At 69.9% G+C, this 103,159-nt stretch carries 95 protein-coding genes, 4 tRNA genes and 1 other RNA gene (1 of these 100 running past the window's edge); 43 read left to right on the top strand and 57 right to left on the bottom strand.

Annotated features, from left to right (window positions below; genetic code table 11):
* Positions 1 to 197 precede the first annotated feature (197 nt).
* The 4 genes from ACT3UL_RS09425 (at position 198) to ACT3UL_RS09410 (ending at position 6,329) form a co-directional block, all read left to right on the top strand.
* Positions 198 to 4,940: an ATP-dependent helicase gene (locus tag ACT3UL_RS09425; RefSeq protein WP_444577986.1), complete on the top strand. Its 4,743-nt coding sequence runs from the start codon at positions 198 to 200 to the stop codon at positions 4,938 to 4,940.
* Positions 4,940 to 5,893, top strand: coding sequence for a DNA-formamidopyrimidine glycosylase family protein (locus tag ACT3UL_RS09420; protein WP_444577985.1), 954 nt, complete (start codon positions 4,940 to 4,942; stop codon positions 5,891 to 5,893). The genes ACT3UL_RS09425 and ACT3UL_RS09420 overlap by 1 nt, the downstream gene beginning before the upstream one ends.
* A gap of 46 nt (positions 5,894 to 5,939) precedes the next feature.
* Positions 5,940 to 6,015, top strand: a tRNA-Arg gene (locus ACT3UL_RS09415).
* A 29-nt stretch (positions 6,016 to 6,044) separates the two neighbouring features.
* A complete protein-coding gene (locus ACT3UL_RS09410; protein WP_444577984.1) occupies positions 6,045 to 6,329 on the top strand; it encodes a hypothetical protein in 285 nt (94 codons plus the stop codon).
* Between the two features lie 39 nt (positions 6,330 to 6,368).
* Here the strand turns inward: ACT3UL_RS09410 and ACT3UL_RS09405 are convergent, their stop codons facing one another.
* Positions 6,369 to 6,896 (bottom strand): acyl-CoA thioesterase, encoded by a 528-nt coding sequence (locus ACT3UL_RS09405; protein WP_444577983.1) that lies wholly within the window; start codon positions 6,894 to 6,896, stop codon positions 6,369 to 6,371.
* Positions 6,897 to 7,083: 187 nt separating this feature from the next.
* Here ACT3UL_RS09405 and orn point away from each other — a divergent pair, with 187 nt between their 5' ends.
* The gene (gene orn, locus ACT3UL_RS09400) at positions 7,084 to 8,982 is read left to right on the top strand and encodes an oligoribonuclease (protein WP_444577992.1); all 1,899 of its coding nucleotides are present in this window, start codon (positions 7,084 to 7,086) and stop codon (positions 8,980 to 8,982) included.
* A gap of 108 nt (positions 8,983 to 9,090) precedes the next feature.
* Here the strand turns inward: orn and ACT3UL_RS09395 are convergent, their stop codons facing one another.
* Both ACT3UL_RS09395 and ACT3UL_RS09390 read right to left on the bottom strand, forming a co-directional pair.
* On the bottom strand, positions 9,091 to 9,582 hold the full coding sequence (locus ACT3UL_RS09395) for a DUF6630 family protein (RefSeq protein ID WP_444577982.1): 492 nt from the start codon (positions 9,580 to 9,582) through the stop codon (positions 9,091 to 9,093).
* Positions 9,583 to 9,585: 3 nt separating this feature from the next.
* The gene (locus tag ACT3UL_RS09390; RefSeq protein WP_444577981.1) at positions 9,586 to 9,939 is read right to left on the bottom strand and encodes a thiamine-binding protein; all 354 of its coding nucleotides are present in this window, start codon (positions 9,937 to 9,939) and stop codon (positions 9,586 to 9,588) included.
* A gap of 206 nt (positions 9,940 to 10,145) precedes the next feature.
* On the opposite strand from ACT3UL_RS09390, the gene ACT3UL_RS09385 reads away from it, so the two are divergent.
* Complete coding sequence (locus ACT3UL_RS09385) at positions 10,146 to 11,129, top strand: diaminopimelate dehydrogenase (RefSeq protein WP_444577980.1); 984 nt, start codon at positions 10,146 to 10,148, stop codon at positions 11,127 to 11,129.
* Between the two features lie 162 nt (positions 11,130 to 11,291).
* A tRNA-His gene (locus ACT3UL_RS09380) sits at positions 11,292 to 11,367 on the top strand.
* A 28-nt stretch (positions 11,368 to 11,395) separates the two neighbouring features.
* On the opposite strand, the gene ACT3UL_RS09375 is transcribed toward ACT3UL_RS09380, so the two are convergent.
* Positions 11,396 to 12,895: an MDR family MFS transporter gene (locus tag ACT3UL_RS09375; RefSeq protein ID WP_444577979.1), complete on the bottom strand. Its 1,500-nt coding sequence runs from the start codon at positions 12,893 to 12,895 to the stop codon at positions 11,396 to 11,398.
* Between the two features lie 102 nt (positions 12,896 to 12,997).
* Between ACT3UL_RS09375 and ACT3UL_RS09370 the strand changes: the two genes are divergently transcribed.
* Positions 12,998 to 13,693, top strand: coding sequence for a TetR/AcrR family transcriptional regulator (locus ACT3UL_RS09370; protein ID WP_444577978.1), 696 nt, complete (start codon positions 12,998 to 13,000; stop codon positions 13,691 to 13,693).
* An 80-nt stretch (positions 13,694 to 13,773) separates the two neighbouring features.
* Entirely contained in the window at positions 13,774 to 16,296 is a 2,523-nt protein-coding gene (locus ACT3UL_RS09365) for a GcvT family protein (protein ID WP_444577977.1), read from the top strand.
* A 67-nt stretch (positions 16,297 to 16,363) separates the two neighbouring features.
* Here ACT3UL_RS09365 and ACT3UL_RS09360 read toward each other — a convergent pair whose 3' ends face one another.
* Positions 16,364 to 17,137 carry an IclR family transcriptional regulator gene (locus ACT3UL_RS09360; RefSeq protein WP_444577976.1) on the bottom strand — a complete coding sequence of 258 codons (774 nt, stop codon included), beginning with the start codon at positions 17,135 to 17,137 and terminating at the stop codon, positions 16,364 to 16,366.
* 147 nt (positions 17,138 to 17,284) lie between these two features.
* On the opposite strand from ACT3UL_RS09360, the gene ACT3UL_RS09355 reads away from it, so the two are divergent.
* The 5 genes from ACT3UL_RS09355 (at position 17,285) to ACT3UL_RS09335 (ending at position 22,067) form a co-directional block, all read left to right on the top strand.
* Entirely contained in the window at positions 17,285 to 18,529 is a 1,245-nt protein-coding gene (locus tag ACT3UL_RS09355; protein ID WP_444577975.1) for a glycine cleavage T C-terminal barrel domain-containing protein, read from the top strand.
* Between the two features lies 1 nt (position 18,530).
* A complete protein-coding gene (locus ACT3UL_RS09350) occupies positions 18,531 to 19,451 on the top strand; it encodes a methylenetetrahydrofolate reductase (protein WP_444577974.1) in 921 nt (306 codons plus the stop codon).
* A 122-nt stretch (positions 19,452 to 19,573) separates the two neighbouring features.
* A complete protein-coding gene (locus ACT3UL_RS09345; RefSeq protein WP_444577973.1) occupies positions 19,574 to 20,413 on the top strand; it encodes a GTP pyrophosphokinase in 840 nt (279 codons plus the stop codon).
* 158 nt (positions 20,414 to 20,571) lie between these two features.
* Positions 20,572 to 21,357 (top strand): NAD-dependent epimerase/dehydratase family protein, encoded by a 786-nt coding sequence (locus ACT3UL_RS09340; RefSeq protein WP_444577972.1) that lies wholly within the window; start codon positions 20,572 to 20,574, stop codon positions 21,355 to 21,357.
* Positions 21,358 to 21,401: 44 nt separating this feature from the next.
* Positions 21,402 to 22,067 (top strand): Pr6Pr family membrane protein, encoded by a 666-nt coding sequence (locus ACT3UL_RS09335; protein WP_444577971.1) that lies wholly within the window; start codon positions 21,402 to 21,404, stop codon positions 22,065 to 22,067.
* 3 nt (positions 22,068 to 22,070) lie between these two features.
* Here ACT3UL_RS09335 and ACT3UL_RS09330 read toward each other — a convergent pair whose 3' ends face one another.
* Positions 22,071 to 22,973, bottom strand: coding sequence for a maleylpyruvate isomerase family mycothiol-dependent enzyme (locus tag ACT3UL_RS09330; protein WP_444577970.1), 903 nt, complete (start codon positions 22,971 to 22,973; stop codon positions 22,071 to 22,073).
* A 226-nt stretch (positions 22,974 to 23,199) separates the two neighbouring features.
* Between ACT3UL_RS09330 and ACT3UL_RS09325 the strand changes: the two genes are divergently transcribed.
* Both ACT3UL_RS09325 and ACT3UL_RS09320 read left to right on the top strand, forming a co-directional pair.
* A complete protein-coding gene (locus tag ACT3UL_RS09325) occupies positions 23,200 to 23,415 on the top strand; it encodes a heavy-metal-associated domain-containing protein (RefSeq protein WP_444577969.1) in 216 nt (71 codons plus the stop codon).
* A gap of 76 nt (positions 23,416 to 23,491) precedes the next feature.
* Entirely contained in the window at positions 23,492 to 24,265 is a 774-nt protein-coding gene (locus tag ACT3UL_RS09320; protein ID WP_444577968.1) for an ABC transporter ATP-binding protein, read from the top strand.
* 54 nt (positions 24,266 to 24,319) lie between these two features.
* On the opposite strand, the gene ACT3UL_RS09315 is transcribed toward ACT3UL_RS09320, so the two are convergent.
* Both ACT3UL_RS09315 and ACT3UL_RS09310 read right to left on the bottom strand, forming a co-directional pair.
* Positions 24,320 to 24,664, bottom strand: coding sequence for an EthD domain-containing protein (locus ACT3UL_RS09315; RefSeq protein ID WP_444577967.1), 345 nt, complete (start codon positions 24,662 to 24,664; stop codon positions 24,320 to 24,322).
* 177 nt (positions 24,665 to 24,841) lie between these two features.
* On the bottom strand, positions 24,842 to 25,315 hold the full coding sequence (locus ACT3UL_RS09310) for a MarR family winged helix-turn-helix transcriptional regulator (RefSeq protein ID WP_444577966.1): 474 nt from the start codon (positions 25,313 to 25,315) through the stop codon (positions 24,842 to 24,844).
* A gap of 198 nt (positions 25,316 to 25,513) precedes the next feature.
* On the opposite strand from ACT3UL_RS09310, the gene ACT3UL_RS09305 reads away from it, so the two are divergent.
* On the top strand, positions 25,514 to 25,987 hold the full coding sequence (locus ACT3UL_RS09305; protein ID WP_444577965.1) for a hypothetical protein: 474 nt from the start codon (positions 25,514 to 25,516) through the stop codon (positions 25,985 to 25,987).
* 227 nt (positions 25,988 to 26,214) lie between these two features.
* Here the strand turns inward: ACT3UL_RS09305 and ACT3UL_RS09300 are convergent.
* A tRNA-Lys gene (locus ACT3UL_RS09300) sits at positions 26,215 to 26,288 on the bottom strand.
* 187 nt (positions 26,289 to 26,475) lie between these two features.
* Here ACT3UL_RS09300 and ACT3UL_RS09295 point away from each other — a divergent pair.
* Both ACT3UL_RS09295 and ACT3UL_RS09290 read left to right on the top strand, forming a co-directional pair.
* Positions 26,476 to 27,372 carry an NAD-dependent epimerase/dehydratase family protein gene (locus tag ACT3UL_RS09295; protein ID WP_444577964.1) on the top strand — a complete coding sequence of 299 codons (897 nt, stop codon included), beginning with the start codon at positions 26,476 to 26,478 and terminating at the stop codon, positions 27,370 to 27,372.
* A gap of 25 nt (positions 27,373 to 27,397) precedes the next feature.
* Positions 27,398 to 27,814: a YchJ family protein gene (locus ACT3UL_RS09290; RefSeq protein WP_444577963.1), complete on the top strand. Its 417-nt coding sequence runs from the start codon at positions 27,398 to 27,400 to the stop codon at positions 27,812 to 27,814.
* A gap of 169 nt (positions 27,815 to 27,983) precedes the next feature.
* Here ACT3UL_RS09290 and ACT3UL_RS09285 read toward each other — a convergent pair whose 3' ends face one another.
* Together ACT3UL_RS09285 and ACT3UL_RS09280 are read right to left on the bottom strand one after the other, a co-directional pair.
* Positions 27,984 to 28,442 carry a hypothetical protein gene (locus ACT3UL_RS09285; protein ID WP_444577962.1) on the bottom strand — a complete coding sequence of 153 codons (459 nt, stop codon included), beginning with the start codon at positions 28,440 to 28,442 and terminating at the stop codon, positions 27,984 to 27,986.
* A 119-nt stretch (positions 28,443 to 28,561) separates the two neighbouring features.
* Positions 28,562 to 29,317, bottom strand: coding sequence for an SDR family oxidoreductase (locus ACT3UL_RS09280; protein ID WP_444577961.1), 756 nt, complete (start codon positions 29,315 to 29,317; stop codon positions 28,562 to 28,564).
* A 137-nt stretch (positions 29,318 to 29,454) separates the two neighbouring features.
* Here ACT3UL_RS09280 and ACT3UL_RS09275 point away from each other — a divergent pair.
* The 3 genes from ACT3UL_RS09275 (at position 29,455) to ACT3UL_RS09265 (ending at position 30,789) form a co-directional block, all read left to right on the top strand.
* Positions 29,455 to 29,536: transfer RNA gene (locus ACT3UL_RS09275), tRNA-Leu, on the top strand.
* 30 nt (positions 29,537 to 29,566) lie between these two features.
* Positions 29,567 to 30,250 carry a histidine phosphatase family protein gene (locus tag ACT3UL_RS09270; protein WP_444577960.1) on the top strand — a complete coding sequence of 228 codons (684 nt, stop codon included), beginning with the start codon at positions 29,567 to 29,569 and terminating at the stop codon, positions 30,248 to 30,250.
* Entirely contained in the window at positions 30,247 to 30,789 is a 543-nt protein-coding gene (locus tag ACT3UL_RS09265; protein WP_444577959.1) for a DUF4916 domain-containing protein, read from the top strand. Before ACT3UL_RS09270 ends, ACT3UL_RS09265 begins: the two co-directional genes overlap by 4 nt.
* 134 nt (positions 30,790 to 30,923) lie before the next feature.
* On the opposite strand, the gene rdgB is transcribed toward ACT3UL_RS09265, so the two are convergent.
* The 6 genes from rdgB to clpS all read right to left on the bottom strand — a co-directional run bounded on the left by rdgB (position 30,924) and on the right by clpS (position 35,074).
* Positions 30,924 to 31,562: an RdgB/HAM1 family non-canonical purine NTP pyrophosphatase gene (gene rdgB / locus ACT3UL_RS09260; RefSeq protein ID WP_444577958.1), complete on the bottom strand. Its 639-nt coding sequence runs from the start codon at positions 31,560 to 31,562 to the stop codon at positions 30,924 to 30,926.
* 26 nt (positions 31,563 to 31,588) lie between these two features.
* Positions 31,589 to 32,347, bottom strand: coding sequence for a ribonuclease PH (gene rph, locus ACT3UL_RS09255; RefSeq protein WP_343922303.1), 759 nt, complete (start codon positions 32,345 to 32,347; stop codon positions 31,589 to 31,591).
* A gap of 86 nt (positions 32,348 to 32,433) precedes the next feature.
* A complete protein-coding gene (locus ACT3UL_RS09250; protein ID WP_444577957.1) occupies positions 32,434 to 33,231 on the bottom strand; it encodes an MBL fold metallo-hydrolase in 798 nt (265 codons plus the stop codon).
* On the bottom strand, positions 33,228 to 34,040 hold the full coding sequence (murI, locus tag ACT3UL_RS09245) for a glutamate racemase (RefSeq protein ID WP_444577956.1): 813 nt from the start codon (positions 34,038 to 34,040) through the stop codon (positions 33,228 to 33,230). The genes ACT3UL_RS09250 and murI overlap by 4 nt, the downstream gene beginning before the upstream one ends.
* 78 nt (positions 34,041 to 34,118) lie before the next feature.
* On the bottom strand, positions 34,119 to 34,751 hold the full coding sequence (locus tag ACT3UL_RS09240) for a DUF2017 family protein (protein ID WP_444577955.1): 633 nt from the start codon (positions 34,749 to 34,751) through the stop codon (positions 34,119 to 34,121).
* Complete coding sequence (gene clpS, locus ACT3UL_RS09235; protein ID WP_444577954.1) at positions 34,751 to 35,074, bottom strand: ATP-dependent Clp protease adapter ClpS; 324 nt, start codon at positions 35,072 to 35,074, stop codon at positions 34,751 to 34,753. Before clpS ends, ACT3UL_RS09240 begins: the two co-directional genes overlap by 1 nt.
* A 129-nt stretch (positions 35,075 to 35,203) precedes the next feature.
* Here clpS and ACT3UL_RS09230 point away from each other — a divergent pair, with 129 nt between their 5' ends.
* On the top strand, positions 35,204 to 36,583 hold the full coding sequence (locus ACT3UL_RS09230; RefSeq protein WP_444577953.1) for a nicotinate phosphoribosyltransferase: 1,380 nt from the start codon (positions 35,204 to 35,206) through the stop codon (positions 36,581 to 36,583).
* A gap of 11 nt (positions 36,584 to 36,594) precedes the next feature.
* Here the strand turns inward: ACT3UL_RS09230 and ACT3UL_RS09225 are convergent, their stop codons facing one another.
* The 3 genes from ACT3UL_RS09225 to ACT3UL_RS09215 all read right to left on the bottom strand — a co-directional run bounded on the left by ACT3UL_RS09225 (position 36,595) and on the right by ACT3UL_RS09215 (position 39,489).
* Positions 36,595 to 36,966 carry a hypothetical protein gene (locus ACT3UL_RS09225; RefSeq protein WP_444577952.1) on the bottom strand — a complete coding sequence of 124 codons (372 nt, stop codon included), beginning with the start codon at positions 36,964 to 36,966 and terminating at the stop codon, positions 36,595 to 36,597.
* 203 nt (positions 36,967 to 37,169) lie between these two features.
* On the bottom strand, positions 37,170 to 38,960 hold the full coding sequence (locus ACT3UL_RS09220; RefSeq protein WP_444577991.1) for a DEAD/DEAH box helicase: 1,791 nt from the start codon (positions 38,958 to 38,960) through the stop codon (positions 37,170 to 37,172).
* A 154-nt stretch (positions 38,961 to 39,114) separates the two neighbouring features.
* Positions 39,115 to 39,489: a DUF3039 domain-containing protein gene (locus tag ACT3UL_RS09215; RefSeq protein ID WP_444577951.1), complete on the bottom strand. Its 375-nt coding sequence runs from the start codon at positions 39,487 to 39,489 to the stop codon at positions 39,115 to 39,117.
* Positions 39,490 to 39,579: 90 nt separating this feature from the next.
* Between ACT3UL_RS09215 and ACT3UL_RS09210 the strand changes: the two genes are divergently transcribed.
* Genes ACT3UL_RS09210 through ACT3UL_RS09200 form a run of 3 tightly spaced genes read left to right on the top strand, consistent with a single transcriptional unit; the run spans position 39,580 to position 42,169 of the window.
* Positions 39,580 to 40,146, top strand: coding sequence for a VanZ family protein (locus ACT3UL_RS09210; RefSeq protein ID WP_444577950.1), 567 nt, complete (start codon positions 39,580 to 39,582; stop codon positions 40,144 to 40,146).
* 20 nt (positions 40,147 to 40,166) lie between these two features.
* The gene (locus tag ACT3UL_RS09205) at positions 40,167 to 41,030 is read left to right on the top strand and encodes a MurR/RpiR family transcriptional regulator (RefSeq protein WP_444577949.1); all 864 of its coding nucleotides are present in this window, start codon (positions 40,167 to 40,169) and stop codon (positions 41,028 to 41,030) included.
* The gene (locus ACT3UL_RS09200) at positions 41,027 to 42,169 is read left to right on the top strand and encodes a serine hydrolase domain-containing protein (protein ID WP_444577948.1); all 1,143 of its coding nucleotides are present in this window, start codon (positions 41,027 to 41,029) and stop codon (positions 42,167 to 42,169) included. Before ACT3UL_RS09205 ends, ACT3UL_RS09200 begins: the two co-directional genes overlap by 4 nt.
* 12 nt (positions 42,170 to 42,181) lie before the next feature.
* Here ACT3UL_RS09200 and ACT3UL_RS09195 read toward each other — a convergent pair whose 3' ends face one another.
* The 10 genes from ACT3UL_RS09195 to ACT3UL_RS09150 form a co-directional block, all read right to left on the bottom strand.
* Positions 42,182 to 43,039, bottom strand: coding sequence for an ABC transporter ATP-binding protein (locus tag ACT3UL_RS09195; protein ID WP_443397691.1), 858 nt, complete (start codon positions 43,037 to 43,039; stop codon positions 42,182 to 42,184).
* Positions 43,036 to 44,913 carry a dipeptide/oligopeptide/nickel ABC transporter permease/ATP-binding protein gene (locus ACT3UL_RS09190; protein ID WP_444577947.1) on the bottom strand — a complete coding sequence of 626 codons (1,878 nt, stop codon included), beginning with the start codon at positions 44,911 to 44,913 and terminating at the stop codon, positions 43,036 to 43,038. The genes ACT3UL_RS09195 and ACT3UL_RS09190 overlap by 4 nt, the downstream gene beginning before the upstream one ends.
* Before the next feature lie 3 nt (positions 44,914 to 44,916).
* The gene (locus ACT3UL_RS09185; protein ID WP_444577946.1) at positions 44,917 to 45,894 is read right to left on the bottom strand and encodes an ABC transporter permease; all 978 of its coding nucleotides are present in this window, start codon (positions 45,892 to 45,894) and stop codon (positions 44,917 to 44,919) included.
* Positions 45,895 to 45,910: 16 nt separating this feature from the next.
* Positions 45,911 to 47,566: an ABC transporter substrate-binding protein gene (locus ACT3UL_RS09180; RefSeq protein WP_444577945.1), complete on the bottom strand. Its 1,656-nt coding sequence runs from the start codon at positions 47,564 to 47,566 to the stop codon at positions 45,911 to 45,913.
* Positions 47,563 to 48,543 carry a GNAT family N-acetyltransferase gene (locus ACT3UL_RS09175; RefSeq protein WP_444577944.1) on the bottom strand — a complete coding sequence of 327 codons (981 nt, stop codon included), beginning with the start codon at positions 48,541 to 48,543 and terminating at the stop codon, positions 47,563 to 47,565. Before ACT3UL_RS09175 ends, ACT3UL_RS09180 begins: the two co-directional genes overlap by 4 nt.
* On the bottom strand, positions 48,540 to 49,667 hold the full coding sequence (locus ACT3UL_RS09170; RefSeq protein ID WP_444577943.1) for an exo-beta-N-acetylmuramidase NamZ family protein: 1,128 nt from the start codon (positions 49,665 to 49,667) through the stop codon (positions 48,540 to 48,542). The genes ACT3UL_RS09175 and ACT3UL_RS09170 overlap by 4 nt, the downstream gene beginning before the upstream one ends.
* Positions 49,668 to 49,927: 260 nt before the next feature.
* Positions 49,928 to 51,385, bottom strand: a complete 1,458-nt coding sequence (locus ACT3UL_RS09165) for an NAD-dependent malic enzyme (RefSeq protein WP_444577942.1) — start codon at positions 51,383 to 51,385, stop codon at positions 49,928 to 49,930.
* A 173-nt stretch (positions 51,386 to 51,558) separates the two neighbouring features.
* Positions 51,559 to 52,161 carry a hypothetical protein gene (locus tag ACT3UL_RS09160; protein ID WP_444577941.1) on the bottom strand — a complete coding sequence of 201 codons (603 nt, stop codon included), beginning with the start codon at positions 52,159 to 52,161 and terminating at the stop codon, positions 51,559 to 51,561.
* A 382-nt stretch (positions 52,162 to 52,543) separates the two neighbouring features.
* Positions 52,544 to 56,431, bottom strand: coding sequence for an ATP-dependent RNA helicase HrpA (hrpA, locus tag ACT3UL_RS09155; protein ID WP_444577940.1), 3,888 nt, complete (start codon positions 56,429 to 56,431; stop codon positions 52,544 to 52,546).
* A 93-nt stretch (positions 56,432 to 56,524) separates the two neighbouring features.
* Entirely contained in the window at positions 56,525 to 57,139 is a 615-nt protein-coding gene (locus tag ACT3UL_RS09150; RefSeq protein WP_444577939.1) for a M23 family metallopeptidase, read from the bottom strand.
* 282 nt (positions 57,140 to 57,421) lie between these two features.
* Between ACT3UL_RS09150 and tdh the strand changes: the two genes are divergently transcribed.
* The 3 genes from tdh to ACT3UL_RS09135 all read left to right on the top strand — a co-directional run bounded on the left by tdh (position 57,422) and on the right by ACT3UL_RS09135 (position 60,537).
* Positions 57,422 to 58,486, top strand: coding sequence for an L-threonine 3-dehydrogenase (tdh, locus tag ACT3UL_RS09145; RefSeq protein ID WP_444577990.1), 1,065 nt, complete (start codon positions 57,422 to 57,424; stop codon positions 58,484 to 58,486).
* A gap of 89 nt (positions 58,487 to 58,575) precedes the next feature.
* Entirely contained in the window at positions 58,576 to 59,790 is a 1,215-nt protein-coding gene (locus tag ACT3UL_RS09140; RefSeq protein WP_444577938.1) for a glycine C-acetyltransferase, read from the top strand.
* A gap of 150 nt (positions 59,791 to 59,940) precedes the next feature.
* Positions 59,941 to 60,537 carry a hypothetical protein gene (locus ACT3UL_RS09135; RefSeq protein ID WP_444577937.1) on the top strand — a complete coding sequence of 199 codons (597 nt, stop codon included), beginning with the start codon at positions 59,941 to 59,943 and terminating at the stop codon, positions 60,535 to 60,537.
* Between the two features lie 160 nt (positions 60,538 to 60,697).
* Here the strand turns inward: ACT3UL_RS09135 and ACT3UL_RS09130 are convergent, their stop codons facing one another.
* The gene (locus ACT3UL_RS09130; RefSeq protein ID WP_444577936.1) at positions 60,698 to 61,720 is read right to left on the bottom strand and encodes a phosphotransferase; all 1,023 of its coding nucleotides are present in this window, start codon (positions 61,718 to 61,720) and stop codon (positions 60,698 to 60,700) included.
* 259 nt (positions 61,721 to 61,979) lie between these two features.
* Between ACT3UL_RS09130 and ACT3UL_RS09125 the strand changes: the two genes are divergently transcribed.
* Positions 61,980 to 62,849, top strand: a complete 870-nt coding sequence (locus ACT3UL_RS09125) for a sugar phosphate isomerase/epimerase family protein (protein ID WP_444577935.1) — start codon at positions 61,980 to 61,982, stop codon at positions 62,847 to 62,849.
* 101 nt (positions 62,850 to 62,950) lie between these two features.
* On the top strand, positions 62,951 to 64,978 hold the full coding sequence (locus ACT3UL_RS09120) for a glycoside hydrolase family 3 N-terminal domain-containing protein (RefSeq protein WP_444577934.1): 2,028 nt from the start codon (positions 62,951 to 62,953) through the stop codon (positions 64,976 to 64,978).
* A 119-nt stretch (positions 64,979 to 65,097) separates the two neighbouring features.
* Here ACT3UL_RS09120 and ssrA read toward each other — a convergent pair.
* Positions 65,098 to 65,468, bottom strand: a transfer-messenger RNA (tmRNA) gene (ssrA, locus tag ACT3UL_RS09115).
* Positions 65,469 to 65,720: 252 nt separating this feature from the next.
* Here ssrA and ACT3UL_RS09110 point away from each other — a divergent pair.
* On the top strand, positions 65,721 to 66,284 hold the full coding sequence (locus tag ACT3UL_RS09110; protein ID WP_444577933.1) for a hypothetical protein: 564 nt from the start codon (positions 65,721 to 65,723) through the stop codon (positions 66,282 to 66,284).
* A gap of 67 nt (positions 66,285 to 66,351) precedes the next feature.
* On the opposite strand, the gene smpB is transcribed toward ACT3UL_RS09110, so the two are convergent.
* The 13 genes from smpB to ACT3UL_RS09045 all read right to left on the bottom strand — a co-directional run bounded on the left by smpB (position 66,352) and on the right by ACT3UL_RS09045 (position 77,669).
* The gene (smpB, locus tag ACT3UL_RS09105; RefSeq protein ID WP_444577932.1) at positions 66,352 to 66,858 is read right to left on the bottom strand and encodes an SsrA-binding protein SmpB; all 507 of its coding nucleotides are present in this window, start codon (positions 66,856 to 66,858) and stop codon (positions 66,352 to 66,354) included.
* Positions 66,859 to 67,049: 191 nt separating this feature from the next.
* Complete coding sequence (locus ACT3UL_RS09100) at positions 67,050 to 68,384, bottom strand: peptidoglycan DD-metalloendopeptidase family protein (protein WP_444577931.1); 1,335 nt, start codon at positions 68,382 to 68,384, stop codon at positions 67,050 to 67,052.
* Positions 68,385 to 68,386: 2 nt separating this feature from the next.
* Positions 68,387 to 69,304: a permease-like cell division protein FtsX gene (gene ftsX / locus ACT3UL_RS09095; protein WP_444577930.1), complete on the bottom strand. Its 918-nt coding sequence runs from the start codon at positions 69,302 to 69,304 to the stop codon at positions 68,387 to 68,389.
* Positions 69,301 to 70,221, bottom strand: a complete 921-nt coding sequence (gene ftsE, locus ACT3UL_RS09090) for a cell division ATP-binding protein FtsE (protein WP_444577929.1) — start codon at positions 70,219 to 70,221, stop codon at positions 69,301 to 69,303. Before ftsE ends, ftsX begins: the two co-directional genes overlap by 4 nt.
* 186 nt (positions 70,222 to 70,407) lie before the next feature.
* Positions 70,408 to 71,523 carry a peptide chain release factor 2 gene (prfB, locus tag ACT3UL_RS09085; RefSeq protein WP_444577928.1) on the bottom strand — a complete coding sequence of 372 codons (1,116 nt, stop codon included), beginning with the start codon at positions 71,521 to 71,523 and terminating at the stop codon, positions 70,408 to 70,410.
* A gap of 11 nt (positions 71,524 to 71,534) precedes the next feature.
* Positions 71,535 to 72,746, bottom strand: a complete 1,212-nt coding sequence (locus ACT3UL_RS09080; RefSeq protein WP_444577927.1) for a glycerate kinase — start codon at positions 72,744 to 72,746, stop codon at positions 71,535 to 71,537.
* A complete protein-coding gene (locus ACT3UL_RS09075) occupies positions 72,743 to 73,150 on the bottom strand; it encodes a pilus assembly protein TadG-related protein (RefSeq protein WP_444577926.1) in 408 nt (135 codons plus the stop codon). Before ACT3UL_RS09075 ends, ACT3UL_RS09080 begins: the two co-directional genes overlap by 4 nt.
* Positions 73,151 to 73,188: 38 nt before the next feature.
* A complete protein-coding gene (locus ACT3UL_RS09070) occupies positions 73,189 to 73,752 on the bottom strand; it encodes a hypothetical protein (RefSeq protein ID WP_444577925.1) in 564 nt (187 codons plus the stop codon).
* Positions 73,749 to 74,093: a TadE family protein gene (locus ACT3UL_RS09065; RefSeq protein WP_444577924.1), complete on the bottom strand. Its 345-nt coding sequence runs from the start codon at positions 74,091 to 74,093 to the stop codon at positions 73,749 to 73,751. The genes ACT3UL_RS09070 and ACT3UL_RS09065 overlap by 4 nt, the downstream gene beginning before the upstream one ends.
* Before the next feature lie 142 nt (positions 74,094 to 74,235).
* Positions 74,236 to 74,502, bottom strand: a complete 267-nt coding sequence (locus ACT3UL_RS09060; RefSeq protein WP_444577923.1) for a hypothetical protein — start codon at positions 74,500 to 74,502, stop codon at positions 74,236 to 74,238.
* A gap of 130 nt (positions 74,503 to 74,632) precedes the next feature.
* On the bottom strand, positions 74,633 to 75,577 hold the full coding sequence (locus ACT3UL_RS09055; protein ID WP_444577922.1) for a type II secretion system F family protein: 945 nt from the start codon (positions 75,575 to 75,577) through the stop codon (positions 74,633 to 74,635).
* Entirely contained in the window at positions 75,574 to 76,446 is an 873-nt protein-coding gene (locus tag ACT3UL_RS09050; protein WP_444577921.1) for a type II secretion system F family protein, read from the bottom strand. The genes ACT3UL_RS09055 and ACT3UL_RS09050 overlap by 4 nt, the downstream gene beginning before the upstream one ends.
* The gene (locus tag ACT3UL_RS09045) at positions 76,443 to 77,669 is read right to left on the bottom strand and encodes a CpaF family protein (RefSeq protein ID WP_444577920.1); all 1,227 of its coding nucleotides are present in this window, start codon (positions 77,667 to 77,669) and stop codon (positions 76,443 to 76,445) included. The genes ACT3UL_RS09050 and ACT3UL_RS09045 overlap by 4 nt, the downstream gene beginning before the upstream one ends.
* A 197-nt stretch (positions 77,670 to 77,866) precedes the next feature.
* Between ACT3UL_RS09045 and ACT3UL_RS09040 the strand changes: the two genes are divergently transcribed.
* From ACT3UL_RS09040 to ACT3UL_RS09015, 6 genes are all read left to right on the top strand, one after another.
* Positions 77,867 to 79,063: a YihY/virulence factor BrkB family protein gene (locus tag ACT3UL_RS09040; protein WP_444577919.1), complete on the top strand. Its 1,197-nt coding sequence runs from the start codon at positions 77,867 to 77,869 to the stop codon at positions 79,061 to 79,063.
* A gap of 1 nt (position 79,064) precedes the next feature.
* Positions 79,065 to 79,811 carry an SOS response-associated peptidase gene (locus ACT3UL_RS09035; RefSeq protein WP_444577918.1) on the top strand — a complete coding sequence of 249 codons (747 nt, stop codon included), beginning with the start codon at positions 79,065 to 79,067 and terminating at the stop codon, positions 79,809 to 79,811.
* Positions 79,812 to 79,887: 76 nt separating this feature from the next.
* Positions 79,888 to 81,294 carry a histidine kinase gene (locus ACT3UL_RS09030; protein WP_444577917.1) on the top strand — a complete coding sequence of 469 codons (1,407 nt, stop codon included), beginning with the start codon at positions 79,888 to 79,890 and terminating at the stop codon, positions 81,292 to 81,294.
* A complete protein-coding gene (locus ACT3UL_RS09025; RefSeq protein ID WP_443426289.1) occupies positions 81,291 to 81,980 on the top strand; it encodes a response regulator in 690 nt (229 codons plus the stop codon). The genes ACT3UL_RS09030 and ACT3UL_RS09025 overlap by 4 nt, the downstream gene beginning before the upstream one ends.
* 285 nt (positions 81,981 to 82,265) lie before the next feature.
* Positions 82,266 to 83,018 carry an ABC transporter ATP-binding protein gene (locus ACT3UL_RS09020; protein ID WP_444577916.1) on the top strand — a complete coding sequence of 251 codons (753 nt, stop codon included), beginning with the start codon at positions 82,266 to 82,268 and terminating at the stop codon, positions 83,016 to 83,018.
* Positions 83,018 to 85,531 (top strand): ABC transporter permease, encoded by a 2,514-nt coding sequence (locus ACT3UL_RS09015; RefSeq protein WP_444577915.1) that lies wholly within the window; start codon positions 83,018 to 83,020, stop codon positions 85,529 to 85,531. Before ACT3UL_RS09020 ends, ACT3UL_RS09015 begins: the two co-directional genes overlap by 1 nt.
* A 175-nt stretch (positions 85,532 to 85,706) precedes the next feature.
* On the opposite strand, the gene ACT3UL_RS09010 is transcribed toward ACT3UL_RS09015, so the two are convergent.
* On the bottom strand, positions 85,707 to 86,162 hold the full coding sequence (locus ACT3UL_RS09010; RefSeq protein WP_444577914.1) for a hypothetical protein: 456 nt from the start codon (positions 86,160 to 86,162) through the stop codon (positions 85,707 to 85,709).
* A 349-nt stretch (positions 86,163 to 86,511) separates the two neighbouring features.
* Between ACT3UL_RS09010 and ACT3UL_RS09005 the strand changes: the two genes are divergently transcribed.
* The gene (locus ACT3UL_RS09005) at positions 86,512 to 86,760 is read left to right on the top strand and encodes a WhiB family transcriptional regulator (protein WP_193117473.1); all 249 of its coding nucleotides are present in this window, start codon (positions 86,512 to 86,514) and stop codon (positions 86,758 to 86,760) included.
* A 93-nt stretch (positions 86,761 to 86,853) separates the two neighbouring features.
* Here ACT3UL_RS09005 and ACT3UL_RS09000 read toward each other — a convergent pair whose 3' ends face one another.
* The gene (locus ACT3UL_RS09000; RefSeq protein WP_444577913.1) at positions 86,854 to 88,344 is read right to left on the bottom strand and encodes a sensor histidine kinase; all 1,491 of its coding nucleotides are present in this window, start codon (positions 88,342 to 88,344) and stop codon (positions 86,854 to 86,856) included.
* A 99-nt stretch (positions 88,345 to 88,443) separates the two neighbouring features.
* Between ACT3UL_RS09000 and ACT3UL_RS08995 the strand changes: the two genes are divergently transcribed.
* The gene (locus ACT3UL_RS08995) at positions 88,444 to 88,950 is read left to right on the top strand and encodes a DUF2505 domain-containing protein (RefSeq protein ID WP_444577912.1); all 507 of its coding nucleotides are present in this window, start codon (positions 88,444 to 88,446) and stop codon (positions 88,948 to 88,950) included.
* A gap of 109 nt (positions 88,951 to 89,059) precedes the next feature.
* On the opposite strand, the gene ACT3UL_RS08990 is transcribed toward ACT3UL_RS08995, so the two are convergent.
* The 3 genes from ACT3UL_RS08990 to ACT3UL_RS08980 are packed head-to-tail and all read right to left on the bottom strand — an operon-like array spanning position 89,060 to position 91,418.
* Positions 89,060 to 89,533 carry a DUF6912 family protein gene (locus ACT3UL_RS08990; protein WP_444577911.1) on the bottom strand — a complete coding sequence of 158 codons (474 nt, stop codon included), beginning with the start codon at positions 89,531 to 89,533 and terminating at the stop codon, positions 89,060 to 89,062.
* A gap of 44 nt (positions 89,534 to 89,577) precedes the next feature.
* A complete protein-coding gene (locus tag ACT3UL_RS08985) occupies positions 89,578 to 90,801 on the bottom strand; it encodes an AAA family ATPase (RefSeq protein ID WP_444577910.1) in 1,224 nt (407 codons plus the stop codon).
* Positions 90,798 to 91,418 (bottom strand): SAF domain-containing protein, encoded by a 621-nt coding sequence (locus ACT3UL_RS08980; protein WP_444577909.1) that lies wholly within the window; start codon positions 91,416 to 91,418, stop codon positions 90,798 to 90,800. Before ACT3UL_RS08980 ends, ACT3UL_RS08985 begins: the two co-directional genes overlap by 4 nt.
* A 236-nt stretch (positions 91,419 to 91,654) precedes the next feature.
* Between ACT3UL_RS08980 and ACT3UL_RS08975 the strand changes: the two genes are divergently transcribed.
* Positions 91,655 to 91,894 carry a helix-turn-helix transcriptional regulator gene (locus ACT3UL_RS08975; RefSeq protein ID WP_444577908.1) on the top strand — a complete coding sequence of 80 codons (240 nt, stop codon included), beginning with the start codon at positions 91,655 to 91,657 and terminating at the stop codon, positions 91,892 to 91,894.
* 125 nt (positions 91,895 to 92,019) lie between these two features.
* Here ACT3UL_RS08975 and ACT3UL_RS08970 read toward each other — a convergent pair whose 3' ends face one another.
* Entirely contained in the window at positions 92,020 to 92,565 is a 546-nt protein-coding gene (locus ACT3UL_RS08970) for a hypothetical protein (RefSeq protein WP_444577907.1), read from the bottom strand.
* 346 nt (positions 92,566 to 92,911) lie between these two features.
* Between ACT3UL_RS08970 and ACT3UL_RS08965 the strand changes: the two genes are divergently transcribed.
* Positions 92,912 to 94,087, top strand: coding sequence for a hypothetical protein (locus tag ACT3UL_RS08965; protein WP_444577906.1), 1,176 nt, complete (start codon positions 92,912 to 92,914; stop codon positions 94,085 to 94,087).
* A complete protein-coding gene (locus tag ACT3UL_RS08960; protein WP_444577905.1) occupies positions 94,087 to 94,488 on the top strand; it encodes an Rv3235 family protein in 402 nt (133 codons plus the stop codon). The genes ACT3UL_RS08965 and ACT3UL_RS08960 overlap by 1 nt, the downstream gene beginning before the upstream one ends.
* A gap of 205 nt (positions 94,489 to 94,693) precedes the next feature.
* Here the strand turns inward: ACT3UL_RS08960 and secA are convergent, their stop codons facing one another.
* The 6 genes from secA to mtrB all read right to left on the bottom strand — a co-directional run.
* Positions 94,694 to 97,768 carry a preprotein translocase subunit SecA gene (gene secA / locus ACT3UL_RS08955; protein WP_444577904.1) on the bottom strand — a complete coding sequence of 1,025 codons (3,075 nt, stop codon included), beginning with the start codon at positions 97,766 to 97,768 and terminating at the stop codon, positions 94,694 to 94,696.
* A gap of 99 nt (positions 97,769 to 97,867) precedes the next feature.
* On the bottom strand, positions 97,868 to 99,298 hold the full coding sequence (locus ACT3UL_RS08950) for a winged helix-turn-helix domain-containing protein (protein WP_444577903.1): 1,431 nt from the start codon (positions 99,296 to 99,298) through the stop codon (positions 97,868 to 97,870).
* 91 nt (positions 99,299 to 99,389) lie between these two features.
* The gene (hpf, locus tag ACT3UL_RS08945; RefSeq protein ID WP_444577902.1) at positions 99,390 to 100,082 is read right to left on the bottom strand and encodes a ribosome hibernation-promoting factor, HPF/YfiA family; all 693 of its coding nucleotides are present in this window, start codon (positions 100,080 to 100,082) and stop codon (positions 99,390 to 99,392) included.
* Positions 100,083 to 100,246: 164 nt separating this feature from the next.
* Positions 100,247 to 101,026 (bottom strand): ComF family protein, encoded by a 780-nt coding sequence (locus ACT3UL_RS08940; protein ID WP_444577901.1) that lies wholly within the window; start codon positions 101,024 to 101,026, stop codon positions 100,247 to 100,249.
* Positions 101,027 to 101,227: 201 nt separating this feature from the next.
* The gene (locus ACT3UL_RS08935; RefSeq protein ID WP_444577900.1) at positions 101,228 to 102,931 is read right to left on the bottom strand and encodes an LpqB family beta-propeller domain-containing protein; all 1,704 of its coding nucleotides are present in this window, start codon (positions 102,929 to 102,931) and stop codon (positions 101,228 to 101,230) included.
* Positions 102,928 to 103,159: the 3' portion of an MtrAB system histidine kinase MtrB gene (gene mtrB / locus ACT3UL_RS08930; RefSeq protein WP_444577899.1), read on the bottom strand. The gene runs 1,631 nt beyond the window's last position; only the last 232 of its 1,863 coding nucleotides appear in the window; the start codon falls outside the window, past its right edge; its stop codon occupies positions 102,928 to 102,930. The genes ACT3UL_RS08935 and mtrB overlap by 4 nt, the downstream gene beginning before the upstream one ends.

The raw sequence follows: 103,159 nt of genomic DNA, 5'->3' as shown, positions 1-103,159 counted from the left end.
GTGGTCATCCCTTCGTCGTGGGGTATGCGGGACCAGCCTGTGCAGGCCCCGCCGTGCCTCCCATCCTGCCACGATGCTCCCGGAGTTGGCAGGGTGCCTCCCGCTGAGGAAGCCCTCGTGCCCCGCCGCTGACACATTCCTGCCAGACATCCGTGCCGTCCCGGCCATCTGTCGGGGCCGCGGTCCACAATGGTGCGATGGCCGAGTCCCGCCAGCTGCTCCCATCCTCGTTCTCCCCTCCCACGGCCACCTGGTTCGCCGAGGCCTTCGAGGCACCCACCCCTGCCCAGTCAGCGGCCTGGGAAGCGATCGAGCGCGGGGACGACACGCTGGTCGTGGCGCCGACCGGTTCGGGCAAGACCCTGGCCGCCTTCCTCACGGCGATCGATCGCCTCGCCACGGCGGATCCGGCCCCCGCGGGCGCGGAACACGGCCGATCGGTCCCGAAGGGCGGCGGCCGCGCGCGAGCGGCGCGCGGGACCACCAGCGTCCTGTACATCTCGCCGCTCAAGGCCCTCGGGGTGGATGTCGAACGGAACCTGACGTCCCCGCTGGTGGGGACGGCGCGGATGGCGGAGCGCCTCGGTCTGCCCCGTTCACCGGTCAGCGTGGGCGTGCGCACCGGGGATACCCCGCCCGCCGAGAGGCGGCGACTCGTCGTGCATCCGCCGGACATCCTCATCACCACTCCCGAGTCACTGTTCCTCATGCTGAGCTCCCAGGCCAGGGAGCCGCTGCGGGGCGTGCGCACGGTGATCCTGGACGAGGTCCACGCGGTCGCCGGCACCAAGCGCGGCGTGCATCTGGCCCTGTCCCTCGCACGGCTCGACGCGATGCTCGAGGCACCGGCGCAGCGCATCGGGCTCTCCGCGACCGTCGAGCCCGTCGACGAGGTCGCCGCCTTCCTCACGGGCTCCGGGCGACCCCGCGAGGTGGCCGTCGTGCGCCCTGCCTCGACCAAGCGCTGGGACTTCTCGGTGACGATGCCGGTCTCTGATCTCCAGGCGATCGAGCCGCCGCTGGATGCGGTCGATGACGAGGACGTCTCCGGCACGATCTGGCCGCACGTCGAACGTGCCGTCCTCACCCAGATCCTCGCGCACCGCTCGACGATCGTCTTCACCAACTCCCGCAGCCAGGCCGAGCGCCTGACCGGGAAGCTCAACCGATTGCATGCACGCCGCGCGTCCCCGGAGCCCGGCCGCAGCGCAGAGCTCGAGAACGCCGCAGGCCCCGAGGGCGCCGAGGGCGCCGAGGAGATCGAGGACATCGCCCGCGCTCACCACGGATCGATGTCCAAGGAGATCCGCGCTCAGATCGAGGACCAGCTGAAGTCGGGGACGCTGCGCTGCGTCGTCGCCACCTCGTCCCTCGAGCTGGGGATCGACATGGGCGCCGTCGACCTCGTGCTGCAGGTCGCCGCGCCGATGTCCGTCTCGAGCCTGCTCCAGCGGGTGGGGCGTGCCGGGCACGACGTCGGCGCCGTCTCCGAGGGGTCGCTGCACCCGTTGCACGCCGCGGACGTGCTGCGCTCCGCGGTCGCCGTGCAGGAGGCCGTCGCCGGTCGTATCGAGCCGCTCTCGGTGCCCCGCAACGCGCTGGACGTGCTCGCCCAGCACACGGTCTCCGCCGCCGCGATGGACGACCTCCAGATCGACGACTGGTTCGACCTGGTGCGCAGCGCGCACCCCTACCGCGCTCTTCCCCGCTCCGCCTTCGACCAGACCATCGATCTGCTCGCCGGGCGCTACCCGTCGACCGCCTTCTCCGAGCTGCGACCGCGGCTGGTGCACGACCATGACACCGGTCTGCTCACGGGCCGGCCGGGAGCGCAGCGCCTCGCGGTGACCAGCGGCGGCACCATCCCCGACCGCGGTCTGTACCCGGTGCACCTGGTGGCCGGGGACGACGACTCCCAGCCGCGCCGGGTGGGCGAGCTCGACGAGGAGATGGTCTACGAGTCGCGCCGCGGGGATGTCATCACCCTGGGCACCAGCAGCTGGCGGATCGAGGAGATCACCGCCTCCCGGGTCACCGTCTCCCCCGCCTTCGGCCTCACCGGCCGCATCCCGTTCTGGCACGGCGGCGGCGACGGCCGCCCCGCGAGCCTGGGCCGCGCGATCGCCACCGCCCAGAGCGAGCTCGCCGACCTCGAGCGGCCGCAGGCCGACGAGCGCCTCGCCGCGCTGGGTCTCGACGTCAACGCTCGCACCGTGCTGCTGGACCATCTCGCCGAGCAGAAGCACGTGACCGGGGTCGTGCCCGGCCCGCAGCAGCTGGTCGTCGAACGCTTCCTCGACGAGCTCGGGGACTGGAGGGTCGTCCTGCATTGCTCCTACGGCCAGCGGATCACCGGCCCGTGGGCCCTCGCTGTCGGGGCCAGGGTCGAGGAGAGATACGGCCTGGACGGCCAGGTCATGGCCGCCGACGACGGCATCGTGCTACGGATACCCCATGGGGAGCAGCCGCCGGGTGCCGACCTGTTCGTCTTCACGCCCGAGGAGATCGACGAGGAAGTTCGGCGCCTCGTCGGCTCCTCCGCGCTGTTCGCCGCCCGCTTCCGCGAGTGCGCGGCGCGGGCGCTGCTGCTTCCCCGGCGGGATCCGAACCAGCGGGCTCCGCTGTGGCAGCAGCGTCAGCGGTCCTCCCATCTGCTGGAGGTCGCCCGCCCCTACCCGGACTTCCCGATCATGCTCGAGGCTGCCCGCGAGTGCCTGCAGGACGTCTACGACCTGCCCGCCCTCATCGATCTCATGACGCAGATCGGGCGGCGCCGCCTCGAGGTCCGGGAGATCGAGACCCCCACCCCGTCCCCTCTCGCGCGGTCGTTGCTGTTCGGCTACCTCGCCCAGTTCATCTACGACGCCGACGCCCCGCTCGCCGAGCGCCGCACCGCCGCCCTCGCGCTGGACCAGTCCCTGCTCGCCGAGCTGCTGGGATCGGTGAGTCTTCGCGAGCTGCTGGATGCCGAGGTCATCTCCGAGGTCGAGAGCCGTCTGCAGGGACTGAGCGAGGACCGTGCGCTGCGCGGGGCGGAGCAGATCGCGGACGCCCTGCGGCGACTCGGACCCCTGACCCGGGACGATCTCGCCGCCCGCGCGGCCGACGGGATCGACCTCGAGACCGAGCTCTCCCAGCTCCACGACACCCGGCGGATCCTCGCCGTGCGCATCGCCGGCCTCGAGCACCTCGCCGCGATCGAGGATGCCGGGCTGCTGCGCGACGCGCTCGGGGTCGCCCTCCCGCCCGGTGTCCCCGACGCCCACCTCGCGCCGGTGGATCGGGCCGTCGCCCAGCTGCTGTCGCGCTGGGCACGCGGTCGTGGTCCCTTCCTCGCGAACGGTCCGGTGGACGCCTTCGGCCTCGCCCCCGGCGTGGCTCGCGGCGCGCTCGAGCAGCTCACCGCCGAGCGGGTGCTGCAGCAGGGCGAGTTCAGTCCCGGCCGCGAGGGCGAGGAGTGGGTCGATGCCGACGTGCTGCGGCGGATCCGCCGAGCCAGCCTCGCCGCGTCCCGACGGGAGATCGCCCCGGTCCCCGGCCCGGTCTATGCCCGCTTCCTCGGGCAGTGGCAGCACCTGACGGGGCGACGGTCCGACGGCCGCCGGGACCGGGCCACGTGGCAGGGCCGCGACGGCCTGCTCTCCGTGATCGACCAGCTCGCCGGGGTGTCGCTGCCGCTGTCCGCCTGGGAGGAGCAGGTGCTGCCGGCGCGGATGCCCGATGCGAGCCCCGCCCTGCTGGACGCGGCCTTCGCCGCCGGTGACGTGGTGTGGACCGGGCACGGGCGGCTCGGCGCCGACGACGGCTGGATCCGGTTGCATCTTGCGGACGCCCTGCCGCTCGGGCTCGACGCCGAGGCGCTCGAGGAGGCCGCCTCGGCCCTGGCCGAGGGGTCCCTCACCGCCCGGGTCCTCGCCATGCTCCGCGGGACACCTGGCGCGCTTCGCCACGGCGAGATCCTCACCGCCCTCGCCGCAGACGGGGACGCCGCGCCACCACCGGACCTGCACGACGCTCTGTGGGACCTCGCGTTCCAGGGCTTGATCACCAACGACTCCTTCGAGGCGCTGCGCACCTACGGTCGCGGACCGGCACGGCCCTCCCGGCCGACGGGACGCTCGCGCCCCCTGACCCGGCGCGGCGCAGCGCGGCTGTCGGCCGCGATGATGCGGCAGGGGGCATCGTCCGTCTCCGAGCTCGTCACGGGGCCCACCGGAGCAGGACGGTGGTCCGCCGTGAGAGTCGAGGCGGTCGATCCCGCCGCCCGGGCAGCGGCGCTCGCGACCCTGCTCCTGGACCGGCACGGCGTGGTGACGCGGGGCGCGATGGACATCGAGGACATCCCCGGCAGCTTCGCCGCCGTGTACCGCGTGCTCGCCGTGCTCGAGGAGAACGGCAGCTGTCGCCGCGGCTACTTCGTCGACGGGCTCGGCGCCTCCCAGTTCGCCCCGGTCGAGGCGGTGGACCTGCTGCGCGATCGGGACCGGGAGGCCGAGGCGCAAGGCGACCCCGACGCCGGGACCGTCGGCCCTTCCCCCGAGGCATCGACCGTCGCGCTCGCCGCGACCGACCCGGCGAACCCCTACGGCGCAGCGCTCCCGTGGCCGTCCTTCACGATCGCCCCGCCCGAGGGCACGACCGTGCGGCCCGCGCGTCGCGCCGGAGCACTGGTGCTGCTGGCCGACGGGCATGTCGTCGCCGTCGTCGACAAAGGCGCCAAGCACCTCCTGTGGTGGGCAGACGAGACCGCGACGACGCTGGTCGCCGAGCAGCTGGTGCGGGCGATCGTCGAGGACTCCCGTCTGCCTCAGCTGCGGATCGAGCGGATCAACGGGAACCCGATCACCAGCGCTCCCGTCGCGGCGATCGGCGACGCCCTGGTCGCCGCCGGCTGCTACCGCTCGCCGAAGTCCATCCGCCTGCGCGCAGGAGGTCGCTGATGCCCGAGGGAGACACCGTCGCCCGGCAGTGCCGGGCGCTGCACGAGGCTCTCGCGGGGGCGACCCTCACCACGAGCGATCTGCGGGTGCCCCGCGCCGCCACGGCGGACCTCGTGGGCTGGAGCGTGCGGGAGGTGCGGCCGCGCGGCAAGCATCTGCTGATCCGCCTGGAGCCGCCCGCGGCAGGAGGCGTGCCGCTCACGCTCCACACCCACCTGATGATGGACGGGATCTGGCACGTGGACGGGAAGGCGCTGCGCTCGAGCGACACCAGCGCCGGACCGCGCCCGGCGGACACGATCCGCGTCGTCCTCGACGCACGGCACCCCGACGGGCGCGAGGCCCGCGCCGTCGCCTACGACGTGAAACAGGTTCGCCTGGTGCGCACCGCCGACGAGAACACCCTGGTGGCCCACCTGGGACCGGACCTGCTGGACCCGTCCTGGGAGGACGACCCGGCACTGCGCCAGCGGGCCGTCTCGAACCTCGCGGCCGAGCCGGAGCGCCCGATCGGCCTCGCCCTGCTCGATCAGCGCAACCTCGCCGGGATCGGCAACATCTACCGCAGCGAGCTGTGCTTCCTGCGCCGCGTGCACCCCGCTGCTCCGACGCACGCGGCCGGGGACCTGGGTGCTCTGGTCGACCTCGCCCACCGCCTGCTCACCCTGAACCTGGACCGCTCCGTGCGGGTGACGACCGGCGGGATGCTGGGGCGCGACGGCGACCTGTGGGTGTACGGGCGCGGTGGCCGGCAGTGCCGTCGCTGCCGCGCCCGCATCGAGCGCGGGGAGATCGGCGACCCCCGGCTCGAGGGCACGGAACCGCGCGTGCTGTGGTTCTGCCCCCGCTGCCAGGCCGAGCCGGGCGCCCCGGCAGGAGCGGGAGGCGGTGCGCCGCGGGGTGCACGACAGCGTGCGCATCCTGATGCACGACGTCCCGGGACGGGTCGGTAGACTTCTCGCGGTGCTTCCGGCCCGGCCACCCCGAGCCCGCACCGATGCCTCCATAGCTCAATGGATAGAGCAACGGCCTTCTAATCCGTAGGTTGCAGGTTCGAGTCCTGCTGGGGGCACCACCACCCGTCGTCGTGTCTGGAGCCGTCCCATGGTGCTGAAGGTCCTCACGATCGGCGTCATCGTGTTCCTGCTGGGACTGCGCCTGCTGCGCGGCCGATTCGGCACCCGCCTGCTCGGCGTCTCACGGACGGTCGTGAACGCCATCTACCTCGTGGCCCTCGTACTCACCGGGATCATCGCCGGCGCCTTCGAGCAGTGGGTGCTGCTGGGAGTGGTCGTCGTGCTGCTCGTGCTCAGCGGCATCGAGGAGATTCGCCGACGGTCCACGCCGAAGAACGCTCCCGCCGAGCGCGCGTCGGACCGACGGCGCTGACCCTGCCGTGCGTCTGGTGCGCTTGGTGCGTCGGCCGGCTCAGAGCTCGCGGCTGTGCTGCGAGGAGGCCTCGTTCCACTCGGTGACCCACGCAGGCACGTGCAGGTCCGGCGGGACCGGGCCGACGAGGTCGAGCACCTCGCGGACGCTCACGGATCCACCGGTCTTCTTCAGGAAGCGCGCGCGGATGATCGCGTCGGCGTAGACCGTCTCCCCCACCCGGAACACCTGCTCCATGTAGATCCAGCGGTCGTCGTGCCCGAGGACCCGGGAGTCGATGTCGAACTTCTGCCACAGCACCAGCGACTTGCGGTAGGTGATGGACTGCCCCGCGACCACGGGGTACCAGCCCCGTGCAGTGAGTCGCTTCCAGAACCCGGAGCGCAGCATGAGGTCCATCCGGCCCAGGTCCATGAGAGTGAGATAGCGGCCGTTGTTCATGTGCCGCTGCACGTCGAGGTCCGCCGGGTTCACGCGGAAGCTCGTGCGGGAGTTGTCCCACATGCTCAGGCGGCTGCGGAAGCGCACGCGGATCATGAACACCAGCAGGCGGAAGTACAGGTTCACGTCGGGCTCCTCCATGAGTCACTCAGCGGGCTCGGCATCGAACCCTGATGACTGCATGGTAACCATGCTCCCTCCGAGGCGCCGGGCCATTCCTCGCCGGTGCCCCGCACTCCCGCGATACTGTTACCCGGTGACTTCCAGCTCCTCCCGTGCCATCAACGACCGCATCATCTGGGTCGATTGCGAGATGACCGGCCTCGACAAGAAGCGCGATGCGCTCGTCGAGATCGCCGTGCTCGTGACCGACGCCGATCTGAACATCCTCGGTGACGGCGTCGACGTCGTCATCAAGCCGCCGGCCGAATCGCTCACCGGCATGGACCCCTTCGTGGTCAACATGCACACCGTCTCCGGCCTGCTCGACGAGCTCGACGGCGGCATGACGCTCGAGGAGGCGCAGGCCCAATGCCTCGCCTACGTGCAGCAGTACTGCCCCGAGCCGGGCAAGGCGCCGCTCGCCGGCAACAGCGTGGGCACCGACCGGGTGTTCCTGGATCGCGACGTGCCCGAGTTCGCCCAGTGGCTGTCGTACCGCACGATCGACGTCTCCAGCCTCAAGGAGCTCGCCAAACGCTGGTTCCCCCGCGTCTACTACAACATCCCCGCCAAGCACGGCGGCCACCGGGCGCTCGCGGACATCCGCGAGTCGATCCAGGAGCTCAAGTACTACCGCGAGGTGCTCCTCGTCGACGCTCCCGGTCCCACCACCGCGCAGGCGCAGGTGGCATCACGCACCTTCGAGCTGACGGAGGAGTCCGAGGAGACGGCCGCCGCAGCAGCCTCGTCGACGACCGCGGCCGCCACGGCCCCTGCCGCCACTTCGACCCCGACTCCCGTCACCCCGCACGTCCCGTGGCTCGAGCGCGCTTCCCATCGCTCGTGGCTGGGGAACGAGGGCGACGAGCTCCTCGTGTTCGGCTCGGAGTCCGTGCGCGAGGACGGCGGCTTCGCCTGGCTCGACGAGGAGGGCGACTCCGACCTGTCGCGCCCCTCGGAGCTCTGGATCACCTGCCGGATGACGCACAGCTTCGCCCTCGGGCACCTGCTGGGCCGCCCGGACTTCGGTCGCTTCGCCGACCACGGCATCGCCTCCCTGCGCGGGGTGTTCCACGATGCGGAGCACGGCGGCTGGTACGCGGCGGTCGCCGATGGGAAGCCGGTGGACGACTCCAAGCAGGCCTACGCGCACGCCTTCGTGGTGCTCGCGGCCTCCTCGGCCCTGGCCGCCGGCCGCCCCGGCGCGCAGGAACTGCTCGACGAGGCCCTCACCGTGCTCGATACGAAGTTCTTCGACGAGTCCGCGGGGATGAGCGTGGACACCTTCGATCGCACCTTCACGCAGTGCGAGGAGTACCGCGGGATCAACGCGAACATGCACACGGTCGAGGCCCTCCTCGCCGCGGCCGACGTCACCGGCCAGCGTCGCTGGCTCGATCGCGCTGTGGGCATCATGACGCGCGCGATCGATGAGTTCGCGCGCGGCAACGACTGGGCGCTGCCGGAGCACTTCGACACCGACTGGAACCCGCTGCTGGAGTACAACCGCGACGAGCCGAACCACCCGTTCCGCCCGTACGGCGCCACGGTCGGTCACTGGATCGAATGGTCCCGCCTGGTGCTGCACGGCCGTGCCGCACTGATCGCGGCCGACGGTTCGGCCCCGGACTGGATGCTCGAATCCGCGACGGCGCTCATGGAGAAGTCGGCGACGAGCTTCGGCGCCGACGGAGCCCCCGGGTTCGTCTACACCGTGGACTGGGACGGCTCCCCCGTCGCCTCCGAGCGCATGCACTGGGTCGCCGCGGAAGCGGTCGGAGCCGCCGCCGTGATGTACGAGGTGACCGGGGACCGGATCTGGGCGGATCGCTACGAGCAGTGGTGGGAGTACATCTCCACCTACCTGCTCGATCCCGAGAACGGCTCCTGGTTCCACGAGCTCGATGCGGACAACGAGCCCCAGGGCGTGACGTGGCCGGGCAAGCCGGACATCTACCACGCCTTCCAGGCGACGCTGATCCCGCGGCTTCCGGTCACGCCCACCCTGGCCGCCGCGCTGCGCGACGGCCTGCTCGACCAGGAGAGCTGAGCCGACGCCGACAGCTCGTCGCTCGGCACCCGCTGAGTCAGCGCCCGCTGTCTCAGCACGTGCTGACTCAGCGCCTGCTGATTCAGCTCCTGCTGACTCGGAACCGCGTCACTCGACGGGACGCACCTCGCGGCCGGCACCGGCCGCGAGGGCGACGATCTCCTCGACGTGGCCGATGTCCGCGACCACGAGAGGGCACGCGTCGGTGTCCTCCTCCAGCTGCAGCAGGCACAGGTCGAACGCGGCGAGGATCTCCTCGGCCCGTCGGATCGCCGGTTCCAGCCCTGCGGTGATGTCGGCGACCGGCTCGAGATCAGCCCCGGAGCGGCACACCCGAGCGACCTCGCCCAGGGCCATGGCCAGCTCCGCGCCGGTGTCCTCCGGGTCGAGGTAGGCCAGGGCGTCGGCCACGTCCAGCCCGTCGATCAGGGCGATCCACGGATCGACGGTCTCCGCAGCACCGGCTCCGGTCTCGAGGCCGAGGAGTGGATCCGCCTGTGTCGCCAGGTAGGCCTGTGGGTCGGTGGCCGCGAGGTGCACCGACCTCGGGAGCTCAGGGTCGTCCGCGAGGAGCATGCACAGCCGCGTCCAGTCCGGCACGGCTCATCCCTGGTCGTCGAGGTGGGAGACCGCGGTCTCGAGCCGGTCGATCTTCGCGTCGAGCTGCCCCTCGTGGCCGGGACGGATGTCGGCCTTGAGGACGAGCGAGACCCGCGAGCCGTACCGCCCCGCCGCGGCGGTCGCACGCCGCACGACGTCCATCACCTCGTCCCAGTCCCCTTCGATCTCGGTGAACATCGAGGAGGTGCGGTTCGGCAGTCCGGACTCCCGCACGACGCGCACCGCGGCGGCGACCGCGTCGTGCACGCCGGCGCTGTCCGTGCCCGCGACAAGCCCGCGCACGAGCGCTGGATCCGAGGGGTCACCGGTGGGCTGGACGGAGAAGGCGACGATCATGCGGCCAGTCTCCTCCTGCGCCAGGGGCCGTGCAACGTGTGGGCGGCACGGACGCCGTGCGAATCGACGGGACCCTCGACGAGCTCGGCCCCGGGGGTGATCGGTGAGTAGGATCGGCGACGGTGTCCCTGGTCGGGACCACACTATCCATCGAACTATGCATCGACCTATGCATCGAACTCATGCATCGACACGAGAAGAGGACCATGACTGCGCTCCGGATCGGCATCGTCGGCTACGGGAACCTGGGACGGGGCGTCGAGATCGCCGTCTCGTTGCAGGAGGACATGGAGCTGGTGGGCGTGTTCACGCGCCGTGCACCGGCCACGGTGAGCCCCGTGCACGAGGAGACCCCCGTGCGATCGATGGACGCGCTCGAGACGATGCAGGACGAGATCGACGTGCTCGTGCTCTGCGGCGGGTCGAAGACCGACCTCCCCGAGCAGACCCCGCAGCTCGCCGAGCGCTTCACCGTCGTGGACAGCTTCGACACACATGCCCGTATCCCCGAGCACTTCGCGCGGGTCGACGCCGTCGCCCGCGCAGCCGGCACCACGGCGCTCATCTCCACCGGCTGGGACCCGGGTCTGTTCTCCATCAACCGTGTGTATGGCGAGGCCATCCTCCCCCAGGGCTCCACCTACACCTTCTGGGGCCGCGGCCTGTCGCAGGGGCACTCCGACGCGCTGCGCCGCCTGGACGGGGTCGCCGCCGCTGTCCAGTACACGATCCCCTCCCAGGAGGCCATCGCCCGCGTGCGCGCCGGCGAGCAGCCCGAGCTGAGCACGCGGGAGAAGCACACCCGCGAGTGCTTCGTGGTGCTCGAGGACGGGGCCGACGCCGACTCCGTGCGCGAGGAGATCGTGACCATGCCGCACTACTTCGAGCCTTTCGAGACATCCGTGACCTTCCTCAGCTCCGAGGAACTCGCCCGCGATCACCAGGGCATGCCCCACGGCGGCTTCGTGATCCGCTCCGGCGAATCCACCCCCGGAACCGCCCAGACCATCGAGTACCGCCTGCAGGAGGAGTCGAACCCCGAGTTCACCGCGAGCGTGCTCGTCGCCTACGCCCGTGCGGCGGGGCGGCTGGCCGCGGCCGGTGAGCATGGGGCGAGGACCCCCTTCGACGTGGCCCCGGGCCTGCTCTCGCCGAAATCTCCCGAGCAGCTGCGCGCCGAGATGCTCTGAGGGGTGGCGCACCGGATCGATGCCGACACGGCACCCGATGACCGGGCGGCCGGTGCGCCGACCGATGCAATGTGTCTCACACTCGAAACAGTGCTTTCGGGGCGAGATCAGGCGGTGGAGACGGTATAGTTTTCTCTCGTTGCGGGATTCGTTCCGCACATGGTGGTCGTAGCTCAGTTGGTAGAGCTCCTGGTTGTGGTCCAGGCGGTCGCGGGTTCAAATCCCGTCGATCACCCCAAGAAACGCCCTGGCAACAGGGCGTTTTTTCATGCCCTCGCAGTGCTGCGGCGTTCGCTCGTTCCAGGAGCCGAAGGCTCCTCCTCCGGCGCCGTTCCGTCACACCCCTCCCCGTGCTCCGTCGGCGTCGGCGTCGACGTCGACGTCGACGGCAGCAGCAGGGAGGCGAGCAGCGCGAGCACCGTCAGCACGAGCGTGCACCAGAATGCCGCGACGTACCCGGCCTCCGGATCCGAACCGGTGGCGGCGGAGGTGAGGACCACCACGATCAGGGCGATGCCGAACGCTCCGCCGAGCTGCTGGACCAGGCGGGTGATGGCGGAGGCATGAGGCATCCGGTCCCTGTCGATATCGACATAGGCGACCGTCATGACAGGGATGAGGACGATCCCCAGGCCGAGGCCCCGGACGAACAGGACGAGGCCCATCGACCAGGGACCGATCTGAGACCCCATGAGCGCGAAGGGGGCTGTCGCCGCGGCGACCACCAGGAACCCGGTCACCGCCACCGCCCGGGCGCCGAATCGATCGACCAGCTGACCCGCGATGAAGCGTGCGACCAGTGACCCGACGCCTTGCGGGATCAGGAGCAGCGCAGCACCCAGGACGCCGTACCCGAGTGGCCCCTGCAGGAAGAGCGGCAGCAGGAAGGTGCTCGCGAAGAGCGCCGCCCCGAGGAAGACGAGCGTGATCGCGGAGGAACGCACGGAGCGCACCGCGAGCAGGCGGACATCGACCAGGGACCTCCCCTCCCGTCGCATGCCCCAGAGCACGAAGCCGACCAGCAGGATCGCGCCGACGATTCCTGGCAGCAGCACATCGGCCCGCCCGAGGCCACCGGCGGCATGGACGTTGGACAACCCGAAGAGCAGTCCCGCCAGGGCCGGGACGAGCAGGAGGGCACCGACGACGTCCAGCGCCGGCGAGGCAGCTCCCCGCTCAGGATGGTCCGGAGTGAGGAACAGGACGGCCAGGACCAGTCCGATGACCCCGAGAGGAACATTGATCAGGAAGAGCCACCGCCAGCTCGCCCAGTGCAGCACGAGCCCACCGAGCACGGGACCGAGGATCGGGCCGAGCGCTGCCGGCAGACTCACCATCGCCATCGTCCGCACCCGGTCCGCTGGGGCGATGTTCTGCATGGCCAGGGTCTGCATGAGCGGGAACATGATGCCGCCGCCCAGCCCCTGCAGGACACGGAAGAGGATCAGGGACCCTGCGCTCCAGGCGCCCGCGCTCAGGACGGAGGCGATCACGAACACCCCGAGGGCGAACAGCCACAGCCGCTTGCCGCCGAACCGTACCTGCGCCCAGCCCACGAACGGGATGGCGAGGGCCAGGGCGAGCATGTAGCCGGTGCTGACCCACTGGATCGTCGCGACCGAGGCGTCCAGTTCGATGGTGAGGGTGTGCAGCCCCATCGACACGATCGTCGTATCCAGGATGGCAGTGACCGCACCGACGACGAGCGCTGTGAGCATCAAGCCGGTCGATCGCGTCGCCGGCCGTGCTGTCGGGTGAGCAGTCATGCGACCTCCAATAGAGTACGTGTGCGTCTCTTAAAGGTAGATCGCTAGACTAGGGAACGCAAGCGTTCTTTACGAACTTTCTGAGAGCAGACGGGAGCAGACATGACCGCGAGCAGACGACGGGGTGCCGTGCTGGAATCCGCCATCCTCGAGGCGGGCTGGCAGGTGCTGCAGGAAGCCGGCTATCCAGGATTCACGTTCGAGGCCACCGCCGAACGGGCCGGCACCGGCAAGGCGGTCCTCTATCGGCGATGGCCGGACAAGAAGGCTCTCCTCCTGGCGGTCCTGTCCCACAGCTACCTCGGCTCACCGCGCGAACTCCCCGATGCCGGGTCGCTGCGCGAGGACGTCCTCGCGCAGCTCCGCTCGATGAACGAGCGGCTCGGCCCCAGCGCGGCGGCAGTGCTCAGCATGATCGTCGGCTCCCACTTCGAGGAGACCTCGATCGCCCCCGCGCAGCTGCGTGCCGATCTCCTCGGCGAACGAGCCCCTGCCATGCCGCGCATCCTCGAACGCGCCGTCACCCGTGGGGAACTGCGCGGCGAGCTGCCCGAGAGGATCGCGACGCTCCCTCTCGATCTCTTCCGCCACGAGATGGTCATGTCCCTCGGCAGCGTGGCCGATGAGACTCTCGTCGACATCGTCGACACCGTGTTCCTCCCGCTCGCCCTCGCGTCCCAGCAGGACGGACGCGTCGAGCCTCCGAACCCCCTCGAGACTCCGATCCTCACCGGCGCCGGCGCCCACGCCGACGCCGACGAGGACCAGACGCCCGCGCCGCCCCCAGCGCACCGATAGCCCTCCCCCGCACCACCCCTGGTCAAACGCTCCGCGCAGGGCTAGCGTGAGGATGCCCAGGGTGAGTTCGGGAGGACGCCATGGCACAGTTGCCGGATCGTGCAGACATCGTCGTCATCGGAGCCGGGGTGGTCGGCAATGCCGCCGTCAAGCACCTCGCGGAGCTCGGCTGGCGCACCATCGTGCAGATCGACAAGGGTCCTCTGCCGGATCCGGGCGGCTCGACGGGGCACGCCTCCAACTTCGTCTTCCCCGTGGACCACTCCCGCGAGATCACCGATCTGACGGTCGACTCGCTGCGCCAGTACGAGGCGCTCGGGGTGCTCTCCACCTGCGGAGGGATCGAGGTGGCGCGCAGCCCGCAGCGGATGCAGGAGCTGACGCGCCGGATGAGCTCGGCGCTCTCCTGGGGCGTCGAGGCCCATCTGCTGTCCCCGTCCGAGATCCAGGAGCTCGTCCCCTACTGCGACGCGGGTCTGCTGCTCGGCGGCTTCCACACACCGACCGGGGCGATCGTGGACCCGCTCGCGGCGGGGGCCCTCTTCCGGGAGCGCGCGGTGGAGCTGGGCGCGCTCACGCTCTGCCCGGAGACCGAGGTGATCGACCTCGAGGTCTCCGGCGGTCGCGTGACGCGGGTCGTCACCGATCACGGCGAGATCGACACCGAGATCGTGGTCATCGCGTGCGGGGTGTGGAGCCCGCGCGTCGCCGCCCTCGCCGGCGCCGCGATCCCCCTCACCCCGGCCGTGCACCAGATGCTCGACGTCGGCCCCATCGCCCAGCTCGACGCGACCGAGGAATGGATCAGCTTCCCGCTGCTGCGCGACATGGACCGTCTGATGTACGAGCGCCAGCGCGGCCCAGATCTGGAGATCGGTTCCTACGCCCACAGGCCGCTGCTGCACCGCCCCGAGGAGATTCCCGCCTACGGCGCGCCCGGTCAGGCGTCCCCGACGAGCTTCCCCTTCACGGAGGAGGATTTCACCGCGCAGCTCGAGCACGCGAAGGAGATGTTCCCGAGCCTCCTCACCGACCCCGAGCCGCCACGGAAGGCTGCGATCAACGGGCTCCTCTCCCTCACCCCGGACGGCGGTGCCCTCGTCGGCGAGACCCCTGAGGTGCGCGGGCTGTGGTCCGCCGCGGCGGTCTGGATCAAGGAGGCCGCGGGCGTGGGCCGCATGCTCGCCGAGCTGATCACGACCGGCGACAGCGAGATCGACCCGCACGCATCCGACATCGCCCGTTTCCACCCCGCCGCCCGCACCGACGCCCATGTGCGGGCCCGGGCTGCCGAGGGGTTCCCCAAGATCTACGGGATCAGCCATCCGCGGGAGCAGTGGCTGAGTGACCGTCCCCTCCGCACCAGCCCGTTCCATCCGCGCACCGAGGCCCTCGGCGCAGAGTACTTCGAGGCCGCCGGCTGGGAACGACCCCAGTGGTACGCCTCCAACGCTCCCCTGCTGGAGGAGTTCGCCGATCGGATCTCCCCACGGGAGCACGAATGGGATGCTCGCTGGTGGTCCCCGCTGATCGAGGCCGAGCACCTCGCGATGCGCGAACGGGTGGCGATGGTCGACCTCGGCGCCTTCGCGATCCTCGACGTCACCGGCCCGGGAGCCGTCGCCTACCTCGAGAGCCTCGCGGTGGCCCGGATCGACGTCCGCGTCGGCCGCGTCGTCTACACCCCGCTGCTCACCCCGGCCGGCGGGTTCCGCTCCGATCTCACCATCGTGCGCCGGGGTCCGGAGAGCTTCCGCGTGATCACGGGCGGCGCCGAGGGCGGCCGCGATCTGGTCTGGTTGCGCGACCACCTCCCGGCCGACGGATCCGTCCACCTGGCCGATGTCGGCTCCGCCGTGACCACCCTCGGACTCTGGGGCCCGCGCGCCCGGGACCTGCTCACGGAGGTGACCTCGGCCGATCTCTCCGACGAGGCGTTCGGCTTCGGCACTGCCCAGGACCTCGAGCTGGGCAGCATCCCTGCCTCCCTGCTGCGCATCTCGTACGTCGGGGAGCTGGGCTGGGAGATCCACGTCGCGACCGAGCACGGCCTGCCCCTGTGGGACCTGCTGTGGGAGGCAGGTCGAGGCCACGGTGTGCTCCCTGCCGGCATCGGCGTGTACGCGACCACCGGCCGGCTGGAAAAGGGCTACCGGCTGATGGGCGCGGAGCTCACCGCCGAGTACGACCCGGTCGAGGCCGACCTCGCGCTGCCGAAGGTGAAGACGGCGGACTTCCTGGGCAAGCAGGCGTACCTGGAGTCACGGACAAAGGGTCCGGCAGCCACTCTGTGCAGCCTCGTCGTCGATCCGGCCAGCGCTGCAGGCGATGGTCTCGCACGGTGCATGACCGGCGGGGAACCGATCCTCACGCCCGACGGCTCCACGATCGTCGACGCCCGCGGCAGGCGATCGTTCGTCACCTCGGCCGGGCCGGCCCCGTCGCTCGGCCGCTACCTGCTGATGGCGTACCTCCCACCCGAGCACGCGCAGGTCGGGACGCACCTGCTGGTGGACTACCTGGGCTCCCGTCACACAGTGAGCGTGCTGAGCGTGGGCCGCACGCCCCCGTTCGATCCCGGGGATACCCGCATGAAGGGCTGACGCCTCCCGACCGTCGTCCGAGCAGGAGCAGAGGCCGGCGCGAGAACCGGGGGAACCGGCCGACCGCTCACCCGGTGACGTCGGCCCGGTATCCGATCCGGCGCGAGATCTCGTCGGCGGCCCGCAGCAGGACTCGGGCGGTGGCCGGGAGCGACCCGGGCGCGAGGCGGTACGTCGGCCCGGCGACGGAGAGCGCGGCGACCACGTCACCCGCGGGGCCGCGGATCGGGGCGGCGACCGCGTTCAGGCCGTCCTCGTACTCCTCCACCACCTGGGCCCAGCCGTTCTCCCGCGCCTGCTGCAGCTGCTCCCGCAGCACGGTGGCCCCCGTGATCGTGTGCTCCGTGAAGCGTTCCAGGGGCGAGGCCAACAGATCCTCGATGGCGTCCTGCTCCAGATGGGCGAGCAGCATCTTGCCGCTGGAGGTCGCGTGCAGGACGGTCCGGTCCCCGATCCAGTTGTGCATCGCCACGGTGCTGGTCCCCTGGGCCTGATACACGTTGATCGCCGCACCGTCGCGATACACCGCCACGTTCACGGTCTCGCCCAGCTCCTCGGCGAGCGCATCGCACACGGGGCCCGCCTGAGCGGTCAGATCGAGCCGCGACCGGGTCGCCGCGGCGAGTCGCAGCACACCCACGCCGAGCCGCACCGTGCCGGTGGCCTCGAGACGTTCGACGAGGTCATGCGCTGCGAGCGAGGCGAGCAAGCGAGACGCGGTGGATCCGTGGACCTCCAGCTCGCGACCGATCCGCCCCACGCTCGACTCCCCGTCACGGGCGATGATCTCCAGCACCTGAGCTGCCCGATCCACCGACTGCACCGTTCCTGGCTGCCCCATCTCCCACTCTCCTCCAGCTCGACCGCAGACACGCTCTGACACACATCCAGCGCCGCCACACGCTGCTCGTCGTGCGCAATGCGCACACCATTGCGTAATGCGCATCATAATGCCACAGTAGGGTACGGACCGCCTTTGGAGGCCACCATGAGCGTCAACCAGCACCCCCGAGTTCTGCTCTACCCCCGCATCCGCAAGTCCCCGTTCTTCTACGCCTCGAGGCGTCACGGGGTCGCGATGTACAGCGTCTACAACCACACGTACCACCCCCGGCACTACGGCGACCCGATCGCCGAGTACTGGGCGCTGCTGGAGGGGGTCACCCTCTGGGACGTCGGGGTCGAACGACAGATCGAGATCTCCGGACCCGACGCCTTCGACTTCACCAACCTGCTGATCACCCGTGATCTCTCGAAGTGCGCGGTGGGCCAGTGCAAGTACGTCTTCCTCACGGACCAGCACGGAGGGATCCTCAACGACCCGATCCTGCTGCGCCTGGAGGAGAATCGCTTCTGGCTCTCCCTCGCCGACAGCGACATCCTGCTGTGGGCCCGCGGCGTCGCCACGCATGCCGGGATGGATGTGAGCATCGAGGAGATCGATGTGGGCCCGGTGCAGGTCCAAGGGCCGAAGTCCTTCGCGGTCATGCGGGACCTGCTCGGCGACGCGGTCGCGGACATCCGCTACTACTACCTGCACGACTTCCAGATCGACGGGATCGACGTGACCGTCTCGCGCACCGGATACACCGGTGAGATCGGCTACGAGATCTATGTGCACGAGGCGTCGAAGAACGCCGTGCGGCTGTGGGAGAAGGTCTGGGAGGCCGGTCAGGCCCACGGGCTGCAGGTCATCGGGCCGTGCCACATCCGCCGCATCGAGGGCGGGATGCTCGCCCACGGTGCGGACATCACGGTGGACACCAACCCGTTCGAGATCGGCATGGGCTACGACTGGATGGTGGACCTCGACCAGGAGGCGGACTTCATCGGCAAGCAGGCCCTCACCCGGATCAAGGCCGAGGGTCCCCGGCGCAAGCTCGTGGGCCTCGAGATCGAGGGACCGGACCTGGGCACCTACAACGACGGGTCGATGATCGACGTGCTCCCCGTCCTTGCCGGCGGCGCACGCATCGGCGAGGTCACCTCGGCCTGCCGATCCCCGCGCCTGGAGAAGAACATCGGACTGGCGATGGTCTCGGTCGAGCACTCCGAGGTGGGCACCACGCTGCAGGTCGACGTCGGGGCCCGGGACGACTCCGGCACCGATCTGGTCCCCGCGGCGGTGGTCGCCAAGCCCTTCATCGATCCGACGAAGGAGCAGCCCAAGGGCGATGTCACGTCCCTGGACACCGCCGCACCCCGGCACGAGGATCCGGTGGCAGGAGCCTGAGGTGCACGACGAGCCGAGCCCGCGCCGCACGGAGCCGTGGCCCGAGGCCCTGGTGCGCGGAACGCGCTTCGAGGTGATCCCGGTGCCCGGGATCGTCGCGACGGTGACCGCGCACCTGCCGCCCGGCACGCGCGTGAGCGTCACGGCATCACGCAAACAGGGACTCGAAGCCACTCTCGCCACCGCCCGCGCCCTGGCGGGACAGGGCTATGTCGCGATCCCCCATCTCGCGGCGCGACAGATCAGCGGAGCAGCCGAGCTCCAGCGGATCCTGGACGACCTCGCGAGCTCGGGGGTGCAGGAACTGTTCATCATCGCCGGCGACGCCCCGCATCCCGCCGGGGACTTCGAGGGATCCCTCGGCCTGCTGGCGGCCCTGGGAGAGAGCAGCCGGTCCTTCGAGGTCGGGGTGGGCGCATACCCGGAGGGCCACCCGTTCGTCCCGTCCGAGGCGGAGTCGATGCAGCTCCTCCAGGAGAAGGCGCAGTACGCGTCCGTGCTCGTCACCCAGCTGTGCTTCGACGCCCCCGCCCTGCTGGACTGGGTGCTGCGGCTGCGCGAGCACGGGGTGCGGACTCCCGTTCGCCCTGGTATCGCGGGGCCGACGGATGCCGCCCGACTGCTGCGCATCGGGGCCCGCGTCGGCGTCGGACCGTCATTGCGCCTGCTCGCGCGGCAGGGGTCCGAGATCCGGCACCTGCTCGGACCGGGCGGATGGACCCCGGGCACGTTGCTCGACGAGCTCACCCCGGCGTTCGCTGACCCCCGCTACGGGCTCGAGGGACTCCACGTCTATACGTTCAACGCCGTGGCGGAGAGCGCCGCCTGGTGGCGCGACGGGAACGGGCGGCGCGACGGGAACGGGCGGCGCGACGGGGACGGGCGGCGCGGCGGGGAAGGGCCCCGGAATCTCTCCGTCTGAGGTCGCGCCGTTCGGCGCTATCGGGGGCGTCCCGGAGCGCCCTGCCCCGGCGTGCATCGCAGCCTCAGCGATATCTGCCATGATCGTGCGGTCCGCGAAGCGCCCACGGCAGGAGATCCTCGATGGAGACACCGGACCCTCAGGACGACCAGTGGCAGGACCGCGTCCGGGAGATGGTCGCAACGCGCCAGGATGCGCTGACCCGTCCCGATGTCGACCAAGGGCTCCTCGCCGCGCAGATGAAGCAGGTCCACGACGAGCTCGTCCAGCTCCGGATGCACTACCAGTTCGGCATCGACGAGGTGCAGACCAAGGTCAACATCCTCCGCCAGGAGTTCGAGCAGATCCACGACTACAGCCCGATCGAGCACGTGCGCTCGCGCCTGAAGAGCACCGAGAGCCTCATCGAGAAGGCCGTGCGCACCGGCGGGGAGATGTCCATCCCCGCGATCAGGGCGCGGGTCCACGACATCGCCGGGGTGCGGATCACCTGCAGCTTCGTCTCCGACGTGTACTGGATCGCCGACATGCTGCGCCGCCAGCCGGATCTCGAGACCTTGACGGTCAAGGACTACATCGCCGACCCCAAGCCCAACGGGTATCGCTCGCTGCACCTGATCCTCCAGGTCCCCGTGTTCCTCTCCGAGCACACGGAGTACGTGCCCGTCGAGCTGCAGCTGCGCACGATCGCCATGGACTTCTGGGCCAGCACCGAGCACAAGCTGAGCTACAAGTACCGCAAGAATCTCCCGGGCCGACTGCGCGCGGAGCTCGATGACGCTGCCCGCGTCGCCGCTGATCTCGATGCGCGGATGGAAAGGATGCGCGACGAGATCCGCCCGATGCCCGATCGCGCCGAGAGCACGCAGCACACCTCCGAGGGGACGCCACCGCCCTTTCCAGGGGACGCTGCGGGGAATCCCGACGGGAACCCCGATGGGAACCCCGCCTCGAACAGCTGAGGCGGCCCTCTCGCCGCACTCCGATCTCCCCTGCCTGGACCCTCCGCCCTCACCGCTCGGACAACGCGCCGTGGCCCCGATCGGATCCGCGACGAATCGGGAGGAATCGCCCCGACGATTCGCCCACCCCGCTCCTGCGAGACGCTCATACTGGGCTCATGAGCAACTCCAGGAGACGTGTGCTGATCACCGGCGCCGCAGGCGGTGTCGGCTCCCGACTGGCGGAAGGCCTGCGGGAGGACTACGACCTGGTCCTCCATGACCGCAGCAGCGAGAACGCTCCGCCGGGCACCGATTTCCGCACCGCCGAGCTCGGCGACTTCGACGAGGTCCTCGCTCTGATGAACGGCGTCGACACGGTGGTGCACCTCGCCGGCGCCGCGTCGCCGGAGTCCCCGTGGGATGCCGTGCTCGACGCCAACATCGTGGGGCAGCGGAACATCCTCGAGTCCGCTCGTCAAGCAGGCGTGCGACGGGTGGTCCTGGCCTCGTCCAACCACGCCATGGGCATGTACGACCGGTACGAGCAGTGGCCCGTGTATCCGGACCAGATCCCTCGGGCGGACTCCCTCTACGGTGTCTCGAAGATCTTCGGCGAGGCGCTGGGCCGGTACTACTTCGACAAATACGATCTCGACGTCATCGCGCTGCGCATCGGGTGGGTCAGCGATGATCCTCTGGAGGCCGAGGAGGACATCCTGCGTGCCATGTGGCTCAGCCGCGCGGACTGCGAGCAGGTCGTGCGCCGCGCGATCGAGGCCGAGGTGCGCTTCGGGATCTTCTATGCAATCTCCGACAATCCCAACCGCCGCTGGTCGCTGACCAATACGACGCTCGAGCTGGGCTACCGCCCCCAGGACTCCTGGACGGACCTGGCCGGCGCCACCGAGCACGTGGTCGAAGGCGGTGCCGACGTCCGCGACACGTGGCCGCTGGGTTCATGACTCCGACTCCGACCGGGGATTCCTCCCCGACGAGGAGGCCCGTCGTGCCCACCCCCGCGGCACCCCGGTCGAACCCGCCCCACCTCGCCTCCGCCGTGCGGATGCTGGTCGCGCTGCTGGTGCTCGCCGCCCTTGTCGCGAACGCCGCCGAGGCGCTGCAGGACGGCCTGTTCGCCCAGAACATCTCGTACTTCACGAACCAGTCGAACCTGATGTTCGTGGCCCTCGTGATCGCCGGTACGACGTGGATCGCTCGGCATCCGGTGTGGTTCGACGACGTGCGCGGTGCAGTGGCGTTCTACCTCGCGATGACCGGGATCATCTATGCGCTGCTCGTGGCCCCGCTCGATGAGCTGCTGCGCTGGGACATCGGTTGGACTGGGATCGTGCTGCACCGCCTGGCCCCGGTGGTCGCGGTCCTCGACTGGCTGCTGACGCCCCGCTCCCGGGCACCCTCCGCCCGCCGGATCCTGTGGTGGCAGCTCTACCCGGTCGTCTTCCTCGCCCTCACCTGGGTGCGCGGCGGGGTCACCGGCTGGTACCCCTACGGCTTCCTCGATCCGACGCTGTCGTCGTGGTCGCACGTGCTGCTGACCACGGTCGTGGTGCTGGTCGCCTTCTTCGGGGTCGCGACGCTCCTGCACCTGCTCGGCGGGCGACTGCGTGCGGGATCATCGGCGCGCCGGGACGTCGCTCTCTCCCGGGCGTGAATGTCAGTCGAGCCCTCGGGCGAGCAATGCCTCCAGCTGGTCGATGGCCGCGGGGTCGCCGACGATCTCGACCGTCTCCGGCCCTCCGGCAAGGTGACCGAGGGCGAGGCTTCGCCCCCATGCCCAGATATCCAGGGCGGTCGCCGATCCGGTGACCGTGGCGCGCGGGAGGAACTCGACGTCGGCCTCCGCACCCGCATCTGCACCAGCACCAGCACCAGCACCAGCACCAGCACCAGCACCAGCAGGACGATCGAGCAGGCGCCCGACGGGGGCGTCGAACTCCTTGCCGTCACGAGGCCGGGTCCCGGACCACCGGCTGATGAGCAGGGACTGCACCGCACCACCCTCGGCGGTGATCTCCACGATCGTGACGGGCGTGGTGGTGGACCATTCCGGGATCCAGTCGAAGGCTGCCGGCCACATCACCTTGAGCACGTGCTCGAGACCCGCATGTGCGATGTCCTCGCGGATCGCGGTGACGGGCAGACCGGCGGTGAGCTCGGCATCGACGCGGTGGATCGTCGCCTCGTGCAGCTGCATGCTGCGGATGACGCCGACGTCCTGACGTTCCGAGAACCAGAACCAGGCACTCTCCTCATCGGGGCGCGCTCCGAGCTGCTCGAGGAGACCGTCCACCGCCGCCGCGCGACGCTGCTGGAGCTCCTCGAGGTCGTCGGGCCGCGGGGCAGCAGACTCGTCGATCCTCGCGGCACCCTCTTCCGTCGCGATCCTCTGCGAGAGAACTGCGGACCAGAACTCGGGGACCTCCGTCGCGTGCCACAGCAGGTCCGCGGCGTTCCAGTCCGGACAGGTGGGTACCTTCTGCTCAGGGTCGGTGGCGGCGAGGGCTGCGGACAGCCGGTCCGCCTCCTCACGAATCGCGGTCAGGGCATCGATGCTCATGACGTCATCCAAGCACGACGGACGGGCTGAAGATGTCACTGCAGATAACTGCTGAGAACTGCTGAGAACTGCTGAGAACTGCAGAGGACTGAAGAGATCCGGCAGGAGATCTCCTGCTCGCAGTCATCTCCGCTGACCTGCGACACGTGCCCCCCCCAATACCCCCAAGGGGTATATCCTCAGGAGACGCCCCGGGAGGGGCAGCCCCGACACGAAGGAGATTTCCATGAGCACGACCACCAGCACCTTCCAGGTCACCGGCATGACCTGCGGCCACTGCGAGATGTCCGTCCGCGAAGAGGTCGGCGAGATTCCCGGCGTCCAGCAGGTCGACGTCAGCCACGAGACCGGCTCCCTGGTCGTCTCCTCCGAGCAGCCCCTCGAGGAGGCCGCGGTGCTCGCGGCCGTCGCCGAGGCCGGATACTCCGCCACGCGCGCCTGAGACCGCCAGGTCGCAGTCAGGCCCCAGGCGGCACCGATATCGTCTCTCCAGTCCCCGAACCGCGAGAGAAGAGCCGATGCCTGCTTCGACCACCCTGACCGCCACCTCCCTGCACGCCGGATACCCCGGCGAACCGGTCCTGGCAGGGGTCGACCTCTCGGTCGCTGCCGGCCAGCCCCCGCAGGGCCTGCTCGGAGCCTCCGGCGCGGGCAAGACCACCCTGATCGGGGTGCTGCGCGGCGACATGAAGCCGAGCTCCGGGCAGGTCACCCTGGACGGACGCAGCGTGCACAAGCTGCGGGGCAAGGACCACAAGACGTTCCGGGCCGCGGTCCGTTTCGTCTCGCAGTACGCGATGACGATCGTCGAGCCGCGGGAGACGGTCGTCGGCCGCCTCGACCACGCCTCCAAGGTGGCACGGAAGGGCGGTCGCACCCACTCCGTCTCCCCCGCCGAGATGCTCGAGACCGTGGGCCTGGGTGTGCACTTCCTGGACCGGCGCATGATGACCCTCTCCGGCGGGGAGAAGCAGCGAGTCGCCCTGGCCACAGCGCTCGCCACCCGCCCCGAGATCCTGATCCTCGACGAGCCGCTGACGGCCGTGGATCCCGGCATGCGCGGCGAGATCAGCTCCACGCTGCGCGAGGTCATCGAGCGACTCGGGATCGGCGTGCTCATCGCCTCCCACGACATCGAGCTGCTGCAGCGCCTGTGCCCGCAGATCGCCTTCCTCGGCGAGGGCCGCATCCTGGCCCGCGGCTCGCTCGACGAGGTCCTCGCCCGCACCGAGCACGAGGAGATCCGCGAGCTCGCCGAGAGCGCCCCGCAGGCCGTCCAGCGATTCCGCTGAGCACGGCCCCGACAGGGCGCCACCCCGACCGCACTCGACCCGTGACATTCGGCCTCAGTCGAAGACGAGCTCCTCGGTCGCGTAGAGGAACCGGGTCTTCGAGCGGTCCAGGAACCTCTCCTCATCGACCGCGATGGTGGTGGTGTACGCCTCGGAGGTGAACCAGGATGTCGCATCCGCGATGCCGTCGACCCACAGCTCGGCGACCCCGTCGTAGGACGAGGTCGTGATGCCGGCGATCTCGTCGCCGGTGGGCATCAGCTGGACGTAGCGGCGCACGGGGACCTCCTCTCCCGGGACGCTCGCGATCATCGGCGTGTGCTTCGTCGCCCAGTAGTCGACGAACTCGTCATGCGTGAGATCCGCGCGGCGGGTGAGAAAGATGCTGAGTTTGACCATCGGGACTCCTCGAGAACTGAAATGGCTTGCCTTGACAAGCAAAAACTATGCCCATTGACTTGCCAAAGCAAGTGATTTCGCCGAAGAGATCACCACCCATCGGCCCGGATGCGCCGATGAGGAGCTCCCGATCCGCGCCCTGGAGAGCAGTGGACGGACCTGCCGCCGGAGGGTACGTCAGCCGCCCGCCGCGTCCTCCCGCAGAACGGTGGCGAGACGCGACATCGAGGTCGACATCTGCCGACGCTGGGCGGCACTGAGCGGATCGAGCACAAGTCGCCGCACCTGGGCAGCATGCTCCGGGGCGGCCTCGACGAGCTTGCGACCACCCGCCTCGGCCAGAGAGCCGAGCGTGTATCGACCGTCCGCCGGATCGGGCCGGCGGGTGACCCACTCGCGACGCTCGAATCGATCCATCACCTTCGACAGGCGCGGGAGCGTGCTGTCGCACAGCGCGGCGAGCTCGCTCAGGCGCATCGTCCTCCCCTCCGCCATCTCCAGCCGGGCGAGCACGCCGTACTCGAAGTTGGAGATGCCGGCATCACGGCGCAGCTGACGGTCCAGGGCCGCCGGCAGGGCGATGACCACGGTGAGCAAAGATTGCCAGAGTTCCTGCTCGTCAGCATCGAGCCAGGGCGACGGAGTATCCATGTGCGGCATCGTACGACCCCGCAGGCAGGGTCCGCCGGAGCGCGCGCGGGTCCGACAGAATGACTTGCCTAAGCAACTCAACGGGTCTAGGTTCAACGTGCCGAGGAAACCCAGAAAGGGCTTCTGTTCTCCGCAGCATGCAGGTGCTGCTCCCACTGACCGCACTCGGACCATCACCGCCGACGAAGGGCACGCACCATGACGATCCACCCCGTTGCACGCGCCGACAACCACCCCCTCACCCCCACCCGCATCACCGGCCACGCGCCTGCGGCCGACCGCATCGGACGGGGCCTGCTGATCCTCTGCGCAGTGGCGACGCTGGCCGCGTTCGCTCAGGGGATCTCCATCATGACGACCGTGGCTCCCGAACGACTGATGTCCGAGGCGTGGCGGACGTTCGCCTATCTGGTCTTCGTCGGGCTCTTCCTCATGATCGCCGCCGCACCCCGCAGTCAGCGCGGCGCCTGGGAGCTCGTAGTCGGTCACAAGCTCGCGATCACCGTATTCGGCATCGCGGCGGGAGCCACCCCGGATGCACGTACGACCTGGACCATAGACCTCGGACTCGTGCTGGTGACCGCTGCGGCCTACGTCCTGTGCCGCGGCTGGCACGGCTGGCGCAGGAGCCAGCACTCCCCTGCTGGCACGACGGCCGCCAGTCTCGCCTGAGCATCGGAGGTTCTGACCACCTGATGAGCGCCTCGGAAGCTCGTCCGGCACTCCCCTGCCGCCCCTGACCGGCCACCGCGAAACGCTCCAGCACGGGCGCGGAACGGCTCCTCGCCACTCACCTCGTGTCGATCCGCGGCCCCTCACACACCTGGTCGCCCGAGGAGTCGGTCTGCTCCGGACACGACGAAGCCCCACCGGAGAACCGGTGGGGCTTCGAGTGTCGGTGCGCCATCAGGGATTCGAACCCCGGACCCGCTGATTAAGAGTCAGCTGCTCTAACCAACTGAGCTAATGGCGCCGAACAGGAAGAAACATTACCCCCCACCCTCCGAGTCGCCAACTCGAGAGGACCCTCTGTGAGCGAGCTGACAGAACGCCTCCCGTCCGCGGACCCGGCGGAGCAGGCGCGGCCGATCGCATAGACTTGCTCCTCCCAGGAAGTTCGACGCACGAGGGTCAGCAGGCCGTCGGCGAAGGAGGTCAGCGTGAGGATCGCGGTCACCGGTGCCACAGGCGTGCTCGGCCAGGAAGCTGTCGAGGCGCTCGTCGCCGCCGGGCATGAGGTCACAGGCATCACGCGACGCGATTCCGGGATCCCGATCATCGAGGGCAGAGGCGGCAGCGCCGTCGTGGCCGATGTCTTCGACGCCTCGGATCTCGCCCGCGCGTTCCGCGGATATGACATCGTCATCAATACCCTCGCCCATGTGCCTGTGGGGATGGCCGGGCTGCGCCCCCTCGCCTGGCGCGAGGACGACAAGCTCCATCTCGAGGCCTCCGTCGCGATCGCCAAGGCCGCGGCTCAGGCGGGCGTGGGCAAGCTCATCCAGGAGTCCTCGATCTACCTGTACCCGGACAACGGCTCCGAGTGGATCGGTGAGGACCTGCCGCTCAGCGTGCGCAACCAGGCGTTCCGGCCCCGTGTGGCCGAGATGCGCGCCGCCGTGGACTTCGCAGCCTCCGGTCGCAGCGCGGTCGTCCTGCGCCTCGGGCTCCTCTTCGGCCGTGATCCCCACACGACGCACGCGCTGAAGGCCACCCGCGCAGGTGACCCGATCCTGCTGGGCAAGCCCGAGAACTATGTGACGCTGCTGCACCACACCGACGCCGGTCACGCCTTCGTCGCCGCCCTCCGAGCGGACAGCGGCTTCTACAACGTCGGCGGCGAGCCGATCACCAAGGCCCGTTGGGCGAAGGATCTGGCGATGGAGGCCGGCGTCCCGAACCCCGCGAAGTTCTACCCGGAGATCACGCAGGCCATCGTCGGCACCCGGCTGGAGACGCAGCGTCGTTCCTTGCGGGTCTCCTCCGTGCGGTTCATGTCCGAGACCGGCTGGCGGCCGACGGTCGGCCCGTCCACGCCGGGCTGGTCCCGCCGCTGAGCTCCCCGCGCGGGATACTCGAGGGATGAGCACCCCGCACACTCCCCCGTCCGACGACACCCGGTGCCCCTGCGGGCGCGGGGACACCTTCGGAGCCTGCTGCGGCCCCGTGCTGCGCCAGGAGCGCCGCGCCGCGACGGCGGAAGCCCTCATGAGGTCTCGGTACACGGCGTTCGCCGTGAGGGACGTCGACCATCTCCTGAGGTCCTGGCACCCGCGCGAGCGTCCTGACCGCGACGAGCTCGAGGACTCTCTCGAGGACGGCACGCGGTGGCTGCACCTGTCCATCCAGAAGACCACCGCGGGTGGCCCCTTCGACGACACGGGCACGGTTGAGTTCACGGCGGTGGCACGCAGCCCGCAGGGCCGCCAGGAGCAGCACGAGATGTCCCGGTTCGTGCGGGAGGACGGCGTCTGGTACTTCGTGGACGGCGAGCTGTAGGAGCCGGCGCGCAGTAGGCACCGACGCGCTGTAGGCACCGACGCAATGTAGGCACCGACGCGCAGCAGGACCCGGCGAGCGACCATAGCGAACGGCGCCGGTCACCGAGGTGACCGGCGCCGTCGTACGCGCGATACGGGAGCTCTCCGCCGAGGAGAGTCCCGCGGGGTCAGTCGCTGGCCGCCCGGGCCTTCGCCGTGGCGAGGGCCTTGTCGAGCTCGGCCTTGGCCTGGCCGGCCGTGGCCTTCGCCTTCTGCGTCTGTGCAGAGGCCTTCTTGGAGGCCTTCTTCGAGGTCTTCTCGACGTTCTTCCTCGCAGCCTTCGCGGTCTTCGAAGGCCTCGCGGGCTTGTCGTCACCACCAGAGAGGGCGATCGCCGCAGCGATGCCTGCACCGATGAGCACCACGCCGATGACTCCGCCTGCGATCGCTATCGGGAGCGTCGAGGCGGGCTTGTCGTCACCGGCGTCGGAAAAACCCTTCACCGAACCGACGAGCTCGTTCTTCCACCGGGTCACCGCGTTCTTAGGGTTCACACGGTCGACCAGCTCGTCGATGTCCGACGCCAGGTTGTCCTGCCGCCGGTAGGCCTCGTCGCGCATGTCGTCCAGGCTGTTCTTCTTGGCCACCACTGCCTCCGGGTGTCGTCAGGGCTTGATCCCGCTGATCGTATCGCGAGCAGGAGGTCGCGAGGTGACCAGCCGGGAATCAGGCGGGAATCTGGGGTCGTCGGGCTGAACCGGTCGGTTCAGCCCTTGGTGCGTGCCAGGAAGTCGTCGGCGCCGCCCACGAGCTCGACGTGGCCGGTCTCGACGTCGGCCGTGGCCATCGCCGCCACCTCGGCGGCGAACTCCTCGACGGAGTACAGCTTGCCGGCAGCCTCTCGCCGCTCCTCGAGCGCACCGGGGCGCGCACGGTTCAGCAGCGTCGCGGTGACCGTGCCCTCGATCATGTCGCCGGAGACGACCACGAAGGAGACACCCTTCTCGGACATCTCGCCGATGCGAGCCGTCAGCGCCTCCTCGCCGGCGTGCTTGGACCGGGCGACCTGCTCGTACTCGGGCATGGTCTCGACCTTGTCGATGAAGTGCGCCTGGTGGCTGGTCACGAAGACCACACGGCCCCCGGTGGAGAGCCGCTCGAGGCCCGCCGTCAGCGCATCGTTCTGCGCGTCGCGGTTCAGACGCATCGCGTAGTCCTCGCCGAGGTCCGCCTCCATGCCGCCGGAGGCGTTCAGGACCAGCAGGTCCAGGCTGCCGAAGGTGTCGATGGCCGTCTGCATGAGGGTGTTGACGCCCTCGGCCTCGGTGAGGTCGGCGCCGACGGCGACGGCCCTGCCGCCCGCGGCCTCGATCTCCGCGACGACCTTCTTCGCGCGGGGGGCCTTCTGACGGTAGTTGATGACCACCGCGGCGCCCTGGTCGGCGAGCAGCTTCGCGGTGGCGGCGCCGACCCCTCGGGAGGAACCGGTGACGACGGCGGTCTTGCCTGCGAGGGCGCTCATGAGGGACTCCTGTGATGCTGGGGATCGGGAACGACGAGGTGGAGGCTGCGGTCGCCCAGGACGGGCGAGGTGCATCGCGCCACCAGCCCCACGAGCCTACCCGGAGCATCCGGCGGCTGCAGATAGGCTGGGCGGGCGCGCGAGTGGCGGAATCGGTAGACGCGCTGGATTTAGGTTCCAGTGCCCCAGGGCGTGAGGGTTCGAGTCCCTTCTCGCGCACGCACCATCCCCGTATCGAGGAGACGCTTCATGACGCTGTTCGGACTCGTCCGCCATGGGCAGACGGACTACAACCTGCAGAACCGCTTCCAGGGGTCCTCGGACATCCCGCTGAACGACACCGGGATCGCCCAGGCGCACGCCGCCTTCGACCAGCTCCCGCCCGTGGACTGGGACGTGATCGTCACCTCACCGCTGCAGCGTGCCGAGCAGACGGGCCGGATCATCGGCGAGGACCACGGCATCCCCTTCGGCGGTACCGATCCGCGGTTCGTGGAGATCGACTGGGGCTTCGCCGAGGGCAAGCCGGTCGGCGAGATGCAGGAGGCCTACCCGGACCGCTCCTTCCCGGGCCGGGAGGACCACCAGGCCGTCGCCGACCGCGGCTATGACGGCCTCGAGGCGCTCGAGGAGCGCTACCCGGGCAAGAAGGTCCTGGTCGTCGCCCACGGCACCCTGATCCGCTTCATCCTCTCGGGGATCATCGAGCAGCCCCTGCCCTCGATCCCGAACGCGACGCTGTCCCTCGTGGAGCTCGAGGGCACGACGTGGCGGGTCCGGATGATCGCCGGCGAGGACGTCGACCACGCCGTGAAGGTCGCCAGTCGCGAACAGAACCCGCGCTTCCACGTCGAGAAGGGCCAGCTCGCCCCCGCGCTGGCCGCGGCGGCCGCCGCCGACAGGGACGGCCGCTCCACCGAGGCCACCCGATGAGCCCCCGCACGGCAGTGGACACCGAAGGCTCCTGGTTCGAGCCCGAGCACATCGCGCAGCTCCGCCGTCACCTGCCCATCCCCTACCTGGACCTCGTGCCCGTGCGCACCGACGTGGACGGCTCCGTGGTCGAGGTGGGCCTGCTGCTGCGCGCCTCCGGCAGCGGCCAGATCGTGCGGGCGATCGTCTCCGGCCGGATCATGATCCACGAGACGATCCGCGAAGCGATCTCCCGCCACATCGACAAGGACCTGGGACCGATGGCGATGCCCCGCATCCCCGTCTCCCCAGTCCCCTTCACCGTCGCCGAGTACTTCCCCACCCCGGGGATCTCGCCCTTCCACGACGCGCGCCAGCATGCGATCTCGATGGCCTACGTGGTGCCGATCGACGGTGAGACCGCCCCGCAGGAGGACGCCCTGGAGCTGACCTGGTTCGGGATCGACGAGCTGCTCGCGGAGTCCTCCCCGCTGGACGAGATGAGCGGCGGTCACGACCTCATCGTGCGCCGGGCCCTCGCCCACGTCGGCGCCGCCTGAGAGGTCCGACGACCGGCGTCCCACGACGACGACTCCACGACTCGACGCCCCTGATCCGCTCGGATCAGGGGCGTCGTGCATCCCGGCCAGGGTCCAGGTCGGCGCTGGACGGATCAGTCGAGCAGCGGGGCCACTCAGTCGAGCAGCGGGGCCACGTGACGGGCGAGGGCGCGGAAGGCGACGCCTCGGTGGGAGATGGCGTCCTTCTCCTCGGGGCTGAGCTCCGCGGCGGTTCGCGCCTGGCCGTCGGGCCGGAACAGCGGGTCGTAGCCGAAGCCGCCCTCGCCGCGCCGTTCCCGCAGCAGGCGTCCCGTCATCTCGCCGCGCTCGACCACCTCGGTGCCGTCCGGGGCCACCAGCGCCGCCGCGCACACGAAGCGCGCGGCGCGGTGCGCATCGGGCACATCGGAGAGCTGGGCGAGCAGCAGGTCGTTGTTCGCCCCGTCGTCCCCGTGAGCTCCGCTCCAGCGCGCCGAGAAGATGCCCGGCGAGCCGCCCAGCACATCCACGGCGAGGCCGGAGTCGTCGGCGACGGCGAGCAGCCCGGTCGCCGCGGCCGCGGAGTGGGCCTTCAGCAGGGCGTTGCCCTCGAAGGTGACCGCGTCCTCGACCACGTCGGGCAGCTCGATGCCCGCCGAGGAGACGATCGATTCCGCCGCGAGCCCCGGCACGGCGGCGGTCATGATGCGCTGGAGCTCGTGGAGCTTCTTGAGGTTGTGGGAGGCCAGGATGATCCGGGCCCCCGCCGGGACGCTCGTGGTCCCCTCGTGCATCGCAGCAGGGTTCGACGCTGCTGGGTTCATCGCTGCTGGGCCAGGACGTCGCGCTGGATCGCGGCGAGCTGCTCGCAGCCTCCGGTGGCGAGGTCCAGGAGGGCGCCGAGCTCGGTGCGGTCGAAGGGGGCACCCTCCGCGGTGCCCTGCACCTCGACGAACGAGCCGGAACCGGTCACCACGACGTTCATGTCGGTCTCGGCATTCACGTCTTCGCGGTACTCGAGGTCCAGCAGCGGGCGACCCTCGACGATGCCCACGCTGATCGCGCTGACGGAGTCGGTGAGCACCTCGCGGGCGGCCGGGACGGCGGTGTGCTTCTTGCCCCAGGAGATCGCGTCGGCCAGCGCCACGTAGGCGCCGGTGATCGCGGCGGTGCGGGTGCCGCCGTCGGCCTGCAGCACGTCGCAGTCCAGCTGGATGGTGTTCTCGCCGAGGGCGTCGAGGTCGATGACCGCGCGCAGGGAGCGGCCGATCAGTCGGGAGATCTCGTGGGTGCGGCCCCCGATCTTGCCCTTGACGCTCTCGCGGGCGCCGCGGGTGTTGGTGGCGCGCGGGAGCATCGCGTACTCGGCGGTGACCCAGCCGGAGCCGGAGCCCTTCTTCCAGCGCGGCACGCCCTCGGTGAAGCTGGCCGCGCACAGCACGCGGGTGCGGCCGAACTCGATCAGGGCGCTGCCCTCGGCGTGGTCGAGCCAGTCGCGGGTGATGCGCACCTCGCGCAGCTGGTCAGGGGTGCGGCCGTCGACGCGGTCGCCGGTCGGGGTGGGGTTCTGGGTGCTCATGGAGCAGGTTCTCCTCGGTGTCGCTCAGGCGTACTGATCGAGGATAGCCGCCGGGCACCGGGCCCTCAGAACCCGGAACGCCGAACTCAGGCGGTGGCGTCGGTCCTGGTGGTGTCGTAGACCGCCTGGGGCACGGCGAGCTCGAGCGGGCCCGAGTAGACGCTGCGCGCCTCGGCGAGCGGCACCGCGGGGTCCGTCCACGCGGCGATGTGGGTGAGCACCACGCGCCCGGCGTTCGCGGTCACCGCGGCCTGCCCGGCGCGCAGGCCCGTCAGGTGCACGCCGGAGAAGCGGTCGTCGCGCCCCTCGATGTAGCCGGCCTCGCAGAGGAACAGGTCCGCGCCGGCCGCCAGCTCGTCGAGCGCCTCGCAGGCATCGGTGTCACCGGAGTAGGCGAGCACGTCGCCGCCTGCGGTGATCCGGAACCCGTAGGCCTCCACGGGGTGCAGCACCTCGCGCACCTGGATGTCGAACGGCCCGATCGTGAACCGCTGGTGGTCCTCGAGCGCGTGGTTCTCGAACGGGACGCAGTCCACGCCGTCCGGGATGTTCCCGGCGCGGCCCAGCACGGCGGCGATGCGGTCCGGGAGCGGCCGCGGCGCGTACAGGGGCAGCTGGGGCAGGTCGGTGCGCTCGTGGTACGCCCAGAAGACCTCGAGCCCCGTGACGTCGAGATAGTGGTCGGGGTGCAGGTGGGAGATGATCACGGCGTCGAGGTCCGCAGGATCGATGACGGACTGCAGCGGCCCGAACGCGCCGGAACCGAGGTCCATGAGCACGCGCCAGGTGCGTCCGCTCTCGTCCTCGTGCTCGAGGAGATAGCTGGAGGCGGCGCTGTCCGGGCCGGCGAAGCTGCCGCTGCAGCCGATGACGTGGATCCTCATGCCGTCACCACCGGCAGGCTCGTGGTCACATCGAGCATCGGGCCGAGGAAGCGGCGCGAGAGGCGCACGAAGGACTCGCTGTCGTCGCCCTCCGCCGTCTGCGCGAAGACGTGATGCGGCGGGCGCTCCGAGACGCGCAGCAGGGACTCTCCGCGCAGCTGGCGGTAGACGTCCAGGGCGGTCTCCTCGGCGGAGGAGACCAGCGTGACCTCCGGCCCCATGACATAGCTGATCGCGCCGGCGAGCATCGGGTAGTGGGTGCAGCCGAGCACCAGGGTGTCCACCCCGGCCTCCAGCACGGGTGCCAGGTACTCCTCGGCCACCTCGATGACCTCGTCCCCGGTGATCACGCCGTTCTCGACGAACTCGACGAAGCGCGGGCAGGCCTGGGTGAGGATCTGCAGATCGGGGGCCGCGGCGAAGGCGTCCTCATAGGCGCGCGAGGTGACCGTCCCCTCGGTGGCGATCACCCCCACCCGGCGATTGCGGGTCGCGGCGACGGCACGGCGCACAGCTGGCTGGATGACCTCGATGACGGGCACGTCGTAGCGCTCACGAGCATCGCGCAGCACGGCGGCCGAGGCGGTGTTGCAGGCGATCACGAGCATCTTCACGCCGTGGTCGACCAGGTTGTCCATGATGTCGAGCGTCAGGGAGCGCACGTCGGCGATCGATCTCGGGCCGTAGGGGCCGTGCGCGGTGTCGCCGATGTAGACCAGCTCCTCCTGCGGCAGCTGGTCGAGGACGGCCCGGGCCACGGTCAGCCCGCCCACCCCGGAGTCGAAGATCCCGATCGGCGCGTTGTTCATCCTGGTAAGGCTAGTGTCGTTTGCCGTCCGGGGCAGTGACAGCCCCCTCACTGGGTGCTGTTTCACAGTTCGCGGACATCAGTCCAGCGCACGCAGCAGGCTCTCCTGGAGCCAGGACAGCAGCTCGTACACGGCGATCACGATGTCGGACCCGACCTGATCGCCCTCCGGCTCCGCGGCCTCCTCCACCCGCTCCCCGATCTGCTGGAGCATCCGCACGGTGTCGAAGTCCCCGTCGCGCTGGAGATCGAGACGGTCCGCGAGCACGATGCGCACGTCGTTCAGGGCACGCAGCAGGGCGATCGCCTGGGCGTCGTCGAGCACGATCTCGCTGTGGCTCGGACCTGCCGAGTCGATGATCTTCAGGACCAGGGCGAGATCGGCGAGCTTCCCGTCGGCGAGATCCTGCTGGCCCAGCCGCCGGAACTCCCCTGCGAGCGTGGGGTCCTCGGACGCCGCGGGGAACAGCCGCTTCACGGCGGAGTCCGCGGGCTCGCGGGCATCGCGGCCGGCGAACTCGGCCTCGAGGCGGCGCAATGGATCGTCGCTCTCCGCAGCGCGCCGCAGCACGCCCGGATCGGCGTCGATCCCCAGGTCGGCGCGGATGAGATCCGCAGTCTCCTGGGCGACCTGGGCGATGATCGCCTTCTCCTCCCCGTCGAGCCGGCAGGCGAGGCTGCCGTCGGGGCGGCGTCGGAATGCGTGCGCCATCAGCCCTCCCCCGCTCTCTCCAGTGTCGCGTGCAGGCCGAAGGAGTGCATGGCCTGGACGTCGGTCTCGACGCGCTCACGGGAACCGCGCGAGACGATCGCCCGGCCCTCCTCGTGCACCTGCATCATCAGCTGCTCGGCGACCAGCCGCGAGTACCCGAAGTGACGCCGCAGGACGAAGACGACGTAGCTCATGAGGTTCACGGGGTCGTTCCAGACCACGGTGCACCAGGGGCCGCTGGTCCCGACGTCCTCCTGGACGGCTCCGGCAGGATCGGTCAGCGAGGCCGTCCCGGGATCAGCCCGCCGCAGCTCCACCGGCATTCGTGCTCCTCCTGTGTCCCGCCGCCCGCCGTCCCATGACAGGTGACATGGTCCTCGGCGATCGGCCCGGTCGAGTCTACGGGGCGCGTCCGTCACTCGGTCGGCCCGGCACGCATTACCGTGGGCACTGTGACTTCTGCCCTGCTCACCGACCTCTACGAGCTGACGATGCTGCACGGTGCCCGCGAGGCGGGCACGGCATCGCGACGCTGCGTCTTCGAGGTGTTCACCCGTTCTCTCCCCGAGGGTCGCCGCTACGGGGTGCTCGCCGGGACCGGCCGCGTGCTCGACGCGATCGCCGACTTCCGCTTCGACGACGCCGACCTGCGCTACCTGCGCCGGTCCGGGATGCTCGACGAGGAGACTCTCGACCATCTCGCGGCGTACCGCTTCACGGGGGACGTGCACGGGTACGAGGAGGGCGAGCTGTTCTTCCCGAACTCGCCGGTGCTGCGGATCGAGGGCACCTTCGAGGACGCGGTGATGCTCGAGACCGTCGTGCTGTCCATCCTCAACCACGACAGCGGCATCGCCTCGGCGGGATCGCGGATGATCACCGCCGCCCGGGGCCGTCCCTGCATCGAGATGGGTGGGCGCCGGGTCCACGAGGACGCCGCGATCGCCGCCGCCCGCGCGGCCTACATCGTCGGCTTCGACTCCACCTCGAACCTCGCCGCCGGCGCGCACTATCGCATCCCGGTCGCCGGGACCGCGGCCCACGCGTTCACGCTCCTGTTCGACACCGAGGAGGAGGCCTTCCGCGCCCAGATCGCCTCCCAGGGTGCGGGGACCACCGTGCTGGTGGACACCTACGACGTCGCGACCGCCGTGCGCACGGCGGTCGAGATCGCCGGGCCGCAGCTGGGCGCCGTGCGCCTGGACTCCGGGGACCTCGGGGTGCAGGCCCACGAGGTGCGAGCCCTGCTCGACTCCCTCGGCGCCACGGGCACGCGGATCACCGCCACCGGCGACCTCGACGAGTACCGCCTCGAGGAGCTCACCGAGGCACCGCTGGATGGATACGGCATCGGGACGCGCCTGGTCACCGGCGGCGGTCATCCTGCCCCCGGCTTCGTCTACAAGCTCGTCGAGCGCGAAGGGTCAGACAGGACGATGCACCCCGTCGGCAAGCGGTCCCAGGACAAGGCCACGCTCGGTGCCGGCAAGGCCGCTTACCGCACGATCGTGGGTGATCGTGCCCATGCGGAGCTGGTGCTGCCGGGCGAGGAGGAGGTCGCCGAGTTCGAGCGGGAGCTGATCGCCGAGCTGACCTCCGGCCAGTCGAACCCCGACTGGAAGCGGACCTCGCTGCGGCCTCTGCAGAGGCCGCTGATCCTGGCCGGCAGGCCGGTGCAGGACCTGCGGGCGCCCGACGTGGTCGAGGCGGCGCGGAGGCGTCATGCCGCCTCGGTCGCCGAGCTGGGCCTGTCCCCCGACGACGGGCCCGACGGTCCGGTCGCGATCCCCACCGTCACCGACGGCGCCGAGGCCGCACGCGTGCTGAGCTGAGCGGAGTCGCCTCAGGTGCTCCGCAGCTGGATGGTCCCGGGGGCACCAGCACCCGGGTGGTCCCCACGCCGGTCCGGCAGGATTCTCCTGTGCACCGTGATGGCTCCACCGATCCCGGCGAGGAAGGGGACGGCCGCCATCGGATCACCGACGCGGAGCCCCACCAGAGCGATCCCGCCGATGCACAGCACGAGTGCGGCGATCGCGACCTGACGTCGTGCCGAGGCGCTCCAGGCCCGAGGCGTCGCCGCGGCAAGAGCCAGGGCGATTCCCATCCCGAGCACCATGCAGGTGTAGATCCACCCCGTCCGCGGGAACATCGCCCAGGCGATCAGCGGTGCGCTGATCAGCACGATCGCCGGCCACACCCGATGGAAACACATAGGGGCCCCTCGCTCGACTCGGTCGACGTCGACTCGGTCGGCGCCGCTCTCCCCCATCGACCCTAGCTCGTGATCAGCATCACAACAAGGAGCCGATGGGTGCGAGGCCCAGGGCGTACAGGGCGCCGGCGACCGGCACGGGCTGGTCGCCGGGCGGGGTCAGCGGGCGGGCCGGACGGGGTCAGCGGGCGAGCCTGAGGAGCTCAGCGGCGGCCGACGAACCAGCCGCGCACGACGCCGATGCGCGCCTGGATCTGCTCAGCGCTGGCCTGGGCCACCGCGGGCCCGCCGCACCGGCTGCGCAGGGTGTTGTGGACCGATCCGTGCGGGATGCTGGACTTCTTCGCCCACGCCGAGACCAGCGTGCTGAGCTCCTTGCGCAGCTCCATCAGCTGGCGGTGGTCCACGACCCCGGGGGTGACGGGCTGGTCCGCGGAGCCGTTGCGCTTGCGCCGCTCCTGCTGCTGGGCCTGCTGCTGCTGGAGCACGGTGCGCATCTGATCGGCGTCGAGCAGGCCGGGGATCCCCAGGAACTCCTGCTCGTCCTCGCTGCCGGCCATGCCGCCGGCCCCGTACTCGCCGCCGTCGAACAGCACGCGGTCGAAGGAGGCCTCGGACTCGAGGGCCTCGAAGGTCATCTCGAGCTGGTCGCTGGTCTGCTCGGGACGGTTCGCCTCCTCGATCAGGCTCTCGTCCAGGCCGGTGACCTCGTCGCCGCTGGCCGGGCGCAGGTCCAGCACGTGGTCGCGCTCCGCCTCCAGCTCGGCGGCGTGGGCCATGAGGATGGGGACCGTGGGCAGGAAGACGCTCGCGGTCTCGCCACGGGTCCGCGAGCGCACGAAGCGGCCGACGGCCTGCGCGAAGAACATGGGCGTCGAGGTCGAGGTGGCGTAGACGCCGACGGAGAGGCGCGGCACGTCGACGCCCTCGGACACCATGCGGACTGCGACCATCCAGCGATCGTCGGAGTCGGAGAAGTCCTCGATGCGCTTGCCGGCGCCGGCGTCGTCCGAGAGCACGACGGTGGGCGCCTGGCCGGTGATGTCCTGGAGGGTCGCGGCATAGGCGCGTGCCGCCTTCTGGTCGGTCGCGATCACGAGCCCACCGGCGTCCGGGACGTGGCGACGCACCTCGGTCAGGCGTCGATCGGCGGCCGAGAGGACCGACTGCATCCATTCGCCGTTCGGATCCAGCGCGGTCCGCCAGGCCTGCTGGGTGATGTCCTTGGTCTCGAGCGCGCCGAGCTGCGCAGAGACCTCGTCACCGGTCTTGGTGCGCCAGTGCATGCGCCCGGAGTAGGTCATGAAGAGCACGGGGCGCACGACGTGGTCGCGCAGCGCCTCTCCGTAGCCGTAGACGTAGTCCGCCTTGGACCGGGAGAAGCCCTCGCCGTCCTCCTCGTAGATCACGAAGGGGATCTGCGAGGCGTCGGAGCGGAACGGGGTTCCGGTCAGGGACAGGCGACGCACCGCGGGATCGAACGCATCACGCACGCCGTCACCCCAGGTGAGGGAATCTCCGGCGTGGTGGATCTCGTCCAGGATCACCAGCGTGCGATCCGCCTCGGTGCGTGCGCGGTGCAGGGCAGGGTGCATGCCCACCTGGGCATAGGTCACCGCCACGCCCTGGTAGTGGGAGCCATGGGCGCCCTGGGCGTTGGAGAAGTTCGGGTCCAGCGAGATGCCCACGCGGGCGGCGGCGTCGGCCCATTGGGTCTTCAGGTGCTCAGTCGGGGCGACCACCGTGATGCGGCGGACGGTGCCCTCGGAGAGCAGCCCGGCAGCGACCTGCAGGGCGAAGGTGGTCTTGCCGGCGCCGGGGGTCGCGACAGCCAGGAAGTCCTTCGGGGCGCGGCTGCGATACAGCTCGAGCGCCTCGGACTGCCAGGCACGCAGCTTGGGGACGGTGCCCCAGGCGGCGCGTTCCGGGTAGGCGACGGGAAGCGATCGCGCGGCTGCCTCGGAGGGCTGGCGGGGATCGCTCGTGGAGAACAAGGACGGGGTGGTATTCACGGCGTGATCCACCGTACCGCCGCGGTACGACGACCCGCGCACCGGCGCGATGTGAGGAAGTCCGCGGGCACGTCGCGGCCCGGATGACCGCCCGGGCAGTCACCCGAGCGATCCCGCGGCCCGCCGCGGCGAGGGGTCAGCGTCGACCGCCGAAGAAGCCGCGGAACCCGCCGCCCTTCCCTCCGGAGCCGCCCTTGCCGTCGCCGCCGCCGTCCTGCGGGTCGCGGAAGCCCTCGTAGATCTCCTTGCACTCCGGGCACACCGGGTACTTCTCGGGATCCCGGCCCGGCACCCAGACCTTGCCGCACAGGGCGATCACCGGCGTGCCGCCGAGCGCGGCCTGCGTGATCCGGTCCTTGCGCACGTAGTGGGCATAGCGGTCGTGGTCACCGTCGTCGGTGGTCTGCTCCTTCTCCTGGAGCTGACGGTCCAGCACCGCGGTGCTGCCCGGCGCGGCCCCGGGGTCGTCGCTGTACGGGTCCAGCCGGGACGGGTCGGATGTGGAGGACATGGGCAACTCCCTCGATCGATGTCGTGCTGCCGTGAGCCTAGCGGCCCTGCCTCCCGGGAGACAGTCGCCGACGCTGGAACAATGCCGGGCATGGACGTCGTCGCCGAGTTCCTCCGCCGCCTGCCCCACGAGATCCAACACGTAGGGGGGTCCCTTCCCGGACGCCTCGGCGTGCTCGTGCTCGCGCTGGTGCTGAACGTCGGGTTCTATCTGCCCTCGCTCCCGTCCGGCACTCCCGGTACCGGGATGCCCGGCCTCGACAAGGCAGTCCACCTGCTGGTGTTCGCGCTGACGGTCTGGGCAGCCGGGCGGCTGCTGGCCCCTCGTCGGCGCTTCCCCATGGGGTGGATCGTGCTCGTCGCGCTCGCTCATGGTCTGTTCATCGAGCTGGTCCAGCTGGTGCTCCTCCCCGAGCGCGGCGCGGAGGCCGCCGACGTGCTCTTCGACGTCATCGGCATCGCCCTGGGAGTGGGTCTCTGGCTGGGGGAGCGGCTGCGCCGCGACCGCTCGGGAGCTCGCCTCGAGCGGGACGGGATCGAGCCGGACGCCTTCGCACCGGACCGGATCGAGCAGAGCGGCACGGGGCGCGCCGAGCCGGTGGATCCCGTCAGGTCACAGATTGATCAGGTTCCCGAGAACCCCGCTCCCCCGCGCTGAACCGCCCCTACGATCGGCGCATGAGCACCCAGTCCCACCTGCAGGCCGTCCGGGAGCAGCTGCCGCCGTCGATGCGCCGGGTGGCCGACGCGATCCTGGAGGACCCGCACCGGATCCTCCAGGGCACCATCACCGATCTGGCCGCCGCCTGTGCCACCTCCGAGCCCACCGTGGTGCGTCTGTGCCAGCGGCTGGGGCTCGCGGGCTATGCGGATCTGCGGCTCACGCTCGCCGGGGAGCTGGCCTCGGAGCAGGTGCGCCGCCTCCGTCGCGGCAGCACCCACGGGGCCGATCTCCCGGCGGACTCCACGCTCGCGCAGATCGTCGCGGACATCGCCCTGACCGAGGCCCTGGGCATCGAGGAGACGGCCGCGACGCTCGACATCGCCGAGCTCCACCGCGCCGTCGAGGCCCTCGCCGACGCCCCGATGGTGCTCCTGCACGGCATCAGCGCGTCGGCCTCCGCGGCGGGCGACCTCGAGCGCAAGCTCCAGCGGATCGGGCGCAACGCCCGCTGCCTCCGGGACACCCACGATGCGCTCGCCGCCGCCGCCCTGATGGGACCGGGCCAGGTGGCGCTGGGGTTCTCCCACAGCGGCTCGACCCACGAGGTCGCCGCCGTCCTCTCCCGGGCCCGGACCGCCGGAGCCCGGACGATCGCCCTCACCAACAGCATCGAGGGCCCGGTGGTCGCGCAGGCCGACATCGTGCTGCACACCTCGGTGCGCGAATCCACCTACCGCTCCGGAGCGATGGCCTCCCGATCGGCCCAGCTGCTCGTCGTGGACTGCCTGTTCGTGGCGATCGCCCAGCGCAGCCGCGAGGACACGGTCGACGCCCTGCGCACCACCTACGACGCCCTCGAGGAGTACAGGAGAACATGACGCGCATGGAGGACACCGACGCACCGGACCCGAGGGACGGCGCCGTGCAGCACCGGCTCGAGGACCTGGTCGCCACGCTGACCCGGGACGCAGCGACCTCGCCCGCGGACGGCCCCACGATCGAGGGCGCCGTCGCCGCGGCGGCCGCCGTGGACAGCCCGGGCCGCCCCCTCGCCCGCGCGCTCGCGGGCACGACAGCACTCTTCGACGCCGATGGCACCCGCCTGCCCGCGGACTCCCCCGAGATCATCCCGCTCGTGGGAGACACGCTGTTCGACATGGCCTCGGTGACCAAGGTCGTCACGACGCTCACCGCGGCCACGCTCATCGACGACGGGCTGCTGGATCCGGAGGCCCCGGTCGCCGAGCACCTCCCGTCGCCGCACCCGTCGATCACGGTGCGGCAGCTGCTGACGCATACCGCAGGGCTGCCGCCGGTCATGCCGCTGTGGCAGGTCCCCGGCGGCCGCGAGCAGCGCCTGGCCGCCGTCGCCGGGGCGCAGCTCGCCACCGCACCCGGCACCGCGCACGCCTACTCCTGCATCGGCTTCATCCTGCTGGGCTCCCTGCTCGAAGGGCTGACCGACACCCCGCTGCCGGAGCTGGCAAGGGTGCGCGTGCTCGACCCCGCCGGGGCGACGAGCGCAGGCTGGGCGCCGCCCGCCGAGGAGGCCGCTCGTGCCGCAGCCACTGAATACCAGGAGGACCCGCCGCGCGGGCTGGTGCGCGGGTCCACCCATGACGAGACGGCGTGGTCCGTGGGCGGCGCCGGCAATGCAGGGGTCTTCGCGACCCTCGACGACGCGCTCGCCCTCGGACGGGTCCTGGCCGGTCGAGGACCGGGGCCGACGTTCTCACCGACGGTGCGGACACTGCTGACCAGCGACCAGCTGCCCACCGGAGTGGGCACCGGCGCTCCCTGGCGGCAGGCCTTCGGGCTGCGGCTGGGTCAGGAGCTCGCCCCGGGCGAGGTGCTGCCCCGGGTGGTCGGGCATCCCGGGTTCACCGGCACCTCGGTCCTCGCCGATCCGACCACGGGCACCGTCGCCGTGCTGCTGACCAACCGGGTCCACCCGCGCCGGACGCGGTTCACGGTCGACCGGTCCCGGCGCGGGCTGGCCCGCATCGCGTTCGTCTGAGCGGCGGGTCGATCAGCCCAGTCGGGCGCCCGGGTTGGGCGCGGCGGCCAGCAGTCGCTTCGTGTACTCGTCCTGCGGGTCGTCGATCACCGCATGGCTCTCGCCCTGCTCGACCACGCGGCCATGGTGCATGACCATCACCTGATCGCTGTAGCGTCGCGCGCTGCCCAGGTCATGGGTGATGTAGAGGACGGCGAGGTCCTCGTCGCGGCGCAGCGAGTCGATGAGGTCGAGCATCTCCTTGCGGATCGTGACATCGAGCATCGAGACCGGTTCGTCGGCGATCAGCACCTTCGGGGAGGCGGCGAGCGCCCGGGCGAAGGACACGCGCTGGCGCTCGCCGCCGGAGAGCTCGTGCGGGAACCGGTCGAGATAGCGCTCGGCCGGGGTGAGGCCGACGCGCTCGAGCAGCTGGATGCACCGCTCGTGCACGGCGGCCTCGCCGCGGGCGTCCTGATGGATGCGCACCGCGCGCCCCAGCGTGTAGGCGATCCGCCGCAGCGGGTTCAGGGAGGCGAAGGGGTCCTGCAGCGTGAGCTGCACGTCCCCCACGTACTCCCGGTGCCTCGAGCTGCCGCTCGTGGGCACGTCGCGCCCCTCCAGCAGGATCCGGCCCGAGGTGGAGGGGATCAGGCGGGCGAGCATCCTGCCCAGCGTCGACTTCCCCGAGCCGCTCTGGCCCACGAGGGCGGTGACCCTGCCCTGGACCAGCGAGATCGAGACGTCATCGACCGCCCGCATCGTCTGCTGCCGGCGCAGCAGGCCGGACCGGGCGCCGACCGGGTACTCCTTGACGAGGTTGCGGCCTTCCAGGACCACCCGGGCGTGGGCCCGGGCGGAGGATCCGTCGGTGGTGTCGGTGAGGGTCATGCGAGGCTCCCCAGTTCTGCGAGCGAGGACAGCAGGTTCTTGGTGTACGGGTGGCGGGGATCGCGGTAGATGTCCACGGCCGGGCCGTACTCGACGAGCTCGCCGTGCCGCATCACGGCGATGGAGTCGGAGATCTCCAGCAGCAGCGCGAGGTCGTGCGTGGTGAACACGATCGCGAAGCCGTACTCCTCGCGCAGCCGCATGATCTGGTCGAGCACATCGCGCTGGACCAGCAGGTCCAGGGCGGTGGTGGGCTCGTCCATGAAGATCACGTCAGGTTCGAGCACGAGCGCGATGGCGATGGCGACGCGCTGCTTCATGCCGCCGGAGAGCTCGTGGGGATACGCCTCCAGACGGTTCCCCTCGATCCCGACCCGTTCGAGGTGCTCGCGCGCGATGGCGGTGCGCTCGGCGGGCGGCAGGCCCGGCCGGTGCACCCGGATCACGTCGTCGAACTGGGCGTGGATCGAGGTGACCGGGTTGAGGGCGTTCATCGCGCTCTGGAACACGACGGCGATCTCGTTCCAGCGCAGGGCACGCAGCTCCCGGTCCTCCAGGTGCAGCATGTCCGTGGCGGTGCCGTCCTCCCCGCGGTAGGTGATCGACCCGCCGGCCACGTCCGCCGGGGGTCGCAGCAGACGGGTGACCGCGTTGGTGAGCGTGGACTTGCCCGACCCGGACTCCCCCGCCAGTCCCAGGACCTCGCCGCGACGCAGGGTCAGCGAGACGTCCTGGACGGCGTGCACCGTGCCGAACGCCGTCGGATAGTCCACCCGCAGCGAGTCGACCTCGATGATCGGGGATCCCGGCATCGGCGAGGGCCGCAGCTGCGGCGCGAGATCCGGATCGGTCTCCGGCGTGCTGTCCGGATCGGGACCTCCGTCGCGGTCCTGCGTGAGGGCGACATGCTCGGCGGTCGCCGGAGTGGCCCCGCCCGGGGCGGCGGAGGCCGCCGACGCGGTCCCGGAGGCCTGGACGTTCGCGGCGGTCGCGTCGGCGCCGGCGGCCCGGCTGCCACGGCTGCCGGCCCGGGCGGCGGACCCGGTGCGCAGGCGCGGATTGGAGTACTCGTCGATCGCGAAGTTGATCAGGGCGAGGCCCGCGCCGATCACGGCGATAGCGAGGCCCGGCGGCACGTACCACCACCAGGCGCCCGCGAGCAGGGCCTGGGAGTTCTGGGCGAAGTAGAGCATCGAGCCCCAGCTGGTGGTGGTCAGCGATCCGAGGCCGAGGAAGGCGAGGCCCGCCTCGGAGAGGATGCCGCCGATCACGGAGAACAGGAAGCCCGAGGCCACCAGCGGCAGCATGTTGGGCAGGACCTCGTAGAACATGATCCGCAGCCGGCTCTCGCCGGTCGCGCGGGCCGCCTCGACGAACTCGCGGTTGCGCAGCGAGAGGGTCTGGGCGCGGATCACGCGGGCGGAGCCGGCCCAGGAGGTGATCGCGATGACGATCGCGATCGAGAGCAGGCCCCGGGAGGGCAGGTACCCGGTGAGCACGATCAGCAGGGGCATCCCGGGGATCACGAGGAACACCGCGGTGAGGATGTACAGCAGGTCGTCGGCGACCCCGCGGAGGTACCCGCCCAGCAGGCCCACGGCCACGGAGGCCACCTGGGAGACGACGCCGGCGAGCAGGCCCACCAGGAGGGACGTGCGGGCGCCCGTCATGAACTGGGCGAAGACGTCCTGGCCGGTCTGCGTGGTGCCCAGCCAGTGCCGGCCCGACGGGGGCTCGAGCATGTCGAACGACGTCGAGTTCGGGTCGAAGCGGGAGATCATCGGGCCGAAGACGGCGAGCACGACGAAGACGATCACGATGATCAGCCCCGCACGGACCTTCCCGCTCTTCGGGATGAGTGAGGAGATGGACATGGCTCAGGCCCCCTGACGAGTGCGCGGATCGAGGAACACGTAGGCGGCGTCCGCGATGAGGTTCGCGACGATGACTGCGAGCGAGATGACGAGGAACAGTCCCTGCATGAGCGGGAAGTCCTGGGCGGAGACGGCCTGGAAGAGGGTGTATCCCAGTCCCGGATAGTTGAAGATCACCTCGGTGAGCATCGATCCGCCGACGACCGCGCCGAGCGCGAGGGCGAAGCCGGTGATGCTGGGCAGGATGGCGTTGCGGGCGGCGTATCCGAACAGCACCATCCGATTCGGCAGGCCCTTCGCCTCAGCCATCGAGACGTAGTCCTCGCCGAGGATGGTGACGGTCATGTTGCGCATCTGCAGCACCCAGCCGGCGAAGGAGCCGATCACGATGGTCAGAGCGGGCAGCGCGGCGTGGAAGACCACCGAGCCGATGAACGACGGGCTCAGCTCGGGGAACATGGTGCGGTCGTAGGCCCCGGCGTAGGGGAACCAGCCGAACGTCACCGCGAGGATCAGGACCAGGATCAGGGCCATCCAGAAGTACGGGATCGCGTTGAGGAAGGTCAGGGCGGGCAGCACATGGTCGGACCAGGTGCCGCGCCGCCAGGCGAGCAGCACGCCCAGACCGGTGCCCAGCACGAAGCTGACCACGGTGGAGACGCCGACCAGGATCATCGTCCAGGGCATCGCCCCGGAGATGATGTCGATGACGGGCACCGGATAGTTGCTCAGGGACACCCCGAGGTCGAAGTGCGCCAGATCGGCGAGGTAGCGCCCGTACTGGATGATCAGCGGGTCGTCGGAGATGCCGAACTGGGCGGCGATCGCCTCGGCGGCCTCCGGTTCGATCTGTCCCTCGGACCCGGCGATGAGCACACGCACGGGGTCACCGGGCATGAGCCTCGGGATCAGGAAGTTCAGGGTCAGGGCGGCCCAGGCGATGAACGCGTACAGGCCCAGCTTCTTCAGCAGATATCTCATCGGTTGCTCCTCCGCCTCAGTTCGTGGTCCTGGTCAGGTTGCGCAGCACCATGACCCGGTCGGCGTTCTGCACGGGCGCTCCCAGCGCATAGGGGTCGTCCTCGTTCGGGAATCCCGTCCAGACCTCGGTGTTGTAGTTGAACCAGTTCGGTGCGGTGACGATCGGCAGCGTGGGCATCTGCTCGATCATGATCCGCTGCAGGCCCTCGACGGCCGTACGCTGCTCCTCCTCGTCGTCGGTGTCGGAGAAGGTGCGCAGCAGCTCGTCGGTCTCGCCGTCGTACCAGCGCTGGAAGTTCGCGACCACCGGCTCGTCCCCTTCGGTGCGGTACTCCGAGGAGAGCATCGAGCGGTAGAGGTACCAGGGGTTCTGCCCTGCCCCGGCCGTGGAGATGGTGATGTCGAAGTTGCCGGTGTCGCGCGCCTCGAGCCACTGCTCGAAGGAGATGCCGCGCGGGGTGAGCGTGATGCCGATCTTCCGCAGCTGGGAACCGAGGATCTGGCTCGTGGTCACCCAATCGTTGTAGCTCGAGGGGATCGGCAAGTCGAAGACGAGGGGGGTGCCGTCGGGGGCGACCCGGGTCCCGTCCTCGCCACGGGGGTACCCGGCGTCGTCGAGCACCGTCTCGGCCTTCTCGACATCCACCTCGAACTCGAGGTCCCGGTACTCCTCGGCGATGAACTCCTCATAGGTGGGACGGGGCAGCCCCGTGGGGTGGGGTGGTCCGAAGTACTTCATGTACGCGATCTCGGCGATCTCCTGCCGGTCCACGGCCAGGCTGATCCCGCGCCGCAGCTCGAGGTCCTGGAACAGCTCCTTCTCGAGGTTCAGCGTGAGGTTCACGGTGCCGTTGCCGGGATACCAGTAGCCACGGTTCTCAGGGTCGTGCTCCACGAAGATCTTGTCGATGTTGGCGATGAACCCGCCGGACCAGTCGATCTCCCCGGCCTGCAGGGCGGTGTTCATGGTCTGCGTGGTGAACGAGGGCCAGGCGAGCTCGCGCGGCTCGAACTCGTCGGCCGCCCAGTGCTCGTCGTTCTTCACGAAGGTGTACAGCTGGTCGGAGAAGCGCTCGAGCCGGTACGGGCCGCTGCCCATGGGCTCGGCGATCTGCTCCGTCGAGGGGTCCTCGAAGGCGGAGAACACGTGCTCGGGCACGATCGGCCGGGTGCAGATGTCCGACTCCTGGGCGAAGGACGTGCTCTCGAACTCGATCCGTACCGTCGTGGGATCCACCGCGGTGGCGTCGACGACGCCCAGGGCCACCGTGTTGGTGGCCGGGAAGTCACGGTGCATCAGGAATGTGTACACGACGTCGTCAGCGTCCAGCGGCTCTCCGTCGACGAAATGGACGTCGTCGCGCAGGGTGAGGACGAGCTCGGTGCCCCCCTCGTTCCAGACCAGCTCCGTCGCGAGCCAGGGCTCGGACTCCCCCGGGGTCATGGCGGTGGCGAGCCGGAGGTTCTCGTAGATCAGACCGCTCGCGCCCTGCAGGGGCACGCCGCCGTAGGGGTTGAAATTGGGCTGGAAGGTGGTGGAGTCGTTCGCGTGGATCCGCAGCGGCAGGTCCGCGCCCGCCGCGTCCTTCCCGGAGCAGCCGGCGAGCGCCGCCGTGCCGGCGGCACCGACGGAGCCGAGCATCAGTGCTCGGCGGGTGACCTCTGGTGTCATCGGGTGGTTCCTTCCTGTGCGCGGATCACGTCTCCGTGATCCGTGGGCACCGTGTACGACGTGAATGTGCGCAGCGAGGTGAACCCTCGCGAGGTGTAGAGGCGATGCGCGGGCGAGTCCGGCCCGGTCCACTGGAACCAGGCGTGGCCGAGGCCCGACCCGGCCATGTGGAGCAGGGTGGCGTCCAGCAGCGCGCCACCGACGCCCCGGCCCCGGGCCGCGGGGGACACTCCGAAGGGTCCGAAACGTGTGGGATCGCGGCCGACGGCACCCCAGCAGGCGACGCCGAGCAGCTCGTGCGACGCGCTGCGGGCCAGCAGGATCCGCTCCGTCGCCCCGCCGCCCTCGACGTGGGCCCGGAGCGTCTCGGCCCAGTCCGCGGCGAGGTGCTCGCGGACCATTCCGCAGAGCTCCTCGAGGTCCTGCTGGGTGCAGGCACGGATGCCGATCTCGGGCGGCCGGGGGGCCGGCTCGAGATCGTGGAGCGTGCGGTGCATGGCCAGCGCGCAGCCGGCGGGACGGCCACCGTGGACCTCGAGGAACGCCGCCGTCCCGGGGTCGGCGTCGGCATCGACCCCGGGGGCGGCATAGCCGTGCGGGCGGCCGCTGATACGCAGGCCACGGGCTCCTCGCTCCCGAGCGGCATCCGTCCCGGCCTGCAGGAGCGCGCTCCCGATACCCCGGCGACGATGAGTCGGATCGACCGCGCCGCTGACCAGCCAGGCCGATCCGTCCGGTGCGGAGAGGTCGAGATGGACGTAGCCGAGCGGACCGTCCGCGCTCTCCGCGACGATCACCACCGTGTCGCTGTCACGTCCGGCGGCCAGGAGGTCCGCCATCAGTCCCGTGCCCAGCACCGCGGTCCGGGAGGTGGAGGTCAGAGCGCTCAGGGCGTCGACGTCGCCGGGGCGCAGCCCGGTGCGCAGGTGCACACCGGGGGTCGAGACCGCCGGGGAGGTCGGTGTCGCGGGGCTCATCGCCGCAGCTCGATCGGGGCCGGGGACGCCGCCAGGATCTCCTCGTAGTCGGCATGGTCGGCGATGCCCTCCCGCAGAGCGGCCGAGCCCCACAGCAGATCGATGAACTCCGGTCGGCCGGGCGCTGCCTCGCGCCAGAGCGGCTGGTCGGGGTAGAGCCGGGCGACGGTGGACAGGATCGCATGACCGATCCGCAGAGGATCGAAGCCGGCGGGGTCGGCGTCGGCCCGCAGATGCACCTGCACCCCCTGGACGCGCTCGCCGACGAACGCGCTGTGGGTGGGGCGATAGTTGGACTCGCGGAAGCGGACCCCCGGCAGGTCGAGCTCACGCAGCGCGGCGGTGAGCTCCGGACCGCACCAGGGTGCCCCGAAGACCTCGAAGGGGCGGGTGGTGCCGCGCCCTTCGCTCAGGGCGGCGCCTTCCAGCAGGCCGGTGCCGGGGTAGAGCGCGACCGTGGTCAGCGTGGGCATGTTCGGGGAGGGCGCGACCCACGGCGCGGTGCCGTCGGCCCCGGGCGCCTCGATGATCTGGAGGTCCAGCGGATGCTCCAGGTGGTCCGCAGCGATGGTGCGGGCGATGCCGCCGATCCGGGTGCCATGGCGCAGCGGGACGCCGAACCGGCCCACGAAGCTCGAGCAGCGCGGGTCGAGGCCCGGGCCGAGCGCCGTGGTGGCGAGCGGGGCGGGCCGGTCCAGCACGGTGAGCGGCAGGTCGAGGGCCGCGCAGGCGGCCATGACGTCGGTCATGCTCCACATGTAGGTGTAGAACCGGCAGCCGATGTCCTGGAGATCCACGACCACCCGGTCGATATCGGCACCAGCGACCAGGTTCTCGAGCTCCCGGCCCTGCAGCTCGTAGGCGTCGAGCACCGGCAGGCCGGAGGCCGGGTCCCGGTCCTCGTCGTTGCCGGTGCCGGCCTGTCCGGTCCCCCAGTACCCGTGCTCCGGGGAGATCAGGCAGCGCAGGTCGATCCCCGCAGCACGAAGCGCGTCGACCCCGCGGTCGAGGTCCTGCGTGACGGCGGCGAAGTGGGTGAGCAGCCCGATCCTGCCTGCAGGGAGGAGATCAGGGGCGGCGAGCACCCGATCGAGGCCGGTGAGAGGTTGTGACACGAACGACATGTCAGCAAGCTACACAAAGAAACTGGATTACGTAACCCGGTTACGCATCGCGAGATCCTGCCCTCGCGGGGTCCCCCACCCCAGCTGCGCCGCCTCGTGCACGCCGCCCGGTGCATCTTCCAGGCGCACGGACGGCGCGGCGCCCACCGCATGGTGCGCGCCGCGCCGACCTGCCGCCCGGGATCGTGCATCACAGGATCGTCCGTCCTGGGACCGTGCTTCCTCGGATCGTGGATCCCGAGGGCGGGTTGCCCGCAGGCTCAGCGCTCCAGCGTGATCTCGTCCGCGTAGATCGCGGGCATCGCACCGGTGATCGTGTCGATCGTCCCGGCGTCCTCCCGCGCAACCTGCTCGACGGCCGCGGCCACCGCCTTCGTGACGCCCTCGTGGAAGACGCTCGGCACGATGTAGGTGGGGTTGAGCTCCTCGGTGGAGACGACGTCGGCCAGCGCCTTCGCGGCCGCCAGCAGCATCCGATCGGTGACACGGGTCGCGTGGGCATCGAGCAGCCCGCGGAAGACGCCCGGGAACGCCAGCACGTTGTTGATCTGGTTGGCGAAGTCGCTGCGCCCGGTGGCGACGACCTCGGCGTACTTGGCGGCCTCGGCCGGATCGATCTCCGGGGTGGGGTTCGCCATCGCGAACACGATGGATCGCTCGGCCATCGTCGAGACGTCATCGGCGGTGAGGATGTCCCCGGCGCTGACACCGATGAACACATCGGCCCCGGCCACCGCATCGTGGAGCGTGCCGGTCAGCTCACGCGGGTTGGTGACCTCGGCGATCCAGGGCAGGCGGCCCTCGAGCTGCTCGCGCCCCTCGTGGACGATCCCGTCGATGTCGGTGACGATGACGTCGCGAGCGCCGGCGGCGCGCAGCAGCCGCAGGATCGCCGTCCCGGCCGCCCCGGCGCCGGAGAGCACGATCCGCGCTGTGGAGATGTCCTTCTCCACTACGCGCAGGGCGTTGCGCAGCGCGGCGACGACGACGATCGCCGTGCCGTGCTGATCGTCATGGAAGACGGGGATGTCCAGCTCGGCGCGCAGCCGGTCCTCGATCTCGAAGCAGCGGGGCGCCGAGATGTCCTCGAGGTTGATGCCGGCGAACACCGGGGCGATCGCCTTGACGTGGGAGACGATGTCGTCGACCGAGTGGGCGTCCAGGCAGATCGGGAAGGCGTCGATGTTGGCGAAGCGCTTGAAGAGGGCGGCCTTGCCCTCCATCACCGGCATCGCGGCGAGCGGTCCGAGATCGCCCAGTCCCAGGATCGCGGAGCCGTCCGAGACCACGGCGACGGTGTTGCGCTTGATGGTCAGGCGGCGGGCATCCTCGGGGTTCTCGGCGATCGCCTTGACCACGCGGGCGACGCCCGGGGTGTAGATCATCGAGAGGTCGTCACGGTGGCGGATCGGCAGCTTGGACTCGACGGTGAGCTTGCCGCCGAGGTGGGCGAGGAAGGTGCGGTCCGAGACCTTCCCGAGCTCGACCCCCTCGACCTGCTTGAGGTCGTCGACGACCTCGATGGCGTGATCGTGACCCGCTGTGAGGACGGTGATATCAGCGCGCATCCGCTCGGGCCCGGAGGCCGAGACATCGAGTGCGGTGACCGTGGCCCCGCGTTTCTCGATCCTGCTGGTGATGTCGCTGACCGCGGCGGATCGCGCGGCGAACTCGAGTCGGATCGTGATGGAGTAACTCACAGATGGCAACGGTGACATGGGCTCAGCGTAACGACGTCACGTGGTCTGTGGGGGCGCGCCGCTCCGACGCTCACCGGACATCCACATCACTCCTGGCCCCACGACCGGGGACACCGCCGTGCCGAGGCACGGTCCCTCCTCCGTGACAGACGGCGTCGTGCCGTCGCGGAGCAGCTCGGTCCTGGTCCCGATCAGTCGGTGAAGGCGTCCACGTCGGCGGCGTGGCGCTGCCAGAGGAGTCGCGCGTTGGCGACCTGTTCGGCATAGCGGTCCGGAAAGGCGGAGGACTGCACGGTCTGCGCCGCGGTGCCCGGATCCCAGGATTCGGGATCCGCGACCAGCTGGGTGAGGCCCGCGTTCTGCGAATGCTCGGACAGCCCGAGGAAGGCGTCGACCGCCTTCTTCTTGTGGCGCACCTCGGCGGCGGTTCCCCAGCCCATCGACGGGCGCTGCTGGAACAGGCCGCCCGAATCGGCGTCCACGGCAGGATCGTAGTTGTACAGCCAGGACTCCACGATCGCCGTGATCAGCGTGATCACCGTGGCGGACTCGCCGAGACCGTGTCCCTTGCACACAGCGATGATGAACCGGGCGTTGTCGACCTGCCAGTCGTCCATGTCGTCGACCAGGAAGCCCTCGCGAGTCTCCGGGCGGGTCATGAACTCCTCGGTCCATTCCTCGTCGGCGGCGCTGGCAGGGGCGATCGTCGCCACCGAGGTGGCGGCCGCGAGGCCGAGCGCGCCGGCGAGCAGGAGCCGACGACGGGTGAGCGGAGCGGTCAGGGAGTCAGCCATGGAGCAGAGGTCCTTACACGGTGCGGGAGCAGGGGGAGCCGCCCGGTTCGCTCCGGGCCGTGCCAACGTAACGAGATGATCACGGCGCGTGAAGGGCCTGGTCCGGAGCACGGGGCGAGAACGGCATCGGTCTTTTCATCGCCTTGACCTGAACCCGACCTGCGCTGTGACCGTGGGTTCGGGGCATCGCTCCTGGTCGTCGCCGCGCATCGGGCGTCGGGCCGGGATTCCGACTCCGCCGGGCCGACCGCACCGAGAGGAGTTGTAAAAGTTCTGCACTGTGACCGCGGGGACAGCCCCGGCGTGCCGCGCACCACGCTCTGTGCTGACGCCGAGGCGCACACCGCCCACGACCCACGAGGAGCGGCACGGCCTCCGGAGTTCAGCCGAGGTCGGCGATCGCCTTGCGGATGCGCTTGTCGGAGACCGTCTGCTTCGTGCCCAGGGTCTGTGCGAACAGGCTGACCCGGAACTCCTCGATCAGCCAGTCGATCTCCCGGGCCGCCGGCTCGGCACGGCGCCGTGCGGACAGCTTCGCCTTCGCGGTGGCCCAGTGCTGCTCGAGGTCGCGGATCTGCCAGGCGAGCTGCTCGTCGCGGCGCGGGTTCTCGGGCAGCTTGTCCAGCCGCATCGCGTCGGCCTCGAGGTAGCGGCGCAGGTCGGGCAGGTGGTCGATGCCCGTGCGGGAGATGAACCCGTTCCCGAGCAGGGAGGCGGCGTGCTCCTTAATCTGCGTGAGGTGGGACAGCACCGCGAGCGACGGGGCCCTCCCCAGCTCCTTGGCCAGCTTCGCGTTGACCGCGAGCGCGGCGGCGGCGTCCTTCACCGCCTGCGCGGCGACCTGTTCGTGGCGTGCACGGACCGTCGCCGCGAGCGCGTCGTACTCCGCCCGCGTGCGCACCTGGGCCGAGCCGGCCAGGTGCACGGTCGCCGCCCGGGAGGCATCTGCGAGCAGGGCCGCCGTGGACCCGTAGTCCGATCCGGCGACCGCGAGCTTGGTCGGATTGGGCAGGGCGTTGAGCACGGCGGAGAGATCGGAGCCGAGATCGCGGTCGAGCAGGGCGATCACGCCCTGCGGATGGGCGAGAGCCTGCTCGTCGGCGGTCGCGAGCACGGCGAGGTCCACCCTCTCCAGCCGGCCGTCGGCGCCTCGGCGCGCGACCAGCGAGGGATAGCCGGTGACCTTCAGCCCGCCCACCGTGGATTCATGGATCATCGTCACGCCGTCCTCGGGGAACCCGGGAACGTCCTTCCGGGCGAGGCCGTCGGCCTGCGCGGTGACCGAGGCGTCCACCCTCTTCTTCAGCTGGTCCTTGAGCGTCTCCAGGCCGTCCCCGGAGCCGATCTCGCGGCCCTTGTCGTCGACCACCCGGAAATGCATCCGCAGGTGAGCGGGGAGCTTCGCCGTGTCGAACTCGGCGCCGTAGAGCTGCAGGTCGTCCGGGACGCCGGGCAGGGCCACGAGCTCGTCGGCGACCGCCTCGAGGAAGGCCTCCCCGGCGTCGGGGTCGTCGTCGTGCAGCGTCGCGGCGACCGACGTCGCGCGGTCCGGCGCGGGAACCAGGTGCCGGCGGATCGTCTTGGGCAGCGAGCGGATCAGCTCGGTGACCAGCTCCTCGCGCATTCCGGGGACCAGCCAGTCGAAGCCGCGGTCCTGCAGGCGGTTCAGGACCGCGAGCGGGATCGTGGCGGTGACCCCGTCGGTGCCCTTCGCGCCCACGTCCCCGAAGGAGTAGCTCAGCGGCAGCGTGATGTCGCCCTGCACCCAGGTGTCGGGGAAGTCCGCCTCGATCGCCTCGGCCACGCCCTCATCGGCATCCAGCAGATCCTTCTCGGTGAGGGTGAGCAGGTCCGGCGTCTGGTGGCGCTGCTTCTTCCACCAGCTGTCGAAATGGGCGCCGGAGACGACCTCGGTGGGGATCCGCTCGTCGTAAAAGCGGAAGAGCTGCTCGTCGGAGATCAGCAGATCCCGGCGTCGGGTCTTCGCCTCGAGCTCCTCGAGCTCGGTGATCAGGGCGCGGTTGTCCCGGAAGAAGTGGTGGCGGGTGCGCCAGTCGCCCTCGATCAGGGCCTTCTGGAGGAAGATCTCGCGGGCGGCCGGGGGGTCGATGCGTCCGTAGCCGACCACGCGGTCCGCGACGATCGGCACCCCGTAGAGGGTGACCTTCTCGTGCGCCATGGCGCTGGCTTGCTTCGAGGACCAGTGCGGCGCGGAGTGGGAGCGCTTGACCACATGCGCGCCGATCTCCTCCGCCCAGGCCGGGTCGATGCGGGCCGCAGTGCGGCCCCAGAGCCGTGAGGTCTCCACCAGCTCGGCGACCATCACGTAATCAGGGCGCTTCTTGGCCAGCGCCGATCCCGGCCACAGCGCGAAACGGGCGCCGCGGGCGCCGGAGTACTCGCGGGTGCGGTCGTCCTGCAGACCGACGTGGGAGAGCAGGCCGGACAGCAGCGCCTGGTGGATCGCCTGCGGGGAGGCGTCGCTGTCGTTGCGCGAGAGGTCCGAGTCCTTGGCCATGTCCTTGAGCTGGGAGTGCAGATCCCACCACTCCCGGATCCGCAGGTAGTGCAGGTGCTCGGAGCGCACCTCGCGGCGGAATGCGGAGTTCGACAGGGCCTTGCGGCGCTCCTGGAGATGGTTCCAGAGGTTGAGGTAGGCGAGGAAGTCGCTGGTCTCGTCCTCGAAGCGCTTGTGCTTCTCCTTGGCCTGCTGCTCCTGGCCCAGCGGCCGTTCGCGCGGGTCCTGGATGGACATCGCCGCGACGATGATCAGCACCTCGCGCAGCGCGCCGAGGCGATGCGCCTCGATGAGCATGCGTGCCATGCGGGGGTCCAGCGGGAAGCGGGCCAGCGCGGTGCCGACGCGGGTGAGGCGGCGGCCGCCGGGCTCGCCCGGAGCGGCCTCGATCGCCCCGAGCTCGTCGAGCAGGCGCACACCGTCGGTGATGGCGCGCGAGGCGGGCGGCTCCACGAAGGGGAAGGACTCCACGTCCCCCAGCCCCAGCGAGGTCATCAGCAGCACCACGGAGGCGAGCGAGGTGCGCAGGATCTCCGGTTCGGTGAACTCGGGCCTGCCCTCGAAGTCCTCCTCGGAGAACAGCCGGATCGCGATGCCGGCGGAGGTTCGCCCGGAGCGTCCCGAGCGCTGGTTCGCGCTGGCCTGCGAGATCGGTTCGATCGGCAGGCGCTGCACCTTGGTGCGCTGGGAGTAGCGGGAGATGCGGGCGAGGCCGGCGTCGATGACATAGGCGATGCCGGGGACGGTCAGCGACGTCTCGGCGACGTTCGTGGACAGGATGATCCGGCGATAGGTGCCGGACGGGGGCGGGCTGAATATCTTCTGCTGATCCTGGGCGGAGAGACGGCCGAACAGCGGCAGCACCTCCACCGGCAGCGCCGTGCGGCCCCTGCGTCCCTGCTCGAGATGGGCGGTGAGCGCCTCCGAGATCTCGCGGATCTCCCGCTCCCCGGGGAGGAAGACGAGCATGTCCCCGGGGCCCTCGGCGGCGAGCTCGTCGACCGCCTCCGTGATCGCCTGGGTGAGATCGCGCTCGACGGAGTGGATGTCCTCGAGCTCGTCGTCCTCCTCGATCTCCGCCTCGAGCACGAGCGGGCGGTAGCGGATCTCGACCGGATAGGTACGACCGGAGACCTCGATGATCGGGGCGCTCGTCCGCTCGCCGGAGGGCAGCGCGGAACCGAAGTGCTCGGCGAAGCGTTCGGGATCGATCGTCGCCGAGGTGATGATGATCTTCAGGTCCGGTCGCTGCGGCAGGATCTGACGGAGGTAGCCGAGGATCACGTCGATGTTCAGGGACCGCTCGTGGGCCTCGTCGATGATGATCGCGTCGTAGCGCTTCAGCAGCCTGTCGCGACCGATCTCGGCGAGCAGGATGCCGTCGGTCATGAGCTTCAGCCGGGTGCCACGGCCGGTCTCGCGGGTGAAGCGCACCTGGAAGCCGACGGTCCCCTCCCCCAGCTTCTCGCCGAGCTCGCTCGCGATGCGCTGGGCGACGGAGCGGGCGGCGATCCGCCGGGGCTGCGTGTGGCCGATCAGCCGATTCTTCTTCCCGTACCCGAGCTCGAGCAGCATCTTGGGGATCTGGGTGGTCTTGCCCGAGCCGGTGGCGCCGGCGATCACGACGACCTGGTTCTCGCGGATCGCCTCCATGATGTCCTCGCGGCGCCCGGAGACGGGCAGCTCGGCGGGATACGAGATCCTCGGGCCGGAGGGCACGGTCTGCTCCGGGGCGGAGGGGCGATCAGTCATGGTTCACCACTCTAAGCGGCACCCGCCGCGCCGCGCCCTGGAATATCGCCCGAGGGCACCACGCGAGGGCGCAACAGGATCGAGGCGGCGCCCTCACCCCGCATCGATCACGGACCCGTTGCGGGGCAGCCCGGAGGGGAGCACGACGGGAATCGGCTCGGCCGAGGACGCATCGGCGCTGGTCATCGCCTGCAGGTGCACGTGCGGCTCCATGCTGTTGCCCGAGTTCCCGCACTCCCCGAGCTCCTGGCCGACCTGGACCCGCTCCCCGCTGCGCACACGGAGCGAGCCGTGGCGCAGGTGGCACAGGGCGACGAACTCCCCGCCCGGGGTGCGGAGGATCACGTGGTTCCCGGCCAGCGCACCCCATCCCCCGGCCGCCCGGCGTCGCTGGGTGAGGGCGTAGCCGAACGAGGGCAGCCCACGATGCGCCGGGTGGTCCGGCGAGCTGCCGTGCACCGCGACGACCATCCCGGCGACGGGCGCGAGCACGGTGCGGCCGAAGCCGGGGAAGCGGTCGGCGGGCTCGGGACGCAGCAGGGCCCGCAGTCCGAACGGCGCCGTGCGACCGTCGGCCCCTACCGGGACCAGATCGATCGCGTGCGCGGTGGCGAAGAGCGTGGTGCCGTGACTGGGCACCCGATCCGCCGGGGAGTTGCGCACGCTCCACAGGCCCGTCCCGGGATAGGCGAGCATCAGTGCTGCCATGGCTGCTCCTGACGGTCGAAGAGAGGTGCCGATCTGCTACGTCGATGAACAGTGCCGATGGGCAGTGCCACGCAGCGGTGCGGCACTCGCGTCGGTGCACGCCACGTCGGCGCCCTCCGGGTCGGTGCTCTCCGTCACGGGACGAGCCCATGCTCGCAGACGACCGGCCCGGGCACGAGGGCGAGCCCACCGCTTCGGCTGATCCGCGCCACCGACCCGTCTACCATCGGGGGCGGGCCTGCCGCCGCGGCCCGACGACCGACTAGGAGTACCGCCGCGATGATGCGTGCACTGCGCAAGACCGAGTCCGGCCCCGGGCTGACGCTGACCGAGGTCCCCGAGCCGGACTGCGGCGCCTGGGACGTGAAGATCAGGGTGCTGCGCGCCGGGATCTGCGGCACCGACCTGCACATCCTGGGCTGGGACGACTCCGCGCAGGCGATGTGCGACACCGTCCCCTTCACCCCCGGCCACGAGTTCTACGGAGAGGTCGTCGAGGTGGGTTCCGAGGTCCCCGACGCCCGCGTGGGCGATCGGGTCTCCGGCGAGGGGCATGTCGTGTGCGGGGTGTGCCGCAACTGCCGCGCCGGCCGCAAGCAGATGTGCATCCGCACCCGCAGCGTCGGCGTGCAGCGCGACGGAGCCTTCGCCGAATACGTCGTGATCCCCCACCTCAACGTGTGGGTGCACGAGCACGACAGCCGCACCGACGTGATCACCCCGGAGCTGGGCGCCCTGTTCGACCCCTTCGGCAACGCCGTCCATACGGCGCTGAAGTTCCCCCTCATCGGGGAGGACGTGCTGATCACCGGCGCCGGACCGATCGGGCTGATGGCCGCCGCAGTGGCCCGGCATGCTGGTGCCCGCTATGTCGCCATCACCGATGTCCACGAGCATCGCCTGGAGATGGCGCGTGCGGGCGGCGTGGATCTCGCGCTGAACGTCGCCACGACCACGATGACCCAGGCGCAGCGCGAGCTCGGCATGAAGGAGGGCTTCGACGTGGGCCTGGAGATCTCCGGCCAGGCCAGCGCCCTGCAGGAGATGATCTCGAACATGAACCACGGCGGCCGGATCGCCCTGCTGGGACTGCCGGCCCGTCACTTCGAGCTGGACTGGACCACGGTCATCACCCACATGCTCACCCTGCAGGGCATCTACGGCCGGGAGATGTACGAGACCTGGAACGCGATGAGCGCCATGATCTCCACCAGCCCGCTGCTGCGCGAACGGGTGCTCGCGACCGTCTCCGATGTCATCCCCGCCTCACAGTGGGAATCGGCCTACGAGATCGCCCGCTCCGGCCGTGGCGGCAAGGTCCTGCTGGACTGGGAGACCATCGGCTGAACGCCGGGGAACCCTGCTCTGCCCGCGCTCTCGCGCACACCCACGTCCCCACCCACCCTCATCCCTCGCACTTCGATGGAAGGACCACCGTGTACACGGACCTCAAGGACCAGCTGACCGCCGAGCTCGCCGAGATCGAGCAGGCCGGCACCTTCAAGCACGAACGGGTCATCTCGACCCCGCAGAGCAACCGCATCACCGCCGGGCCGCTGGGCCGCGACGGCGCGGAGGTGCTGAACTTCTGCGCCAACAACTACCTGGGGCTGGCAGATCATCCGGATCTGCTCGCCGCCGCGAAGAAGGCCCTGGACGAGCGGGGCTTCGGCATGGCGTCGGTGCGGTTCATCTGCGGCACCCAGGATCTGCACCTCGAGCTCGAGAGGGCCGTCTCCGCCTTCCTCGGCACCGAGGACACGATCCTGTTCTCCTCCTGCTTCGACGCCAACGGCGCGGTGTTCGAGCCGCTGTTCGGCGCGCAGGACGCAATCATCTCCGATGCGCTGAACCATGCCTCGCTCATCGACGGGATCCGCCTGTCCAAGGCGGCCCGCTACCGCTATCGCAACGCCGACCTCGAGGACCTGCGCGCGCAGCTGGAGGCGACCACGGCCCAGAACGACGGAGCGGGCGCCCGGCGCACGATCATCGTCACCGACGGCGTGTTCTCCATGGACGGCTATCTCGCTCCCCTCGACGGCATCTGCGATCTCGCCGACGAGTACGGCGCGCTGGTGCTGGTGGACGACTCCCACGCCGTCGGCTTCATGGGTGCCACCGGCGCCGGGACCCCCGAGCACTTCGGAGTCTCCGACCGGGTGGATCTGTACACCGGGACCTTCGGCAAGGCCCTGGGCGGGGCGAGCGGCGGCTATGTCTCCGGGCGCGGCGAGATCGTCGCAATGCTGCGTCAGAAGGGCCGCCCCTATCTGTTCTCCAACTCCCTGGCTCCGTCGATCGTCGCCGCCACCCTGGCCGCGCTCGAGCTGGTCGCCGGCAGCGCGGACCTGCGCGCGACCCTCTTCCGCAACGCGGAGCTGTTCCGGCGCCGGATGAGCGAGGAGGGCTTCGACCTGCTGGACGGCGAGCACGCGATCGTGCCCGTGATGTTCGGCGATGCCGCGCTCGCCGGTCGCATCGCGGACGCCATGCTCGACCACGGCGTGTTCGTCACCGCCTTCTCCTACCCCGTGGTCCCCCAGGGCAAGGCCCGCATCCGGGTACAGCTCTCCGCCGCCCATACGGAGGCCGACATCGAGGCCGCGGTCCAGGCCTTCATCGCCTCCCGGACGGCTGTGCAGGGCTGAGACCCGGCATCACGCCGGACCGTCGATCCACAGGATCGACGAGTCACCGATGCGCTGAATCGCTGGGGAGGAACGGTCGGGCTCCCGCCTGACCTGCACGATGTGCATGCGCCGTCCCTCGGCGAGGAGTGATGGCGGAAGATCCCCGTCATGATCTATCGCCTCGGATTCTGGACAGGGCCGGTGCCGGCCGACGACGAATCGGCCTGCGCCGACCTCCACACGCGGATCTACGCCGCGCAGCACAGGAGACAGACGACCGGGCTCAGGCCGCCCCCGGTGCCCGAGATGCGCCGCTTCGTCGCTGCCGTCCTGGCGGAGCTGCCGGAACTGCCGGAGCTGTCGGAGCAGCCGGAGGGCACCGAGGATCCCGCCGGAGAGCCAGCCTGCCCGTGGAGCGACGGCGACGTCGCCGGTTCTTCCACGGCGGACGTCTTCCTGCCCGTCCTGCGGGGACCGCACCGACGCGCGATCGCGCTGCTCACACAGATCGCCCATGAGCACGGCATGCACGGATTCGACCTGTCAGCCCACCGGATGCTGAGCATCGCGGACGTGTACTGGATCGATGAGGTCCCCTCGACCGATGCGATCCTCGCTGTCGATCCCGCCACGGTCCTCACCGATCTGTCGGCGTCCCGGGAGAGGATCTGCCGCGGTCCGGAGCTCGCCCGCCAGCGCTTGGCGGACGCCCCGGCCGGTCTCCAGGAGATCACTGCCGTATCTGCCCTCGACGCCGCGTCCTGATCACGACGCCGAAGTCCTCTCCCGCAGCTGTCGTTCCTCCAGCAGTCCTCGCTCCCCCAGCGGTCCACAAGCCTCCCAGCGGTCCTCAGGTCCTCAGACCCTCAGACCCTCAGACCCTCAGACCCTCAGACCCTCAACAGTCCACTGGCCCCCGCAGTATTCAGATCCCCAGCATTCGGTGTCCGGTTCGACCCAGCGGATGGTCCGGGCCATAGGCCCCGCACAGGGAGAGCGCCACACGGGTTCCCCACGCGCGTGCGCGACGTGTCATCGCGTCCCAGACCTCGTCGTCCTCGAGTCCGGGCCAGCTCGCTGCGGCTCGGTAGTCGTCGAGCACGTCGGCCCACGGGTCATGCAGGAGCAGAGCGCCCAGGTCGCTCGCGGGGTCACCGGTCGTGGCATCTCCCCAGTCGATCAGTGCGATGCGGCCTGGACCGTCGGGCACGACGACGTTCCCCGGATGCGGGTCGCCATGCAGCAGCCGGTCATGGTGATGCCACACCGGCGCCGAGACCCCCTGCTCCCAGCGGGCGAGTGCGCGCCGACAGCGCTCCGGGTCGAGGCCCGCCCGCCGGAGGTCCTCGGCGAAGGCGTCGGCCCGCCCGGCGAGCGGGACGCCGCGCACGGGGTTGCGATCGATCGAGGGCACCGGGAGGGAGTGGACCTGTCCGAGCATGCGTGCCAGCGCCCGGGCGACGACCGAGCGCCCGTCCTCCGACACCGCGGCAGCGGTCGTCCCGTGGATCCACGGGATCAGCACGGCGTCCGGTCCGGTCGCCAGGGGTACCGGGATCTGCATCGTCAGCTCGGAAGCCTGCGTCGCGAGGACGCGCAGCACGAGCACCTCCCGCGACAGCAGCGCTCGTGCGCTGGCCCGCCGGGCCACGCGTGCCACCAGCAGCTGTCCGTCCAGCTCGCCCACCGGCCACAGCACGTTGTCCCATCCCTCGCCGAGGGACTGGGCTCCGACGTCCCAGGTGCATCTCTCCCACGGGACCCCGGGCTCCGGGACCCAGCGCTCCGAGATCCGATGGACACGGGCGATGTCGACGGGGAGATCGGCGGGAGGAGGCATCGGCCCCGCCACTGCGGCAGTCGGATGCTCCGAGGACGGAGCCGCCCGCTCGATGGCCGACGCATCGGACCCGGCTCGGGCAGCGGACGGTTCATCTGTCCTGGACATCACCCCAGGATACGAGGCTCGCCCGGCACGCACGGCACGGCTGGCTCGGCCAGCTCAGCCGGCTCGCCCGGCTCAGCCGGCTCGGGCGGCATCGGTGTCGGAGGACATCGGGTCCTCGCAGACCAGCCGGTCCGCGAGGGGCAACCTTCGGCAAACTTCCGAGGACTCCCCTGCCGCTGGATACCGTGAGGGACACGCGACGGGCAGGACGCTCCTGCTCACCGGGCGACGCAGCCCGGATCGACCCCAGGAGGTTCGCATGGCACGGATCGGCATCCAGCTCATGATGCTCAAGGACCACGTCGCCGAGGAGGGGATCCTTCCCGTCCTCCAACGGGTCAAGGACACCGGGTTCGACGTCGTCGAGGTCTCCCAGATCCCGATGACCGAGGAGAACGTGGCCGGCATGGTCGCCGCGCGAGAGGACCTCGGCATCGAGTACGCCGCCATCTCCGCGAAGACGTCGGCTCCCGCGGACAGCGAGGAACTCACCCTGGAGAAGGACTTCGATCTGCACGTCGAGCATGCTCGACGGCTGGGAACCGAGCTGCTCCGCATCGGGATGATGCCGATGAGTGCGATGGCCTCCCAGGAATCCTTCGACGCCTTCGCACGCGAGGCCGATGGGTATGCCCGCCGGATGGCGGATGCCGGCCTGCAGCTGAGCTACCACAACCATCACATCGAGTTCGCGAAGCTCGGCGGCGTCACCCTGCTGGACCAGCTGCGGGAGAAGGCCCCGAACCTGCGGTACGAGATCGACTGCCACTGGGTGCAGCGCGGCGGCAAGGACCCCGAGCGCACCCTCGCCGAGTTCGACGGGATCCTGGACCTCGTGCACCTCAAGGACTACCGGATCGCCATGCCCCCTGCGGAGGTTCTCGACGCTGCCGCCGGAGGGGACCGCTCGGCCTTCGGGGACTACTGGGGCGGCGGGATCGTGCAGTTCGCCGAGGTGGGCGAGGGCACCCTGGACTGGAAACGGGTCATCGACCAGGGCATCGCCTCCGGTGCCCGCTACCTGCTCATCGAGCAGGACCAGACCTATGGCCGGGACATCTTCGACTCCCTCGCGATGAGCCGGCAGCATCTGGTCTCCCTCGGGTTCGAGCCGCTCATCACCGGCTGAGCACCGCCCTCGAACCACCAGTCCTCTCCCCCAGCACTCGCACGCCAGCGCCCCCGCATGCCAGCAACACCGCATGCCAGCACCCCCGCACAGGAGCCCCCATGACTCAGCAGGTCCCCCTCTCCACCCGTGTCAAGCAGATCATCGAGGTCGACGGGCTGCGCTTCCGGGACCTCGACGGCGACGGCGAGCTCACCCCGTTCGAGGACTGGCGGCTGGACCCGGCCGAGCGTGCAGCGGATCTCGTCGCGAGGATGTCGCCCGAGGAGAAGATCGGCCTGATGGTCATCAGCTCCCGGCCGATGGGCATCTCCCAGCACAACCCGGAGTTCACGAGCCACGACGGGGTGCTCGATGAGCAGTACCTGCCGATCAAGCTCGATCCGCACACGAGTGCAGGCATCCCCTTCGAGGGCACCACGCAGATGATCGAGTCGCTGAACATGCGGCACTTCATCATGCGCGAGGAGCCCACGGGCTCCCGGATAGCGACCTGGATCAACGCGATGAACGAGGTCGCCGAGGGCACCCGCTGGGGGATCCCGGTGGTGGTCGCCGCGAACTCGAAGAACGAGGCCGGCGGCTTCAAGATGGGCGGCACTCCGCAGGATCAGCCGTTCGCCCAGTGGCCCGGCACGCTCGGACTCGCGGCGACCGGTTCGATCGAGCTCATCGAATCCTTCGCCGAGCATTCCCGCGCCGAGTGGGTCGCCTCGGGCCTGCGCAAGGGCTACATGTACATGGCCGATGTGTTCACCGATCCGCGGTGGTTCCGCGGGCACGGGACCTTCGGCGAGGACCCGGAGTTCGTGGCGAGCGCGATGTCCGCGCTCGTGCGCGGCTTCCAGGGCGAGGCGGGTCCGTCGGCCGACGGCGTGGCCCTGACCACGAAGCACTTCCCCGGCGGCGGCGCCCGCGAGAACGGCACCGACCCCCATTACGTCGAGGGCAGCTTGAACATCTACCCCACGCCAGGGTCGCTCGAGCAGTACCATCTGCCCCCGTTCCAGGCCGCGATCGACGCCGGGACCTCCTCGATCATGCCGTACTACGCGATCCCGTCGGAGGAGAAGTCCTCGACCCCGCAGGGACGGCTCACGGAGTTCGAGCAGGTCGGCTTCGCCTTCAACCGCGAGGTGCTCGACCTCCTGCGCACCATGGGCCACCGCGGCTACATCAACTCCGATTCCGGGGTGCTGTCCAAGATGGCCTGGGGCGTCGAGGAGCTCACCACGGCGCAGCGCGTGGGGCGAGCCGTCATGGCCGGCACGGACATGTTCGCCGACACCAACGACATCGCGTCCGTGCGGGAGGCCTTCGTGAGCGGCCACTTCACCTCGCAGCGGCTCGACGAAGCGGCCCGGATGCTGCTCGAGGAGCTCTTCGCGCTCGGTCTTTTCGAGAACCCGTACGCAGACCCCGAGGAGGCGGACCGTGTGGTCGCGAGCGCCGAGGCGACCGCGGCGGCGGATGCACACCGTCGTTCGGTGGTGCTCGCCAAGAATCACGACGCGACCCTGCCGCTGCGCCCCGCCTCGCTCACAGGGAAGACGGTCTACGTCGAGCTCATGGAGCAGGGGATCACGGTCAAGTCGCTGGATGCGCTGCGCAGCCGTCTCGAACAGGCGCATCCCGAGGTCGATTTCATCACCGACTTCCGCCGCGCTGATGTCGCGATCGTGCTCATGAAGCCGTTCGTGGGTGCCTACTTCGAGTTCGTGGGGATCGCCGATCTCGCGATCGATGACCACTCGCACGTGGACATCGCCAAGGTGCAGCAGATCCGGGAGAGCGTCGACACGATGGTCATCGGGCTGAACGCGATGTATCCGTGGCTGCTCGATGTGATCGAGCCGCTGGCCGACGGCCTGCTCATCGGGTTCGAGTCCGACTACGTGACGATGGTCGACGCGGTGCTCGGCGGCTACTCGCCCAGCGGACGCCTCCCGATCACGTTCCCGATCGACGCCGACGCGATCGCAGTCGACGAGGACGGTCGCTGCGCCTCCCCCAACGATGTGCCGGGCTACGCCAAGGAGCAGCATATGGACGGGCGCCCCTACGTCTATGTGGACGCCGACGGAAGCCGCTACGAACTGGGTCACGGGCTGACGTACGACGCCCGCTGAGCATGCAGCTGTGGGGCCGACTGGGAGATCAGCTGGCCCCACAGCTGGACCCAGACACGGAAAAGGCCCCCTCCCCGGCGCATCAGCGCAGGTGAGGGGGCCTCTTCTAGTGAGTGCAATGGTGGAGCCGGCGGGAATCGAACCCGCGTCCGATAGTGCGGAGCTAGGGCTTCTCCGGGCGCAGTCCGTATTGACGTTTTCTCAGTCCCGACGTTCGCACGGACACGTCGTCGACAGACTCAGTCACTCTGAGGTGTTCATCCTTCCCCGATGACGAGGGTCGGCAGCAGTGGCTTCTTAGATGATGGAACGATCCGGGTCAGAAGCAAGCCCGGGGTTCCAGACTGCTAACGCTGATCAGGCAGCGAGAGCGAAGTCAGTGCGCTTGGATTCGGCACTTATTGGTTTCCAGAGGACATTAACGAGATGACTCTGGGTTCTCGGCCCGCTTCCCCTTGCTGGACAACTACCGTCGAAACCGATCGGCCCCCAGCGTGGGTATGCAGCAGATATCGACGATCCCGAGGGATCATCCTTGCACTCACTCTTCTGTTGTCAAACACCACGAACGACGGGCGAACCCGTGCGTCGTCCCCCGAGTCTACCGCGAGTGCTCGACGAACTGAAGCTAATATCCCTCAGCTCACGGTGAACGGCCAGGCCCGAGCTCACGGTGAACGGCCAGGCCCGAGCCGGGCCAGCTCGCCTCACGGCCCGCGAGGACGGGTGGCATGATGTGGGCATGGTCGGATTCTCCGCTGCAGGTGTGCAGGTCACCGTCGATGATGACACCCTGCGAGAGATCGTCGAGGATCCGGACGCGCTGAGCCGGTGGTGCGCGCAGAACCCGGAGGATCCCCGGAGCGTCGCCTACCTGCGCATGCTGGGCCGGCTCGACGAAGCGGCGATCGCCGCTCGCAGATCTCTGGAACAGGCGGAGCACTCGGCTCTCGTGCGAGCGGTGCGGCGCACCCGGTACGCCCATGTCCTGCAGTGGCAGGGAGCCTTCACCTCCGCTGAGGAACAGTTCGACCTGGCCGCCGAGGAGACCGGGTTCGAGGATCCGACCTCGCCGTCCTCCCTGGCACTGCTGGCCTCCGTGTTCCAGCACCGCGCGAAATGCCGGTTCGACCATGCCCTCGCCGCCCAGGAGGCTGGCTCCGCGGAGGCCGCGTCCTCTCTGTGGGACAGCGCCCTGGAGGATGCCCGGAGGGCTCTGTTCATGCGGGAGAATCTCGGGGAATCCGACGGGAGCCTGCTGGAATCGAGCAGGCAGACCGTCGCCCGGCTCGAACGACGGAGCTGACCGCCCGCGGGCCCGGCAGCATCGACCCGACGTCGGATCGTGTGCCGAGCGCCGAGTGCCGAGTGCCTCAGACCAGTTCGCGCTGACGGATCGCGCGCTGGGTCTCGCGCAGATCCTGCTTCTCCCGCAGGGTCTGGCGCTTGTCCCATTCCTTCTTGCCGCGCGCCAGGCCGATGACGACCTTCGCGTGCGATCCGAGGAAGTAGATCTGCAGCGGCACGATCGTGAAGCCCTTCTCGCGGGACTTGCTCGCGAGCTTCTCGATCTCCGCCTTGTGCATGAGCAGCTTGCGCTTGCGCCGCGCGGCATGGTTCGTCCAGGTGCCCTTCACGTAGGGCGCGATGTGCACGGCGTCCATCCACACCTCACGACCCTCGACGAAGCAGTACCCGTCGATCAGGGACGCACCACGATCACGCAGCGACTTCACCTCGGTGCCGGTGAGCACGATGCCCGCCTCCCAGGTCGCGTCGATGAAGTAGTCGTGATAGGCGCGCTTGTTCGAGGCGATGAGCTTCTTCTCAGGACCATCCTCCGGGGCGGCCTTCTTCGCCGCCGACTTCTTCGCCGCCATGGGGTCCCTCCGCTCCGCAGTGGTTCTGCTGCTCGTGTGCCGGTCGGGCTCGTGCCGCGACCGATGTCCCAGCTTACGCCGTGGCCACCGGGGCGGGCGAGCGAATATGTCCTGCTCGACGCTCACCCGGTTCTGGTCCTGTCCTGTCTCGACGAACCCTGGATCGGCGCGTGGAGATCAGGCGGCGGGGATCAGAGGTAGTTGGCCGGATTGACGGAGTTGCCGTCCTCCTGGATCTCGAAGTGCAGATGGCAGCCGGTCGAGGAGCCCGTGGTCCCCACGTAGCCGACAGGGTCGCCGGCGGAGACCTCAGCGCCCACCGGGGCCGCGTAGCCCTGGAGGTGATGGTAGGAGCTGGTGATGAGCTTCCCGTTCTGGATGCCGTGGCTGAGGATCAGCTTGTTGCCGGCGCCGCTGTTGTAGGTGTGCGCGAGGACGCGACCGGAGTGCGCGGCGCCCACCGGGACTCCGCAGGCCACCGGGAAGTCCACCCCGGCATGCAGCTTGCGGGTGTGGTAGATCGGGTGGTACCGCCAGCCGAAGTTGGAGTTCAAGCGGGCATTGACCGGGTAGACCCATCCCCCGTTCGAGCTCGAGGACCCGCCCCCGCCGCCGTTGGGCGCGGGCGCCGGCGCCGGCTTCTCCTTCTTGGCCTGCTCCGCCTCCTCGCGCTCACGCTCCTGCTGGGCGAGCTCCTGGATCTCCTCGTCGAGGGTCGAGCCGCGGGACTCGAGGTCCTCCTCGTCCTCCTCGTAGGTGGCCTTCTTGGATTCGAGGTCATCCCGCTGAGTCTTCTGGGTGGCATAGAGATCGTCGAGATCCTGCTTCGCGGTCGCCGCGGCATCCTCCGCCGCCACAGTGCGGTCCACGGCGTCCTCGGCATCGGACTTGAGGGCGTCGATCTCCTCCCGGACTGCGGTGAGCCTGTCCGCGGAGTTCTCGGTGACGGCCTGATCGGAGCGCAGGGTATCCAGCCTGCTGCCCTGGGACTCGAGCGTGAGCTGATAGTTCATGGACCGGTCCACGGTGTCCTGCGGGGATCCGCCACCGATGTAGACGCTCGACGGGCTGGGCATCCCGCCGCCCTTATAGGCATCCAGCGCGATCTGCGACAGCTCTTCGTCGCTGCTGTCCACCTCGTCCTGGCCGCTCTCGACCTGGCCGGAGAGCTGCTTCTCCTCGTCCTGCGCAGCGGTGAGGCGCTCACCGATCTGCCGGTTGTTCTCCTGCGCGGCCTCGAGCTCGGCCTGGGCATCCTCGAGGTCCTGCTGGGCCTGCGGGATGAGGAGCTCGGTCTCTGCCAGCGCCATGTACGTGTCCGCGAGATCATCGTTGACCCCGCCGAGGTCGATCCGGAGATCCTCGAGCTGCTGATCGATGTCGGCCCGCTCGGAGACCTTCTGATCCTTGTCCCCGTCGGCCGTCGCCGGCGACAGGGGCCCGGCCACCATCGTGGTCAGCACCAACATCGCCGTGGCGGCGACGGCCAGCGGCCGGCGCAGGACGCTCGGAGACCTCAGAGACATGGTCACACCTTCAGATAACGGTTCAGGGAGACCACCGAGGAGGCGATCGAGAGGAAGGCACCCAGGAGGATCAGCACGGGCGCCGCCCAGAGGAGATCGGCGACTCCGACGGTGATCAGCTGGCCGCCGAGGGTGGGGGCGAGCCATCCCTGCACAATGTAGTGCAACCCCATCCAGAGCATCCCCGAGGCGATCACGCCGCCGATGATCGCGGCGACCGCCCCCTCGAGCAGGAACGGCAGGCGGATGAAGAGGTTCGAGGCACCGACCAGTCGCATGATCGCGATCTCGCGACGACGGCCCGCCACGGACATCCGGATGGTGGTCGCCACCAGGAGCAGGGCGGCGATGAGCATCAGCGCGGCGAGGCCGAGGGCGAACAGCGTGGACTGATTGAGCACGTCGATGAACGGGGCGAAGGTGCTGAGCAGGTCGGAGACCTCGTCGACCCCTTCGCGACCTTGGAAGAACTCGACCACCGCGGCGGATTCATCGGCGTTCTTGAGCGTGATGTGGAAGGAGACAGGCATGTCCTGCGCGGTGAAGTTCGAGACGAACCCCTCGCCGGCGAACTGCTCCTGGTAGATCGCGAGCGCCTCGTCCTGGGTGCGCTCGTCGTACGAGGCGATGTACGGGGAGAGCACGTCGCCCTCGAGCGCCTGCTGCACCGAGTCGATCTGGGCGTCGGTCGCGGCTCCTCCTGCGCACGAGGCCGCCGTCGAGTGCGGGGAGCACAGGAAGATCGTCACCTGTGACTGCTCGACCAGGGTGTCCTTCATGTCCATGATCTGCTTCTGCATCAGCAGACCGGTCCCCACGAACGTGAGGGACACCGCGGTGACGATGACGACCGAGATGACCATCGCGACGTTCCGCCACAGTCCGGTGAGGATCTCTCCGAGGATGTACCGCGCTCTCATCGCAGGTCCTCCTCGTCCTCGTCCTCCGTGAAGGCGTCCTCCTCCTGGGCGAGACGCGCATCCCGCTCGTCGATCAGCTCCTCCTCGAGGACATCCGATGCGGGCTCGTCGTCCCGGGCGGACGAGCCCTGTCCGGACGCGGCGCCGCCTGGGCCCTCGACATCGTCCAGCGGATGCTCCTCGCGGTGGGCCGAATCATCGGGCAGGTTCCCGGAGATGACGCTGAGCGCGTCCTCCGTCTCGTAGCGGCCGTCCTGTTCATCCCGGACCACCTTGCCGCCGACCATCTCGACGACGCGGCGACGCATCCTGTCCACCGCCGACTGATCGTGGGTGGCCATGACCACGGTCGTCCCACGTTCGTTGATCTCGGAGAGCAGCTCGAGGATCCCTTCGGCAGTGGACGGGTCGAGGTTTCCCGTCGGCTCGTCCGCCAGCAGGATCGTGGGCCGGTTGACGTAGGCGCGAGCGATGGCCACACGCTGCTGCTCACCGCCGGAGAGCTCATGAGGGAGTCGCTTGCCCTTGTCCTCGAGACCGACCATCTCGAGCATCTCGGGCACCAGGCGGCGCACCACCTTGCGGGGGGTGCCGATCACCGCCAGGGCGAACTCGATGTTCTGGTAGGCCGTCTTGGACGGCAGCAGACGGAAGTCCTGGAAGACCATGCCGATGTCGCGGCGCAGTGCGGGGACCCGCCAGGACGGGATGCGGGAGAGGTCGCGGCCGGCGACGTACACGGTGCCGCGGGTGGGGGCGGTCTCCTTGAGCACCATGCGCATCATGGTGGACTTACCGGAACCGGAGGCCCCGACGAGGAACACGAACTCCCCGCGGGAGAACTCGATGTCGAGATTCTCCACGGCGGGGTGCTGGCCGCGCATGTACGTCTTGGTGACGTTGTCGAAACGGATCACGGTTGCCTGTTCACATCGGGGAAGTCGTGCGCTCCCAGCGTAGGGGCGACGCCGCACGATTCCCTGGAGGAGCACTCCCCGACCTGGTCAAAACCTGGTCAAGGCCGGGTGCCGATGCTCACGTCGACCGCGCCGTCCAGGCCCTGCTCGCCCGGGCCCTGCTGTCCTCGGGTCCTCGCGCCCAGCTCAGTCCTGCTGCTTGCTCTCCTCCGCGCGCCACCGGATCCCGGCGTCGATGAACTCGTCGATCTCGCCGTCGAACACGGAGGAGGGGTTGCCCTCCTGGTACTCGGTGCGCAGGTCCTTGACCATCTGGTACGGGTTCAGCACGTACGAGCGCATCTGGTCGCCCCAGCTGGCCTTGACGTCACCGGCGAGCTCCTTGCGCTCGGCGGCCTCCTCAGCCTTCTTCAGCAGCAGCAGACGGGACTGCATGACGCGCAGCGCCGCGGCACGGTTCTGGATCTGCGACTTCTCGTCCTGCATCGAGACGACGGTGCCGGTGGGGAGGTGCGTCATGCGCACGGCGGAGTCCGTGGTGTTCACGGACTGGCCACCGGGGCCCGAGGAACGGAACACGTCGACCTTGAGGTCGTTCTCGGGGATCTCGATCGCATCGGTGGACTCGATCAGCGGGATCACCTCGACCGCGGCGAAGGAGGTCTGGCGACGGCCCTGGTTGTCGAAGGGGCTGATGCGCACCAGGCGATGGGTGCCGCCCTCCACCGAGAGGGTGCCGTAGGCGTACGGGGCGGAGACCTCGAAGGTGACGGACTTCAGCCCGGCCTCCTCCGCATAGGAGGTGTCCATGACCTTGGTGGCGTAGCCGTGACGCTCGGCCCAGCGCAGGTACATGCGCAGGAGCATCTCGGAGAAGTCCGCGGCGTCGACGCCGCCTGCTCCGGCGCGGATCGTCACCACGGCGTCGCGCTCGTCGTACTCGCCGGCGAGCAGCGTGCGCACCTCGAGCTCGTCGAGGGTCCTGTGGATGGAGATGAGCTCGCGCTCGGCCTCGGCGAGCGTGTCCGCGTCGTTCTCCTCGGCGGCGAGCTCGACCATCACCTCGAGGTCCTCGATGCGAGAGGAGAGCTCGCTGATCCGCCGACGCTCGGACTGCGCATGCGACAGGGAGGAGGAGACCTTCTGCGCGTTCTCGACGTCGTCCCAGAGGTCCTGGGCCGACGCCTGCGCCTCGAGGTCGACGATCTTGGCGTCAAGCGCCTCGATGTCAGTCACCTGCTCGATGGACGACAGGGTGGAGCGCAACTGGGGGATCTCTACGGAGAAGTCGGTGGAAGACACAAGGCCAGAGTCTACGGCAGGTCCTCTGGACGGGCCGACGGCTCCGGGGCGTCCGGCTCGTTCACGAGCCAGACCCCGAGGTCGCGCCCCACCTCGATCAACCAGGGCACGGTGTTCTCCATGGCGTCCTGCACGCTGCCTGCCCGCGAGGTGAGATCCCAGGCACGGACGATGCCCGCCGCGTGCAGCTCGTCACCGCCGAGGGTGATGGCACCGGCCACCGCTGCGACCGGGAGACCTCGTTCCCGGGCCCGACGGGCGATCTCGGCGGGGCCCTTGCCGTGCAGGGTCTGTTCGTCGAGCTTCCCCTCCCCGGTGATGACCACGTCCGCGCGGTCCAGGAGGGCGTCGACGTCGGCCAGCTCGAAGACGACGTCGGCGCCGGATCGCTGCTCGGCGCCGAGAAGGAAGAGGGCGAAGCCGGTACCTCCGGCTGCCCCTGCTCCCGGGGCGTCGCGGACGGTGACGTCGGGATCCAGGATCTCTGCGGCGGCCGCGAGCACGCCGTTCGCCTGGTCGATCTCTGTCGGGGTGATGCCCTTCTGCGGTCCGTACACCGCAGCGGCGCCGTCCCTGCCCACCAGGGGGTTGGTGACATCGCTGGCCGCGACGAGGGAGACGCCCTCGAGCGCGGCCAGTGCGGGCGAGAGGTCGGCGGAGACGAGGGCGGTGAGACCGTCCAGGCCGGGCGCGATATCTGCGCCGTCCGCGGCGCGCAGGCGGGCTCCGAGCCCCTGCAGGAGTCCGGCTCCGGCATCGGTGGAGGAGCTGCCGCCGAGTCCCACCACGACGGTGATCGCGCCAGTCTCGACGGCGGCCAGTATCAGCTCGCCGAGTCCCCGGGTGGAAGCGGCTCCCGGGGCCAGGGTCCCGTCAGGCAGTGCCCGCAGGCCGACGACCTCCGCGAGCTCGAGGATCGCAGTCCGGCCGGAGAGGGCCCAGCGTGCGGTACGTGGCTCTCCCGTCGGGCCGGTGACCATGCTCGAGCGCAGCTCGGCGCCCGCGGCGAGCGCGGCGTCGACCGTGCCGTCGCCGCCGTCGGCGATGGGGCAGGACAGCAGCTCGACCTGGGGTGCGCTCTCCCTGATGCCGCGGGCGAGGGCGTCGATCACCTCGGCTGCGCTGAGCGTCCCCTTGAACTTGTCCGGAGCGAGCAGGACGGTGGCCAGCGGGGTCCTCGGTGTCGTGGGCGCTCTCGGAGCAGGTGGGACGGTCGGGGTCATCGGGCTCGGGCCTCTCCGTAGACGGTCAGGGGGACCGACAGCCCGGTCCCCCGCGTGAACCACCCTGCCAGGGGTGGGTGGGTGCGCGCAGAGAGGACCACGCGCACGGTGCGGTCCCCATCGACCTCGACGGACTCGACGTGGAGGTTCTCGGTGCGGGTCGTGTCGAGCGGGTATCTGCGCAGGTGGTCCTCGGCCGCGCGGCGGGCGGATCCCTCGTGCAGGGCGTCTCCCCCGGCGGAGTCGTAGAGACGAGCAGGGTCCATGGCCTGCGACGCGGCCAGAGCGGCACTGTCTGCGGCGTGCTGCAGCTCCGTGCGCTCCAGGTGGACGCCCGTGATCGCGGTGCCCACGCCGATCACCATGAGGATCACGACGAGGACACCGGTGGTCAGGACGGTCATGGATCCACGCGGATCCCGAAGCCGAGCAAGGAGGCGCATCAGCCGGCCACTCGATACTGATCGACCTGGACGGCGTGCGCCGCTCCCACGGTGACCGGTCCGTTCTCGCCGAGGATCGGGCCCAGTCCCGGAACCGGAACGAGGATGCGCACTTCAGCGGTGACCATTCCTCCCGGGGTCGAGCAGGGCGTCTCGCTGCAGCTGATCTGGACGACGTCGGTTCCGGCGAGATGGAAGTCCTCGAGGATCATGGACGTGTGCTGCTGCGTCCGCTGCACCGCATCGGCCTGGTCCGGGGCGACGGCATGGATCCGGGCTGCGTCCCGGGCGATCGTGTCCGCAGCGAACACTGCGGCCTGCACGGACCCCAGGGTGAGCACCAGGTAGAGGGAGGGGATCAGCAGCGCTGCGGAGAGCACCACGAATTCCACGAGCGCGTTCCCGTCATCCCGACCCAGCCGCCCCGTCCTGCGCGTCGCCCAGCGGCAGTGGCGCGGCGAGACCGGTGGCCGGGACCGAAGTCGTGCTCGCCGGCGGCCGGTCATCGTGTGCACCGCACGGCGCGCCCGGGCCACCCCGGTCACCCCGGTCACCCCGGTCACCAGGACTCCTCATCCAGTGCGCGACCCTCGACGGTGATGCCTCCGGCGGGTCCGAAGAGGCCCACCAGCGGGAGTGTCGCGCTCACCTCGACCTCGATGGTGCCGTCCGCCCCCTGCGTCGCAGTGGCCTCGGCCTCGAAGGCGTCTCCGAACCGGCTCTCGATCAGCTGCTCGGCGCGGGAGGCTCCGTCCTGAGGCGTCGCCCCGACCAGGGATGCATGATGGGCGCCCTGCACCGCCGCGTCGATCAGTGTGTTGCGGGTATGGAGGATCAGGGCCGCCTGCACCACGGCGAGCGCGATCACGATGATCAGGACCGCGATCATCGGGAACTCCGCCACGGCGGAACCGTCGTCGCGACGCAGTGCTCCGGTGAGGCACCGTGCGCCGTGTGCCCGGCCTCGACGGCTGCCATGACAAGTGCGGGCGGGGGGCTGCGAGGGCGAGGTGCTGATCACGGAGGGGTTCTCGGAGCTCTCGCACTCAGAGGCTTCCGCCGAGGAACGGCGCCATGGCGTTCTCGAAGATCTGGACGATCTGGTCGGAGGCGACGGCCCAGAGCGCGACGACGATCCCGGCAGTCATCAATGTGATGAGCACCCACCCGGGAACATCGCCGCGGTCCGAGCCGAGGCGTGCCAGGAGGCGCGCCAGAGGACTCGGTTCAGGGGTTCCGGCGTGCTCGGCGACCCGGGTGGTGGGCCGCACGCGGCGGGATGAGCGGTGGAGTCGAGTGCGGTGAACGGTCATGTCGTGCTCCTTGTCGGTGGTGCGGTGGATTCATCGGGTCGTGTCGGATCTGGTGAGCGGGCGGTCGGGCGGTCGGGCGGTCGGGCGGATCGTGCGGTCGGCGGATCGTGCGGAACGTCAGGACGGAGGGTCAGACGGAGATCTGGAGGACGGCGAGCCCGGGGAAGATGGCGAAGACGATCACGAGCGGCATGACGAAGAAGACGACCGGCATGAGCATGTAGATCTCGCGTCGGCCTGCGATTTCCATCAGGTCGCGCGTGGATGCCTCTCGAGCGTCCTGCGCCTGCGCACGGAGCACGTCCGCGAGAGGCGTTCCGCGTTCGATCGCGACGGAGACCCCCTCCCCGAAACGGCTCAGGGACTGCAGCGGAGTACGCATGCCCAAGGAAGCCAGCGCCTGAGCGACGCTGGTTCCGGAACGGATGTCCGCGACGGTCGCCGCGAACTCGTCAGGCAGGGCGCCGGTGGAGGTCCGGGCGACGCGCTCCATGGCCGCGATCGGGCTCTCCCCGGCTGCGACGGCGAGGGCGAGCAGATCGGCGACCGTCGGGAATTCCCGGGCCATCCTCGCGGCGCGACGTGTGATCTCGACGCCGAGCAGATAGTCCCTGAGCAGCACGCCCAGGACCACGCCCAGAGCCACGATGAGCAGGCCGAGCACGGGGCTCGCCCCGCGGGTGCTCATCGCGAGGAGGGCGACGACGACGCCGAGGACCAGGCCGAAGACCGCGAAGACGACCTGCTCGATTCGGAAGGAGTCCGTGGAGGAGCGCCGCCCCGCCAGCCGGAGTCGGCGCTCGAGCTGGTCCGCTCCGCCGGTGAGCCGTTCGAGGACTCCCAGGACGCGATGCGCAACAGGGCCCAGCAGGTTCTCCGCGACCACCCGGGCTCGGCTCGTGGCCGCAGAAGGGCTGAACAGCGATGAGGCCCGCGAGCGCCGCAGGTACGGATCGATCCGGGCATCGAGGTCACGCGATCGGAGCCAGGGCAGATGACCGGCGATCAGGGCGAGACCGAGTCCGAGCACGAGGCCCAGGAGGGCACCGGTCAAGGTGGTGCCGGAGGCGGTCATCGCAGGACCCGCTCGTCCTGGGGCAGACGCGCGATCTGCAGCATGACCCGGTATGCGATCAGCGACACCACGGCCCCGATCAGGATCATCGCCATCCCCATCGGCGAGTCGTAGGCCTGCGCGGCCTGGGGGCGGGTCGACATCAGGGCCAGCACCAGCCAGGGTGCGACAAGGGCCAGTCGTGCCGCATTGACCGTCCAGGACTGTCGCGCCTCGAGCTCCGCTCGGGTTCGTGCGTCCTCGCGGAGAAAGGCAGCAAGCGTGCGCAGGAGACCTCCCAGATCGGTCCCTCCCACGTCCCGGGTGATCCGCAGCGCCTCGACGATCCGATCCCCGACAGGATCGGCGAGCCGCACCTTGAGCCGGTCGAGGCTGACGGCGAAGTCACCGCTGGCCTGATAGTCGAGCGAGAACTCGTGGAAGGCGGGGCGAAGGTCCTCAGGACCTTTCCTGCTGAGCTGCACCAGCGCTTCGGGAAGCGAGAGCCCGGCGCGGATCGCTGAATTGATGTGATCGACGGCTTCCGGCCAGACCTCGCGCATCGCGGTCGCGCGTCGCCGGGCCGCTGAGCGCAGGAATACGACCGGAAGGATCATCGACGCGACGCCGATGGCCAGGGAGGGGACGACTGCGCTCGAGACTGCCCAGAGGGCGGCGGAGACCACGAGGCCGAGGCCCGCGCTCAGCGCGGGAACGGCAGCGGGAGGGACAGATGTCAGGCCGACGGTGACCAGGTCGTCCCTCAGACGATCCATGACCCGAGCGATCTTCCCGCGCCGAGGGATCTCGCCCTCCTGCTCCCACGACGACCACCAGATGGACAGGAGACCGAGTCCGGCGATCAGCCCCAGGAACGCCCCGTCGCTCATGCCGCGTCCGCTCGGCCCAGCAGCGCACTCAGGTCATGCCCCGCACGGGCGAACCGCTCCGCATGCGGCGGGTGCCCGTCCCCACGCACGAGACGCTCCCCGCGCAGAACGAACAGCTCCGAGATCTCGATGACCTCGTCCTCCACGCGTCCACCGAGCCCGACGATCTCCCGCACCCGCCGTCGACCGTCGGCCAGCATGTCGAGGTGCACGACGAGGTCGATGGAGCTGGCGACGGTGGGGACGACGAATCGGCTGGAGATGTTCTCCCCGGCGAGCAGCGGCAAGGTGCAGAGCTTGGTGATCGCGTCGCGTGCGGAGTTCGCATGGATCGAGGCCATGCCGGGCAACCCGCTGTTCAGGGCGATCAGCATGTCCAGCGACTCCGCCTCCCGGACCTCCCCGACGATGACGCGGCTGGGCCTCATCCGCAGAGCTTCTTTCACCAGACGACGCATGGAGATCTCGCCGGTTCCCTCGAGATTCGCCTGCCGGGTCTGCATGGCCACCACATCCCGCAGTCCCAGGTCCAGCTCGAAGACCTCCTCGATCGTGACGACACGTTCTCGTGCGCCGATGGACTGGGCGAGGCAGCGCAGGAAGGTGGTCTTCCCGGCACCGGTGGCTCCGCTCACCACGACATTGAGCCCCGAGTCGATCGCCGCATCGAGGAAGTCCGCCGCCTGGATCGTGAGCGACCCGAGGGCGACGAGCCCTCTGAGGTCGTACGCCTTCGCGACGAACTTGCGGATGTTGATCGCCCAATGGGCCCGGGTGACGCTGGGGATCACCACGTGCAGGCGCGAGCCGTCAGGTAGGAGGGAATCCACGAATGGCGTGCTCATGTCCAGCCGACGCCCGGAGCTCACCAGCATCCGTTCGACGATCCCGCGCACCTCGGTGTCCGACAGGATGATCGTGGTCAGCTCGCTGCGACCGTTGCGAGCGCAGAAGACCTGGCTCGGGGAGTTCAGCCAGATCTCCTCGACCGACGGATCATCCAGCATCTCCTGGAGCGGGCCGAAGCCGCCGATGCGGGCGGCGACCTCGGCCACGGTCGAATCGTCGTCGTGCAGGACCGGCACTTCGCCGGAGGAGGAGCGCCGGTCGTAGTCGGCGACGACTTCCCTGATCAGCGGCTCGAGCTGGTCCGCCTGTGCGTCGAGGCCTCGGCGCCGGATCAGCTCCCGTGATTCGGCCTCGATGACGGCGGCGGTGTCCATCCAGTCCCCTCCCGGCCTGACCGACCGGTCCTTTCCGATCGTGGAATACGCTTCACACGCACGTCGGTCACTGTAGATCGAACCGGAGCCCTTTTGCTGGCACTTGTCAGGAATTGTGGATAACTCTCCCAGCCCCGCCTCGTGGCAGGATGACAGCACCTGTCCTCGAGATCCTCCACACCCCAGGAGCCCACCTCATGGCCGACTCCCCCGATCCGTCGTCCCCCCGCCTCAGCCGGCCGACCTTGAAGTACATGGCCAAGCGCGTGCTGTCCGAGTTCACGCGCGACGGCGGCACCGACCAGGCCGCGAAGCTCACCTACTTCATGGTGCTCTCGATAGCACCGACGCTGCTGGCGCTGTTCTCCCTGGCCACCCTGCTGCTGGCCCCCATCAAGGATCAGATCGCCGACCTCATCACCCAGGCCATCTCCTCGGCGGCGAGCGGATCCGAGCTCGGCGCGAGCGAGGCCGTCAGCTCGACCATCACGTCACTCATGGGTTCGGCGACCGGTGGCACCATCGCGCTGATCATCGGTATCGCCACCGCCCTCTGGTCCGCCTCGGGCTACATCAAGGCGTTCGGCCGGGTCGCGAACCAGGTCTACGAGATCCCCGAGGGCCGCGGGCCGATCCGCCTGACCCTCTCGATGCTCGGCCTGACGATCGCGATGATCCTCGGCATCCTCCTGATCATGGTCTCGATCCTCCTGAACCAGTCGCTCGTGGACGGGATCCTGGGGCCGATCGCGTCCTCGATCGGAGCCGAGGGCGCGCTGAGCTTCCTGACCGGATCGTTCCTGCCGATCTGGACCTGGGTGAAGTGGCCCGTGATCCTGGTGCTCGCCTTCGCCCTGATCTCGCTGCTCTACTGGGGCGCCCCGAACATCGCCAAGCCGTTCCGTCTCATCTCCCCCGGCGGAGTGTTCGCGATCGTCGGCATCGCCGTCGCCGCGGTCGCCCTGTCGATCTACATGGGCACCGTCGCCGGCTACTCGAGCTACGGAGCCATCGGCGGCATCATGGCCGTGCTGTTCGCGCTGTGGATCATCAACATCGTGATCATCCTCGGCGCGGAGGTCGACGCCGAGTTCGAGAGGGCCCGCGAGCTCGAGTCCGGCAAGCCGGCCGAGGACACCCTCGACCTCCCGATGCGGGACTCCAAGGCCGCGGAGAAGGCGGAGTCGAAGCGGGAGGACATCATCGACGAAGGTCGCGACATCCGCCTGAAGAACCTGCACCGCGACTCCGAGGCCTACACCGGTGAGGACGCCCGCCTCACTCCTCGCCACGGCGTGCCGGCGGTGTCATCCGGCGCAGCCGACGGCTCCGATGCAGCAGGCACCGCCACATCCGGACTCTCCGACGGCGGCTCCTCGCCCAAGGACTCCTGACATGTGCGGCCGCTTCGCCTTCTTCCAGGAGATCGACCCGCTGGTCGACGACCTGGGCGCTGTCGACCTCACCGATCCGCATCTGCGCAGCCGCTGGAACATCCCGCCCACGGCGCCGATCCACGTGGTCACCGAATCGGTGGACACGGAGACCGGCGAGGTGGTCCGAGCCCTCCGGGTCGCCCGGTGGGGCCTGCTGCCACCGTTCGCGAAGGAGGCCTCGTTCTCCTCACGCACCTTCAACGCCCGACGGGAGACCCTCGGGGAGAAGCCGAGCTTCCGCGGGAGCCTCGGGCGGTATCGGGCGATCGTCCCGATGGACGGGTACTACGAGTGGGTGCGGGACGCCAAGGGCACACGCAAGCAGCCGTACTTCATCGCCCCGGCCGACGGGACCCCGCAGTACATGGCGGCCCTGGTCTCCTGGTGGAAGGGTCCCGGGCAGCACGAAGGGCCCGCCGCCACGGAGGACGGCACCTACCTGCTCAGCGCCACGATCATCACCCGGGAAGCCACCGGTGATCTCGCCGAGCTCCACGACCGCACCCCGGTGATGCTGCGCCGCGGTGAGATCGATGCCTGGCTGGACACCGCCATGGACGATCGCCACGCGGCGCAGGAATGGATCCTGGACGACGCGCATCTGCTCGACGACTCGACGCTCGAGGTGCGCGAGGTGGATCCGGCTGTCGGCAGGGTGGGCAACGACGGCCCGGAGCTGCTCGAGCCGCCGCAGACCCTGCTCTGACCCGATCCGTCCCACGACGGACTGTCCGACTGCGGTCTGACGCGCGACGCATGCTCGTCCCCGTACGCTCGAACCCATGACGAACGGACCCGATGCGCGGACCGACGTGCCGGACGGGCGCGTCCGCCGCTCCGACCCCTTCCGCTGGATCATCGAGAACCCCGGCACCGTCGACCTGATCGCCTTCGGCGCCGCCGCCTTCCTGATTCTCGTCTCGGGCTTCTGGACAGGATCGTTCGGCTGGTGGACGGTCTTCTCCGTACCGATGATCCTGACCGGCGCCGTGTGCCGGACACGTCCTGCCCTCGGGGTCCTGGTCATCGGCGGCCTGGCGCTGCTCCATGTCCTCGTCGGCATCCCGGTCGTGATGGGCGATGCTCTCACGTTCTACGCGATGTTCTGCGCGGTCGCCTACGGCTCGCGCCTCGTGCACGGTCTCGGCGTCGGCGCCGGATTCCTCGGCGTCCTGGTCCAGGCGACCTCGTGGGCCGTGGGCGCCGTGCGCGACGAGTACGGCGGTCCGCTCGAGGCGGCGATCATGTTCAGCACCTTGATCCTCGTCGGCAGCATCACCATCGTCGCGGTCTGGGCCCTGGCGAGCCTCCAGCGCGCCCGGGTGCGGCAGCTCGCGCTCACCCGTGACCGGGCGGAGCAGGCCATCCGGGAGAGGGAGCAGCGCACCGCGCTGGCCGTCGCCGACGAGCGTGCGCGCATCGCCCGCGAGATGCACGATGTGGTCGCCCACTCGCTGTCCGTGATCATCGCGCAGGCGGACGGCGGCCGCTTCGTCGCCGCCCAGAAGCCGGAGAAGGCCGCCGAGGTCCTCTCCACCATCGGGGAGACCGGGCGGGCGGCGCTCGCCGACATGCGCTCCCTGCTGGGAGTTCTGCGCCAGGAGGACGAGACCAGCTTCGGCCCGCAGCCCGGACCGGAGATGCTCGAGGACCTGATCGCGCGGGTCCGGGCCACGGGCCTCGACGTGTCCCTCGACATCGAGGGCCGGATCGAGGACCTCCCTCAAGCCCTCGGGATGTCCGTGTTCCGGCTCATCCAGGAGTCCCTGACCAATGTGCTTAAGCACGCCGGGCGCGGAGCCTCCGCGAGGGTCCGGATCCACCGCACACCGCAGAGGCTGGAGATCGATGTCTTCGACGACGGACAGGGCACCGACCCGGAGTCCGACGGCGAGGGCCATGGGATCACCGGGATGCGCGAGAGGATGGCCGTGTTCGGCGGGGTCCTCCGGGCCGGGCCCCTCCAGGAACGCGGCTACCGGGTGCAGGCGACCATCCCGCTGGACGGAAGCGTTCTCACGGCGCCGCGGACCGCGGACCGACCCCGACACCAGCTCTCCCGGCCCGAACCGTCCGTCGACCCCATCCGGCCGGCGGCCACCCCGACACATACAGTCACACACACGGCCGGGCGCACCGCACCACAGCACACCGAACCATCCCACCACCCCGGAGGAGCTCCCCGATGACCACACCACTGGACCGCCCGCTGCGCATCGCCCTCGTCGACGATCAGCCTCTCGTGCGGGCCGGCTTCGCGATGGTGATCGACTCCCAGGACGACCTGGAGGTCGTGGCCCAGGCCTCCGACGGTGCGGCGGCCGTCGAGGAGCTGCGCGCCCGCACCGTCGACGTGGTGCTGATGGACGTCCGCATGCCTCGGATGGACGGCATCGAGGCCACCTCACGGATCCTGGCCCAGTCCCCCGAGGGTCGCGCCCCGAAGATCATCGTGCTGACCACGTTCGACCTCGACGAGTACGTGGTCTCCGCCATCCGCGCCGGTGCCAGCGGCTTCCTGCTCAAGGATGCGCAGCCCGAGGACCTGCTCGGCGCGATCCGCACGGTGCACAGCGGCGACGCGGTGATCGCCCCGTCGGCCACCCGCCGTCTGCTCGCCCGGGTGATCGCCGCTCCTGAGCCCCAGGAGAAGGACACGTCGGTGCTCGACGTGCTCACCGAGCGCGAGCGCGAGGTCCTCGCGCTCATGGGTCGTGGCTACTCCAACCAGGAGATCGGCGCCGAGCTGTTCGTGGCCGAGGCGACCGTCAAGACGCATGTGGGCCGCGTCCTCTCGAAGCTCGGCGCCCGGGACCGCGTGCAGGCCGTGATCGTCTCCTTCGAGACCGGTCTGGTCAGCCCCGGCGCCGACTGAGACCACGGACAGGCGCCGACCTGCGGACGGGGACGAGCCGAACGGAACGTGCTGAGCGCCTCGGGCCGAGCAGAGGGCCGGGCCGGCCACGCGCTCCGGGGAGTCCCACCCCGCCAGCCGCAAGGCAGCATCGGGATCTGCCCCCGCGCGTCATGCCCGGGTATGACACGACGGCGTCCTGAGGTCGGACATCGTCCCCCTGCACGGGACCACGGACTGACGACGCGGTGCAGATCGGTGCACGAGCATGGTCGATGACCGCCTACCCCGTCGTGAAGGATCCCGATGACTGCCCAGTCCCTCGCCTCTCAGCCCTCCCCCGGTGACCCCACCGGCGCGTCCACCGCCGCACCGGCCATCATCGCCCGCGGGGTCACCCGCACCTACGGCACCGGCGCCGGCATCGTCACCGCGCTGGACACGGTCGACCTCGATGTCGCCCGGGGCGCGTTCACCGCGATCATGGGCCCCTCCGGCTCGGGCAAGTCGACGCTCCTGCACACGCTGGCAGGGCTCGATGTCGTCGATGGCGGATCCATCAGCATCGACGGGACCGAGATCACCACACTGGGCGACGACGCCCTCACGAAGCTCCGACGCGAACGGATCGGCTTCGTGTTCCAGTCCTTCAACCTGCTGCCGATGCTCAGCGCCGAGCAGAACATCCTGCTGCCGCTCGAGCTCGCCGGAGCACGGGTGGACCGTGCCTGGCTGGACACCATCACCTCGGCGTTCGGGATCGGCGACCGTCTCTCCCATCTCCCCTCGCAGCTCTCCGGCGGGCAGGTGCAGCGCGTCGCAATCGCCCGCGCACTGGTCACCTCCCCGGCCGTGGTCTTCGCCGACGAGCCGACCGGGAACCTCGACTCGCGCACCACCGAGGAGGTCCTGAACTTCCTGCGTCTGTCGGTGGACGAGTTCGGCCAGACGGTCGTCATGGTCACCCATGAGAGGGAGGCCGCGGAGCGTGCTGACAGGATCATCACGCTCGCCGACGGTCGCATCGCCAGCGACGAGGACCTGCGGGGGCAGCGCTGATGGCCCGCCGCTCCCCCGTGAAGCTCACCCCGCTGCGGCGGCACCTCGCCGCCGTCGTCACCATCGCCCTGTCCTGCGCCTTCGTCGCCGTCATGGTGCTGGCCGGGAACCTCATGCAGGCGTCCCTGCGATCCCAGGCCTCCCAGCAGTACGAGGGAGCCGATCTCGCGATCGAGAGTCCCCTGGCCGACGAACAGTGGTCCTCGCAGGCCCCGCTCGACCCGCCCACGATCGACGGCGCCGAAGCCGTGTGGCCCCAGCTGATGGACTACGTCCAGCTCGACTCCGCCACCGGATCCAGCGTCTTCCTCTCAGCATCCATGCTTCCGCCGGGTTCTTCGGGACAGGACGGTCTCTCCGAGGGGACGGTTCCCACGTCCGCCTCCGAGGTGGTGCTCGATGCCACCGCCGCCGACGAGCTCGAGGTCTCGCTCGGCGACACCGTCGTGCTGCCCGCCGATCATTCGGCCAGCGGCGATGAACTCACCTTCACGGTCGTCGGCATCGCCCCGGCCCCCGAGGGTGCCGTCTTCGGGAGCACGCCCCGGGTCCTGGTCTCCGAGGCGAACGCCGAGGCGCTGCTCGGGCTGACGGCCGGGACCCTCACGGACCGTTGGCTCGCCAGCGTCCCCGAGGGTGCCGACCCCGCCGCCGTCGCCGCGGACGCCGCCACTGACGACCTCACGGTCCAGACTGTCGGCGAGGCCGAGGACGAGGCTGCCGGGGAGCTCATGCGGGGCTTCGGGGCCCTCGCGATGATGCTCGCCGTGTTCGTGGTGATCGCCCTGTTCACCAGCGCCGTCGTCATCGCGAACACCTTCGCCGTGACCGTCGCCCAGCGCACCCGCAGCCTTGCGCTGCTGCGCACCCTCGGGGCGACCCGATCACAGGTGCGCGGCGTGGTGCTGCGCGAGTCCCTGACCGTCGGGGTGATCGGTGCGCTCCTCGGCATGCTCGGCGGGCACGTCCTGACGCAGGTCGCGCTCGCCGCCGCCGCAGGGCTCGGCTGGTTGGACGGCGTCATGCTGGTCCCGCTCAGCGTCTGGTCCGTCGCGCTCCCGGTGCTCGCCGGAGTGGTGATCACGGTCGCGGCGAGCCTCGCACCGATGCGCTCCGCCACCCGTGTGGCACCGTTGCAGGCGCTGCGCCCGGCTCCGCCCGCGCAGCGTCGTGGGCTGGGAGTCCAGGGCGTGCTGGGCCTCGTCGCGGTGGCGGCCGGCATCGTCATCATGGCGGCGGGCACCGTCCTCGCCGTGAACCAGATCGCCTCGCTCGGCATCCTCCTCGCACTGGCCGGGGGCGTCATCAGCTTCACGGGCGTCCTGGCCACGCTGGTCATCGTCACCCGCCCGCTGTCGGCTCTCGTCGGCCGGATCATCGGCCGGATCGGCGGCCTCCCGGCGAGGATCGCGAGCGCGAACGTGGCCCGCAGCCCGCGACGCAGCGCCGCCACGATCGCGGCCCTGCTGATCGGCACCACCTTGATGACCATGATGGCCGTCGGAGCGCGGACTGCCGAGGAGACGCTCACCTCGGAGCTGGATTCCCGCCGCCCGATCGACGTGGTGGTCTCCGCGGCGGAGATGCCGGAGGACGCCGCCGAGCAGATCCAGGCGATCCGGGGCATGGACACCGCCGTCGCCTCCGCTCGCGGCGACATCGAGGTCGGGGCCACGGAGCCGATGACCCTCTACAGCGCCACCCCCGAGTCCGTGCGCGAGGTCTCTCACCGACCGGAGATGGCCGACGAGCTCGTCGACGGTGTGGTGCTCCTGGGCCAGGATCGAGCCGAGCGCTTCGGCGTCACCGACGGCCAGATGCTGTCCGTCGACGGCGCCGACGGTTCCCCGCACGAGCTGAGGGTGCAGATCGACGCGAACCTGCAGATGTCCCTCGTGTCGCCCGCGACCCTCGAGCAGCTGCGCGGGGACAAGACCTCTCCGGTGGTGCTCGCCGACTTCGCGGACCCGGGCACGCCGGCCCGCGAGGGCGTGGCGTCGCTGGACCTCATCGACGCCGTGAACGAGCAGATCAGCAGCCAGGGCTATTCGGAGGCGTCCGCGGACTTCGGCGGGACGGAGCGGGAGGCCTACGCGCAGATCCTCACGATCCTGCTCGGCATCACCATCGGCCTGCTCGCCGTCGCGGTGCTGGTCGCCCTGGTGGGCGTCGCCAACACGCTGAGCCTCGGCGTCATCGAACGCACCGGGGAGAACGCCCTCCTGCGGGCGCTGGGCACCACCCGCGGTCAGATGCGGGCGATGCTCGGCTGGGAGGGCATGCTGCTCGCGCTGGTCGGAGCGGTGCTCGGCATCGTCCTCGGCAGCGCCTACGGGGTGCTCGGCATCGAGGCGCTGCTGGGCTCGACCTACCCGGTCTCGATCACGATCCCGTGGATGCAGGTGGGTCTGGTGCTGCTGCTGGCCGTTCTCGCGGGAGGGGTGGCCTCCGTGCTGCCGGGACGCACCGCAGCCCGGACGGCTCCGGCCGCGGCGCTGGCGGCGAACGAATGACGAGCTGACCCTCCGTCCCGCACAGCGGGAACTGCGCCCGGGACACCGGAGCCCTCAGAGCGGATCAGACCCGCAGTGCGCAGACAGAAGGCCCTGTCCCGGAGAGATCCGGAGCAGGGCCTTCTGCCTGGTAGGAGGCCGCCGCGTCGTCGCGACCGCGGCACGCTCGAGACGATCAGCTCCGGCGCACGCTCTCGGGCAGCGGCGTGGAGCGCACCAGGCGCAGGAGGAGCAGGAACAGGACGAGGGCGAGGACGAGCGCGAGCCCGCCCTGCCAGTACAGCGACCCGCGCAGCATGTTCACACCCACGAGCGCCTGGAACAGCTGCCACGTGATCCCGTATCCCAGACCGAAACGGCCCTTCACCAGGATCGACCGCGCCGCCAGGGCAGCTCCCAGAGCGAAGACGAGCAGGAAGATGCCCAAGCCGGTCAGAAGCTTGGTGGGGATCTCCCCTGCCGGGACGATCAGGAAGCAGTAGGTGGCAGCAGCAGCCAGCATGAGGGCTTCGACGCCGAGCAGCGCGGCGACCGTCGGCCGGGTGCGCGGGCTGGGATCGTCGGCGTCGGCCGGACGCTCATCGACGCGTCGGGACGCGTCGGATCCAGGGGTCTGGGAATCGATGGGCATGGACGAACTGTATCCGGGCTGGCCCTCGGAACCGGGCCTCGAGGCACGCGCGACGCACACCCGAAGCACTCCACGAGCGCTTTCGCAACGCCTGAGTGCGGGGCATCACGCTCCCGCTCACCCGTGTGGGAAGTGCCACCCAGGTCGGGGACGCAAGCCCTTGTCGAGTCCGCGACCGCCCCAGAGAATGGAAGTCGGCTCGTCCACGACGCCGCGCTCCGCAGCAGCAACTGCCGCACACGGAGCCGCATCCCAGAGCCGGAGACCCGAGAACGCCCCACCCGGAGCGACCCTCGCCGCGTCGCGCCCCGAGGGGTGAGGCGTGGCGTTCTGGAAAGAGAGAGTGACGATGGACTGGCGCCACCGTGCCGAGTGCCTCAACCATGACCCCGAGCTGTTCTTCCCGATTGGGAACACCGGCCCGGCGATCACCCAGATCCAGGAGGCGAAGGCGGTCTGCCAGCGGTGCGACGTCATGACCGCCTGTCTGAAGTTCGCTCTCGAGTCCGGTCAGGACTCCGGCGTCTGGGGAGGCCTGTCCGAGGACGAGCGCCGCTCCCTCAAGCGCCGTAACGCCCGCGCCCGCCGCGCGAGCTGACTACTTCGTCCTGCGGCGCGGCCTCACCGGTCCCGGCGCCGCAGGACATTCCGGTGGGAGCCCCGACGAGGGCCCTCTCCGTGGCGGGCCCGTTCAGAGGCTGAGCGGGTCCAGGTACACGTCGACGACTGCGCACGTCCCTCCCCCCGGGCGGTCCTGCCAGGTCAACGTCCCACCCAGCTGACCCTGCACGAGGGTGATCGCGATGTTCGTGCCGAGCCCCGTGGGCTTGGCCGATCCCATCCCATCACCGTCGTCCTCGATGTTGATCACGAGATGGGACCCCACGCGCTCACTGCGCACCGTGAGCGTTCCGCCGGTCTCCGAGAGACCGTGCTCGACGGCATTCGTGGCCAGCTCCGTGACCACCAGGGCCAACGGCGTCGCCTCCTCCGCACGGATCGACCCGACCCGTCCGATCTTCTCGGTGTGTACCTCTACCTGGGTCTCCGTGAGTCGGGGAGCTCCCGCCCTGTGCACCGTGGCACTGGCGGCATCGACGGCGAGCCGCAGGCAGCGGTCGATCACCTCGTCGAAGTGGACCGCCTCCTCCGATCCCTGCAGCAGGGACTCGTGCACCAGGGCGATGGTCGAGACCCGGCGCATCGCTTCGCTGAGCGCCTCGCGCGCCTCGTCGGACTTCATCCGACGGGACTGCATGCGCAGCAGGGCGGCGACCGTCTGCAGGTTGTTCTTCACCCGATGATGGACCTCGCGGATGGTCGCGTCCTTGGTGATCAGCTCCCGTTCACGACGGCGCAGCTCCGTCACGTCGCGCACGAGGATCACGGCGCCGGTGCGCTGACCGCGCTCGGTGAGAGGGACGGCGCGCAGCGACAGCGTCCCTCCTCGAGCCTGCATGTCCGAACGCCAGGCGGCGCGCCCCATCAGCACCAGCGGCAGCGACTCGTCCACCGGTGATCTGGACTGCAGCACGTCCGTGGACAGCTCGGCAAGGGTGATCCCCTCCATCGCGCCGTCGATGCCGAAACGGTGGAAGGCGGAGAGCGCATTGGGAGACGCCCAGCGGACCACGCCGTTGGCGTCCAGCTGCACGACGCCGTCGCCGACGCGCGGCGCACCTCGTCGGGGCGGGATCGGGGCCCCCTCGATGGGGAACGCCCCGGATTCGAGCATCCGCAGCAGGCGGCGGCCGAGCTCATGCTGGTGCACCTCGTTCGCCGAGCGGGACCCATCGCTGATCGGGCTCTCCGCAGCGAGGACCGCCAGCGTCCGCCCCTCCTTGCGGACCGGCACCAGCAGGCCGGTGGCCTCACGGCCTTCGCGTTCGATGGGCTCGGGCTCCCGGGTGGGCTCGGCACCGGCGAGGAGGGAGGGGATCGAGGAGCCCTCCGCGTCCGTGAGCACGATTCCCACGGGGTCCTCGTAGTACACGGTCGATCCGGTCGCAGGCCGGCAATGGGCCACGGCGTGGGCCCCCTCCTCGCCCTGGATCCAGAGCACGAGGTCGGAGCGGAGCAGATCGGAGACCAGGTTCCAGTCCCCGACGAGATGCTGCAACCAGTCGGCCTCCTTCTCGGAGAGTCCACGGTTGTCGGAGAGGAACTTGGACAGGCTCGGCATGGGATCAGGATAATGGTCAGAACGGAGGACGGGCACGTCGTGCCCACCGGCGCTCCTGACATAGGCTGGGATGGACCGATCCCCCGGGGAGGACGAGGAATGAAGCTTCGCGAGACGTTGAACCTGCCGCTGTCCGCGCGCACTGCTGCGACGATGTACGCCGACGAGGAGTACACCGCGATCCGTCAGGAGACGCTCGGAGCGAAGAGCGCCGTCGCCTCGGTCGAGGGTGACCCCGCCGGGGCCTTCTCGGTGCGCACCGAGCTCGAGATGCCGACGGACAGAGTTCCGGACATCGTGCGTCCGTTCGTCGGGTCCTCGGTGACGATCCGTGAGGAGCAGTCCTGGTCCGCGCCGGAGCCCGACGGCAGCCGCACGGGCACCATGAAGCTCGAGGTGGTCGGCACCCCTGCAGGGATGAAGGCTTCGCTGCGACTCGCTCCGACCGGGCAGCTGACCAGCCGCGTAGATATCGACGGCGATCTCGTGGCCAAGATCCCGCTGCTCGGCTCCAAGCTCGAGAAGGCGGCTCTCCCCTATGTCTCCAAGGTGCTGCGCGCCGAGGAGAAGTCCGCGACGACGTACAAGGATCGCGCCGAGGGCTGATCCGGGCACGCCTTCTGTCGGGCGCCGCGCTCAGCCCGTTTCCGACCTACGTTTGGGGCCGCGTGCGGGCCGCGTGCGCCGGATCGTCGCAGAGCGCTCTCTCCCGGTCTCAGGCCGACGTGGCCGGCGGGGTCGGCTCGCTCTCGGCGGCGCCGTCGAGATATGCGAACGCGTCGGTGACCTCGGAGGCGTCGAACCAGAGCAGGGCAGGATCGGTGTCATCCTGCTGTGCGGCAGCGGCATCGAGCTCGCTCACATGGAAGCTGGCGATACGCGCCCGCGCCGTCTCGCGCAGCTCGACACCGAATGCACCTCCTCTCTCCTCAGCAGCGCCCACCGACCCCTCAGGGACATCGACGGCGATCACGAGAGCTCGAGACGTCGCATCGGCGGAGAGCAGGGCGACGTGCATGGCGTCCTGCATGGCTTCGTACTCGAGATCCTCGTCGTCGTGATCCGGGTTGTCCGCGCTCGCGGGCCCGGTGACGCCCCAGGCTGCTCGCCCCGCGTGCAGCTCGAGGCCTGAAGGGGAGTTCTCCAGGATGGTCCGGTCCTCGGCGCTCATTGGCAGGTAGATCCTCATGGCCACCATCTTCTCACTTCGGCACCCGTCCCACCTCGGCGTCCTCAGGAACCGGAGGCGACGTCCGCTGCGTCCGGGACGGTCTCCCTCGCTCCGAGGACCACGTCGGAGGCGGCAATGTCGCGCAGAGCCTTGCGCAGGGCGGAGCGGGACGCGGACTCCGAGAGCAGAGCGCCGTCCCATGCCGCGGTCCGACAGGCGATGGGGTCATCCGGCAGCAGGTGCACCGAGGCCACCTTCATCCGGGAGGTGATCAGTTCCCGCACCCGATCCCCGGGGATGGGCGACCCGACCCTGTTGACGATCACATGGAGCTCCTCGACACCGAGCTCGTCGAGCCGGGAGTGGTCCCGCAGGAGGCGGGTGATGCTGACCGGATCGGCGGCGACCACAGCGATCACGGCGTCGGCGCTCTCGAGAGCGCTGATCGTGGCGGCATTGCGCTGCGGAGCCGCGGTGTCGTAGCTGAGCTCCTCGTCCTCCTCCAGCACCGGTCCGACATCGGCGATGACGAGGTCGCCACGACGCGCCAGGGCCTGCCAGAGGCCATCCATCGAGGTGCGTCGCACCTCTGACCAGCGGGCGGGGACGCCGATCCCGCTGAGCAGCCGAAGCCGTGGCTGAGCACTCGGGAGGAGGGCCTCGAGCGATTCTGCATCGAGCGTGTCCCGGTCATGCGCCCGACAGGCGGCCACCAGCCCGGGGGTCTCATCCAGCACCCCGAGCATCTGGCTCTGCGCAGGACCATAGGTATCGGCGTCCACGAGGACTGTCTGCTCTCCGGCGAGCGCGGCCTCGGCCGCAAGATTCACCGCGATGGTCGAACGCCCGGGTGCTCCTCCTGGCCCCCAGATGACGACGAGACGGCCTGCTTCCTCCGCCTCGTCGATCACGGGCTCCTGCACCCAGGTCTCCTCGCGCCCCTGGGGCGCGGCCGCAGCATCGAGCATCGCGATGATCTCGCCGATCGGCGCGGACGACGGGAGCAGGTGACGCAGACCCAGGGACGTCTGCTCCGGGGCTTCCTCGGAGCGCAGCCCCACCACGGCCGCCCCACGCATCAGCGTCGCCAGAGAATCTCGCCCCAGACCACGGACCGAGACATCGATCAGGACGACGTCCCCGATCCCAGCGGCCACCACCGCCATCGTCTCGGCAAGATCCGCGCATCGACGCACCACTCGGGCCGCACGGCTCTTCTCCTGCGCCAGATCATGGACGATGCGCACCTCGTCGCTCCCGGAGGCGCACAGGACGACATCGATCACGGGGCGACCCCGTGCGCTCCGGGCACACCGATCACGTCCAGGCGCTCATCACGGGAGAGGACCTTCAGCACCGCAGGCAGGTCCCCCTGGGGGACCAGCACCTCGACAGCCATCGAGCGCATTCCCAACGAGCTGCCTTCGTCGATGTTCCGGACGATGCCCGCGGACACCAGCAGCTCGGCATCCGCGCTGGTGCCGTCGTCCGCCTTCGGGCTGGTGTGCCAGAGCTCGACCGTCGCACCGGGAGCCACGGATTCGGCGACGGTCGCGTCCACGGGAATCACGATCGGCCGCAAGGGGACATCACCGGACTGACCGACGGCCGAGAGCGGGATCAGCTCCCCCGCCTGGACGGTTCGAGTGGCAACGGCTCCTGACGGGATCGCGTCGACGCTCCCGACATAGAGGCCGTCCTGCTCCCCCAGCCGCATCTCGACCGTTGCGAGATTGTCCGGGCCGATCACGTCGCCGGGGACGATCGGCGAGCGCGCCACCAGGACCGACGTGGTCTCAGCCAGGCGCGAGACCAGGAGCGCCCCCATCAGGACGCTCGCCACGACGAGCACGATGCCCACGATCAGTCGAGGATCCTTCCACCGCGGTCGGCGCAGTCTCATCACCGGTGCAGCACCCGCCACGTCGTCCTCCAGATCCCTGCCCGATCCCCGTGACCGAGTTCTGCCAGAGGCTACGGGACGCGGGGCCGTGAGGGGCGCACACTGGGACAATTGTGGAAAACTTGGGGGAAGATGCCGAGGAGACCGGGCTGTCCACATCGCGCCCCCAGCTGGGCACGGAAGGGTATGAGAACATCCGTGTCAGAAGGTTTCCTCCCCGACCGGAAGGTACGTCGATGGCGCCGCGATTCGTCCCGTTGTCCGATGTCGCCGAGATGCTCTCCATCTCCGCATCGCAGGCATACGCCCTGGTCCGTTCCGGGGAACTGCGCGCCATCAAGGTCGGCGGACGCGGTCAGTGGCGGGTCGAGGTCACGGAGATCGAGTCCTACATCGAGCGCAGCTATGCCGCGACCGCGTCGATCCTCGCCACTGAGCGTGAGCTCGAACGCCAGAAGCACGACGAGAAGCACTGACCCCACCTCGGCGAGTTGCAAACCGCCGGGACAGGTCGACGCACGACCACTGCCGCGGCCTCTGCTGCCGCCGTCGTCGTCGAGGCTCAGCGGCGACACCCGCCATCGCACCGCCGCAGGCCTGTTCAGCGCACAGTGATTGCCAGCACTGATGCGGTTGCCACGGTGACGCGTGATGAACCGGGGACCGTTCCTCGTTCACCGGTGGGCAGGGACTGCACGTCCATCGCATCCGCTCCGACCGCCGCGATACGGCCGGTGATACCGCCCGCCAGGGTCTCCAGCCGCACCACGCTGCGATCCCTGGCGATCTCGCGGAGCACGGATCCCAGCCCGAGGGGCGACCTCAAGGACTCCTCCGCCGGCCGCGCCCGGGCGGGCAGCCCCTGGACGAGGGCGATCGCCGACAGGGGAACGATGGCTCGCTGACGGGCCCCTTTCTCGCGCAGCGCGAGCCACCCCTCCCCGACCTCGTCGACCGTCCCCTCGAGTCGCAGGACGATGCCCAGATGGAGCGTGAGCGCGTGAGCGCCTGCGCCACGCAGGCGATCCGCGAGCGAGAGCTGTGCACGTTCAGCTCGCGCCAGGTCCTCGGAGACCGCGCGCATCTCCTCCCTCTCCTGATGGGCGAAACGACCTTCGAGGTCGTCGAAGATCCGCTCGAATCGCATGCCGACACCCTAGACCGCCCAAGCCTGCTGCCGGTGGTCCATGGGAAGTCTCGTGCACTCAGGCATCGTCGGCCAGCTGCCTGCGAACAGGAGCAGCTGCCTGCAAACGGGAGCAGCCGCCTGCGAACGGGAGCAGCCGCCTTCAAGCGGACGTACGCGCGCATACCGGTCAGAGGGCACCTGCACAGACCCTTCCTCCCCAGACCCGTGCCATCCACACGATGACCAGCGAGCCTTGCACTGTGCCTCAGGACACACTACTTTGGCGCCACGACGAACTATGCACACCAAACTGCATCAAACGACATGATCTGCAGCAGCGGGAGTGCCTCACCAGGAGGAACCCATGGGGGACGACGCACCCTTGCCGGCACGGCCCGCGACTGCTCTGGCTGGTGCGCTGCTCTCCGGGGCGGCCGCCTTGGCGATGGGGGGCGCTGCGCACGCGCTGCGTCCGTCCTCGGCCGGAGTGCTCGGCGACGATGCGCTGATCGCCTGGGTGCTCGTCGGCATCGCGGGTCTCGGCGTCCTGTTCTGCGTGTACCTGACAGTGATCTGGGGGCTTGCTGCAGTGGTGATGGCCGCAGGTCCGGCCAGTCGCCTCGGAGCCGCGCTGTTCATCGCGCTGCGAGCCCTCGCACCTCAGGTCGCGCGGCGCGTCGTTTTCAGCACGGCGCTTGCCGCGACGGCGACCGGGCTCGCCCTGGCCCCCGCCACCGCAGCGGATCACTCCCCCGACGACGGTGCGGGGGTCTCGACCTCCGTGGCTGTGTCCTCCGAACTCACCCCGTCGGACCTCTCCGATCCTGACATGGAGCCCGATACCGATCCCGCTGCCAAACCCGTTGCCGAGCTCGGTGATCCTGCGTCGACACCGGCACCGGGCGACCAGGGGACGGAGCCGGATCCACTGCCTGCTCTGGGCTGGGGTGAGGAGCAGGGCGCGGCGCCCTCTGACTCGGACGGCGCCGACTCAGAGGGCCCAGCACCCTCCCGACCCAAGGAGTCTGCAGCCCCCACGGGGGACGACCTTGATCCAGAGCCCGAGACTTCGCAGGGCACCGACGCCCGCGACCTCGATGAGCCCGGCATGCCCCCGGAACCCGACCATTCGGGTCAGGACCAGAGCACCGAGAGCACCACGGACACGGAGAGCACCACGGACACAGCGGATACCGCGGATACCGACGGCACCAGGGGCACCGGCGATGACCGACCCTCGCCCTCGACCGACGCCGCCACTGGGGCGCCCGCGCGGCCCTCCTCCCCCGGGCAGGAATCCCGACCTGATTCCGCACAGCCCTCGCCGGCCTCGAGCACCGTGGTGGTGAAGTCCGGAGACTCTCTCTGGAGCATCACGGACGAGCTTCTCGGCCCCGCCGCGGACACACCGTCCGAGATCGCCGCAGCGTGGCCCCTCCTCCACGACGTCAACCGCGACGTGATCGGCACGGACCCAGATCTTCTCGAACCCGGGCAGGAGCTTCTCGTGCCCACACCCCTTTCCTCCCAGGAGCAGTGATGACCACGACCGACCAGCACCCGAACGCAACCCCCGACACCTCGGAACGGCTCGATCTGAGTGATCCCCGAGTGGTCGAGCGGATGGTCGAACCAGTAGCCCGTCGGGCCGTGGAGATCGTGCGCGACATGCGTCCGGAGAACGCCCTGACCCGAATCGTGACACCCGAGGTGGAGAAGCTGCTGTCCCGGCGGGCAGCGCTGACACGTCGGCTCCGGGCCGCCACCGGCTACGCGCCGCCGAAGCGGCTCGAGGTCAGCGGAGTGCGCACGTGCATCGTGAACGACCACACCGTCGAAGCGAGCTGCGTGCTGCGCGAGCCGGAGCGGGCGCGGTTCCTCGCGATGCGATGGGAGCTGCGGCATTCGGGGTGGCGGGTCACCGTCCTCGAGATGGGCTGACCCCACAGCGCGCCGTGGGGCACCGTGCCGCACCGGGGTCCCCACTCGCCTCTCCTTCCCCTCCTCCCACGCCGCCGCCTGTGCCTCTCCCGGGCACGGCGAAGGGCCGATCCGTGTCCTGCACGCTCATCGCGGCAGGAGCCGGATCGGCCCTTCGACGTCAGGATCTCGGCGGTCGAGCCGCCTCACCCCTCAGATCATCGTCTCAGCCCTTGCGTCGCCTGCCCCGCCGAGGGCCGCGGTTCTCCGCCACCGGCGCACCCTCGGGCTTGTCGGAGGTCTTGTCCGCAGCAGCGGAGTCGACACGGGCGTTCTGCTTCGCACGACGGCGGCGCTGGGCACGGGAGAGCGTCGAATCGTCCTGGACTCCGTTGCCCTCGGCGGAGGAGTAGCGCAGCTGCCGCGAATTCGGGCCATCATCGAGGCCCTTGGCGGTCAGCACCACGTTCCTCTCGTCCTCGAGCTGGTCCGAGGACGAGCCTTCCTCGGAGTCCGTGACGGAGTCCCCCGCGGAGCCCTTCGCCACCTCCTCGGCGTCTGTCGAGGGTTCGGCGTCCGTCGAGGGTGTTGCCGAGGTCGTCGCCGAAGTGTCCGACGCGTCGTCCGCCGGGCTCTTCGCCGCGGTCTTCGACTCCGAGCCTGCCGTTGCAGACTGCGAGGTCCCCTCGCCGGAGGTGGCCTGGGCGAGAGCGGTGGCGAGCTTGTTCTTCCCCGCGCCGGACTTCCCCGCGCCGGCCTGCAGCAGATCGCTGACGGCCTTGGGCACGACGGGCTCGGCCTTCTGCACCTGGACCTCGAGGTTGAAGATGTAGCCGACCACATCCTCCTTGATGCCCGCGATCATGTCGTTGAACATCAGGTGACCCTCACGCTCGTACTCGATGAGCGGGTCGCGCTGGGCCATCGCCCGCAGGCCGATGCCCTCCTTGAGATAGTCCATCTCATAGAGGTGCTCACGCCACCGGCGATCCATGACCGAGAGCAGGACACGGCGCTGCAGCTGGCGCAGTCCGTCCTCACCGAGCTCCTCGACGCGCGACTCGTACGCAACTCGCGCATCACCCAGGATCTCCTCCTTGAGCAGATCCGCGCCGAGGTTCTCCTTGCCGCCGACCTCGGCGATGAGCTCATCGGCAGTGATCGAGACCGGGTACGCGGGGCGCAGCGCACCCCACAGCTCCTCGAGGTCGAAGTCCTCGGGGTTCTTGCCCTTGGTGTGCGACTCGACGGTGCCGCCGATGACCTCGCCGATGAAGCGCTCGACGTGCTCGTCGAGCTCCTCGCCCTCCAGGATCCGCCCGCGCTCCTCGTAGAGCTTCTTGCGCTGCTTGGTGAGAACGTCGTCGTACTTCAGCACGTTCTTGCGGATCTCGGCGTTACGGGACTCGATCGAGTTCTGCGCACGCTGGATGGCTCCGGAGACCATCCGACCGGTCAGCGGCACCGATTCATCGACCCCGCCGCGGGCCAGCAGCGACTCCGCCGCGCCCGAGTTGAACAGACGCATCAGGTCGTCCTGCAGGGAAAGGTAGAAACGGGACTCGCCCGGGTCGCCCTGTCGGCCGGAACGGCCTCGCAGCTGATTGTCGATGCGACGGGACTCGTGACGCTCGGTGCCGAGCACGTAGAGACCGCCGAGCTCCACGACCTCGTCGTGCTGCTCGGCGACGGCCTGCTTGGCCTTGGCCAGCTGCTCGTCCCACGCGGCCTCGTAGGCCTCGGGGTCCTCCTCGGCGTCCAGGCCCCGCTCCTCGAGCGCAGCGTGCGCCATGAACTCGACGTTGCCGCCGAGCATGATGTCCGTGCCTCGCCCTGCCATGTTCGTGGCCACGGTGACTGCGCCCTTGGCGCCGGCCATCGCGATGATCGCGGCCTCACCGGCGTGGTTCTTGGCGTTGAGCACCTCGTGCTTCACACCCTGCGCGCTGAGGAGCTTGGCGAGGTACTCCGACTTCTCCACGCTGGTGGTGCCCACCAGGACGGGCTGGCCGCGATCGTGACGCTCGACGATGTCCTCGACGACCGCCTCGAACTTCGCCTTCTCGGTGCGGTAGATCCGATCCGGCTCGTCGTCGCGCTGCATCTCGCGGTGCGTGGGGATCGGCACCACCCCGAGCTTGTAGGTGTTCATGAACTCGGCGGCCTCGGTCTCGGCCGTGCCGGTCATGCCCGACAGCTTCTCGTAGAGCTTGAAGTAGTTCTGGAGGGTGATCGTGGCGAGGGTCTGGTTCTCCGCCTTGATCTTCACGCCCTCCTTGGCCTCGATGGCCTGGTGCATGCCCTCGTTGTAGCGGCGCCCGGCGAGGATGCGACCGGTGTGCTCATCGACGATCATGACCTCGCCGTTGATGATCACGTAGTCCTTGTCGCGCTTGAAGAGCTCCTTCGCCTTGATGGCGTTGTTGAGGAAGCCGATCAGCGGGGTGTTCAGGGACTCGTAGAGGTTGTCGATGCCCAGGTGGTCCTCGACCGTGTCGATCCCGGACTCGAGCACACCCACGGTGCGCTTCTTCTCGTCGACCTCGTAGTCGCGGTCACGACGCAGCAGCTTCACGACCTTGGCGAACTCGCTGAACCACTTGTTGGCATCACCGGAGCCGGGGCCGGAGATGATCAGCGGCGTCCGGGCCTCGTCGATGAGGATCGAGTCGACCTCGTCGACGATCACGAAGTTGTGGCCGCGCTGCACCCTGTCCTCGGGCGAGAGGGACATGTTGTCGCGCAGGTAGTCGAAGCCGAACTCGTTGTTCGTGCCGTAGGTGATGTCCGCGGCGTACTGCTCGCGGCGCTCAGCCGGGGTCATCCCCGACTTGATGACGCCGGTGGTCAGGCCGAGGCTGCGGAACACGCGGCCCATGATGTCGCTCTGGTAGCCGGCGAGGTAGTCGTTGACGGTGACCACGTGGACACCCTTGCCGGAGAGCGCGTTGAGGTACGCGGGCAGGGTGGCGACCAGGGTCTTGCCCTCACCCGTCTTCATCTCGGCGATACGGCCTCGATGCAGGGCGGCGCCGCCCATGATCTGCACGTCGTAGGGGCGCTGACCGAGCGTGCGTTGTGCGGCCTCGCGCACCGCGGCGAAGGCCTCGATCATCACGTCGTCGAGGGTCTCGCCGTCCTCCAGCCGTTCCTTGAAACGGTCGGTCTCCTCGCGCAGCTCGTCGTCGCTGAGGTCGGTGAAGACGTCCTCGACCGCCGCTACCTTCTTGGCGATGGACTCGAGCCGACGCAGCTCGCGGCCTTCGCCGGCGCGCAGGATCTTGTCGAAGAGGTTGACCACTCGTGCTCCCGAAGTTCTTTGGATTCGTCCTCGCGGACAGCTGATGCCTGACCCATCGTAAGGGTCACCGCCTGGAGAGGTGACTCCCTGCGCGCATCTTCACGTCCCCGGCGACTTCCGGGAGGGGCGAGGAACCGGGCCGACGTCGACTCCTCGCCGCGCGCACACGGCGGCCAGCTCCGAGGAGAGAGCTCCGGTGCCCGGGCCGGTATCCACCTCGATCCGGTCCAGGCCCTGCCAGATCGCGGCACGTTCGAGCTCCGCGATCAGCGCCTCGACCACCGCACTGTCCGCAGGACGCTGCCGGGGCGGCACATGGGGAAGCTCCTCACGGAAGGTCCCGCGCACTTCGAGCACCCCGCGCGCACGGTCGGCCTTGAGATCGACGCGGGCGGGGAAGACGTCGCCGAGCAGGAACAGCAGAGCGTAGTAGCCGGTCGCTCGCTGGGCGGCCGGCGTGTAGATGCCGATGCGGTAGTCGACGTCGAAGAGACGGGAGAGCCGAGGACGGTGGAACACGATCGGGTCGAACGGGCTGACCAGGGCGGCGGTGCGCAGCGGGGACGACGAGGGCGCGTCCCGGTGCAGCATCATCTCCCGCGGTCCTGCCGGGTGGTCCACCAGGACCGAGGTGATGACACCCGTCGCCAGGAGGTGGTCGGCGGCGGTCCGGGCGTCGCGAACGGCGACGCGGAAGTAGTCGGCGAGCGAGCTGACCTCGGCGATTCCCAGAGCCTTCGCCGCCAGACCCATCAATGCGGTGATCGAGGCGTCTCGGTCGTGGGTGTCGGCAGATCTGTCGGGCGATCGGGGGACGCCGTCGGACAGCTCGAGTTCCTCGTCGGACAGGTCGAGTGCCTCGTCGGCCAGGTCGAGCCGGCCACCGTCCGGACCGATGCCTCTGCCTGCCAGCCACGGACCGGGCTCCTCCGCGGGGACGTAGAGCCTCTCGAACTGGGTGCTGCGGCCCACACAGTCCACGCCGCCTGCACGGAACAGGTACTCCACCGCCCATTGGCTGGACGTGCGGCGCCACCCCCAGCCCTCGCCCCGCTCGGTATCGCCCAGGTGCCGGGAGATCGCGGAGGCGCTCGATGGGCCGAGCTCCTCGAGCGCGGCGAAGATCCGGGAGAACAGCTGGGGTGTGGAGGTCGCGGCTTCACGGACCGCTCCCCAGTCCTTCGTGGCGGCGGCCCGACGGCGGAAGTCGAGCAGGGAGTGCACCTCATGGCTGGCGAAGGTGGCTTCGTGGGCCAGTGCCTCCCGGACCAGCCGGGAGGGTCCAGGCCTCGAGAGACGGTCCAGCACCGTCGTGTCCCAGCTCCCCGATCGGGTGAAGACAGGCAGGTGGTGGGCGCGCTCGAAGATGTTCACCGAGTCGATCTGGAGCAGATGGGTGCGTTCCACCGTGGCGCGCAGAGATCGCGTGCTCGCCGCACGGGACGGGATCTCGGTGCGACGTGAGCGCCCCATCCCCTGTGCGCGCAGCGCGATGCGCCGCGCCGCGGTCCAGCTCACTGCAGTGCTCATCAGCGGGTCTTTCCACGGCGGGGTCGGGCGACAGAACAGATCCGGGTGGCTCCACGCCTCGGCGTGCACCCACCCGGATCCCTCGGAAATGTCAGGACGTCGGAAGCTCGGCGTCGAGCTCGATCACTCCGTAGTTCCACCCCTTGCGGCGGTAGACCACTTTGGGATGTCCGGACTCGGCGTCGACGAAGAGGAAGAAGTCATGTCCGACGAGCTCCATCTGATAGAGAGCGTCGTCGATGGCCATGGGCTTCGCGGAGTGCTTCTTCTCGCGGATCACGACGGGACTGCCGGCCAGGGCGAGATCCTGCTCGGTCACCTCCGGCTCCTCGGAGGTCTCCGCGGTACGAGAGTTCTGGGAGGTCTGCGCATCGTCGGTCTCCGACGGGGTCTCCGGGAGCGTGGAGGGCAGTTCTTGGTCGGCGGGCAGGGTGCGCACGCTGTCACCGGATGCCTGATGAGATCGCCCGCGGCCGCGATGGCGGTCCTTGCGGCGGTCGCGTGCACGACGCAGACGCTCGAGCAGCTTCCCGTAGGCGATGTCCAAGGCGCCGTAGAGGTCATCCGCACGGGCTTCCGAACGGATGATGGACCCGTTGTCGTGCACAGTGAGCTCCACGCGATCGCTGAGCTCCGCCTGCCTGGGATTCTTCTCCTGCGAGATCTCCACATCCACCCGCAGCGCCGCGGGTGCGAGCTGGGTGACCTTGTCGAGCTTGTCCTCGAGGTGACGACGGAATCGGTCCGGGACGTCCATATGACGTCCGACGACATTGATCTCCATGAGGTGTTCTCCTCCTATCCGGGTGCGGCCGCTCTGAGCCCGGCCGCAGTGGCTCGTCGACTGGAGTACGCACCTCCTGATCAGAGGAAGACTCGGCGGAGTGTGCCGAGTCACATCAGCATGCCATGTTTTGCTCCACGTTTCCTGGCCGTCCGGCCCTCGGATCACAAGAATCCTCCTGGGTCCGGTACCGGCAGGCGTGCAGAGGCGACGACGGCGGCGCCCAGCACGGACATCCCTGCCCCGGTGAGCGCCTCATGCATCCCGCGCAGCGTCGACCCTGTGGTGACGACGTCGTCGACGATGACCACGGCGATCTGCTCCCGTCCGGCTCGTCGCGCGGCGCGTCCCGTCAGGCGGATCTGCCGGGTCCGACGCTGCCGGGACCCTTGCCCCTCCTGCGCCGTGGTCGGGGTGGAGCGCAGCAGCAGGGACCGTCCGGCACCGGTGCGCGCGATCTCCCGCACCAGCTCGGCGGTGTGGTCCTCCCCTCGACGGAGCCTGGCGCCGAGGCGGGAGGGCACCGGGACCAGTGCCGGCTCGGCCACGCCTGCCTCGTCGGCGAGGCGGGCGACCGAGGGCCCCAGAGCTCTCGCCAGGGGAGCCCCGAGATGCAGCATGCCGCCGTTCTTCCAGGCGAGGACGAGCCGCTGCAGCGGCCCGGAGTACTCCCCCAGCGCCAGCACCGGGAGCATCGGCGTGTGGTCCACCCCGGCGGGAAGGAGCACGCCGCCATGCTGTTCCTCATGCACCCGCGCCGCGGTGAGATGCTGCAGCGCATCGCAGCAGGACTCGACGCGGATCCCGGGTGCGTCGAGCAGCCCGGCGCAGCGACGGCAGAGCCACGAGCCCTCCTGCCCGCAAGGACAGTGGCGCGGAGCCACCAGTGAGCAGGTCTGCGCGGCGATCTCCCGGATCGTGGGCAGAAGGCTGACATGGTCCATGGGCTGAGTCCAGCATCGCCGCGTGCCGTCGGGGGACCGTGGCGCCCCGTTGTGGACCCACGGAGGATGTGGAGGAACCGTCTGCCCCCGGGACGTCGCAGAGGCATCCGGGCGACGGAGCTCAGCCGCTCAGCGGCCTGGACCACAGCGGCCCGTGGCCCTCCGGCCCAGCAGCACAGCAGCAGAAGTACGCGGTGGTTCTCAGTAGAACCAGGGGTCGTGCGCGTCGAGATCGACCGTGACCCAGCCGTTGCCATCGCTGTGCTGGACAGATCCGTCGGCCGTCCCGATCCAGATCGTCTCGCCGATGACCGTCCCGGCGATGCGGTCCGTATCCGCGCGCAGCGTCGGCAACGGATCTCGACCGGTCGCGAAGTCGACCAGCTGTCCGCGGAGCTCATCGGTCCCGGGGTCCGAGCCGAGCATGATCACCGCGGTCTCGTCGTACCAGCTGGCCTGCGTCTCCTCCGACAGGAAGGTCCGCACCTGGAGGGGTTCGGTGAGAGATTTCGGAGCCCCGTTCTCGTCCCGCACCACTGCGCACAGGTCGAGCCGCGCCCCGGCGGCATCGGCGGACAGCACGAGCATGCGGGTGGCATCGGCCGCGATGTCCAGCGCACGGACCTCCCGACCGGCCAGCCAGGGAGCATCGACCTTGGCGTCGTGCGCCGGTCCCTGTCCCGCGAGAGCGAGCAGCACGCCGGCGCTGCGTGCGGTCGAGGTCCAGACGTACCCTGCATCGTCGACCCGAGGCGGCACGAAGACCCCGCCCGTGGCGGCCTCACGCAGGGGGACGGACCCGTCGGTCGACGCGATCAGCACCCTCGAGGCACCGTCGACGAGAGCGGCGGCGAGCACCCCGTCCTGCGCGATCGCCGGGGACGTGAGCGCGAGGTCTGCGAGATCCGGGACCAGCTGCTCCGCCGGCGCGTCCGTCGTGGGATCAGCGAGCAGGATCACGCCGGTGGGGCCGGCGGCGATGGCCCGATGTCCAGGCAGAGCCCGTTCGATCGAGTCCTCGTCCACCGGCGTGTACTCCTGGCCGCCCCGCACCAGGCGGAGCCCCGAGAACGTGCGCATCGATCGCAGGGAGGACTCCAGCTGGGCGAGAGCTGCGGCCCGAGGTGCAGCGGCGAGCGCGAGGATCGCTTCGGGCACCGTGACCTCCGGGGTTCCATCCGCCCCGCTGGTGACCTCGGCCTCCACCACGCCCAGCACATCGGGCACCTCGTTGTGGACTGCACCGCGGAGAAAAGCCGCCGGCCCGGCGACGAGCGACTCGAGCACTGCGGAGGCGCCGCGCTGCAAGGAGAACCAGCGATGGTCCGGGACGAGGTGCCGGGTGCGCGCATCGAGGAAGTAGAGCCGTGCCGGCGAGTAGAGCGTCTCGAACGCGGCCTCGGACAGGAAGATCCCGTCGGGCACCTCGCTGATCCTCCATTGCCCGTCCACCTGCGTCATCGTGAGCTCGACGTCCCGTGCGACCGGGCCAGACAGCAGGCTGCGCGAGCCACCGCCATCGACGAGCGCGAGGACCTGGAGGACCAGGACCATCGCCGACTTCCCGGCGTCCTTCACCTGCAGCTCCTGGCTGCTCGAGTAGATCGTGATCCCGGCGGCCGGGTTCCACGCCCCGCTCATCTCCTCCGTGAGATAGGAGCGCGCCACGGAGAAATCGTCCTCGGAACCGACGCCGGCCTGCACGAACCCGGAGACGACCTGTTCCGCGGTGGCATCGTCCGGAGGCGGGAGAGCCTGCACGTAGGGCGCGCCGGGCTGCGCTCGGCCGGACAGTGGGCGGCTGTCGACGGGGGACGTGGTGGGGATGCGAGCGCACGCGGCACCGACGCCGAGCACGGTGGCTGCCCCGGCGGCGCGCAGCACCGTTCGACGGGCGGGGATCATCGGCCGCCTCCGCTCATCGGCGGCTCCTGATCGAGGGCAGAGGGGGAACCAGGATCGGTGCCACGGTCTGAGCCCGTGCCGAGCTCCGCACCGGGGTCGGAAATCTTCTCGGCGTCGAGATCCGCACCGGCGTCGGAATATGCTTCGGCATCGGAATTCACCTCCGGGTCGGCCGACGGGCTGGAGAGATCCGGAAGCAGACCCGGCGCGATCGGGATCTCCCCGGTG

The organism is Brachybacterium sp. 107, assembly GCF_052379725.1.
GTDB lineage: Bacteria > Actinomycetota > Actinomycetes > Actinomycetales > Dermabacteraceae > Brachybacterium.
Note: the sequence above shows the minus strand (reverse complement) of the source record. Positions and strands in the feature narration are given on the sequence as shown.

What these genes read in the sequence shown, in the direction of transcription:
- ACT3UL_RS09425 (WP_444577986.1), top strand. Translation starts at nt 198, where the DNA reads ATGGCCGAGTCCCGCCAGCTGCTCCCATCCTCGTTCTCCCCTCCCACG.
- ACT3UL_RS09420 (WP_444577985.1), top strand. Translation starts at nt 4,940, where the DNA reads ATGCCCGAGGGAGACACCGTCGCCCGGCAGTGCCGGGCGCTGCACGAG.
- ACT3UL_RS09410 (WP_444577984.1), top strand. Translation starts at nt 6,045, where the DNA reads ATGGTGCTGAAGGTCCTCACGATCGGCGTCATCGTGTTCCTGCTGGGA.
- orn (WP_444577992.1), top strand. Translation starts at nt 7,084, where the DNA reads ATGACCGGCCTCGACAAGAAGCGCGATGCGCTCGTCGAGATCGCCGTG.
- ACT3UL_RS09390 (WP_444577981.1), bottom strand. Translation starts at nt 9,939, where the DNA reads ATGATCGTCGCCTTCTCCGTCCAGCCCACCGGTGACCCCTCGGATCCA.
- ACT3UL_RS09385 (WP_444577980.1), top strand. Translation starts at nt 10,146, where the DNA reads ATGACTGCGCTCCGGATCGGCATCGTCGGCTACGGGAACCTGGGACGG.
- ACT3UL_RS09375 (WP_444577979.1), bottom strand. Translation starts at nt 12,895, where the DNA reads ATGACTGCTCACCCGACAGCACGGCCGGCGACGCGATCGACCGGCTTG.
- ACT3UL_RS09370 (WP_444577978.1), top strand. Translation starts at nt 12,998, where the DNA reads ATGACCGCGAGCAGACGACGGGGTGCCGTGCTGGAATCCGCCATCCTC.
- ACT3UL_RS09365 (WP_444577977.1), top strand. Translation starts at nt 13,774, where the DNA reads ATGGCACAGTTGCCGGATCGTGCAGACATCGTCGTCATCGGAGCCGGG.
- ACT3UL_RS09360 (WP_444577976.1), bottom strand. Translation starts at nt 17,137, where the DNA reads ATGGGGCAGCCAGGAACGGTGCAGTCGGTGGATCGGGCAGCTCAGGTG.
- ACT3UL_RS09355 (WP_444577975.1), top strand. Translation starts at nt 17,285, where the DNA reads ATGAGCGTCAACCAGCACCCCCGAGTTCTGCTCTACCCCCGCATCCGC.
- ACT3UL_RS09345 (WP_444577973.1), top strand. Translation starts at nt 19,574, where the DNA reads ATGGAGACACCGGACCCTCAGGACGACCAGTGGCAGGACCGCGTCCGG.
- ACT3UL_RS09340 (WP_444577972.1), top strand. Translation starts at nt 20,572, where the DNA reads ATGAGCAACTCCAGGAGACGTGTGCTGATCACCGGCGCCGCAGGCGGT.
- ACT3UL_RS09330 (WP_444577970.1), bottom strand. Translation starts at nt 22,973, where the DNA reads ATGAGCATCGATGCCCTGACCGCGATTCGTGAGGAGGCGGACCGGCTG.
- ACT3UL_RS09325 (WP_444577969.1), top strand. Translation starts at nt 23,200, where the DNA reads ATGAGCACGACCACCAGCACCTTCCAGGTCACCGGCATGACCTGCGGC.
- ACT3UL_RS09320 (WP_444577968.1), top strand. Translation starts at nt 23,492, where the DNA reads ATGCCTGCTTCGACCACCCTGACCGCCACCTCCCTGCACGCCGGATAC.
- ACT3UL_RS09315 (WP_444577967.1), bottom strand. Translation starts at nt 24,664, where the DNA reads ATGGTCAAACTCAGCATCTTTCTCACCCGCCGCGCGGATCTCACGCAT.
- ACT3UL_RS09310 (WP_444577966.1), bottom strand. Translation starts at nt 25,315, where the DNA reads ATGGATACTCCGTCGCCCTGGCTCGATGCTGACGAGCAGGAACTCTGG.
- ACT3UL_RS09305 (WP_444577965.1), top strand. Translation starts at nt 25,514, where the DNA reads ATGACGATCCACCCCGTTGCACGCGCCGACAACCACCCCCTCACCCCC.
- ACT3UL_RS09290 (WP_444577963.1), top strand. Translation starts at nt 27,398, where the DNA reads ATGAGCACCCCGCACACTCCCCCGTCCGACGACACCCGGTGCCCCTGC.
- ACT3UL_RS09280 (WP_444577961.1), bottom strand. Translation starts at nt 29,317, where the DNA reads ATGAGCGCCCTCGCAGGCAAGACCGCCGTCGTCACCGGTTCCTCCCGA.
- ACT3UL_RS09270 (WP_444577960.1), top strand. Translation starts at nt 29,567, where the DNA reads ATGACGCTGTTCGGACTCGTCCGCCATGGGCAGACGGACTACAACCTG.
- ACT3UL_RS09265 (WP_444577959.1), top strand. Translation starts at nt 30,247, where the DNA reads ATGAGCCCCCGCACGGCAGTGGACACCGAAGGCTCCTGGTTCGAGCCC.
- rdgB (WP_444577958.1), bottom strand. Translation starts at nt 31,562, where the DNA reads ATGCACGAGGGGACCACGAGCGTCCCGGCGGGGGCCCGGATCATCCTG.
- rph (WP_343922303.1), bottom strand. Translation starts at nt 32,347, where the DNA reads ATGAGCACCCAGAACCCCACCCCGACCGGCGACCGCGTCGACGGCCGC.
- ACT3UL_RS09250 (WP_444577957.1), bottom strand. Translation starts at nt 33,231, where the DNA reads ATGAGGATCCACGTCATCGGCTGCAGCGGCAGCTTCGCCGGCCCGGAC.
- murI (WP_444577956.1), bottom strand. Translation starts at nt 34,040, where the DNA reads ATGAACAACGCGCCGATCGGGATCTTCGACTCCGGGGTGGGCGGGCTG.
- ACT3UL_RS09240 (WP_444577955.1), bottom strand. Translation starts at nt 34,751, where the DNA reads ATGGCGCACGCATTCCGACGCCGCCCCGACGGCAGCCTCGCCTGCCGG.
- clpS (WP_444577954.1), bottom strand. Translation starts at nt 35,074, where the DNA reads ATGCCGGTGGAGCTGCGGCGGGCTGATCCCGGGACGGCCTCGCTGACC.
- ACT3UL_RS09225 (WP_444577952.1), bottom strand. Translation starts at nt 36,966, where the DNA reads ATGTGTTTCCATCGGGTGTGGCCGGCGATCGTGCTGATCAGCGCACCG.
- ACT3UL_RS09215 (WP_444577951.1), bottom strand. Translation starts at nt 39,489, where the DNA reads ATGTCCTCCACATCCGACCCGTCCCGGCTGGACCCGTACAGCGACGAC.
- ACT3UL_RS09210 (WP_444577950.1), top strand. Translation starts at nt 39,580, where the DNA reads ATGGACGTCGTCGCCGAGTTCCTCCGCCGCCTGCCCCACGAGATCCAA.
- ACT3UL_RS09205 (WP_444577949.1), top strand. Translation starts at nt 40,167, where the DNA reads ATGAGCACCCAGTCCCACCTGCAGGCCGTCCGGGAGCAGCTGCCGCCG.
- ACT3UL_RS09200 (WP_444577948.1), top strand. Translation starts at nt 41,027, where the DNA reads ATGACGCGCATGGAGGACACCGACGCACCGGACCCGAGGGACGGCGCC.
- ACT3UL_RS09195 (WP_443397691.1), bottom strand. Translation starts at nt 43,039, where the DNA reads ATGACCCTCACCGACACCACCGACGGATCCTCCGCCCGGGCCCACGCC.
- ACT3UL_RS09190 (WP_444577947.1), bottom strand. Translation starts at nt 44,913, where the DNA reads ATGTCCATCTCCTCACTCATCCCGAAGAGCGGGAAGGTCCGTGCGGGG.
- ACT3UL_RS09185 (WP_444577946.1), bottom strand. Translation starts at nt 45,894, where the DNA reads ATGAGATATCTGCTGAAGAAGCTGGGCCTGTACGCGTTCATCGCCTGG.
- ACT3UL_RS09180 (WP_444577945.1), bottom strand. Translation starts at nt 47,566, where the DNA reads ATGACACCAGAGGTCACCCGCCGAGCACTGATGCTCGGCTCCGTCGGT.
- ACT3UL_RS09175 (WP_444577944.1), bottom strand. Translation starts at nt 48,543, where the DNA reads ATGAGCCCCGCGACACCGACCTCCCCGGCGGTCTCGACCCCCGGTGTG.
- ACT3UL_RS09170 (WP_444577943.1), bottom strand. Translation starts at nt 49,667, where the DNA reads ATGTCGTTCGTGTCACAACCTCTCACCGGCCTCGATCGGGTGCTCGCC.
- ACT3UL_RS09165 (WP_444577942.1), bottom strand. Translation starts at nt 51,385, where the DNA reads ATGTCACCGTTGCCATCTGTGAGTTACTCCATCACGATCCGACTCGAG.
- ACT3UL_RS09160 (WP_444577941.1), bottom strand. Translation starts at nt 52,161, where the DNA reads ATGGCTGACTCCCTGACCGCTCCGCTCACCCGTCGTCGGCTCCTGCTC.
- hrpA (WP_444577940.1), bottom strand. Translation starts at nt 56,431, where the DNA reads ATGACTGATCGCCCCTCCGCCCCGGAGCAGACCGTGCCCTCCGGCCCG.
- ACT3UL_RS09150 (WP_444577939.1), bottom strand. Translation starts at nt 57,139, where the DNA reads ATGGCAGCACTGATGCTCGCCTATCCCGGGACGGGCCTGTGGAGCGTG.
- tdh (WP_444577990.1), top strand. Translation starts at nt 57,422, where the DNA reads ATGCGTGCACTGCGCAAGACCGAGTCCGGCCCCGGGCTGACGCTGACC.
- ACT3UL_RS09135 (WP_444577937.1), top strand. Translation starts at nt 59,941, where the DNA reads ATGATCTATCGCCTCGGATTCTGGACAGGGCCGGTGCCGGCCGACGAC.
- ACT3UL_RS09130 (WP_444577936.1), bottom strand. Translation starts at nt 61,720, where the DNA reads ATGTCCAGGACAGATGAACCGTCCGCTGCCCGAGCCGGGTCCGATGCG.
- ACT3UL_RS09125 (WP_444577935.1), top strand. Translation starts at nt 61,980, where the DNA reads ATGGCACGGATCGGCATCCAGCTCATGATGCTCAAGGACCACGTCGCC.
- ACT3UL_RS09120 (WP_444577934.1), top strand. Translation starts at nt 62,951, where the DNA reads ATGACTCAGCAGGTCCCCCTCTCCACCCGTGTCAAGCAGATCATCGAG.
- ACT3UL_RS09110 (WP_444577933.1), top strand. Translation starts at nt 65,721, where the DNA reads ATGGTCGGATTCTCCGCTGCAGGTGTGCAGGTCACCGTCGATGATGAC.
- smpB (WP_444577932.1), bottom strand. Translation starts at nt 66,858, where the DNA reads ATGGCGGCGAAGAAGTCGGCGGCGAAGAAGGCCGCCCCGGAGGATGGT.
- ACT3UL_RS09100 (WP_444577931.1), bottom strand. Translation starts at nt 68,384, where the DNA reads ATGTCTCTGAGGTCTCCGAGCGTCCTGCGCCGGCCGCTGGCCGTCGCC.
- ftsX (WP_444577930.1), bottom strand. Translation starts at nt 69,304, where the DNA reads ATGAGAGCGCGGTACATCCTCGGAGAGATCCTCACCGGACTGTGGCGG.
- ACT3UL_RS09080 (WP_444577927.1), bottom strand. Translation starts at nt 72,746, where the DNA reads ATGACCCCGACCGTCCCACCTGCTCCGAGAGCGCCCACGACACCGAGG.
- ACT3UL_RS09075 (WP_444577926.1), bottom strand. Translation starts at nt 73,150, where the DNA reads ATGACCGTCCTGACCACCGGTGTCCTCGTCGTGATCCTCATGGTGATC.
- ACT3UL_RS09060 (WP_444577923.1), bottom strand. Translation starts at nt 74,502, where the DNA reads ATGACCGTTCACCGCACTCGACTCCACCGCTCATCCCGCCGCGTGCGG.
- ACT3UL_RS09055 (WP_444577922.1), bottom strand. Translation starts at nt 75,577, where the DNA reads ATGACCGCCTCCGGCACCACCTTGACCGGTGCCCTCCTGGGCCTCGTG.
- ACT3UL_RS09050 (WP_444577921.1), bottom strand. Translation starts at nt 76,446, where the DNA reads ATGAGCGACGGGGCGTTCCTGGGGCTGATCGCCGGACTCGGTCTCCTG.
- ACT3UL_RS09045 (WP_444577920.1), bottom strand. Translation starts at nt 77,669, where the DNA reads ATGGACACCGCCGCCGTCATCGAGGCCGAATCACGGGAGCTGATCCGG.
- ACT3UL_RS09040 (WP_444577919.1), top strand. Translation starts at nt 77,867, where the DNA reads ATGGCCGACTCCCCCGATCCGTCGTCCCCCCGCCTCAGCCGGCCGACC.
- ACT3UL_RS09035 (WP_444577918.1), top strand. Translation starts at nt 79,065, where the DNA reads ATGTGCGGCCGCTTCGCCTTCTTCCAGGAGATCGACCCGCTGGTCGAC.
- ACT3UL_RS09030 (WP_444577917.1), top strand. Translation starts at nt 79,888, where the DNA reads ATGACGAACGGACCCGATGCGCGGACCGACGTGCCGGACGGGCGCGTC.
- ACT3UL_RS09025 (WP_443426289.1), top strand. Translation starts at nt 81,291, where the DNA reads ATGACCACACCACTGGACCGCCCGCTGCGCATCGCCCTCGTCGACGAT.
- ACT3UL_RS09020 (WP_444577916.1), top strand. Translation starts at nt 82,266, where the DNA reads ATGACTGCCCAGTCCCTCGCCTCTCAGCCCTCCCCCGGTGACCCCACC.
- ACT3UL_RS09015 (WP_444577915.1), top strand. Translation starts at nt 83,018, where the DNA reads ATGGCCCGCCGCTCCCCCGTGAAGCTCACCCCGCTGCGGCGGCACCTC.
- ACT3UL_RS09010 (WP_444577914.1), bottom strand. Translation starts at nt 86,162, where the DNA reads ATGCCCATCGATTCCCAGACCCCTGGATCCGACGCGTCCCGACGCGTC.
- ACT3UL_RS09005 (WP_193117473.1), top strand. Translation starts at nt 86,512, where the DNA reads ATGGACTGGCGCCACCGTGCCGAGTGCCTCAACCATGACCCCGAGCTG.
- ACT3UL_RS09000 (WP_444577913.1), bottom strand. Translation starts at nt 88,344, where the DNA reads ATGCCGAGCCTGTCCAAGTTCCTCTCCGACAACCGTGGACTCTCCGAG.
- ACT3UL_RS08995 (WP_444577912.1), top strand. Translation starts at nt 88,444, where the DNA reads ATGAAGCTTCGCGAGACGTTGAACCTGCCGCTGTCCGCGCGCACTGCT.
- ACT3UL_RS08990 (WP_444577911.1), bottom strand. Translation starts at nt 89,533, where the DNA reads ATGAGGATCTACCTGCCAATGAGCGCCGAGGACCGGACCATCCTGGAG.
- ACT3UL_RS08980 (WP_444577909.1), bottom strand. Translation starts at nt 91,418, where the DNA reads ATGAGACTGCGCCGACCGCGGTGGAAGGATCCTCGACTGATCGTGGGC.
- ACT3UL_RS08975 (WP_444577908.1), top strand. Translation starts at nt 91,655, where the DNA reads ATGGCGCCGCGATTCGTCCCGTTGTCCGATGTCGCCGAGATGCTCTCC.
- ACT3UL_RS08970 (WP_444577907.1), bottom strand. Translation starts at nt 92,565, where the DNA reads ATGCGATTCGAGCGGATCTTCGACGACCTCGAAGGTCGTTTCGCCCAT.
- ACT3UL_RS08965 (WP_444577906.1), top strand. Translation starts at nt 92,912, where the DNA reads ATGGGGGACGACGCACCCTTGCCGGCACGGCCCGCGACTGCTCTGGCT.
- ACT3UL_RS08960 (WP_444577905.1), top strand. Translation starts at nt 94,087, where the DNA reads ATGACCACGACCGACCAGCACCCGAACGCAACCCCCGACACCTCGGAA.
- ACT3UL_RS08950 (WP_444577903.1), bottom strand. Translation starts at nt 99,298, where the DNA reads ATGAGCACTGCAGTGAGCTGGACCGCGGCGCGGCGCATCGCGCTGCGC.
- hpf (WP_444577902.1), bottom strand. Translation starts at nt 100,082, where the DNA reads ATGGAGATCAATGTCGTCGGACGTCATATGGACGTCCCGGACCGATTC.
- ACT3UL_RS08940 (WP_444577901.1), bottom strand. Translation starts at nt 101,026, where the DNA reads ATGGACCATGTCAGCCTTCTGCCCACGATCCGGGAGATCGCCGCGCAG.
- ACT3UL_RS08935 (WP_444577900.1), bottom strand. Translation starts at nt 102,931, where the DNA reads ATGATCCCCGCCCGTCGAACGGTGCTGCGCGCCGCCGGGGCAGCCACC.